The organism is Streptomyces sp. NPDC002701, from assembly GCF_042889045.1.
Classification (GTDB): Bacteria; Actinomycetota; Actinomycetes; order Streptomycetales; family Streptomycetaceae; genus Streptomyces.
Genome location: NZ_JBIAQL010000003.1, coordinates 114,421 through 227,101 on the forward strand (window position 1 = coordinate 114,421; position 112,681 = coordinate 227,101).

Consider the following 112,681-nt stretch of genomic DNA (forward strand, 5'->3'; position numbering starts at 1 on the left):
CAGGCCCGCCAGTACGACGAGAACCCGGCCAACCGCCGTCACACGATCGCCCGTTACGGCCAGCCGCGCGGCGACATCCTCGTCGAGGGAAGGGCGGTCACCGGCTCCAGGGACTCGGGCGAGGAGTTCCGCTACGAACGCAGTTACCGCGACGGCCCGTTGTACGCGCCGGTCACCGGCTTCGCCTCACAGGTGTACGGGACGGCCCTGCTGGAGGAGGCCGCCGACGGTGTGCTGTCGGGCACCGATCCGCGGCTCTCACCGCTCCCGCTGTGGAACGACCTCACCCGGGCCCGTAACCCCGGCGGGCACGTGGTCACGACCCTGGACGCGGCGGCGCAGCGGGCGGCGTACGCCGGGCTCGGCTCCCGGCGCGGCGCGGTGGCCGCGCTCGAACCGGCCACCGGCCGCATCCTGGCGCTCGTCTCCACCCCGTCCTACGACCCCGAGGAGCTCTCGGGGACGGACTCCGGGGTGGCCAGGGCGTGGGCGCGGCTGAACGGTGCGGCGGACCGGCCGATGCTCAACCGGGCGGTGCGGCAGACGTATCCCCCGGGTTCGACCTTCAAGGTGGTCACCGCGGCGGCGGCCCTGGACTCGGGTGTGGTGCGCGATGTGGACGAGCCCACCGGCGCCCCCGACCCGTACCGGCTGCCGGGCAGTTCGACGCGGCTGACGAACGAGGTCGAGGGCTGCGAGAACGCGTCGCTGCGCCATGCCTTCCAGTGGTCGTGCAACACGGTCTTCGCCCGGCTCGGCGTGGAGGTGGGCCGGAGCGCGATGCGAACCGGGGCGGCCGGGTTCGGCTTCAACGACCGGAAGCTGCGAATCCCCTTCCTGGTCTCGCCCAGCACCTTCGACGCCCGGGTGGACGAGGCGCAGCTCGCGCTCTCCTCCATCGGCCAGTACAACACCCGGGCCACGCCCCTGCAGATGGCGATGGTCGCCGCGGCCGTCGCCAACCACGGCTCGGTGCGTACGCCGCATCTGGTGGAGCGGACGACCACGGACGACGGCGACACGGTGTTCGCCACGGGGCAGCGGACCCACCGCCAGGCCATGAACCCCGCCACGGCCGTGCGGTTGCGCGAGCTGATGACGGATGTCGTGGAGAGGGGGACCGGCAAGAACGCCGCCATCCCCGGCGCCACGGTCGGCGGCAAGTCGGGCACGGCCCAGCACGGCATCCACAACTCCGGTACGCCGTACGCCTGGTTCATCTCGTGGGCCCGGGCCGAGGGCTCGATGGAACCGGCGGTGGCCGTCGCGGTCGTCGTCGAGGACGCGGCGGCGGACCGGGGTGACATCAGCGGCGGCGGGGACGCGGCACCGGTCGCCCGGGCCGTGATGGAGGCTGTGCTCGACCGGTGAGACGGGGGTGGTGTGCCCGCCGCCGCCCGACCTGGCGTTCGGTCATGACTCAGCCCGCAACCGCGTACGAAACCGGTCACGAGCCCGCCGACGAGCCCGCGCACGAACCCGCCCACGAACTCGCCCAGGTGAACATCTCACGGTGTGGCGGGACACCGACGCCCTCACCGCCTTCATGTACCGGGGCAGCACCGGGAACTGCTGTCGCGCGGGAACGAGTGGTTCGAGCGGATCCGGCAGGCGATGACAGCCCTGTGGTGGGGGCCGGCCGGGCACCGGCCCACGGTGGCCGAGGCGGAGGAGCGCCTGCTGCATCTGCGGGCGCACGGGGCCACGGCGTACGCGTTCACCCTGCCGACGTCGTTCCCGCCCGGCCCCGGCGAGGCGCTGCCCACGCCGTCTCCGTCGCCGTCCTTGTCGCAGCCCCCGTCGCAGGCCGCCGGGGAGGTCCGGACGCTCCCCGAACTGAGGTGCCGGTCTAGGCGGCGCGGGCTCCAGCGACCTGGGCGGTGCGGGCCCCGGTACCTGGCGGCGCGGGACCTAGGACTCCGCGCCCGCCCGGATCGCCTCGCCGACCTCCGCGACCCGTGCCTCCTCCTCCGCCGCGAAGCGTTCCGCGTCGAGCTTCTCGGCGACTTCCTCGTCCTGGGCCATGAGGAGGTCGAGGTTGGTGTTGCCCATGTCGAAGACGCCCATGTCGACGTACGCCTGCTGGAGGCGTTTGCCCCACAGGCCGATGTCCTTGACGCAGGGGACGATGCGGGAGAACAGCAACTGCCGGAAGATGGCGAGGAACTCGGACCGCTCGCTGTACTCCTCCGCCTCCGCCGTCGGGATGCCGAAGTTCTCCAGGACCTCGACGCCGCGCAGCCGGTCGCGCATCAGGTAGCAGCCCTCGATGACGAAGTCCTCGCGCTCGCGGCGTTCGGCGTCGGAGAGCTGCCTGTAGTAGTCGCGCAGCGCCATGCGGCCGAAGGCCACGTGACGGGCCTCGTCCTGCATGATGTAGGCGAGGATCTGCTTCGGCAGCGGCTTGTCCGTGGTGTCCCTGAGCAGGCCGAACGCGGCGAGGGCCAGCCCTTCGATGAGGACCTGCATACCGAGGTAGGGCATGTCCCAGCGCGAGTCGCGCAGGGTGTCGCCGAGCAGCGCCTGCAGATTGTCGTTGACGGGGTAGAGCATCCCGATCTTCTCGTGCAGGAAGCGCGTGTAGATCTCCGCGTGCCGTGCCTCGTCCATCGTCTGGGTCGCCGAGTACAGCTTGGCGTCCAGGTCGGGCACGGACTCGACGATGCGGGCCGCGCAGACCATGGCGCCCTGCTCGCCGTGGAGGAACTGGCTGAACTGCCACGAGGCGTAGTGCCGGCGCAGTTCGCCCTTCTCGCGGTCGTTCATCTTCGCCCAGTACGGGGTGCCGTAGAGCGAGATGGCCTCGTCGGGCGTACCGAGCGGATCGTAGGGGTCCACCTCCAGGTCCCACGCGATCCGCTTCTGACCGTCCCACTGCTTGTCCTTGCCCTTCTGGTACAGGGCCAGCAGGCGCTCGCGTCCTTCGTCGTACTCCCAGCTGAACCGTGCCGCGCCGGTAGCGGGCACCTGCCAGAGGGGAGCTCCGGGGTCCATGGCGTACAGGTCGTAGGTCGGCATGTCTCGCAGGCTCACACGTGTCGGTCGGAGGGTCAACAAGTTGCGCGGAAGGGATTGACGAGCTTGCTGACAAGCAGTCTCATAAGACGTGACCGGCGGTAACCCCGATCATCCGCCACGCGTTTCCCGACTCATTCCCAACTCATCCCGACTCATTTCCCGATCACTCTCGGTACGACGAGGTACGACAAGGTGGGCACAGCCATGACGACCGTGACGGAGGACAGCGCCATCGAGGGTCTGCGCGACGCGCTCGGCCTGCTCAAGGACCGGGAGCAGGTGGCCGAGCGGCTGCTCGACTCCTCCGCGAAGCACTCCTTCGACCCGGACAAGGAGCTGGACTGGGACGCGCCCTTCGAGGAGGGCAAGTGGTTCTGGCCGCCGGAGCTGGTGTCGCTCTACGACACCCCGCTGTGGAAGCGGATGAGCGAGGAGCAGCGGATCCTGCTCTCCCAGCACGAGGCCGCGGCACTCGCCTCGCTGGGGATCTGGTTCGAGATCATCCTGATGCAGCTGCTGGTACGGCACATCTACGACAAGCCGGCGACCAGCGCGCACGTGCGCTACGCGCTGACCGAGATCGAGGACGAGTGCCGGCACTCGAAGATGTTCGCCCGGCTGATCAGCCGCAGCGGGACGCCCCACTACCCGGTGAGCCGGGCGCACCAGAACCTGGGCCGCTTCTTCAAGACGATCTCCACGACGCCCGGTTCGTTCACCGCCACGCTGCTCGGCGAGGAGGTGCTCGACTGGATGCAGCGGCTGACGTTCCCGGACGAGCGGGTGCAGACCCTGGTCCGGGGTGTGACGCGGATCCACGTGGTGGAGGAGGCACGGCACGTCCGGTACGCGCGGGAGGAACTGCGCCGCCAGATGGTGACCGCGCCGCGCTGGTCGCAGGAGTTCACCCGGATCACCTCCGGTGAGTTCGCCCGCGTCTTCTCGGTCGCCTTCGTCAACCCCGACGTCTACACGAACATCGGCCTCGACCGCCGCGAGGCGCTGGCCCAGGTGAAGGCGAGCGGCCACCGCCGCGAGGTCATGCAGACGGGCTCCAAGCGCCTGACCGACTTCCTGGACGACATAGGCGTCCTGAGGGGCACGGGCCGCCGCCTCTGGAAGTCCTCGGGCCTACTGGCCTGAGCCCCCCACAGCGGCCCCCCGGAAGGACAGGGCGGCGCCCCTCTGGAGGGACAGGGGGCTGCGCCCCTGTCCCTCCAGAGGGGCGCGGGGAACTGCGCGACCAGCCCCCACCGAACCCGCACCCACCCACAGACCCCGGCCAACTCCCACCCCACCCCCACCCCCCCGGGACGGGCTACGCTGCGAGACATGACCTCGCCCGCCCCCACCCGCGCATACCGACGCCTGAGCGTCGAGGAGCGACGCAGTCAGCTCCTCGACGCCGCGCTGTCCCTGTTCGCGGTACGGGCACCGGAGGACATCTCCCTGGACGACGTGGCGGAGGCGGCGGGCGTCTCACGCCCGCTGGTCTACCGCTACTTCCCCGGCGGCAAGCAGCAGTTGTACGAGGCGGCCCTGCGGTCGGCCGCCGAGGAACTGGAGCACTGCTTCGCCGAGCCGCCGGACGGCCCCCTCACCCGCCGGCTCGCCAACGCGCTGGACCGCTATCTCGCCTTCGTGGACCAGCACGACGCGGGTTTCAGCGCGCTGCTCCAGGGCGGCAGCGTGGTGGAGACATCGAGGACCACGGCCATCGTGGACGGCGTACGACGGGCCGCCGCCGAGCACATCCTCAGCCACCTGGACACGGAGGAGCCGGGCCCCCGGCTGCGGATGACCGTCCGGATGTGGATCACGGCCGTCGAGGCGGCCTCGCTGATCTGGCTGGACGAGGAGAAGGAACCCCCGCTGGACGAGTTGCGCGACTGGCTCGTCGAGCAGTTCGTGGCGTGCCTCGTGGCGACCGCCGCCCGCGACGAACAGACCGCGCACGTCGTGCGGGCCGCGGTGACGCTGGAGTCCGCGGACGGTCCGATGGGTTCGCTGGCCCGCCGGGTGCTGCCCGTGGTGAGCGACGCGGCACACCTGCTCTAGCGGCACGCCCGCCCCTCGGCCGGGCGTCGGCCGGGGCGCCGCGGCACTGAGACACTGACGCGGTGAAGAGCGAAGACACCCCTTTCGAGGGCGGCCCGCTGGACGGCCGGGTGCTGCCGGTCCTGCTCGGCCCGACCGGGCACCCGCCGAAGGTGTACCGGGTCCCGGTGCCGGACGCGGCGGGCGGCCCGCCCACGGTTCTCGTCTACCTGCGGGTGCAGGCGGGCACGGGCGGCGGACGGCTCGGCCTGCACCAGGGGTGGAAGTACGCCTACGACCCCACGGGCCGGGCCGGCAGGCTGAGGTGGCCGTGGTCGAAGCCGGACCCCGTACAGGACCCCGTACAGCACCCGGCGCCGGACGGCACGCCAGACGCCACGCCGGACGGCCGGCCGGGAGACACCCACGGGTGACCTCGTTGGGCCGGACCGCCCACGGCCGGCGCGCGCGGCCCGCGAAGGCGTCCGATGCTCGGTGCGCGGGAGCGGACGTGCCGCCCCGCACCGGAGGTGATGACGTGTCAGGAAGGCTCGGGCGACTGGCCTGTACGGCGGCGGTCGCGGTCGGCGCGCTCCTCGTGCCCGCACCCGCACCGGCCGCGGCGGCCCCCGGACCGGGCGAGCGGTCCGTGGCCGAACTGCTGACCGATCTCCAGCGGCTCTACCGTGCGGCCGAGGAGGCCACCGAGACGTACAACGCGACCGAGGAGCGGCTGGAACGGCGGCGGGCCGAGGTCGCGAAGCTCAACCGCCGACTCGCGGCGGCCCGGGTCTCGCTGCGGGACAGCCGCGGCGCGGCGGGACGGCTCGCCCGGCAGCAGTACCAGGGCAGGAGCGAGATCTCCTCGTACGTACGGCTGCTGCTCGCCCGTGATCCGCAGCACGCGCTCGACCAGGGCCATGTGATCCGGCAGGTGTCGAAGGAACGGGCGGGCACGGTGGAGCGGCTGGCGGCCGCCGAACGGCGGACCGGCGGCCTGGCCCGCCGGGCCCGTACCGCCCTGGACGGCCAACTCGCCCTCGCCGAACGGCAGAAGAAGGACCGCGACCTCGTGCGGAAGCGCCTGAAGGACGTCGAGGAACTGCTCGCCTCCCTCACCGAGGAACAGCTCGCCGAGGTGGCCGAGCTGGAGGAGGCCGGGGTGGCCGAGGCACAGGACGAGCTGGTGGCGTCGGGCGCGCTCAGCAGCACGCGCCGCCCCTCCCGGGCAGGGAACGCGGCCCTGCGCTACGCCGTGGACCAGATCGGCAAACCGTACGAGTGGGGCGCCGAGGGCCCGGACGCCTACGACTGCTCGGGGCTCACCTCCCGGGCGTGGGACGCCGCGGGCCGGCCCATCCCCCGCACCAGCCAGGAACAGTGGGCCCGGCTGCCCCGCATCGCCCTGCCCGACCTGCGCCCCGGCGATTTGGTGATCTACTTCCCCAAGGCCACCCATGTGGCGATGTACCTGGGCGACGGCATGGTCGTCCAGGCCCCGCGCCCGGGAGCGAGGATCAAGGTCTCCCCGATCGCGGCCAACCCGATCCTGGGCGCGGTCCGCCCGGACCCGTCCGGGAAACCCCTGCGGCGGTTCACACCGCCGAGGCTCCCCGAGAACGCGACGGACGGCTCGGACGAGGGCTACAGCGCCGACACCCCGTAGGCACCCCGAGGGCGGCGCCCCCGAAGGGGCGCGGGGAACCGCGCGACCGGCCACGACGGCGCAGCGGGTACAGGCGCTCCTCAGCCACCCGCCACGGAGGCCAGGTACGCGTCCGTCTTCTCCGGGTCGTAGAAGAAGTTCTCGAAGTCCGACGGGTCGTTGAAGCCGTTGGCGAAGCGGTCCGCCACCGGCGGGAGCTGGCCTGCCGCGCCGATCAGGTTCAGGACGTGCTCCGGCGGCGGGCCGAGCATCGCGTTCGTCCACTTCGTGACGTGCTGCGCGGTGTCCCAGTAGCGTTCGAAGGTGGCACGCATCCATGCCTCGTCGAACTCCTTGTCACCGTGGCCGAGGATCGAGTCCAGGTACGAGGCCGCGCACTTCGACGCCGAGTTGGAGCCCTGGCCGGTGATCGGGTCGTTCGCCACGACCACGTCGGCGACGCCGAGGACCAGGCCGCCGCCGGGGAGCCGGCCGACGGGGTTGCGGACGGTGGGCGCATAGCGTCCGGCCAGCGTGCCGCCCGCGTCGGTGAGTTCGACCTTGGTCGCCCTGGCGTACTCCCACGGCGTGAACCGCTCCATGAGTTCCAGGGTCAGGGAGAGGTGCTCGGCCGGGTCCTTCACGCCCTGGAAGACGTCCAGCGGGCCGCCGGGTATGCCCTCCCAGAAGAGAATGTCCGCACGGCCGGACAGGGTGAACGTCGGCATGACGAAGAGTTCGCCGACGCCCGGCACGAGGTTGCAGCGGACCGCGTCGAACTCCGGGTGCTCGGGCCGCGGGCCCAGCCCGTGCACGTACGCGACGGCCAGCGCGCGCTGCGGCTCCGCGTACGGGGAGCGCGAGGCGTCGCGGCCGAACATCGACACCAGTTCCCCCTTGCCCGCCGAGACGAGGACCAGGTCGTACGTACGGGCGAAGTAGTCGAGGTCGGACACCGCGGCGCCGTGGATGACGAGCTGGCCGCCCCGCTGCGCGAAGGTCTCCATCCAACCCGCCATCTTCACGCGCTGGTCGACCGACTGCGCGTACCCGTCGAACCTGCCGACCCAGTCGATGGCGCGCTGCGAGGGACCCGGGTCGAAGGAGCCGGGGGCCGCGACCGAGACGCCGAGTCCTTCGATCTTCGGGGCCTGGGACTCCCAGAAGTTCAGCTGGAGATCGCGCTCGTGCTGCAGTGCCGTGTGGAACATGCACTGGGTCGACATGACGCGGCCGGTGCGGATCTCGTCCGCCGTCCGGTTGGACATCAGGGTGACCTCGTACCCGTTCGACTGGAGTCCGAGGGCGAGCTGGAGTCCGGACTGGCCGGCTCCGACGACGAGTATCTTCCGCATGCTGGTCCTCACTGTGCGTGCATTGTGCTCGGGGGCCGGCGCCGGGTGGGTCCGCCTATGCGGGACTGGCGTCGAGCGCGTGGCCCACCAGCGCCAGCAGGCTCTCGATGACGGAGATCCTGCGCCGCGCGTCCATGATCATGACAGGTATGTGCCGGGAGATCGTGAGGGCCTCCCGCACGTCGTCCGGATCGAACCGCTCGCTGCCGTCGAAGTGGTTGACGGCGACGACGTACGGCAGCCCGCAGCTCTCGAAGTAGTCGAGCGCCGGCCAGCAGTCCTTCAGCCTGCGGGTGTCGGCGAGGACCACGGCGCCTATCGCCCCGCGCACCAGGTCGTCCCACATGAACCAGAACCGCTGCTGCCCCGGCGTACCGAACAGGTACAGCACCAGGTCGTCGTCGAGCGTGATGCGGCCGAAGTCCATGGCCACGGTGGTGGTGGTCTTCCCCGGAGTCGCGCTGAGGTCGTCGGTGCCCTCGCTCGCCCGGGTCATCAGCGCCTCCGTCTCAAGGGGCGTGATCTCGGAGACGGCGGTGACGAGGGTGGTCTTGCCCACCCCGAAGCCACCCGCCACCACGATCTTCGTGGCGATCGGCGCGCGCGTCCGATCCTTCTGCCACGCTTTCAACTCCTCGTCGGGCTCCACGACTTCGGGGAAGCCGGACGATCGGGAGACATCCGAGACGCGGGAGACGTCAGAGACGACGGAGTCCACTCAGCACCCTTTCCAGCAGAGCACGGTCCGGCTGTCCCGGGCCGTGACCTGTTCCGTACACACGGATCTTGCCCTGGTCCGCCAGGTCGCTGATGAGCACCCGGACCACACCGAGGGGCATCTTCAGGAGGGCCGCGACCTCGGCCACCGTACGCATCCGGCGGCAGAGTTCGACGATGGCCCTCATCTCCGGCATCACCCGGGTGGAGAGTGAACCATTCTCCAGTTCGCGGCGCTCCTCCGGGGCCTCCAGTGCCGCCACGAACGTCTCGACGAGCAGCACGTGCCCGAAGCGCGTACGGCCGCCGGTGAGCGAGTAGGGGCGCACGCGGGCGGGCTTCCGGTCGCCGCCGCGGACCGGCAGCCTGGGCGTTCCGGGCGTGCCGCTCGCGTCGCTCACTTGGCCGTCTCCATCGTCGTGTCGGCGAGTGACCGGCGCAGCTCGCTGCGGAGTTCGGGAGTCAGCACGTGTCCCGCACGGCCCACGAAGAGCGCCATGTGGTACGCCACGACGCTCATGTCGCAGTCCGGGGAGCCGTGCACGCCGAGCAGCGAACCGTCGCTGATCGACATGACGAAGAGCCCGCCGTCCTCCATCGCGACCATCGTCTGTTTGACGGTGCCGCCGTCCATCAGCTTGGCGGCGCCGATGGCGAGGCTGCCGATGCCGGAGACGATGGTGGCCAGGTCCGCCGCGGAGCCGCGGGGGCCCGTGGGTCTCCCGCCGCTCTGCCGTGCCTCCGCGTTCCTCCCGGGGTCGGAGGAGAGCAGCAACAGGCCGTCTGAGGAGACCACCGCGACCGACAGGAGGCCCGGCACCTCCTCGACGAGGTTCGTCAGCAGCCAGTGCAGATTGCGGGCTTCATGGCTCAGTCCGAAGGTACTGGACGCGGTCAACTGCTTGCCTCCTCGACGGTGTCCCCCTTGGTTTCTACGGCATGTGCGGCGGGCGCCTGCAGCTCCGACGTCTGTTCGGCGATCTCCGCCTCGACATCGCGGCGGCCTTCGCTGGCCCCCCGGTGGAATCCGCCGAGGCGGCGGCGCAGCGCCTCGGCGTCGACGGACGTCCTGCGCGGGCCGGCGGCCGGCGCGGGGGCGGAGATCCTCGGGGTGCGCTTGGGCAGCCCCTTGTCGGTGACCCGCTCCGACGGCTCGGACAGCTCGGGCAGCTCCGAGGAGGCAGATGCCCCCTGCGGCCCGTCGGGAACCCGCTCGTGGGCGTCGGGACCTATGGCGTACGGGTCGGTGCCGCGGTGGTCCGTGGTGCGGTGCTCGGTGCCGCGCTGGTCCGGGGTGGCCTGGGCGGGGAGCCGGATCGCCGGGGTGTCCGACGGGGCGGCGGCTGCGGCCTCGCGGGCCGCGGCTCCGCTCTCGGCCCCGCCCTCGGCCGGCTGGTCCTCCGGCGGCACCGGCGCCATCAGGACCATGGTGGTCTCGGGACCGGCGGACCGGACCGGGGCGGACTCGGACGGTTCCGAGGATTCGGACTGTTGCGCGGACTCGGACGGTTCCGCGGGCTCCGCGTCGTCAGCGGGCTCGGCGGCAGCCGTCTCGGCGTCGCCGGCCTCCCGCAGGGTGTCCTCCGCCGCCTCGATCAGCGGGTCGCGGCCCTGGCGGCCGTACAGGACGTTGGAGTTGACCTCGGCGTCCGCACCCGGGAGGGACACCGGGGCGGCGGCCCCGGCCGTGGTGCGGGCGGTGGTCGTCTGGGGGACCGCCACGGCGGGCGCGGCGGCGAGCAGGGCCTTGGGCAGGACCACGACGGCCGTGACACCGCCCTGCTTCTGCTCGCGCAACTGCACCCGAACGCCGTGCCGGTGGGCGAGCCGGGCCACCACGTACAGGCCGAGCCCGAGTCCCTCGCCGCTCTCCTCGTCGTACGGGTCCTCCGGATCGAAGGCCGACAGACGCGTGTTGAGCCGGTCGAGCCGCCCGCTGGTCATGCCGATGCCCTCGTCCTGGACGGAGAGCATGACCTCGCCGCTCTCCAGGAGCCAGCCGGACACCTCGACGGGGATGTCGGGCGGCGAGAACGACGAGGCGTTCTCCAGGAGTTCGGCCACCAGGTGGCTGACGTCGTCCGCCGCGAACCCGACGAGGTGCGCGTGCGGCGGCAGCGCGGAGATACGGACCCGCTCGTACCGTTCGACCTCGCTGACGGCGGCCCGGACGACGTCGACCAGCGGGACGGGCCCGGGGTGCTGGTGGCCGTGCTCGGCGCCCGCGAGGACCAGCAGGTTCTCGCTGTGGCGGCGCATGACGGTGGCGAAGTGGTCGAGCCGGAAGAGGGTCGCGAGGCGCTCGGGGTCCTGCTCGCGCTCCTCCAGGCCCTCGATGACACCGAGCTGCCGCTCGACCAGGCCCAGGGTGCGCAGGGCCAGGCTGACGAAGGTGCCGTGGATGCTCTGCCGCACCTGCTCCAGGTGGGCGGCCGCCTCGGCGAGTTCGGTACGGAACCGGTCGCGCTCGTCGGCCATCTTCTGGCGCTGGCCGATGAGGTGCTTGCGGTCGCCCTCCAGGGTGGCGAGACGTTCGGTGAGGGCGACGGCGTGCGCGTGGAGCGTGTTGACGGAGCGCACGACCTGCGCGAACTCGTCGTTGCGGCCGGTGAACTTGACGGGGTCCCCGGTGCCGGGTTCGGCGGCGAGGCGCGCGGAGCCGCGGCGCAGGACGGACAGCGGGCGCGTGAGCGACCGGGCCATCCCCGTGGAGACACCGACGGCGAGCAGCATCAGCGCGCCGAGGACCGCGACGCGGATCTCCAGCGCGGTGACGTCGTCGTCGCGCAGCGCGGCCAGGTCCTTGACGCGCTTCGTGTTGAGGGACGCCTCGACTCCGCGCATCAGCTCGACGCGGGCGGAGAGCGCCGCGTCCAGTTTCTTGGTGCCGGTGGTCAGTTCGGAGTCGGAGAGGGTCGGCTGGTCGGCCAGGGCGGCGAGGTACTTCTCGGCGGCCGTGACGTCGGGCCCGGTGACCGTGGAGTCGTACGAGGCGCGGTCCGCCTTCGGTGCCGTGCCGCCGAAGTCGGCCAGGGCGGCCTGCTCGCGGACGTTGGCCTGCTGGGCCGCGGCGGTGAGCGCGTCGCGCTGCTTGGTCGCGGCCGCCGACGACGTGGTGGTCGTCGTGGGCAGGCCCGTGATCGGGTCGGTGGTGGTCTGCGTGCTGGTGGGCACGTTCAGTGCCGCGAGGAGCAGGCCGCGGGTCGCGGCGGCCTGCTGGACGGCGGTGTCGAGGTCGGCGAGGGCGTGCGCGCCGGAGCCCGCGCGGGGCGGGAGGTCCTCGGCCAGTTCCTCGGCGAGTGCGTGCAGTTCGGTGAGGGCGGTCGAGTACGCCCGATGCGCTTCGAGAGCACTGCTCTCTCCGGTGAGCGCCGACCTGCGGACGGCGGCGATGCCGTCGAGCGTCTCCAGGAAGGCCGCCGGGGCGTCCGTCTCCACCGCGTCGACGCGCAGCTCGTCCACCTGGCGGTCCACGCGGGCGCTGCGGCGCTCCGAGGGGCCTTCGCCCTTGGGCCGGCCGGCCGCGAGGTAGGAGGTCACCTCGTCGCGTTCGTCGGCCAGCGAGTGGGCGAGGGCCAGCGCGTCCCGGGTCCGCTCGGCGGACGTCACCAGGTTCTGGGAGTCGTTCAGCTCCCCGGAGGCGGTGATCACGGACGGAGCGCCCGCTCCGGCGATCGCGGCTGCCACGACGGCGACGGCGACGATCAGCCGGCTGCGCACGTGCGCGGGACGGCCGCGTCCAGCGGGGTCCGGAGTGTTCTGCGGTGCGGGTGAGTTCGGCGGGTGCCCGGAGGCTTCACCCGAGGCCGACTGCCTGCCTTTGCGCCGAGGCCGCATTTTCTGCACCGGTGCTCACATTCTTGACTCGTGTCCCCATGGGCCCGGGTGACGAACCGTCAACTCGCGTGTCGTCCCGGTACGGCTCCCGACCCTCCCAGTGCCGGTGGGCAGTGGTCGCGCATCGCCTGACCCGCCACACGAAGGAGTGAACATCGCCGGGGAGCGGACCGGCAAGTTCCCCTGGCGCATGCGACACCCCTGCGCGGCAGGCCGGTTGGACGTCCACCGCGACCGATGGCAAGATGCGCCGCCACGCTTCACAGGAGTCGGGGATTCATCGCAAAACAGGCGTCTGACCTGCTGGTCCCGGTCAATTGCACGACAGTTGCCCGCCTTTGGCGAAGCTTGTGAAGGGCTCGTGCAGACTGGCCGGATGCGCTCGGAACTGATCTCGGTACCCGGTGACCCCGCCCGCCCCGACGAGGACTACGCGTCAGTAGGACTTCCGGCTTCCGGACAAGGCGGTTCGATCGTCGTCCTGGACGGCGTGACGCCTCCCGCGACCGACCACGGCTGTCTGCATTCCGTCCCCTGGTTCACCGCACGGCTCGGCGGCGCACTGGGTGAACTGTCCGTTTCACGGCGAGATCTGACGCTCACGGAGGTCCTGGCGCAGGCGATCACGCGTACCGCGGACGCACATCGGACGACCTGTGACCTTTCTCACCCGCGTACGCCTCAGGCCACCGTGGTGCTGGCCCGCTGGTCGCCGGAGTGCGTGGAGTACCTGGTCCTCTCGGACTCGGTGCTCCTCGTCGAGTCCCCCGCCGGCACGGTCACCGCCGTCCTCGACGACCGCCTCTCCCTGGTCCCGCGCGCCACGCTGACCTCGCACGCCGCGACCGACGCGACCCTGCGCAACAAGGAGGGCGGCTTCTTCACGGCCGCGGCGGACCCCGCGGTCGCGCTCCGCGCCGTCACGGGCACCCTCCCCCGCCCCGAGGTCCGCACCCTCACCGCCCTCACGGACGGCGCGACCCGCTGGGTGGAGAAGTTCGCCCAGGGCACCTGGACGGACCTCTTCACCCTGATCCACAAGAAGGGAGCCGAACACCTGATCAACCAGGTGAGAACCCTGGAACTGGCAGCCAAGACCAAAACCCCCCACCCCACCTCCAAAACCCACGACGACGCAACGGTCGTACACGTACACCTTTGACAGAGACAAAGCTGCTTCAAGGGGGCGCGGGGGAACGGCGCAGTCTTTAAGGGGCGCGGGGAACGGCGCAGTCGTTCCGGGGGCGCGGGGAACGGCGCAATCTTTTTAGGGGCGCGGGGAACTGCGCAACCTTTGGGGGCGCGGGGAACTGCGCAGTCATTTCAGGGGCGCGGGGAACGGCGCAATCTCTTGAGGGGCGCGGGGAACTGCGCGACCAGCCACAACGAACCCGCACCCGACGAACAACCCACCCCGGGCGGCAGCCCGTTTCAGCCCCCCACCCCCCGATTCAACCGCTGCAACAACCGCGCAAGCTCAGCCACTTCCCCCCGATCCCAGCTGGCAAGCTCACTCACATACCGCGCCCGCCGAGCATCCCGCACAGTCCGGAACCGCTCCCGCCCCACCTCCGTGAGATGAACGAGCCAGGCCCGCCCATCCGCGGGATCCGGCTCCCGGGCGACGAGCCCGAGCTCCTCGAGCGCCCGCAACTGCCGGGACATCGTCGCCTTGCCCACCCCGATGTACGCGGCGAGCTCGGTCGCCCGCTGCCGCCCCCGCTCCTCGAGCCGCACGAGAAGCCCGTACGCGGAGGACTCCAGGTCGGGATGGACCGCACGCACCATCTCCCCGGAGGAGGCCCGGGCCCGCCGCAGGAGGACGGTCAACTCCCGCTCCAGCGCCAGGAACTCCTGATCCACGGCGCCCTGGTCCACACCATTTCCCGGGCCGCCGGTTCGCGTCCGGCCCCCGTCATCGTTACCGCCCTCGTGCACGTCAGCACCCATGACCCGGTTTCCCGATCCTGAAAGTTTCCGTCAAAGACCGCCATTGCCGCAGCTCGGCCAGTATTTCGCAGGAATAGACCAACGGCAGCTTCCGGCCCCCCTTCCCCGCCCGTCGTCCCGGTGCGTAGCGTCTTCAACCAGTACCTCATGGCATGCCCACGCCAACCCCGCCCCCACGGGCACCACCGAGTATGCGGAGGCACGCACATGTCCGTGCACAGATCCGGAACGTCCCACCCCCCGCACGCGGCCGCCCCCCACCGGACGCGCCTCCCCAGGACGCGCCCCTGCGCGGTGTGCGTCCTGCTCCTCGCCTTCTCCCTGCTCCTCGCCCATCCCGTCCGCGCGGCCGACGTCCCGCCCCGCGGCTCCGCCCACATGGGCATGGGCGTCATCCCGCACGACGGCCAGGGCGGTCTGCCGACCCCCGGTGACGCCGCGCAGACGGAGGGCGTGGACGTCAGCAGCCACCAGGGCAACGTCGCCTGGTCGACCCTGTGGAGCAGCGGGGTCAGATGGGCCTACGTGAAGGCCACCGAGGGGACGTACTACACGAACCCCTATTTCGCGCAGCAGTACAACGGCTCGTACAACGTCGGCATGGTCCGCGGCGCGTACCACTTCGCGACCCCCGACACGACGGGCGGTGCCGCGCAGGCCAACTACTTCGTGGACCACGGCGGCGGCTGGTCGCGGGACGGCAGGACGCTGCCGGGCGCGCTCGACATCGAGTGGAACCCGTACGGGGCGGCCTGCTACGGCAAGACGCAGAGCGCGATGGTCACCTGGATCCGGGACTTCCTGAACCAGTACAGGGCCCGTACCGGCCGGGACGCCGTCATCTACACGGCCACCAGCTGGTGGACCCAGTGCACCGGCGACTACGCCGGTTTCGCCGCCGCCAACCCCCTGTGGATCGCCCGCTACGCCTCGGCGGTGGGCACTCTGCCGGCGGGCTGGAGCTACTACACGATGTGGCAGTACACCTCCTCCGGCCCGACGGTCGGCGACCACAACAGGTTCAACGGCGCCCTCGACCGCGTGGTGGCCCTGGCCAACGGCTGATCTGCACGCTCCGCAGGTACGCCGAAGGCCCGGGCCCCTCACGAAGAGGACCCCGGGCCTTCCCTGACCGGTGGCGTCCGTCACGCCGCCACCGGAACCTCCGTCACCGCGCCGCTGGTCGCCGGTGCGAGCGCCAGTTCCAGGACCTGGCGGACGTCGGTCACCGCGTGGACGTCGAGCTTCTCCAGGACCTCGGCCGGGACGTCGTCCAGGTCGGCCTCGTTGCGCTTCGGGATGATCACCGTGGTGACTCCCGCCCGGTGCGCGGCGAGCAGCTTCTGCTTGACGCCGCCGATCGGGAGCACCCGGCCGGTGAGCGACACCTCGCCCGTCATGGCCACATCCGTACGGACCAGGCGGCCGGACAGCAGCGAGGCCAGTGCCGTCGTCATCGTGACACCCGCGCTCGGGCCGTCCTTCGGGACCGCGCCCGCCGGGAAGTGGATGTGCACGCCCCGGTCCTTCAGGTCGGCGACCGGCAGTTCCAGTTCGGCGCCGTGCGAGCGGAGGAAGGACAGCGCGATCTGCGCGGACTCCTTCATCACGTCGCCGAGCTGACCGGTCAGGGTCAGCCCCGCCGCGCCCGTCTCCGGGTCGGCCAGCGACGCCTCGACGAAGAGGACGTCACCGCCGGCGCCGGTGACGGCGAGGCCGGTCGCCACCCCGGGCACCGCCGTGCGGCGCTCGGCCGGGTCCTGGGCGGACTCGGGCACGTGGTGCGGCCTGCCGATCAGCGCGCGCAGATCGTCGGCGCCGACCGTGAACGGCAGCTCGCGGTCGCCCAGTTCGTGCTGCGCCGCGATCTTGCGGAGCAGCCGTGCGACGGACCGCTCCAGGTTGCGCACGCCCGCCTCACGGGTGTACTCGCCGGCCAGCTTCCGCAGCGCGCTCTCGTCGAGGGTGACCTCGGCCTTCTCCAGACCGGCCCGCTCCAGCTGGCGCGGGAGCAGGTGGTCGCGCGCGATGACGACCTTCTCGTCCTCGGTGTACCCGTCGAGCCGCACCAGTTCCATGCGGTCGAGCAGCGCCTCCGGGATGGCCTCCAGCACGTTGGCGGTGGCCAGGAAGACGACGTCGCTCAGGTCTAGCTCGACCTCCAGGTAGTGGTCCCGGAAGGTGTGGTTCTGGGCCGGGTCGAGGACTTCGAGGAGGGCCGCCGCCGGGTCGCCCCGGAAGTCGGAGCCGACCTTGTCGATCTCGTCGAGCAGGACCACCGGGTTCATGGACCCGGCCTCCTTGATCGCCCGTACGATCCGGCCGGGCAGCGCGCCGACGTACGTACGCCGGTGGCCGCGGATCTCCGCCTCGTCCCGTACGCCGCCGAGGGCGACGCGGACGAACTTGCGGCCCATGGCGTGCGCGACGGACTCGCCGAGCGAGGTCTTGCCGACGCCGGGCGGCCCGACGAGCGCGAGCACGGCGCCGCCGCGCCGGCCGCCCACGACCCCGAGACCGCGGTCGTTACGGCGCTTGCGGACCGCCAGGTACTCGGTGATCCGCTCCTTCACGTCCTCCAGACCGGCGTGTTCGGCGTCCAGGACCGACTTGGCGCCCTGGATGTCGTACGCGTCCTGGGTGCGCTCGTTCCACGGCAGTTCGAGCACGGTGTCGAGCCACGTGCGGATCCACGAGCCCTCGGGCGACTGGTCGCTGGAGCGCTCCAGCTTCTCGACCTCCTTGAGGGCGGCCTCGCGGACCTTCTCGGGGAGGTCGGCGGCCTCGACGCGGGCCCGGTAGTCGTCCGACTCCTCACCCTCCGCCTCGCCGTTCAGCTCGCGCAGCTCCTTGCGCACGGCCTCCAGCTGGCGCCGCAGCAGGAACTCGCGCTGCTGCTTGTCCACGCCTTCCTGCACGTCCTTGGCGATGGACTCGGCGACGTCCTGCTCGGCGAGGTGCTCGCGCAGCTGCTCGGTGGCGAGCTTCAGCCGGGCCACCGGGTCGGTGGTCTCCAGGAGCTCGACCTTCTGGGCGGTCGTCAGGAACGGCGAGTAGCCGGAGTTGTCGGCGAGCGTGGCCACGTCGTCGATCTGCTGGACGCGGTCCACGACCTGCCAGGCGGCGCGCTTCTTCAGCCAGTTGGTGGCCAGCGCCTTGTACTCCTTGACCAGCTCGGTCACGGCGCCGGGCAGCGGGTCCGGCACGGTCTCCTCGACCTGGACCCCCTCCACCCACAGAGCCGCGCCCGGTCCGGTCGTACCGGCACCGACACGCACCCGGCCCCGGCCGCGGATGAGAGCGCCCGGGTCACCGTCGGCGAGGCGTCCCACCTGCTCGACCGTGCCGAGCACACCCGTGTTCGCGTACGTGCCGTCGATCCGAGGAACAAGGAGCACCCTCGGCTTGCTGGACCCACTGGCGCCGCCGGCCCGCGCGGCGGCCTGGGCGGCCTCCACCGCGGCCCGTACATCGGCGTCGTTCAGGTCGAGGGGCACCACCATGCCGGGCAGCACGACCTCGTCGTCGAGCGGCAGCACGGGCAGAGTGAGCGGTTCGGACGTCAAAGCCATGATCTCCCCTTCGGCATTCAAGTTGAGCTATGCCGACTCAATGCACGTGAGCCCTCGAATGTTCCCCCACTGCTGTTCGCTGTGAGCGATCACTTCTGTCGGGCCCGGTCACGCTCGGCGTATCGTCTCGACGAGTAATAGCCATTCGGCCTTTTGGGCTATTACTCAGCTCCATCGACACCGGTGGCACGTCCGGTGACATCCGGGGGAAGGCGGGGGCGGTCGTGGGGAACGAGGTCGTGCGGTCCTGGGTGGACGGGTGGGTCGTCTCGCGCGGGGCGGCACCCCCGGTGGTCGAGCCCTGGGGGTACACGGTGGACGTGGGTCTGGCCCAGCACGTCACCCGGCACGTGCTGGGCGCGACGGAGGACCGGGTCGAGGAGGCCACCGTCCGGAAGGTGGCGGAGTCGGTGACCGGGGCCGGGGTGTGGCTCAAGGTCTTCGCGGAGCCCGCCCGCGTCGCTCCCTGGCTGGGAGAGGGCTGGTGGGTCGACCCCGAGCCCGGGTACCTGATGTCGACGCCCTTCACCGCGGAGCCCGCGCCGCCCGCGCCACCCGTGCCGGACGGCTACCGGCTGCGCACCTGGTCCCGCGGCGGGGTCACCCGCGTCCTGCTCGCCGCCCCGGACGGTTCCTGCGCCGCACGCGGGCAGATCGCCCCGACCGGGGCCACGGCGGTCGCCGACCAGATCGAGACGGCACCGGCACACCGGCGCAGGGGTCTGGGCCGCTTCGTCATGCGCGCCCTCGCGCACGCGGCGGTCGCCCGGGGCGCCGGGACGGGCGTCCTCGCGGCCACGCCGGAGGGACGGGGCCTGTACGAGTCACTGGGGTGGAGCGTGGTGGCGAGGCTGACGAGCGCGCGGTGCACAGGCCGTGGACACGGGGAGTTCCCGGCCGGGCGCTGAACGTCCCAGCAAGCCCCCGCGTCTGAGGTACGCCGTCGGAAGACAGCTTCCGACGGCGTCGTCGGACCCTTCCCTTCGTCTGCCCCGGGGGCATCATGCGGACCACCGAACTGTCACGGCTCCTCCTCGCGCTGGGCCTGTTCACCGGCGCCGCGGCGTGCGGCGACGAGAGCGCCGGGACCGGCCCGGCACACGATCCGGAGCGGACCGGGGTACGCGCCCGCCAGGTCTCCGACGCCTGGGAGGGCTCGAAGGCCGCACAGACCTGGCGCGAGGGGTACTTCCCGCTGGACGACGCGGTCCAGCTGCCCGAGGGAGCCTTCCGCAACGAGGCCGACAAGCACGCGTACGAGACCCAGAACTTCGAACTGCGCGCGCCGCTCTCCGCGGATCCGCCGGCGAAGGGGAAGGTCCGCTGGCGCGGCGGCGGCTCGCTCACCGTTCCCGTCTCCTCCGCGCGGGCCGCCTACGAGAAGCTCGCCCGGGGCCTCAACCCCGGCCCCTCCCTCGTCGTGACCGGGGCGCGGCTCGGCACGATGACCCTCTCCACCAGCCGTGGCCCCGCCACCGTGCCCGCCTGGCACTTCACCGTCGCGGGGTACGACACACCGCTCCGGCGCGTCGCGGCCGGACCCTCGAAACTGCCGCCGCCGCCGATCAAGCCCGTCGCGCGGACGTCGGACGCCCTGCATCCGCTCGCCGGGCTCACCTCCGTGTCGGCCGACGGCCGGACCGTCGTCCTGCGGGCCCACCACGGTTCCTGTGACGAGGGGCCGGCGGTGGACGTGCTGGAGACCGGGGACAACGTGGTGTTCTCCGCCTGGATCCGCGGCCGCTCCGACGGCCCGTGCACGGACGACCTGCGGTCCAGGGAGGTGACGGTGGAACTGGACCGCCCGGCCGGCGACCGCCTGCTCCTCGACGCGTTCACGGGCAGGCCCGTGCCCTACGACTCCCCTACGGGTTCCCCGGCGCCGTCCTGGGACTGATCCGCCCGAGTCCGTGTCCCGCCCGGCGCGGAGCGGGACGTGTTCCTGTCGGCGTGGTGCGGGACGCGTTCCCGCCGGCGTGCTGCGGGACGCGTTCCCGCCGGCCGAAAACGGCTGCCCCGGCCGGGTGGGCTTTGCCAGGATGAGGTCATGACCGCCTCGTACGACACCGCTCACGACATCCCGGAAGTCATCGACCGCCGCGAGGGGCCGTACGGCGAGGTCGTGCTGCGCCGCCACGGCGGACTGCTGCAGATCATCGCCAACGGCTGCTTCCTCATGGACACCTCCGACGGCCGCTCCGAGAGACGGCTCGTCGATGCCGCGCTGGACGCGCTCGTCGGGCCGGACGGGCCGGACGGGCCGGACGGGTTGGACGGGTTGGACTCGCCGGACGGACGCACCGCGCCGGAGGTCCTGATCGGCGGTCTCGGCGTCGGCTTCTCCCTCGCCCACGCCGCGGCCGACCCCCGCTGGGGCCGGATCACCGTCGTCGAGCGAGAACGGGCCGTCATCGACTGGCACCGGTCCGGGCCGCTCGCCGAGTTGTCCGCCGACGCGCTCGCGGACCCGCGCACCGAGATCGTCGAAGTGGATCTCGTCGCGCACGTCCATGAGACATCCGACACGTACGACGCGCTGTGCCTCGACATCGACAACGGCCCCGGGTGGACCGTCACAGAGGGCAACGAGAGCCTCTACTCGCGGGCCGGACTCGCCGCGTGCGCAAGGGTGTTGCGGCCCGGCGGAGTACTGGCCGTCTGGTCGGCCGCACCTGCGCCTGATTTCGCAAGAAGCTTGCAGAATGCCGGGTTCCAGCGGGTGCGTACCGAAGAGATCCCGGTTGCCCGAGGCGTTCCGGACGCGGTGCATCTCGCGGTAAGACCTGGATAGCCGAGCGACGGTCACTGCCCGTACCCTGCTGCTCTGACGCCGATCATTCAAGCGTCAAGCGCAGTCATGGAATCACCCCACTGATTCCGGAAAGCACACGTAGGGGCGGGCGATGGAGCAGACACACACCTCGCACAACGGCACGGCGGCCACGCCGGGCGCGCAGCGCCGGGTGCTGGTGGTCGAGGACGATCCGACGATCGTGGACGCCATCGCCGCCCGGCTGCGCGCCGAAGGGTTCCTCGTGCAAACAGCGGGTGACGGTCCGGCCGCCGTGGACACGGCCGAGGCATGGCAGCCCGACCTGCTGATCCTGGACATCATGCTGCCCGGTTTCGACGGCCTGGAGGTCTGCCGCCGGGTGCAGGCGGCCCGTCCGGTGCCGGTCATGATGCTCACCGCGCGCGACGACGAGACGGACATGCTGGTCGGGCTCGGCGTGGGCGCCGACGACTACATGACGAAGCCGTTCTCCATGCGGGAGCTGGCCGCGCGCGTGCACGTTCTGTTGCGACGGGTCGAGCGGGCCGCGCTGGCCGCGTCCACGCCGCGTTCCGGCATCCTGCGCCTCGGCGAGCTGGAGATCGACCACGCGCAGCGCCGGGTGCGGGTGCGCTCCGAGGACGTGCACCTCACGCCGACCGAGTTCGACCTGCTGGTCTGCCTGGCCAACACACCGCGCGCGGTGCTCTCCAGGGAGCAGCTGCTGGCCGAGGTGTGGGACTGGGCGGACGCGTCCGGCACCCGGACCGTGGACAGCCACATCAAGGCGCTGCGCCGGAAGATCGGCGCCGAGCGGATCCGTACGGTGCACGGCGTGGGCTACGCGCTGGAGACCCCGACACCCTAGAGTCGGGCACCCTGATCGAGGGGGCTGGTGTGATGAGGGGTCGCGGCGTACTGCGCAGGGGCGTCAAGGCGGTCACGGGGCCGGTCACCGGCGCGCGTTCCGGTCCGGCACGTTTCGGTCCGGCGGGTTCCGGCGTCACGGGTTCCCGTGCCGCGGGTTCCGGTGCGGGCGCGGCTTCGGACGCGGGCGGGGGCGCGCCTTCCGGCGCAGGTGAGGCGTCGGCCGCCGGCCCGGGCACCGCTTCCGGATCGGACGCGGGAGCGGCACCCGACGCCACTCCACCGCCCTCTCTCCCGCCGGCTCCGGCTTCGCCACCGGTGACCGGCACGACGGCCGACATGACGGCCGGTACGACGTCAGGCGTGACGGCGGCGGGATTCGGCGCCGGTTCGAGTTCCTGGGGTGATGTGCGCCCCTTCTCCATCAAGACGAAACTCGGCACGCTGGTCGTCGTCTCGGTCTTCATCACCACGGGCCTGCTGATGATCGCGGTGCGCACCGAGACGGAGCTGCGCTTCATCACGGTCTTCTCGATGATCGCGACGCTGCTGATCACCCAGTTCGTGGCGCACTCGATCACCGCCCCGCTGGACGAGATGAGCACGGTCGCGCGGGGCATCTCGCACGGCGACTACACGCGCCGCGTCAGGGGCGCCGACCGCCGCGACGAACTGGGCGACCTGGCCCAGACGATCAACCGCATGGCCGACGACCTGGAGGCCCAGGAGCGCCAGCGCAAGGAGCTCGTGGCGAACGTCTCGCACGAGCTGCGCACCCCCATCGCCGGCCTGCGCGCGGTCCTGGAGAACGTGGTGGACGGTGTCTCCGCCGCCGACCCCGAGACGATGCGCACGGCGCTGAAGCAGACCGAGCGGCTGGGGCGCCTGGTGGAGACGCTCCTCGACCTCTCCCGCCTGGACAACGGCGTCGTCCCGCTGCGCAAACGCCGCTTCGAGGTGTGGCCGTACCTGTCCGGCGTACTGAAGGAGGCCAACATGGTGGCGTCCGCGCGCGCGGGGATCGCCTCCGGTTCCGGCAGCCACACGCGCACCGACGTCCATCTGCACCTCGATGTGTCACCCCCCGAACTGACCGCGCACGTGGACCCGGAGCGGATCCACCAGGTCGTCGCCAACCTCATCGACAACGCGGTCAAGCACAGCCCGCCGCACGGCCGGGTCACGGTGAGGGCCCGGCGCGGCGACGGCCCCGAGTCCCTGAACCTGGAGGTCCTGGACGAGGGCCCCGGCATCCCGCGCTCGGAGTGGCACCGGGTCTTCGAGCGGTTCAACCGCGGCGGGGTCGTCGCGCCGCACGGTCCGGGCAGCGACGGCGGTACGGGTCTGGGGCTCGCGATCGCCCGCTGGGCGGTCGATCTGCACGGTGGCCGGATCGGCGTGGCCGAATCCGAACGCGGCTGCAGAATCCAGGTCACTCTTCCGGGAGTGCCCTAGCTGGACAGGTTGACGTAGGGTTCGAGGCAAGAGCCCAAGATCCACGTGATCGGGCAGCAGGACACGTGTCATCGTGCGTTCGTCGCACGGGAACTCGGCCTTCCGGGGCTGCGGTCCTGAGCAGACGCGTCCGTTCGACATCGGAACCTCGCTTGTTTCCCGCCATTTCCACCGCCGAAACACGCTTTCTGATGTGACTTACGCGACGATGACCAGGCCCGGACTGACCTACACGGTCCGGGGGGCGTAGCCTTTATTCCCGCTGTCCATCACCTTGTGAAGCGGAAGAGGGCGGTTGCCGCCGTGTCGCCACAGTCCCCCAGTAACTCGAGCATCTCGACCGACGACCAAGCCGGGAAGAACCCCGCTGCGGCGTTCGGTCCCAACGAGTGGCTCGTCGATGAGATCTATCAGCAGTACCTCCAGGACCCGAATTCGGTAGACCGAGCCTGGTGGGACTTCTTCGCCGACTACAAGCCGGGCGGCGCGACCGCCTCGCCGCAGGCGGGCACCACGGCCGCGGGGGCCGCGGGGACCAACGCCGCCCCGGCGCCACAGAAGGCCGCTCCGGCGGCCGAGGCCGCTCCGGCCGCGCCCGCGGCACAGGCTCAGGCCACCCCTGCCAAGGCTGCTGCTCCTGCCCAGGCCGCGCCGGCCGCCGCGAAGCCCGCGGCTGCCGCACCGGCCAAGGCGCAGACTCCGGCACAGGCATCGGCGCCGGCCGCCGCCCCGGCGAAGCCCGCAGCGGCCAAGCCGGCCGCGGCCAAGGCCGCACCCGCCGCGGAGTCCGCCGAAGGCCCCGAGTACGTGACGCTGCGCGGTCCGAGCGCCGCGGTCGCGAAGAACATGAACGCCTCCATCGAGGTCCCCACGGCCACGTCCGTGCGCGCGGTCCCGGTGAAGCTGCTCTTCGACAACCGCATCGTCATCAACAACCACCTGAAGCGTGCCCGGGGCGGGAAGATCTCCTTCACCCACCTCATCGGCTACGCGATGGTGCAGGCCATCAAGGCCATGCCGTCGATGAACTACTCCTTCGTGGAGAAGGACGGCAAGCCGACCCTGGTCAAGCCGGAGCACGTCAACTTCGGCCTCGCCATCGACCTGGTGAAGCCCAACGGCGACCGCCAGCTGGTCGTCGCGGGCATCAAGAAGGCCGAGACGCTGAACTTCTTCGAGTTCTGGCAGGCATACGAGGACATCGTCCGCCGGGCCCGTGACGGCAAGCTGACGATGGACGACTTCTCGGGTGTCACGGTCTCCCTGACCAACCCGGGCGGCCTCGGCACCGTCCACTCGGTCCCCCGCCTGATGCCCGGCCAGTCGGTCATCATGGGCGTCGGCTCGATGGACTACCCGGCGGAGTTCCAGGGCACCTCCCAGGACACCCTGAACAAGCTCGGCATCTCGAAGGTCATGACGCTCACGTCGACCTACGACCACCGGGTCATCCAGGGCGCCGCGTCCGGCGAGTTCCTGCGCGTCGTCGCGAACTACCTGCTCGGCGAGAACGGCTTCTACGACGAGATCTTCGAGGCCCTGCGGATCCCGTACGAGCCGGTCCGCTGGCTCAAGGACATCGACGTCTCGCACGACGACGACGTCACCAAGGCCGCCCGGGTCTTCGAGCTGATCCACTCCTACCGGGTGCGCGGCCACGTCATGGCCGACACCGACCCGCTGGAGTACAAGCAGCGCAAGCACCCCGACCTGGACATCACCGAGCACGGGCTCACCCTGTGGGACCTGGAGCGCGAGTTCGCGGTCGGCGGTTTCGCGGGCAAGTCCCTGATGAAGCTGCGCGACATCCTCGGCGTGCTGCGCGACTCGTACTGCCGCACCACCGGCGTCGAGTTCATGCACATCCAGGACCCGAAGCAGCGCAGGTGGATCCAGGACCGCATCGAGCGCCCGCACAGCAAGCCGGAGCGTGAGGAGCAGCTGCGCATCCTGCGCCGGCTGAACGCGGCGGAAGCGTTCGAGACCTTCCTGCAGACGAAGTACGTCGGCCAGAAGCGCTTCTCCCTGGAGGGCGGCGAGTCCGTCATCCCGCTGCTCGACGCGGTGATCGACTCCGCCGCCGAGTCGCGCCTGGACGAGGTCGTCATCGGTATGGCCCACCGCGGCCGCCTGAACGTCCTCGCGAACATCGTCGGCAAGTCGTACGCGCAGATCTTCCGGGAGTTCGAGGGCAACCTCGACCCGAAGTCGATGCACGGCTCCGGCGACGTCAAGTACCACCTGGGCGCCGAGGGCACCTTCACCGGCCTGGACGGCGAGCAGATCAAGGTCTCGCTGGCCGCCAACCCCTCGCACCTGGAGGCGGTCGACCCGATCCTGGAGGGCATCGCCCGCGCCAAGCAGGACATCATCAACAAGGGCGGTACGGACTTCACCGTCCTGCCGGTCGCCCTGCACGGTGACGCGGCTTTCGCGGGCCAGGGTGTCGTGGCCGAGACCCTGAACATGTCACAGCTGCGGGGCTACCGCACCGGCGGCACGGTCCACGTGGTCATCAACAACCAGGTCGGCTTCACCGCGGCCCCGGAGTCCTCGCGCTCCTCCATGTACGCCACGGACGTGGCCCGCATGATCGAGGCGCCGATCTTCCACGTGAACGGCGACGACCCCGAGGCCGTCGTCCGCGTCGCGCGGCTGGCCTTCGAGTTCCGTCAGGCGTTCAACAAGGACGTCGTGATCGACCTCATCTGCTACCGCCGCCGCGGTCACAACGAGTCCGACAACCCGGCGTTCACCCAGCCGCTGATGTACGACCTGATCGACAAGAAGCGCTCGGTGCGCAAGCTCTACACCGAGTCGCTGATCGGCCGGGGCGACATCACGCTGGAGGAGGCCGAGCAGGCGCTGCAGGACTACCAGGGCCAGCTGGAGAAGGTCTTCACGGAGGTCCGCGAGGCGGCGTCGGCGCCGGGCGAGTCCCACGCCCCGGACGTGAAGCCGGAGTTCCCGGTGGCGGTCACCACAGCGGTCTCCCAGGAGGTCGTCAAGCGGATCGCCGAGTCCCAGGTCAACATCCCCGAGCGCGTCACCGTCCACCCGCGTCTGCTGCCCCAGCTGCAGCGCCGCGCGTCGATGGTCGAGGACGGCACGATCGACTGGGGCATGGGCGAGACGCTCGCGATCGGCTCCCTGCTCCTGGAGGGCACCCCGGTGCGCCTCTCGGGCCAGGACTCCCGTCGCGGCACGTTCGGCCAGCGCCACGCGGTGCTGATCGACCGGGAGACCGGCGAGGACTTCACGCCGCTCCAGTACCTCTCCGAGGAGCAGGCCCGCTACAACTGCTACGACTCGCTGCTGTCCGAGTACGCGGCGATGGGCTTCGAGTACGGCTACTCGCTGGCGCGTCCCGAGTCCCTCGTGCTGTGGGAGGCGCAGTTCGGCGACTTCGTCAACGGCGCCCAGACGGTGGTGGACGAGTTCATCTCGTCGGCGGAGCAGAAGTGGGGCCAGACCTCCGGCGTCACCCTCCTCCTCCCGCACGGCTACGAGGGCCAGGGCCCGGACCACTCGTCCGCCCGCCCGGAGCGCTTCCTCCAGATGTGCGCCCAGAACAACATGACGGTCGCCATGCCGACGCTGCCGTCGAACTACTTCCACCTCCTGCGGTGGCAGGTGCACAACCCGCACCACAAGCCGCTGGTGGTCTTCACCCCGAAGTCGATGCTCCGCCTGAAGGCTGCCGCGTCGAAGGCGGAGGAGTTCACCACGGGCGGCTTCCGCCCGGTCATCGGCGACGACTCCGTGGACCCGGCGGCCGTCAAGAAGGTCGTCTTCACGGCGGGCAAGGTCTACTACGACCTCGACGGTGAGCGGAAGAAGCGCGGCATCACGGACACGGCCGTCATCCGCATCGAGCGCCTCTACCCCCTCCCGGGTGCGGAGCTCCAGGCGGAGATCGCCAAGTACCCGAACGCCGAGAAATACCTGTGGGCACAGGAGGAGCCGGCGAACCAGGGCGCGTGGCCGTTCATCGCCCTGAACCTCATCGACCACCTGGACCTGGCGGTCGGCGCGGACGTCCCCCACGGGGAGCGCCTGCGCCGCATCTCCCGCCCGGCGAGCTCGTCCCCGGCGGTGGGCTCGGCCAAGCGGCACCAGGCGGAGCAGGAACAGCTCGTGCGCGAGGTGTTCGACGCCTGACCCGCACCGGTACGACGGGAGGGCCCGGTTCGCGACGACTGTCGCGGACCGGGCCCTCCGGCGTTCCCGCCCCCCACGTCCCCCACGTCCGGGTTTCGTAGGCTGTGCGGAGCAGCAGAACCACCGGGTACGCACGCAGGAGAGCAACCACCATGTACTTCACCGACCGCGGCATCGAGGAACTTGAGAAGCGACGCGGCCAGGAAGAGGTCACTTTCGAGTGGCTGGCCGAACAACTGCGAACATTCGTGGACCTCAACCCGGACTTCGAGATCCCGGTAGAACGCCTGGCAACCTGGCTGGCCCGCCTGGACGACGAGGAGGAGGGGGAGGAGTAGGGGGTTCCCTTCCGGGGGGCCGCTGGGTGGGGAGGCAGGGTGCGCTTCCGGGGGCCAGGGCGGGAGCCGGGTTGGCTTCCGAGGACCCGGGGTCCGGGGTCCGGGGTCCGGGGCCGCGAGTTTCGGCGTCCGGTACCGGCCACGCTGAGGTCTCCCCTCGGGGGCGCCGGTTCCGGGGAGGGCGATTCGGTGAGTGCGCTGGGTCCCTGGTGCCGAGGGCGCCCATTCCTGGGCGAGGCGGGCGCCCCTTTGAGCCGGTCCGGCAGACGAGGTCGAGCAGCGGACGAGCCCGTCCGACGGCACTCCAGCCCGCCCGGCGACTGAGGACGAGCCCGTCCCACCACACTCCAGCCCGCCCGGCGACTGAGGACGAGCCCGTCCCACCACACTCCAGCCCGTCCGGCGTCTGAGGACGAGCCCGTCCCACCACACTCCAGCCCGTCCGGCGTCTGAGGACGAGCGCGGAGCGCGACAGGGGGGTCTGGGGGCGCAGCCCCCAGGGACGGGAAGGGAAGGGGCGGCGGGGGCGACAACCGCCTTTCCCGACACGACGGACAGACGTCGGGCGGACAAGAACGCTCAGCTCATGGACCGACAGGGCCCCAGCCATGCCCTTTTCGACCCCGCACACATCACCCGGATCACCAGAACGAGTGCCTTGACTTCCCAGATCCGCGATATATCGTGTCCAGAGGAAGACGCGATATGGCGTGTCGTGTCCCACCCCTGCCGAGGAGGTCCGCACCATGTCCGAGTGGTCCGTCGCAGAGCCGAAGAAGCTCACGTTCGACGAACCGGTCAAGACTCTCCACGTGCGCATCGCCAACGGAACGGTGAACGTCGTGGGCGTCGACGAGGGTTCCGCCCGTCTCGAAGTGACCTCGATAGAGGGACCGCCCCTGATGGTGACCCAGGAGGACGGCGTCCTCACGGTCGCCTACGAGGACCTGCCCTGGAAGGGCTTCCTCAAGTGGCTCGACCGCAAGGGCTGGCTCCGCAGCGCGGAGGTCTCCCTGGCCGTACCGGCACGCACCCGCGTCGAGGTGGGCGTGGTAGGCGCCACCGCCATGGTCTCCGGCGTCGAAGGGCGGGCGGTCGTCAGGGGCGTCTCGGGCGACACCACGCTGGTGGGGCTCTCAGGCCCGGTCCGCGCGGACACCGTGTCGGGGAACGTGGAGGCCCAGGCCCTCACCGGCGACCTCCGGCTCAACTCCGTCTCCGGCGACCTGACCGTCATCGAGGGCTCCAGCCCCTCCGTGCGGGTGGAGTCGGTCAGCGGCTCGGTGATCGTCGACCTCGATCCGGCGGGCCGGGCCGGTGACATCAGCTTGACCAGCATCTCGGGGGAGATCGCCGTCCGCCTGCCGCATCCGGCCGACGCGGAGGTCGAGGTCGACTCGGCGAGCGGCACCGTCTCCAGTGCCTTCGAGGACCTGCGGGTGAGTGGCCAATGGGGTGCCAAGAAGATCACCGGCAGGCTCGGCGCGGGGAACGGCCGCTTGAGGGCGACCACCGTCTCCGGTTCGATCGCGCTGCTGCGAAGGCCCCCGGCGGAGGACGAACCCTGGGACGGGGAGGCGGATTTCGAGAAGGAGACGGACGTCGGAGAGGAGGGACCGAGGGACACGGTTCCTGACACATCGGGGACCGGCTTCGAGTCCGAGCCGACGCCCGAGCCCAGGCCCGCAGACGACATCAGCGCGACTCCTGAGGACGCGGTTCCTGAGGACGCGGTGCCGAAGACCACGCTACCGAAGGACACGGTGCCGAAGGACACGCTGCCAGACGGTGCCGCTGGCGCCGAATCCCCCCTCCCCACGCAGCACCCCGCGCCCGACGCGACCGACGGATCACCCGACGGCCCGACCCACCAGAAGGGGCTCTGACATGGCTCCCGTCTTTGCCCATGGCCGCCTGCGGCTCTACCTGCTGAAGCTTCTCGACGAAGCACCACGCCACGGTTACGAGGTGATACGGCTTTTGGAGGAGCGCTTCCAGGGGCTGTACGCGCCGTCCGCAGGCACCGTCTACCCCCGGCTGGCCAAGCTGGAGGCCGAGGGCCTGGTCACCCACACCACCGAGGGCGGCCGGAAGGTGTACGCGATCACGGACGCAGGCCGCGCCGAGCTGGCCGACCGCAGCGGCGAACTCGCCGACCTGGAGCTGGAGATCCGCGAGTCGGTCGCCGAGCTCGCCGCGGAGATCCGTGCCGATGTGCGAGGTGCCGCGGGCGACCTGCGCCGTGAGATGCGGGCGGCGGCGAGCGAGGCGCAGCGTGGTTCGGCCGGGGCCGGCGCCAGGGGACACGGTGGCAGCGAGAGCGGCCACGGAGATTCCACGGACCATCTCGGCGGTGACAAAGAGGCGTGGCGCCTCGCCAAGGAGGAGATGCGCCGCGTCAAGCAGGAGTGGAAGGAGCAGGCCCGGCGTGCCAAGGACGAGAGCCGACGGGCCCGCGAGGAGGCCCAGCGGGCCCGGCACCAGGCCAAGGAGGCGCAGGAGCGGGTCCGGGTTCAGGCGCAGGAAGAGCTGCAGCGGATCGCCAAGCGTGTCCAGGACCAGGTGCAGGACCACTTCACCCGGGGCGACTGGCCGACGGGCGTCCGGGAGGGCCTGACGGAACTCGCCAAGGAGTTCGGCGATTTCGGCAAGGACTTCGGAAAGGACTTCGGCTTCGGCCGCCCCGGAACGGGATCCGGACCCGAACCCGCACCCGGAACGGCAGCCGGCAGCAATGCGGGAGCCGCCACCGGCCAGTGGACGAAGGGGCCCGACCACTCGGACACCCCTGAGGACTTCCCGGCCGACTACGAGCCGTCCTGGGCCCATGAGGACTCCACGGGCGCTCCCGCCCGGGACCTCGACCGCCTGCTGGACCGCTTCCGCGACGACATCCGCGACGCGGCCCGCGACCACGGGGTGACGGAGGACCAGCTGCGCGAGGCCCGCCGCCACCTGTCGTCGGCGGCCGCACACATAGGGGCGGTGCTGCGAACACCCAAGGGCTGAGCGGCACCCGGCCGGCCACCGGGCGGGTGCCACCGCTCGGCGGTCCCGACGCCCCCACAAGGCGGCCCGAGGGCCCCGGGCGGCCGGAGCCGGTACGGCAACCGTTCCGCCTACGGCCGCCCGATCGGCGGGACGCCGGGACGCCCGGACGGCGAGTCGGCGGGTCGCCCTGTCGGCGGCCCCGGCAGCCGACGGCCCGGCAGGCGGCGGCCCGGCAGGCGGCGGCCCGGCAGGCGGCGGCCCGGCAGGCGACCCCCCTCAGCCCGCCTTCGCTTCTCCCCCGCCGTACAGCACGCGCCGCAGGGACGCGTAGGTCACCCCGTGGTCGGCCAGGACCTCCGCAGGAACGCCAGGGCGGGCGGTGAGGGCGAGAAGGAGATGCTCGTCGCCGATGTGCCGGTCCTGATGGGCGAGGGCGATGCGCAGCGACTCCGTGAGGAGATCCTTGGCCCCTTGGGCGAAGGGACGGTGCCCGCCGACGAACGCGGCCCACCACCCGCGCCCCCGTCCACCACTCTTGCCGTGCTCCTTGCCGTTCCCCTTGCCGACGCTTCCGTCGTCGCCGCTGCCGTCGCCCTCTCCCTTTCCTGCGCTCCCGCTCCGGCTCCCGCCCCCGCCCTTGGCGGCCTCCAGGGCACCCTCGCCGTGGGCCTCTTCGACGCGCGAGACGATGGCCGCGACGTCGATGCCCAGCCCCGAGAGCGCGTCGGTGTCGGCGCGGGAGAGGCCGCCGCGACGGCGCGCCTCGGCGAGGGCCCGTTCGACGGAGGCCCGGCGTCCGCCGAGCCCCAGCGACGTCAGGGCGAACGACCCGCGGCTCGCCTCACGGTCGAGGAGGGCCAGCAGGACGTGCTGTTCCTCGACCGTCTGCGCGTCCAGCCGCTCGGCGTGGCCGACCGCGCCGAGGACCACGGCGCGGGCGTCCTTGGTGAACCGTTCGAACATCACTGCCTCCCGTACTTCTTGTGCACGGCCTGCCTGCTGACACCCAGTTCCGCGGCGATCTCCTGCCACGACCAACCCTGATTGCGCGCACTGCGCACCTGCACCGCTTCGAGCTGCTCCAGCAGCCGCCGCAAAGCGGTGACGGCCCGCAGCCCGATCCGCGGATCGCGGTCGCCCGCGCGCTCGGCGAGATCCGTTGCTTCGGTCATGATGTCAACGTAGATTGACACACTCCGGCATGTCAACCGCAGTTGACACGCCGGGGTGTGCGAGGCACTTGAAGGGCGGCTCAGGGACGGCCAGGAGCAGCCGGTTCGAGGCGATCAGGGAGCGGTCAGAACGACCTTGCCGAAGAGTTCGCCGGACTCCATCCGTGCGAAGCCCTCGGGGGCCCGGTCCAGCGGGAGAACCTCGTCGATGACGGGGCGGACGCCGGTGGCGGCGCAGAAGGACAGCAGGTCCTCGAGTTCGTCCTTGGTGCCCATGGTGGAGCCGACGACCTTGAGTTCGAGGAAGAAGATGCGGGTCAGCTCGGCGTGCGAGGGGCGGTCGCCGCTGGTGGCACCCGAGATCACCAGGGTGCCACCCGGCTTGAGGGACCTGACCGAGTGGGACCAGGTGGCGGCGCCGACCGTCTCGATGACCGCGTCCACGCGCTGGGGCAGCCGGGCCCCGGCCTCCAGGGCTTCGACGGCACCCAGTTCGAGGGCACGTTTGCGTTTCGCCTCGTCCCGGCTGGTGGCGAAGACCCGTAGCCCCGCGGCCTTGCCGAGCGCGATCGCGGCGGTGGCGACACCGCCACCGGCGCCCTGGACGAGAACCGAGTCACCAGGACGCACACCGGCGTTGGTGAAGAGCATGCGGTACGCCGTCAGCCAGGCGGTGGGCAGGCAGGCGGCCTCTTCGAAGGAGAGGTCGGCGGGTTTGGGCAGGACGTTCCACGTCGGCACGGAGACCTGCTCGGCGAAGGTTCCCTGGTACCGCTCGGTGAGGATGGAACGCGGCTCCTTCGGTCCGACGCCGTGTCCGGTCTGCCCGATGACGGAGTGCAGGACGACCTCGTTGCCGTCCTCGTCGATGCCGGCCGCGTCGCAGCCGAGGATCATCGGCAGCTTGTCCTCGGCGAGGCCGACGCCGCGCAGCGACCAGAGGTCGTGGTGGTTCAGGGAGGCGGCTCTGACGTTCACGGTCGTCCAGCCGGGGCGGGACTCGGGGGCGGGGCGCTCACCCAACTCGATACCGTTCAAGGGCTGGTCACGGTCGATACGTGCGGCATAGGCAGCGAACATGCCCCGACCCTAGGCGGCACCCACCCCCAACGGAACCACCCCCCGCTGTGACACAAGTCCCCCACGCTCCCCCACCTCAGGGGCGCGAGGAACTGCGCGATCGACCACGACACACCCGCACCACACCACCAACACCACGCCCCACCCACCCAGGGGCGCGAGGAACTGCGCGCCCAACCCCGACACACCCGCACCTCACCACCAACACCACGCCCCACCCACCCAGGGGCGCGGGGAACTGCGCGATCAGCCACGACGCACCCGCACCAAACGCCCAACACAACCCCCCACCCACCTGGCCGAACCCCTCACCAACAGGTTCGGGCCCCGCCCACCAGGACGGGACCCGAACCACACACCGCAAAGCCACAGCCCAGCCGCGGCGGCGGCAGCCGCGAGGGCTACCGCCGAGCAACCCCCTCAGCCCGAGCCGCCGCAGCAACCGCCGCGGTCACCGCGGGAGCAACCCGCTCGTCGAACGGCGACGGAATCACATAGTCCGCGGCAAGGTCGTCCCCGACGACAGAAGCCAACGCCTCAGCCGCCGCGATCTTCATCCCCTCGGTGATCCGGGAGGCCCGCACCTGCAGCGCCCCCGCGAAGATCCCGGGGAACGCCAGCACGTTGTTGATCTGGTTCGGATAGTCCGACCGCCCCGTGGCGACGACCGCCGCGTACTTGTGCGCGACATCCGGGTGCACCTCGGGATCGGGGTTCGCCATGGCGAACACGAACGCACCCTCGGCCATGGAAGCCACGGCCGGCTCCGGCACCGTACCGCCGGACACGCCGATGAAGACGTCCGCCCCGGCGAGCGCGGACTCCAGTGAGCCGGACAGCCCCGCCTTGTTGGTCATGACGGCGAGTTCCCGCTTGACCGGGGTCAGGTCGTCCCGGTCGACCGACACGATCCCCTTGCGGTCCGCGACGGCGACATCCCCGAGCCCCGCCTCCAGCAAGAACTTGGCGATGGCCACCCCGGCCGCGCCCGCGCCCGAGATGACGGCCCGCAGCTGCCCGAGCGAGCGCCCGGTGAGCCGCGCGGCGTTCCGCAGGGCCGCAAGGGTGACGACGGCCGTCCCGTGCTGGTCGTCGTGGAAGACGGGAATGTCCAGCCGCTCCTGCAACTGACGTTCGATCTCGAAGCACCGCGGCGCCGAGATGTCCTCCAGGTTCACGCCGCCGAAGGACGGCGCGAGCCGCACGACGGTCTCGACGATCTCGTCGACACCCGTGCAGCCCAGCGCGAGCGGCACGGCGTCGACCCCGCCGAACTGCTTGAACAGGATCGCCTTGCCCTCCATGACGGGGAGCGACGCCTCGGGCCCGATGTCACCGAGCCCGAGCACGGCGGTCCCGTCCGTCACGACGGCGACCACGGACGACTTCCACGTGTAGTCGTGGACGAGTTCCGGCTGCTCCGCGATGGCCGTGCAGACCTTCGCGACGCCGGGCGTGTACGCCAGGGACAGGTCGTCCTTGTCACGGACGGGCACGGTGGCCTGCACGGCCATCTTGCCGCCACGGTGCAGCGCGAACGCCGGGTCGAAGGAATCGAGGGGCTCGGCCCCGCCGTCCTGATCCGTACTGCTGTCGCTGCGAGGATTGACGATCTCCGCTGCCACTTTGTTTTACCCCTTAAGTCTTTAATGGTTGAGGGTCCACTCCGGGTGAGGAGCGGGCGGGCACCGCGCGCATCCCTGACGACTGTTGTGTCCTGATGACCGCTGAGGACGGAACACGCGCGACGGGCACGCCGCACACGCGCCCTGAGCCCCGGATGAGGGGTGTAAGGAACCTTCTTACCGGACGGACCGCACCGCAGACGAGTCGATGGAGCGAAGCTCACACGCGGGCAGCCGGAGTTCACGCACCGGTGGGCCCCAGGTCGTATTCCGGAGTGCGTAGGTCACATACCGGTGACATGACTCATGGTCGAATGGGTCGAAAAAGTGCGCTCAGCCACTTATGGGCCCCTAAGCAGCGATCCACCCCAAATGCCCGAAAGCGCTCGCTTGAATCGCGGCGTTCACCGTAGATCTTCCGGCTCTTCCGGAGGATTTCCGCACAAGGTCCGTTCGGGTCGGACCGTCCGGGTCCGGTTCGGGGGTCACCCGTTATCCGATTTTGACATGGCGGGCACCCTGAAGGGCCGAGTCCGAATGGCAAGATGCCCTAATCACACGAGGTCGCGACACCCGAAGGTGTGTGTTCTCGTCGACCCATCGGCTACTGCCGGCCCATCGGCAACTCCACCCACCCGCCGGAGGAACCCACCATGACCGCACGCTCCACCCGTCGTACGACCCCCGCGCAGTCCCGGATAGCCGCGGTCGGTGCGATCGCGGTCGCAGGCGCCCTGCTGCTCACCGGCTGCGGTGACCAGACCAAGGACAAGGGCAGCGACAGCGGCAGCTCGGACAGCGCGGACTCCAGCGCCGCGCCGCTGGCCGACAAGCTGCCCAAGGCCGTCCGCGACAAGGGCGTCATCAAGGTCGGCTCGGACATCGCGTACGCGCCGGTCGAGTTCAAGGACGACTCCGGCAAGACGGTCGGCATCGACCCCGACCTCGCGGACGCGATGGGCAAGCAGCTCGGCGTGAAGTTCGAGTTCGAGAACGGCACGTTCGACACCCTGCTGACCGGCCTGCGCTCCAAGCGGTACGACATCGCGATGTCGGCGATGACGGACACCAAGGACCGCCAGGAGGGCGTCGACGCCGACACCGGCAAGAAGGTCGGCGAGGGCGTCGACTTCATCGACTACTTCACCGCGGGCGTCTCGATCTACACGAAGCAGGGCGCCGACCAGGGCATCAAGACCTGGGACGACCTCTGCGGCAAGAAGGTCGTGGTGCAGCGCAACACGGTCTCCAACGACCTGGCCAAGGCGCAGGCGAAGAAGTGTCCGGCGGGCAAGAAGCTCTCCATCGAGGCGTTCGACAACGACCAGCAGGCCCAGACCCGGCTGCGCGCCGGCGGCGCCGACGCCGGTTCCTCGGACTTCCCGGTCGCGGCGTACGCGGCGAAGACCTCCGGCGGCGGCAAGGACTTCGAGGTCGTCGGCGAGCAGGTCGAGGCCGCCCCGTACGGCATCGCGGTCGCCAAGTCGAACACCGAGCTGCGGGACGCCCTGCAGGCCGCGCTCGACGCGATCATCGAGAACGGCGAGTACGACAAGATCATCGCGAAGTGGGGCGTCGAGGCCGGCGCCGTCAAGGAAGCCACCATCAACGGCGGCAAGTGACCGCGCAGCAGCGGCACTGAAAGGCAACATCCGTGACTGTTGACATCGACAAGACGGCCGGCCCCGAGAGCACTCCCCCGGGCGGACCGGAGGCCATCAAGGCCATCCCGGTCCGTCACTACGGGCGGTACGTCTCGGCCGTCGTAGCGATCGCGATCTTCGTATCGATCATCTACGCGTTCGCCCAGGGCAAGATCAACTGGGGTGCCGTACCGGACTACTTCTTCGACGACCGGATCCTCAAGGGCGTCGGCCAGACGATGCTCCTCACCGTCCTGTCGATGGTGATCGGCATCGCGGGCGGCATCCTCCTCGCGGTGATGCGCCTGTCCCGCAACCCGGTGACCTCGTCGATCGCGTGGTTCTACATCTGGTTCTTCCGGGGCACCCCGGTGCTGGTGCAGCTCGTCGTCTGGTTCAACCTGGGCCTGGTCTTCGAGTACATCAACCTCGGTCCGATCTACAAGGACTACTGGTCGAGCTTCATGACGCCGTTGCTGACGGCGCTCCTCGGGCTCGGTCTGAACGAGGCCGCGTACATGGCGGAGATCTGCCGCGCGGGCCTGCTGTCGGTCGACGAGGGCCAGACCGAGGCTTCGCACGCCCTGGGCATGAGCCACGGCAAGACCCTGCGGCGGATCGTGATCCCCCAGGCGATGCGTGTGATCGTGCCCCCCACGGGCAACGAGGTCATCAACATGCTCAAGACGACCTCACTGGTGTCGGTGGTGCAGTTCGCCGAACTGTTCCGGTACGCGCAGGACATCGGGCAGTCCTCGGGCGCACCGGTGGAGATGTACTTCCTGGCCGCCGCCTGGTACCTGGTCCTGACCTCGGTGCTAAGCGTCGGGCAGTACTACATCGAGCGGTACTACGCCCGGGGTTCGAGCCGCGCGCTGCCGGCCACCCCGTTCCAGAAGATCAGGGCGAACCTGCTGTCCCTGTCGAACCGCAAGGGCGGAGGAGCGACCGCATGACCGCCAACGTGACGAAGGTGGACTCCGGTACGCCGAGGGACTCGGGTACGCCGATGGTCAGGGCCGAGGGCGTCCACAAGTCGTTCGGCCCGGTCGAGGTCCTCAAGGGCATCGACCTGGAGGTGAAGCCGAGTGAGGTCTTCTGTCTGATCGGCCCGTCCGGCTCCGGCAAGTCGACTTTCCTGCGGTGCATCAACCACCTGGAGAAGGTCAACGCCGGGCGGCTGTACGTGGACGGGGAGCTGGTCGGCTACCGCCAGAAGGGCGACAAGCTGTACGAGCTCAAGGACAGCGAGGTCGCGCTGAAGCGGCGGGACATCGGCATGGTGTTCCAGCGCTTCAACCTGTTCCCGCACATGACGGCGCTGGAGAACGTCATGGAGGCGCCGGTGCAGGTCAAGGGTGTGAGCAGGTCCCAGGCGCGCGAGCGGGCCGGGCAGCTTCTCGACCGGGTGGGTCTCGCCGACAAGGCGGGCAACTATCCGTCGCAGCTGTCCGGCGGGCAGCAGCAGCGGGTCGCCATCGCGCGGGCGCTGGCGATGGAGCCGAAGCTGATGCTGTTCGACGAGCCGACGTCCGCGCTCGACCCCGAGCTGGTCGGTGACGTCCTGGACGTCATGCGGGACCTCGCCGAGTCGGGCATGACGATGGTCGTCGTCACCCACGAGATGGGCTTCGCCCGGGAGGTCGGCGATTCGCTGGTCTTCATGGACGAGGGTGTGGTGGTCGAGTCCGGCCACCCTCGTGACGTGCTGACGAACCCGCAGCACGAGCGGACGCAGTCGTTCCTGTCAAAGGTGCTCTAGCCTCCGGCGATGGCCGGGTCGTTCCCCGCGCCCCTAGAGGTACCTAGGGGCGCGGGGAACTGCGCAACGGGGGTCCGGGGGCGCAGCCCCCGGGGCCGGGACGGGAAGGGGCGGCGGGGGCGAGGAACTGGCCGTTACTTGAGGGCCAGGACCAGCGCGTCGGACGGCGAGCGCCAGACCGGCCGGGCCTCGGCGAACCCGGCCTCCCGAAGGGTGCGCGCATGCCACTCGGCGGGCGGAGTGTCCCCGTCCGCGTGCTCCCCGTAGATCTCGAACCGCCGCGCCGTCGGCTCCGCGAGCACCGGATCGGCCGCCGCGAGCTGCCACCACTCGGCCCAGTCCAGCGCGCCCGCGGCCTTCGCCTCGTCCAAACGGGCGTGCCGCCGCACCCGGTCCGCCGCGTTGATCCGCGGAGTCGCCTCGTCGACCATGTGGTCCGCGTTCATGAACACCCCGCCGTCCCGGACGAGTCCGGCGACCTGGCCGTAGAGGACCGTCAGGGGTTCGCGGTGCAGCCAGTGGAGCGCGGTCGCGGTGAGGACGGCGTCGTAGGAGTCGTACGGCAGCAGGGCGGGCCAGTCGGGGTCCTTGAGGTCGGCGGTGACGAACGCGACCCGTTCGTCACCGGCGAACGTGCCCTCGGCGATGGTCAGCAGCGCCGGATCCAGATCGACACCGGTACTGACCGCCTTCGGGAACCTTTCGAGGAGCCGGGCCGTGATACTTCCCGTACCGCACGCGAGGTCCAGGACGCGCGGTTCGGGGCCCACCAGTGCCTCGACCATGTCGAGCATGACCCGGAAGCGCTCCTCACGGTCGGGGAGGTAGCACTCCTGCTGCCGGTCCCAGCTCTCCTGCCACGCGTGCCAGTCGGACCCGAGAGTGGTCGTCATGAGAACCCCTTTTCCTCCATCGTGCGACACCCGTCATGTAATACCCTGGAAGCACCATTAGCCATTACACGTCCACACCACGACCATAGAGCGCCCTCGTAAGGACTACAAGTGGAACTGGCCTATTACTCGGATTACGCCGTCCGTCTCGTCAACAGCGAGGAGCCGGCCCGGGGCAAGGACGCGCTCACCTCGGTCGAGGCCATCCGTGACCTCTTCGCGGGCAACGCGTCGGCGGCCCGCCGCGCGAACGACTCGGACGTGACCCGCTTCCGCGGCGTACGGGCCCGGCTGCGCGCGGTCTTCGAGGCCGCGGACGGCGGCGACGAGACGCTCGCCGTGGACCTGCTGAACTCCCTGTTGCTGGAGTTCCCGGTCAGCCCGCAGATCTCGGGCCACGACTTCCGGGACGACAACGGGCTCCCGCTGTGGCACATGCACCTGGCGGACCACCCCTCGAACGCGACCGCCGGGTACGCCGCGATCGCCGCGATGGGCCTGGCCTTCCACCTCACCGAGTACGGGGTGGACCGTCTCGGCCTGTGCGAGGCCGCGCCGTGCCGCAACGCCTACCTCGACACCTCGACCAACCGCTCCCGGCGCTACTGCTCGGACCGCTGCGCGACCCGGGCGAACGTCGCCGCCTACCGCGCCCGGAAACGCCTGGAGGCCGACCGGTCGGACAGCACCGGCCGGGCGGCGGACAGCACCCAGCGGGCGAACGCGAACGGCGAGCGCTGACCCTTCACCGGCGGCCGGTACCGGAACCGCACCTTCCCCAGGACGAGTTCCTCGGGCACGGTTCCGTAGTCGGTGCTGTCCCCGCCGGCGTACGCGTTGTCGCCGAGCACCCACCAGCCGCCCTCGCGCCGCTCCGCCGCCCGCTTGACGACCAGCAGGTCCTGCTGGAACGGATGGCGCAGGACGACGACGTCACCGGGCCTGACCCTGGCCCCGTACTGCACGACGAGGCGATCCCCGTGCCGCAGCGTGGGCACCATGGAAGGCCCCGTCACCTCGGCGGTTCCGAAGGGCAGGACGCCCCTCTCGTGCTCGGTCTCCTGCGACAGCTCCGGCATCCCCGGCACCTCCCCGGTCCTATCCTCCACGAGTCTCAGTCTGACCCCGGACTTTTGTCCTAAGCCCATGGGGGCACTCGCGAAAACCCGTCCCTCACGGAGTAATGTCCCACCTGAGAAGACGATCACGAGGAAGGACAGCTCCATGCTTTCCCGCCTGTTTGCCCCCAAGGTGAAGGTCAGCGCTCACTGTGACCTGCCCTGCGGTGTGTACGACCCTGCCCAGGCCCGCATCGAGGCGGAGTCGGTGAAGGCCGTCCAGGAGAAGATGGCCGCCAACGACGACGCGCACTTCCAGGCCCGCGCCACCGTCATCAAGGAGCAGCGCGCCGAGCTCGCCAAGCACCACGTCTCGGTGCTGTGGAGCGACTACTTCAAGCCCCCGCACTTCGAGAAGTACCCGGAGCTGCACCAGTTGGTCAACGACGCCCTCAAGGCCCTCTCGGCCGCGAAGGCTTCGACCGACCCGGCCACGGGCCAGAAGGCTCTGGACTACATCGCCCAGATCGACAAGATCTTCTGGGAGACGAAGAAGGCCTGACCTCGCGTCACGGTTTTCTGTCTGCGATCTCTTGCTTCTTCCGCGGTCGCAGCGCCTCTTCGACCGCACCCGGTCCGCGGGCCGCCGAATCCGGCGTCCCGAGCGGTCCGGGTGCGGTCGTTCCCATGTCCGGCGCTGCGAGGGGCCGGAGGAGCCGCCCGCACGGCAGGGTGGCGAGCACCGCGGCCGGTGGCCGTCATGACGCCGACGGTGCCGGCCGGACCGACGAACGCCCCGGCGAGTTGTTCTTCTCGGGTCATGACCGCTCACCGGTTCCTTCGTCTCCGGACCGACCGCGGCCCTTCGGCCGATCGTCGTCCGCGGGCCGCAGACGCAGCGTGCGGGGGACGACCTCCCGCGCCACCTCCGTGACCGTGCGCCCCCGCGAGAACGCGTGCGCCCGCAACCGGTCCAGAGCCTGCTCGGGACCGGTCCCGAGGCCGACTCGTGCTCCGCACGTGTGTGCGCCACGGGCGCGGCCGGAAGATACCACCGACCTCGACTCACGGTAGTGGCGCCATGGCGCTTTGTGCTTGGCTGTCAGGTGGAACGGACACCGGCCCGGGACCGAACCGCCGGGCAACCGGGGCCGTCGTTCCGGCTCGGCCTCCACCCAGCCCGTCAGGACACACGTGATGAACAGCGAACCGCTCGACCCCTCCAGGGCGCAGGAAGTGGCTGCGAACCTCCTCGTCCTTGTCGACGCACCGGCCCACGGCGAGGACGAGGAACGTCTGCTGCGCCGGCTCACACGGGTCGCGGCCCTCGTGCCCGGCGTGGAGGCGGCCGCCTGCAGCCTCCACGATCCGGCCGGAGTCCCCTGCCACATGGCCGCCTCCGACGACCGGACCCGGCGCCTGGAGGACCTCCAGGCCGAGTTACGGGAGGGGCCCTGCCTGGACAGCGCGCGCGGCAGGAAGTCCCTGGCCGACGTCCCGCTGACCCACCCGCACAGCCGGACCCGCTGGCCCCGTTTCACCGGCCGCGCCCTGGGCGAGGGTTTCACAGCCGTCACGGCGCTGCCCCTGATCCACCAGGGCCGGGCGCTGGGCGCGCTGGACCTGTATCACCAGCGGGGCGGGCTGGCGGCGTCGGACCTGCGGTGGGCCCGGCTGCTGGCCGACGCCACGGCCGTCGGGCTGGCTCACCGCGACATGCTGCGCGCGGCGCTGGTGCGGGGCGAACAGCTGCAGAACGCCTTGAACAGCCGCATCATCATTGAGCAGGCGAAGGGCATCCTGGTCGAACGCTTCGACTGCGACCTCCAGGAGGCGTTCCACCGCCTGCGCTGCCATGCCCGTACGCACCGTATGAAGCTCGCCGACCTGGCGGCCCTGATCGTCGCCAGGCCCGCCGACAGTCCGCCGTTCCCCCGTCCGCGCCCGGCCCGCTGACCTCCGACGCGCTGACCTCCGACGCGCTGACCTCCGGCCCGCCGGCGTCGGGCCGGCCGACGGACCCGAGGGCGTTGTCAGTGGGCCGTGGGATGCTGAGGGCATGACCACGGAGGACTTGGTCCGACTGCGCAGGGCACGCGACCGGATGGACCGTGAGTACGCCGAGCCGCTGGACGTGCCCATGCTCGCGCGCACCGCGCTGATGTCCCCCGGCCACTTCCAGCGCAGCTTCCGGGCGGCCTTCGGCGAGACTCCGTACGGCTATCTGATGACGCGCCGCATCGAGCGCGCGAAGGCCCTCCTCAGGCGCGGCGACCTGAGCGTCACGGAGGTCTGCTTCGCGGTGGGATGCACGTCGCTCGGTTCGTTCAGCTCCCGCTTCACGGAGCTGGTCGGAGAGACCCCGAGCGCGTACCGGGGGCGGTCGCACGAGCCGGGGGCGGCGATCCCGGCGTGCGTGGCGAAGCTGTACACGCGACCGGTGCGCCGTGCCGCGGTGAAGCCTCTAGCGTGAAGCCATGGACCTGAAAATCGCGCAGTGCTTCATCTCGGTCGACGACCACGACCGGGCGCTCGCCTTCTACCGTGACGTGCTCGGCCTGGAGGTCCGTAAAGACGTCGGTTTCGAGGGCATGCGCTGGGTCACCGTCGGGCCGCCGCTCCAGCCGGACGTGGAGATCGTCCTGGAGCCGCCCCTCGCGGATCCGAACGCCGCGGCGGCGGACCGGCAGGCCGTGGCCGAACTGCTGGCCAAGGGGCTGCTCCGGGGCGTCATCTTCACCACGGAGGACTGCGACGCGACCTACGAGCGGCTGCTCGCCGCGGAGGCCGACATCCTCCAGGAACCGATGGACCAGCCGTACGGAGTCCGCGACTGCGCGGTCCGCGACCCTGCGGGCAACCTGCTGCGCTTCACCCAGCGCAAGGCGTGAGACCGAGGTCCGGGCCCGGGCCCGGCATGGCTCGCGTACCAGACGCTTTTTCTGGATCAACCCGGGCGCCGCGGATCAGGGCTGACCCATAGGAGACGGCCTAGGACGACCGCAGGCGGGCGGCGCGGGCCCGGAGGTAGTGCTGTTCCGGGAGGCTGAGGGTCCTGCCGGCCGCCGACTCGTAGGCGGCGCGCGCGGCTTCGGTGTCACCGGCGCGTTCCAGCAGGTGGGCGCGGACCGCGTCGAGGCGGTGGCCCGTCGCCAGGTCGGGCTCCAGGGGGGCCAGTTCGGCGAGTCCCGCCCCCGGACCGTGCACCATCGCGACGGCCACCGCGCGATTGAGCCGCTCGACCGGACCGGGCACGAGCCGCACCAGCATGTCGTAGAGGCCGAGGATCTGCCGCCAGTCGGTGTCGTCGGGCGAGGCGGCCTCGTCATGGACGGCGGCGATCGCGGCCCTCAGCTGGTAGGGGCCGGGCCCCGTGAACGGGCCCACCCGTCGTCGGGTCAGGGCATGCGTCACCAACGCCACGCCCTCCTCGATCGCCGCCTTGTCCCACAGCGTCCGGTCCTGTTCGTCGAGGGGTATCAGCTCGCCGCGCGGACCGGTCCGTGCGGCCCGCCGGGCGTCGGTGAGCAGCATCAGCGCGAGCAGACCGGTCACCTCCTGGGTGTGGGGCAGCAGTCGATGCGCCCTGCGGGTCAACCGGATGGCCTCGCCCGCCAGTTCGGCCCGCTGGAGCGCCGCCCCTGACGTGGCCGTGTACCCCTCGTTGAAGATCAGGTACAGGACGTGCAGGACCGCCGGCAACCGTGCCTCCCAGTTCTCGGGACGCCCGAAGCTCACACCCGCGACCTTCTGCTTGGCCCGGCTGATCCGCTGCGCCATCGTCGCCTCGGGGACCAGGTGCGCGCGGGCGATCTCGGCGGTGGTCAGACCGCCCACCGCGCGGAGTGTGAGGGCGATCCGCGCGGGCGGGCTGAGGTCGGGGTGGCAGCAGAGGAAGAGCAGCGTGAGCGTGTCGTCCTCGGACGGGGCGCGGTCGAGCCCCGGCGGCGGTGCCGTGAACGCGTCCCGCGGGGCGAGTGCCACCACCCGTTCCTCTCTCAGCCGCCGGGCCTCCTCGCTGCGCAGCACGTCCGTGAGCCGCCGCGAGGCGACCTTGATCAGCCAGCCGCGCGGGTTGTCCGGCACGCCGCTCCCGGGCCACTGGTCGGCGGCGGCGAGCAGCGCCTCCTGTACGGCGTCCTCGGCGGAGTCGAAGTGCCCGTACCGCCGTACGAGCGCGCCGAGGACCTGCGGCGCGTGCCGGCGCAGCAGGCCCTCGATCTCGTGCGTACGCCCCGGCGGGCGGCCGGGCGTACGGCTCACACGTCGCCGCCGCCGTCGAGGATGGGCCGGATGACCACCGGGAACTGCTTCGTGCCCTCCGGGCCGGGGCACTGCAGGATCCGCGCGGCGATCTCCGTGACCCGCTCCACGTTGGCGCAGTCCAGGACCCAGTAGCCGGCGAGCACCTCCTTGGTCTCGCCGTAGGGCCCGTCGGTGATCACGGGCTTTCCGTCCGCGCCCAGCTCGACGTGCCGGGCCTTGGCCGGCTCCGCCAGGCCGTTGCCGTCGACGATCTCACCGGTCTCGGCGAGGTCGTCGTTGATCGCGCTCATGTGCGCGTACATGGCCTGGATGTCCTGCTCGCTCCAGGCGGGCGCGTCGGCGGAGCCCTTGCCGCCCTGCGCCTCGTAGTCCGCCTGGGTGCCCTGGATCATCACGAGGTACTTCATGGGTCCGCTCCTTCGGTTCGGACCGCCCGTGCCGGGCGGCTCTCACAGGGGACGTCGGAGCGGGGCCGCGGTTCTCTACACACGCGGCGGATTTTCTTTCCGGGGGAATCCCCGGGACCGGGAGCCCGGGTTCAGATGTCCCGCTCCGTACGCGCCCGGGGTTCGTCCGGCGGCCCCGGCTCGGTCAGGAGCACGGGCTCCGCCTCGGCGGCCGTGAGGGCCGGTTCGGCCTCGGGCCTCTCCGGTTCCTCCCCGGCCTCGTAGCTCGCGCACCGGGAGTTTCGGCAGGGGCCGGGGCCCCACACGGGCACGAAGACACCCAGGGTCTTGTGCCGACGCACGACCGTGTCGACGGACTGCTTGCAGACCGGACAGAGGGACTCATAGCTGGTCATGAGCCCAGGATATTGCGGGACGAGCCGGGCCGACAGGCGAGCGGCGGCCTCGGAATCAGCGCTTCCTGGTGTACGTCCGCACGACCGCCCCGTTCTTGAACGTGCGCACCTCGCCGAGCGTGAACTCGGTGACCGCGAACCCGGAGCCGAACATCGGCATGCCGCTGCCCAGCACGATGGGGTACGTCTTGATGACGAGTTCGTCGACCTCGTCGATCAGCTCTCCGGCGATCTGCGCACCGCCGCACAGGTAGACACCGAGGTCGCCGTCCTCCGCCTTGAGTTCACGGACCTTGCCGACCAGGTCGTCGGCGACGATCTCGACGTTCGGGTCCGGCGACTCCTTCAGCGTGCGCGAGGCGACGTACTCACGCAGGTGGGCGTACGGGCTGGTGACGCCCGCGTCCAGCGCCAGGTCGTAGCTGGCGCGGCCCTGGACGATCGTGTCGTACTTCTGGTTCTCCAGGTCGTCGAAGCCCATGGCGCTGCGGCCGTGGGTGGGCATCGTCTCCGGATACTCGGTCTTGAGGAACTCGAGGAACTCCTCGTCCACGAACCGGACCATCGCCGCCGCGTCGCCGTCCGGACCGCCGATGAAGCCGTCGATCGAGCAGGCGATGAAATAGGTGAGCTTTCGCAAGCCGGTCTCTTTCCGTAGGCTGGGTGAACCACTCCATTCATAGTGCTTCAGTTGTAGTGGTTGCAAGGTGATTGCCGGAGATCTTCGGTACGGGCTTCAAGTGGGAGAGAGGTTTCCGGATGGCGAGCAACCCGCGGCGCCGGGCCGCCCTGGTCGACGCCGGCGTGGAGGTACTGGCCCGCGAGGGGGCCCGCGGGCTGACCTTCCGCGCGGTGGACGGTGCCGCCGGGGTGCCGGTGGGCACCGCCTCTAACTACTTCACCGGCCGCGACGACCTGCTCCGGCAGATCGACGCGCGCCTGCACGAACGGCTCGCCCCCGACCCGGAGGTCATGGCCGAGCTCCTGAAAGCCCCGAGGGACCGCCGCCTCATCACGGCCTTCATGCACGACCTCATGGCCCGCGCCCAACGGGACCGCACGGGCTACCTCGCCCTCTTCGAGATGCGCCTGGAGGCCACCCGCCGCCCCGAACTGCGGGCCTCGTACACAAAAACCATCCGTGCCGACCTCGAACAGGGCATGGAGTTCCACCGCAGCGCGGGCCTCCCCGGCGGCGACGAGACCGTGACGATCCTCTACGTGGCCATGCTGGGCCTGATCCTCGAACACCTGACCCTGCCGGGCGTACTCGACGGCGTCCTACCGAACGTGACGGTACCGACCGACCTGGTGGAACGCATCGTCACAACCATCGTGCCACCCCCCAAACCCTGAGCCAGGGGCCGCGCCTCAGGCGCCCCATAAGGGGCGCGGGGAACTGCGCGACAAGCCCCCACCCTCCCGCGCCCACCCCCAGCCCGCCGCCCCCACCTCGCGCCCCACAGGCCCCGGCCTCGCCCCCCCTCACGTACTGCGGCGCGTCACGAACTCCGCCAGTGACAGCAGACCCCCCGCCGCCTCCGGATCGGGCACCGCACGGCACAGGTGGTCCAGCGCCCGCGCCATCCGGTCCGCGGCCTGGAGCTGTGCCCAGTCCCGGCCGCCCGCCCGCTCGACGGCGAGGACCGTGCGCTCCAGGTCACCGTCCCGGTAGGGAACCCGGTACAACTCGGCGAGCTCGGCCCCGGCCGGCGTGCCGGAGGCGAGCGCGGCCACCACGGGCAGGGACTTCTTGCGGGCCATGAGATCCGCCCCGGCCGGTTTGCCGGTGCACCGCGGATCCCCCCAGATGCCGATGACGTCGTCGATGAACTGGAAGGCGAGCCCCGCCTCGCGTCCGAACGCGTCGAGCGCCTCGACGTCCGTGATGTCGGCGCCCGCGTACAGCGCCCCCAGTGCGCACGCGCACCCCAGCAGCGCGCCCGTCTTGGCCTCGGCCATGGCGAGCACCTCGTCGAGCGTGATGTCGTCGGGACCACGGCGTTCCATCTCGGTGTCCGTGTGCTGCCCCGCGCAGAGCTCGACGACACAGTCCGCCAGCCGCGCGGCCGCCGCGGAGGAGGCCGGATGCGGATCGTCGGCGAGCAGCCGGTGGGCCAGGGCCTGCAGGGAGTCCCCCGCGAGGACCGCGTCGGCGTCCCCGAACACGGTCCACGCGGTGGGCCGGTGTCTGCGGGTGGTGTCCCGGTCCATCACGTCGTCGTGCAGCAATGTGAAGTTGTGCACCAGCTCCACCGCGGCGGCGGCCCGCACGGCCGTCGTCCGCTGCCCGCCGAGTGCCTCGGCCGCGGTCAGTACGAGCGCGGGCCGGATGGCCTTGCCCGCGTTCCCCGCCGCCGGGGTGCCGTCCGCGTGCTCCCACCCGAAGTGGTAGCGGACGACCCGCCGCATCGAGTCGGGCAGCGATGCGACGGCCCGGCGCAGTTCGGGATCGACCGAGATCCGGGCCTCTTCGAGGATCACGGCCGCTTCCTGCCCGTCGGGCGGGCCCTCCTGCCCGACGGGTGCCGGCCCCTGGTGCGGGGGCTCTTCGACCGCCGGCGACGGGTTCTGCTGCGTCTCGGTCATGAACTCACCCATGGGTCCGTCTCGAAGGGTGCGCGGACGGTGGCGGTTCCGCTGACGCTGGGCGCGTACCCCGGTGAACCACCCGTCCCGGCCGGCGGGAACACGGCACGCCGCGCACCGGAGGTCACCGCCAGCGGCCGATCTCGACGTTCTCCAGGACGCCGAGCGCGTCCGGCACCAGGACGGCAGCCGAGTAGTACGTCGTCACCAGGTACGACATGATCGCCTGCTCGCTGATGCCCATGAACCGCACGGACAGGCTCGGTTCGATCTCGTCCGGGATGCCTGCCTGCTGGAGCCCGATCACTCCCTGTTCGGCCTCACCCGTACGCATGGCGATGATCGAGGTCGTCCTGGCCTCGGTGACCGGGATCTTGTTGCACGGGAAGATCGGCACTCCGCGCCAGGTGGGAATGCGGTTGCCCGCCACGTCCAGGGTCTCCGGGACGAGTCCGCGCTTGTTGAGTTCGCGGCCGAACGCGGCGATGGCCCGCGGGTGGGCGAGGAGCAGCTTGGTGCCGCGCCGCCTGGTGAGCAGTTCGTCCAGGTCGTCCGGGCCCGGTACGCCGTCGTGCGGCTGGATCCGCTGGTCGTACTCGCAGTTGTTGAGCAGCCCGAACTCGCGGTTGTTGATGAGTTCGTGCTCCTGGCGCTCCTTCAGTGCCTCCACGGTGAGCCGCAACTGCTGCTCGGTCTGGTTCATGGGCTGGTTGTAGAGGTCGGCCACGCGTGTATGGATGCGCAGCACGGTCTGCGCGACGCTGAGTTCGTACTCCCGCGGCGCGGCGTCGTAGTCGACGTAGGTTCCCGGGATGGCCGGCTCTCCGGTGTGGCCGGACGCTAGGTCGATCTCCTTCTCGCCGTAGTGGTTGGCGCGCTGCGCCGGGATCGAGCGCAGCCGCGTCAGGTGTCCGCGCAGCGAGTCGGAGCGCTCCGCGATCTGTTCGAGGTCCGCGCGGGGCAGTGCGAGGACCGTGCAGGCGGTGACGGCGCGGGCCGTGTACTCCCAGATGGCGTCCGGGTCGGTGATCGCCTGGTCGCCGAAGTAGGCGCCGTCGGCGAGGACTCCGAGGTCCGTGTCGTCCCCGTACGGTCCGGTGCCGGTCTTCTCGACCCTGCCGTGCGCAAGCAGGAACACCTCGTCGGCCGGGCTGCCGAAGGAGGCGATCACGTCGCCCGGCGCGAACTCGCGCTGCTCGCAGCGCTGGGCCAGCTCGCCCAGCACCTCCGGGTCGTCGTAGCTGCGCAGCGCCGGCAGTTCGCCGAGCTCCGCCGGGATGACCTGGACGCGGTCACCGGTCTTCAGGAACGTGATGCGGCCGTCTCCCACGGAGTAGCTGAGCCTGCGGTTCACGCGGTACGTGCCGCCCTGCACGTTCACCCACGGCAGCATGCGCAGCAGCCATCGTGAGCTGATCTCCTGCATCTGTGGTGCGGACTTGGTGGTGGTGGCCAGGTTCCGCGCCGCGGATGTGCCGAGACTCTTCTGCGGCTGGTCCTGGTCCGCGCGGATCTCTTCGCCTACCGACATGAAATGTCCTCCCCATCGTGCACTGAGCTGCGGCGACAACACTTCCATCACGGACCGTGCTGGTGCTATTACACGAAAGAGGGGGAATGGATCTTCGGGAAACGGGGCACGACGTGTGTGCGCACGAGCCTGCGCCGCCCGGCCTGGACCGCGAGGTTCCGGGATCTTCCCCGCCGGGAACTCCAAGATCGGGCCGCCCGTTGGACGGGCAACACGGACGACGACGGAGGAGACGGTCATGTCAGGCTTTCTGGACCGCGCCAGGGAACAGGCGCAGCGCGGCCTCACGCAGGGCAAGCAGAAGATCGACGAAGTGCAGGCGCAGCGGGCGGGCGGCGATCTGCTGAAGAATCTCGGCGCGGCGTACCTGGCGGAGCAGCGCGGCAGCGGTTCGCCGGCGGCCACCCAGCAGGCGCTCCAGGCCGTGGAGAGCCACATCGCGACACACGGGGACGGTTTCCTTCGCTCCACCTGAGGCGGCCCGGCCGCGCCGCTGGCCGCACCGGCTCACACGCTGTGCGGAGAAAGGGTCCCCGCAGGCCGGTTCCGGGTACAACCAGCGGTACGAGGCGGTCACGAAAGGTGACCGTCGCGCCCTGTGAGGAGGCGGTCGTGGCCCCACCCATGTCCGCGGCAAGTTTCCTGAGCCGGTTGCAGGCGGAGGGAATCACCGTCGTCGAGGTCGGCGACTGGGAGCAGCACAACCGTAACCACAAGGGCCCGTGGGGCCCGGTCCACGGCGTGATGATCCACCACACGGTGACATCGGGCAGCGCGCGGACGGTCGAGCTCTGCCGTGACGGCTACAGCGGGTTACCGGGCCCGTTGTGCCAGGGCGTCATCACCAAGGACGGCCGCGTCCACATCGTCGGCTACGGCCGCGCCAACCACGCGGGCCTCGGCGACGACGACGTCCTGCGCGCGGTCATCGCCGAGAGCGCCCTGCCGCCGGACAACGAGGCGAACACCGACGGCAACCGCCACTTCTACGGATTCGAGTGCGAGAACCTCGGCGACGGCGAGGATCCCTGGCCCGAGGCCCAGCTGGACGCCATCGAGCGGGCCGCGGCGGCGGTCTGCCGCCACCACGGCTGGACGGAGCGCTCGGTGATCGGCCACCTGGAGTGGCAGCCGGGGAAGATCGACCCCCGCGGTTTCACGATGGCCGCCCTGCGGGCCCGCGTCCGCGACCGCCTGGCGGGAGACGCCACGACGACGGCGCAGCCCCGCGTGCCGCTCGGACGCATGTCCGACAATGGGCGGTGTGAGCAGCTCCGACACCCCTGAAGCCGTCACCCCCGGCGTCCTGCGGCCACGCCTGCCGTCGCCGCTGCGGGAGGCCGTGGACGAGCGCTTCGCGCGACGCGGTGTGCGGCTGCTGCTGAAGCGGGACGATCTGATCCACCCGGAGCTGATCGGCAACAAGTGGCGCAAGCTGGCGCCGAACCTCCTGGCGGCGGGCGGCCGCACGGTCCTCACCTTCGGTGGCGCGTACTCGAACCATCTGCGGGCCACCGCCGCGGCCGGCCGTCTCCTGGGGCTGCCCACCGTCGGCGTGGTCCGCGGCCACGAGCTCGCCGAGCGCCCCCTCAACCCGGTCCTCGCCCGGTGCGCGGCCGACGGCATGCGGCTGCACTTCGTCGACCGGCCGACGTACCGCCGCAAGAGCGAGCCGGGGACACTGGCCGCCCTGCTCCGCGCGACCGCGTGCGAGGGGGCGTACGTGATCCCGGAGGGCGGCAGCAATTCCCTGGCCGTCCAGGGCTGCACGGCTCTGGGCGAGGAGCTGCGAGGCCACGCCGACCTGGTCGCGCTGGCCTGCGGCACGGGCGGCACCCTGGCCGGCCTGGCCGGGGGCCTCTCCCCCGGCCAGCGGGCGCTGGGCATCCCGGTGCTCAAGGGCGGCTTCCTCGGCGCGGAGATACGTGCCCTCCAGGAGGAGGCGTTCGGCGGTCCGCGCGGTGACTGGTCCCTGGACGACCGGTTCCACTTCGGCGGCTACGCCCGTACCCCTCCCGAACTCGACGCCTTCGCGGGGGACTTCGAGAGGCGCCACGACCTGCCCGTCGAACGTCTCTATGTCGCCAAGACGCTGTACGCCCTGGTGACCCTCGCCGAGGAGGGCGCGTTCACGCGCGGGACGACGGTCGCGGCCGTGATCACGGGCGCCCCGGACGGTGTCTAGGCCGCCTCCCGGAACGCGGCGGCCTCCTCCAGGTCCAGCCGTCGCAGCAGGGTGCGCAGCATCTCGTCGTCGATGTGGCGGGCGTCCCTCAGTCTCACGAACACCTCGCGTTCGGCACTGATCATCTCCCGGGACAGCCGCCGATAGGTGTCGTCCACGGTCTCGCCGGTGACGGTGTTGACCTGGCCGAGGCGTTCCCAGACGGCGTTGCGACGGCGCTCCAGCACCGTGCGCAGCCGGTCGGCGAGGGGCGGCGGAAGGGTGTTGCGCTCGTCGGCGAGAAGTTCCTCCAGGCGTCTCTCGGCGGCCCGGGACGCCTGCGCCTGCGCGTTCGCCTCGGCGAGCGTCTCGGCCTGCTCGTCCCGCCCGGGGAGTTTCAGCATGCGGATGAGCGGCGGCAGCGTCAGCCCCTGTACGACGAGCGTCCCGATGACCGTGGTGAAGGTCAGGAAGAGGATCATGTTGCGGCCGGGGAAGTCCTCGCCGTCGTGCACGGTGAGCGGGATCGAGAAGGCGATGGCGAGCGAGACCACGCCTCTCATGCCGGCCCAGCTGATGACGAAGGACCCCTTCCAGGTGGGGTTCTCCTCCCGCTCCCGGATCCGCGCGGACAGCAGGCGCGGCAGGAAGGTCGCGGGGTACACCCAGGCGAAGCGGGTCGCGACGACGATCACGAAGAGGACCACGGCGTACCAGGCGGCGTTCACCCCCTCGTACTCGCCGAGGCCCTTGAGGATCACCGGCAGCTGCAGGCCGATGAGGGCGAAGACCGCCGACTCCAGGATGAACGCGACCATCTTCCAGACCGCCTCCTCCTGGAGCCGGGTGGCGAAGTCGACCTCCCAGTTGCGGTGGCCCAGATAGAGCGCCACGACGACCACGGCGAGCACTCCGGAGGCGTGCACCTGCTCGGCGACCGCGTACGCGAAGAAGGGGGTGAGCAGCGACAGCGAGTTCTGCAGCAGCGCCTCCTTGAGGTGGGTGCGCATCCAGTGGATCGGCACCATCAGGACGAGTCCGACGCCGATGCCGCCCAGCGCCGCGAGCAGGAACTCGCCGATGCCGCCCGCCCAGGTCGCGCCTTCGCCGACGGCGGCCGCGAGGGCCACCTTGTAGGCGGTGATCGCGGTGGCGTCGTTCACCAGGGACTCGCCCTGCAGGATCGTGGTGACCCGCGACGGCAGCCCGACGCGCCGTGCCACCGCCGTGGCCGCCACCGCGTCCGGCGGCGCCACGACCGCGCCGAGCACCAGCGCCGCGGTGAGCGAGAGGTCCGGCACGAGCACGTACGCAGCCCATCCGACGGCGAACGTCGCGAAGAGCACGTATCCGACCGACAGCAGCGCCACCGGCCGGACCTGCGCCCTCAGGTCCAGGTACGAGCTGTCCGTGGCCGCCGTGTAGAGCAGCGGGGGCAGCAGCAGCGGCAGGACCACATGGGGGTCGAGGGTGTACTCGGGCACCCCGGGCACGTACGAGACGATCAGGCCCGCGGCGACGAGGAGCAGGGGTGCGGGCACCGGAGTGCGGCGCGCGGCGCCCGCCACGGCGGCACTGCCCGCGATCAGCAGCAGCAGGGGCATCACATGCATCGGTATCGACCCGTTTTCGTTTCCGCGCGGATTCCCGCACACCCGACGTAATCTGGCAATCATGAAACAGTGCACGCACGCCGACGCGCTGCCGCATCCGGCACCGGCGCCGCAGAGCGACACCTGCCTCGAATGCCTGGCGGCGGGCACGCACCCGGTGCAGCTGCGCCTGTGCCTCGACTGCGGTCACGTGGGCTGCTGCGACTCGTCGCCGATGCGGCACGCGACAGAGCACCACAAGGAGTCGGGACATCCGATCATGCGGACCTTCGAGCCGGGCGAGGACTGGCGCTGGTGCTTCGTCGATCACGTACTGGTGTGACGTAGGGTCCGGACGGTTCGACCGTCTGACGTCTGGGTACGTCAATCCGGCGCGCGCTCTTCCCAATTGGGCCCGCAGACCCCTAGCCACTGTGCGTATACATAGGTTTACTATGAGTGACAGCAAGGGGTTGGGGTCCCGGGGACAGGACACCTGAGAGCGCGATAGCGTCACCGCTGAACCATGATGCGCGTTACCCCGGGGGGCGACCCTCGGCCCCCGAAAGAGCATGTACCACCTTGGAGGTGAGGGTGTCCCAGATCGCAGGCGAGCCCGCGACCCAGGACTTCGTCGAAGTCCGGCTGCCGGCTGCGGGTGCCTACCTGTCGGTGCTGCGCACGGCCACGGCCGGCCTCGCGGCGCGTTTGGACTTCACCCTCGACGAGATCGAGGACTTGCGCATCGCCGTGGACGAGGCGTGCGCGATCCTGCTGCAACAGGCGGTGCCGGGCTCCGTGCTCAGCTGTGTCTTCCGCCTGATCGACGACTCGCTCGAGGTGACCGTCTCGGCCCCGACCACCGACGGCCACGCCCCGGCACGGGACACCTTTGCCTGGACCGTGCTGTCAGCTCTCGCGGGCAAGGTCTCCTCCTCGGTGGCCGACGACAAAACCGTTTCGATCAGCCTCTACAAACAGCGCGGCGCGGGACCCGGGCCGGCGTGAGGAACGGGGACGGGCCGGTGCGGGACGAAGAGCGCGGCACACGGGAACTCCCCGCCGAGGGCGAAGAGGGCCCCGGCGGGACCCGGCGCCTGGCGGAAGGCGTCGACGGCATCCCCGAACAGCAGGCCCGGCCGCACCCGGAGGACAGCGGTTCACCGGTGGCCGGGACGTCGCGGGGTGAGCCGATCGACGAGGACGAGCGCGAGGCGCATTCCGGCAGTGACGGGCGACACGATCCAGACGTTGCCGCGCAGCGGGGGTCCCCCCGGACGGAGTCTGGGGGGACGTCCTTGGAAGGGCGGCGGCGGGTGACGGGCGGGATCATGAGCGAGCAGCACGAGCACGAACGAAACGCCGACGACGGCGCGGCGGGAGCACAGCACGACCCCCACAACCGGAGCGGGGCGCGGGCCAAGTTCATCAAGCTGCGCGAGCTGGACAGCAGCGGCCCGGAGTACGCGGAGCTGCGCAACCAGCTGGTCCGCATGCATCTGCCGCTCGTGGAGCACCTCGCGCGCCGTTTCCGCAATCGCGGCGAGCCGCTGGACGACCTCACGCAGGTCGCGACCATCGGCCTGATCAAGTCGGTCGACCGCTTCGACCCGGAGCGCGGCGTCGAGTTCTCGACGTACGCGACCCCGACGGTCGTCGGCGAGATCAAGCGGCACTTCCGGGACAAGGGCTGGGCCGTGCGCGTACCGCGCCGGCTGCAGGAACTGCGGCTCGCGCTGACCACGGCGACCGCGGAACTGTCCCAGCAGCACGGACGTTCCCCCACCGTGCACGAGCTGGCCGAGAAGCTGGCCATCTCGGAGGAGGAGGTCCTGGAGGGCCTGGAGTCGGCCAACGCGTACTCCACGCTGTCCCTGGACGTCCCCGACACGGACGACGAGTCGCCGGCCGTCGCGGACACGCTGGGCTCCGAGGACGAGGCACTGGAGGGCGTCGAGTACCGCGAGTCCCTCAAGCCGCTCCTGGAGGACCTTCCGCCGCGCGAGAAGCGCATCCTGCTGTTGCGCTTCTTCGCGAACATGACCCAGTCGCAGATCGCCCAGGAGGTCGGCATCTCGCAGATGCACGTCTCCCGGCTGCTGGCCCGGACGCTGGCTCAGCTCCGCGAGAAGTTGCTGGTGGAGGAGTAGCACGTCACCCGGCTCGCGCCCCGCCAGGGGCGCGGGGAACCGCGGTCGCTACTCGGGTCCGCGCACTCCGCCCGGCCCGGTGATCCCCAGCGCCCGGGTCGTCTCGGGGTTCAGGATCAGCACCAGCGTCGCGACGGCCACCACCGCGAGAGCGATCCCGCCGGGAATGGCAAGGCTGTCGGCCTGCAGCAGGTTGTACGCGACGGGCAGCGCCATGATCTGCGTGATGATCGCCGGGCCCCGGCTCCAGCCGCGCCGCAGCAACAGCCCCCGCGCGGCCAGCAGAGGCAGCAGGGCGAGCACGATCAGCGTCACCCCGCCGGTGACCGCCTGGCCCCGGTCGTCCGGATGGCCCGTGAGGCCCTCCACGAGCAGGTAGACGCCCCCGACGACGAGGGCGGCCCCCTCCAGCGCGGCGAGCGCGGCCGCCGCGGTCAGCCGCCCGGGGCGGGGCTCGGCGTCGGTGGTCTCCGGGGTGGATTTCTGCTCAGGGCTCACTCCTGAAGGGTAGCCCGCGCCCCCTGTCCGCCCTCGGCCCCGGTGCACGGTCCGGGCGCCGGCCGCGCTCCGGCGGCTTTCGGCGGGCCGTCCCGCTCCCACCCGTTCCTCACCTCGGTATGGGTCGAGTACCACGCGGTAGGTACGCTGCATCGCATGCGTGCACTTCTTGTGGTCAATCCGGCAGCAACCACCACCAGCGCACGCACGCGTGACGTCTTGATCCACGCACTGGCGAGCGAGATGAAACTCGAGGCGGTCACCACCGAGTACCGCGGGCACGCCAGGGACCTCGGCCGGCAGGCCGCGGAGAGCAAGGACATAGAACTGGTCGTGGCCCTCGGCGGCGACGGCACGGTCAACGAGGTCGCGAACGGTCTGCTGCACAACGGCCCGGACCCCGATCGGCTGCCCGGCCTGGCCGTCGTCCCCGGCGGCTCCACCAACGTCTTCGCCCGCGCCCTGGGCCTGCCCAACGACGCCGTCGAGGCGACGGGCGCCCTTCTGGACGCCCTGCGCGAGGGCCGGCAGCGCACGGTGGGCCTGGGTCTCGCCGCGGGCACCCCGGGCAGCGAGGACGAGGCGGTACCCGCCCGCTGGTTCACCTTCAACGCGGGGCTCGGTTTCGACGCAGGCGTGGTCGGCCGGGTCGAACAGCACCGGGAGCGCGGCAAACGCTCCACGCACTCCCTCTACCTCCGCCAGGCGATGCGCCAGTTCTTCGGGGAGACCCACCGCCGCGGGGGCACGATCACGCTGGAGCGCCCGGGGGCCGACCCGGTGACCGATCTGGTGCTGTCCATAGTCTGCAACACCTCTCCGTGGACCTATCTGGGCAATCGCCCGGTGTACGCGTCACCTAAGGCTTCGTTCGATACCGGCCTCGACGTACTCGGTCTCAGCCGCATGTCGACGGGCGCGGTTGCCCGGTATGGCACGCAGTTGCTCACTTCGTCCCCCGAGCGCGGACCCCGTGGCAAGCATGCGGTGTCCCTGCATGATCTGACCGACTTCACCTTGCATTCGAAGGTCCCGCTGCCCCTGCAGATGGACGGCGACCACCTCGGACTGCGTACGAGCGTCGCGTTCACAGGCGTTCGCCGTGCACTGCGTGTGATTGTGTGAGCGGAACGGGCTAAAGTCCTTCCACTCGAACGTTTAGGCCAGGATCCACCCCATGGAAGTACGGCTGTGACCTAGTCGACACCGAGGAATCAAAAAAAACTTTTCGGTAGGGGTTGTATCCGCCGCTGAGGTTTGCGAGTCTCTACGTGGCGCTCGGGACGGGCCGCAACATCGCCCCCACAGAGCGCCGGAACCCCTCCTCGCTTCAAGGACCACGCCAGTCCGTCTGGTAGTCGGCCCTTCACTTGTTGAGGGATTCGTGAAAGCGTTCACATTCACAAGCGACATGCATGTAATACCAAGGAGAGGTAGCAGCCATGGACTGGCGTCACAACGCCGTTTGCCGCGAGGAAGACCCCGAGCTCTTCTTCCCCATCGGCAACACCGGTCCTGCGCTGCTGCAGATCGAGGAAGCCAAGGCCGTCTGCCGTCGCTGCCCCGTCATGGAGCAGTGCCTGCAGTGGGCGCTCGAGTCCGGCCAGGACTCCGGCGTCTGGGGTGGTCTCAGCGAGGACGAGCGCCGCGCAATGAAGCGCCGCGCCGCCCGCAACAGGGCCCGTCAGGCTTCCGCCTGACAACCCGCCCCACAACAGCCTGAGCCCGGCGGCGCGTACAGCGAGTACGCATCTCCCGCCCCCGAGCCGCAGCGCGCAGAACCCCCGGATGCGCAGAACCGAATGACACGGTGAGCCCCGGACCATCCAGTGGTCCGGGGCTCATTGCTGTTTGCTCGCTGTTTGCGATCGCGGGGTGACCGGCTGCCACGTACCCTTCCGGCGGCCGGGTTCGCGGGTGGAGTTCACGCAGCGTGTTCGTGAAGTAATGGTGCGGGACGGTCACAAGGGGCGGGTGGGACGCGACGCCGTCTGGATCGCTCAGGCCCCCGCGGTGACGCCGGCTGTCCGCGTCACTCGAACGGCCCAAGGCGGCGGGACCGATCGGGTCGCTCGGCCTACTTGGGAGTGCGTACCGGGATGTCCAGTACGACCTGGGTGCCGCGCTCCGGGGCGGGGAGCATGTCGAAGGTGCCGCCCAACTCGCCTTCCACCAGGGTCCGTACGATCTGCAGGCCGAGGTTGCCCGAGCGGTGCGGGTCGAAGCCCTCGGGCAGGCCCACCCCGTCGTCCTGGACCGTGACCAGGAGACGGTTCTCCTTCGACGTGCCGCCGCGCACCGCGGACACCTCGACCGTGCCGCGCTCGCCCTCGCGGAATCCGTGCTCCAGAGCGTTCTGCAGGATCTCGGTGAGGACCATGGAGAGCGGGGTCGCGACCTCGGCGTCGAGTATCCCGAAGCGGCCCGTGCGCCGGCCCGTGACCTTGCCCGGCGAGATCTCGGCGACCATGGCGAGCACCCGGTCGGCGATCTCGTCGAACTCCACGCGTTCGTCGAGATTCTGGGAGAGGGTCTCGTGCACGATGGCGATCGAGCCGACCCGGCGCACCGCCTCCTCCAGGGCCTCGCGGCCCCGGTCGGACTCGATGCGGCGGGCCTGGAGACGCAACAGGGCGGCGACCGTCTGGAGGTTGTTCTTCACCCGGTGGTGGATCTCCCGGATGGTCGCGTCCTTGGTGATCAACTCGCGCTCGCGACGGCGCAGTTCGGTCACGTCCCGCAGGAGGACCAGGGAACCGACGCGTGTGCCCTTGGGTTTGAGCGGGATCGCACGGAGCTGGATCACGCCGTCGTTGCTCTCGATCTCGAACTCGCGGGGTGCCCAGCCGCTGGCGACCTTGGCGAGCGCCTCGTCCACCGGGCCGCGCGACGGGGCGAGTTCGGCGGTGGTCTGCCCGAGGTGATGCCCGACCAGGTCGGCGGCGAGGCCGAGGCGGTGGTACGCCGACAGCGCGTTCGGAGACGCGTACTGGACGACGCCGTCCGCGTCCACCCGGATCAGACCGTCACCCACACGGGGTGAGGCGTCCATGTCGACCTGCTGGTCGGGGAACGGGAAGGAACCCGCCGCGATCATCTGGGCCAGGTCGGAGGCGCTCTGCAGGTAGGTCAGCTCGAGCCGCGAGGGCGTGCGCACGGAGAGCAGGTTGGTGTTGCGGGCGATGACGCCCAGGACGCGGCCCTCTCTGCGTACGGGGATGGACTCGACCCGTACGGGAACCTCCTCGCGCCACTCCGGGTCGCCCTCCCGCACGATCCGGCCCTCGTCCAGGGCGGCGTCCAGCATGGGACGGCGGCCGCGGGGGACGAGGTGGCCGACCATGTCGTCCTGGTACGAGGTGGGTCCGGTGTTGGGCCTCATCTGGGCGACCGAGACGTAGCGGGTGCCGTCGCGGGTGGGAACCCACAGGACGAGGTCCGCGAAGGAGAGGTCGGAGAGCAGTTGCCACTCCGAGACCAGCAGATGCAGCCACTCGAGGTCGGAGGCACCGAGGGCGGTGTGCTGGCGTACGAGGTCGTTCATGGAGGGCACGGTGCGAGCGTACCCGCCGCGTGGGACGGAGCCCGAAGTGAGCCGCTCCTGGGGCCCCGGAGACACCCGCGGGCCGCGGCGCCTGAGAGGGACCCTCAACCCTCCCGGCACCGCAGCCCGGAGCAACATCGGCCGTGGGGTGTGCGGTCCCGGTCGGCCGAAGGATGAGGATCCGGTGCAGTCAGGGCAGAGAGCGCCGGCTCCTCGATCCGCCTTCCTGTGCGGGGAAGGCGGAGGCTCGGTCGTGCAGTGGCTCGGTCGTACGAAGGCTTGATCCTGCGGTGCACCGATCAACCGGACGGCTTGACCGCACGGATGCTCGATCAGGCGACTACTCGACCGGGCGGCCTGCCCGATCAGATGGATGCTCGGTCGGGCAGATGCTGGATCAGGCGGATGCTTGATCATTCGGTTGCGTTCTCAAGCTTCGCCTCCGATTCTGGACTAGACCACTACGGCTGTCCATGTGTTGTCGCGTGTTTGTTGTTGTCACTCGATCCCACAACACGCGTCTTACATCCACCACGCAGCCTAACCCCGGGCGGTTCACGGGCGGGGCCAGATGCGCGCGGCGAGTTCGGCGACCGCCTCCAGCTCCTCCTTGGTGGCTCCGTCCCGGGCCTGCTGGGACATTCCCTGGATCATGGCGCCGGTGTGCCGGGCCAGCGCGGCGGCGTCGGTGTCGGCGGGCAGCTCACCTGCGGCGACACCGGCTCTTATACGGCTCTCGATGGCGGCGATGTTGGCGTTGCGCCGCGCACGCAGGGACTCCTCCACCTCGGGGGTGGTGCAGTTGGTGGCGGCATGGACGACCAGGCAGCCGGGCGGACGGCCTGGTTCGGTGTACTCCGCGGCGGCTTCCCGCAGCATCCGCTCCACCGCGGCACGGACCGTCGGCTCCTCGGCGAGCGCGCGGTCGCCGAACGAGCCGTACCGCGCGCCGTACGCGGTGACGACCTCCTCGAAGAGGGAACGCTTGTCGCCGAAGGCCGCGTAGAGGCTGGGGGCTCCGATGCCCATGACCTCGGTGAGGTCGGAGACGGAGGTCCCCTCGTAGCCGTGCTCCCAGAACGCGAGGATCGCCTTCTCGAGCGCGGTCTCACGGTCGAAGGAACGGGGGCGGCCACGGCCACGGCCGCGTGGCCCGGTCGCGGATGCCGGCTCCGCCGGCCGGTCCGCCGCCTGTCTGTTCACCATGGAGTGGATTTTATAGCGAGTGCTAGAGAAATGGCGGTGGCTTGGGATACGGTTTTTTCTGTAGCGACCGCTAGAGAAATATGGAGGGGGCCGACATGGGCGTGCTCGCAGGCAGGACGGCGTTGGTGACGGGCGGCGGCAGGGGGATCGGGCGGGGTATCGCCGAGCGCCTCGGGCGGGACGGGGCGCGGGTGGCCGTGCACTACGGCAGCAATGAGGGGGCGGCGAAGGACACGGTGGAGGCGATCCGGGCCGCGGGCGGTTCCGCCTTCGCACTGCGGGCGGAGCTGGGGGTGCCGGGGGACGCGGACGAGCTGTGGCGGGAGTTCGACCGGCACGCGGACGGCCTGGACATCCTGGTGAACAACGCCGGGATCGGTACGTCACGCCCGTTCGACGAGATCGACGAGGCCGAGTACGACCGGGTCTTCGCGGTGAACGTGAAGGCGCCGCACTTCATCACCAGGCTCGGCGTGACCCGCCTGCGGGACGGCGGGCGGATCATCAACATCTCGTCCGGTCTCGCACGCACCGCCGTGATGCCGGACAAGATGGCGTACGCGATGACGAAGGGGGCCCTGGACATCTTCACGCGGGACCTGTCCAAGGTGCTGGGCCCCCGTGGCATCACGGTGAACACGGTGGCGCCGGGCGTCATCGACACGGACAACACCTCCGGCTGGCTGCGAGCGAGCGACGAGGCGTGGGCGCGGGCCGCGGCGATATCGGCACTCGGACGGGTGGGCACCCCGGCGGACGTCGCCGACGTGGTGGCGTTCCTCTCCTCGGACGAGGGACGGTGGGTGACGGGGCACTGGATGGACGCGACGGGAGGTTCGCTGACCTGAGCGGTCGCGAAGCGCCCGCGAGCTCTGCGCCGGGGCGGGCAACAGCGTCCGGGAACACGCGACTGGAGAGGCACACTCTGCTAGATTGGTCTATACCACATATGCAGGTGAGGTCCCCTTCAGAACGGCAGGCCCAGCGTGGAAGTTGTCATCGTTTCGGACGCCAAGGCGGGTGGCGAGCTCATTGCCGGGGCCATGGCGGAGCTGCTCCGGCACAAGCCCGACGCCCTGCTCGGGGTGGCCACCGGTTCGACACCGCTGCCCGTCTACGAGGCACTGGCGGCGAAGGTGGAGTCCGGGGCCGTGGACGTCTCGCGGGCCCGGGTCGCACAGCTCGACGAGTACGTGGGGCTGCCGGCCGAGCACCCCGAGTCGTACCGGTCGGTGCTGCGGCGCGAGGTGCTGGAGCCGCTGGGGCTCGGCATGGACGCCTTCATGGGGCCGGACGGCACCGCGGAGGACATCCGGGCGGCGTGCGAGGCGTATGACAGGGCGCTCGCGGAGGCCGGCGGGGTCGACCTCCAACTGCTCGGCATCGGGACCGACGGTCACATCGGGTTCAACGAGCCGTGCTCCTCGCTGGCCTCCCGCACGCGGATCAAGACGCTGACCGAGCAGACACGGATCGACAACGCGCGCTTCTTCGAGGGCGACATCGAGCAGGTGCCGCACCACGTGATCACCCAGGGCATCGGGACGATCCTGGAGGCACGCCACCTGGTGCTGCTCGCCACGGGTGAGGGCAAGGCGGACGCGGTGGCGGCGACCGTCGAGGGACCGGTCGCCGCGGTGTGCCCGGCGTCCGCGCTCCAGCTGCACCCGCACGCCACGGTGGTGGTGGACGAGGCAGCCGCCTCCAAGCTGAAACTGGCGGACTACTTCCGCCACACCTACGCCGACAAGCCGTCCTGGCAGGGCATCTAACCGAGAGCCAGCCCCGGCAGGCGGCACCCACACACCCACCCCCACCACACCCCACCAGGGGCGCGGGGAACTGCGCGACCAGCCACAACGAACCCGCAGCCGACAGCAATACCCCGGCGGTCGGCGGCCGAGGGCCGGCGACGCACACGGCTAGGGGCCGGGCCCGTGGGGAACCCGGCCCCGTCGTCCAGACGGTGGCGGAAGCCGACAGCGGGGCGGGCTCACGCCCCGGTGATGGCCTCCGCCGCCGCCAGCCCGCACACCCGCGCAGCGCCATGCGTGGCGACATGGAGGGCGCCGCAAGGCGGAGCCTGCGGTACACCCATCTCGACCACGACCGTGTCGGGCCGGGCGGCGATCAGCGTGTCCAGGGCCGCCGCCATCCAGGCGTGGCGGTGGACGTCACGTACGACGGCCACCACACGGCGCGGCCCGGCGGCGGCGAGCGCCTCGGCGCCGGCCCCCTCCCCCGTGAAGCTCCCGGTCTCCGTGCCCGGCAGCGTGCGGCACAGTTCGGCGGCGACGCCCCAGGGGGTCTCGTCCCCGACGGCGATGTTGGCGACGGGGGTGAAGGCCGCGACGTACGGCGCCTCGGTGACCGGCGCGTAATGCTGTCCGCGGGTGACGGTCAGCGCGCGCCGGGCCGCCACCAGGCCGATCTCGGGACCGTCGGCGGCCGGTGCCGAGGCCGTGCCCGGCGCCGTACCGTGGGTCTCGGCGGTCCAGGAGGCGAGGGCGCGTACCCGGGCCGCCGCGTCCGCGAGGCGTTCCTCGGGGAGTTCGCCCGAGCGGACCGCCGTGACGAGCGCGTCCCGCAGGCGCAGGACCGTCGCCTCGTCGGCCAGTCCCCCGCCCACACAGATGGCGTCGGCGCCGGCGGCGATCGCGAGGACGCTGCCGCGTTCGATGCCGTAGGTCGCGGAGATGGCCTGCATCTCCATGCCGTCGGTGACGATCAGCCCGTCGAAGCCGAGTTCCTCGCGCAGCAGCCCGGTGAGGACACGGCGGGAGAGGGTCGCGGGGTGGGCCGGGTCGAGGGCCGGGACCAGGATGTGCGCACTCATCACGGCCCGGGTGCCGGCCGCGACGGCGGCGCGGAAGGGGGCCAGCTCGCGGGAGTGCAGGACCGGCAGTTCGGCGTCGATGCGCGGCAGCGCGTGGTGGGAGTCGACCGCCGTGTCGCCGTGGCCCGGGAAGTGCTTGGTGCAGGCGGCGACTCCGGCGGACTGGAGTCCGGTGACGTAGGCGGCGGTGTGCCGGGCGACCAGGGCGGTGTCGGCGCCGAAGGACCGTACGCCGATGACGGGGTTGCCCGGGTTGGAGTTGATGTCGGCGGACGGCGCCCAGTTGAGGTTCACGCCGCAGGCGGCCAGCCGGCGGCCCAGTTCGTGGGCGACGGCCTCGGTCAGCGCCACGTCGTCGACCGCGCCGAGCGCGTGGTTGCCGGGGAACGAGGACCCCGTACGCACCTCGAGGCGGGTGACGTCACCGCCTTCCTCGTCGATGGCGACCAGGACGTCGTCGCGTTCCGCGCGCAGTTGGGCGGTGAGGGCGGCGAGTTGGTCGGGAGAGGAGATGTTGCGGCCGAAGAGGCCGACGGAGGTGAGGCCCTCACCGAGCCGCCGGAGCAGCCAGGACGGAGCGGAGGTCCCGGTGAAGCCGGGCTGCAGGACGGCAAGGGCGTCACGGGTGAGCGTGTCGGTGCCGGAGGCGATGGTGGTCATCTGGTGGCGTTATCCCTTCACCGCGCCGGAGGTGAGTCCGCTGACGGCCTTGCGCTGGAGGAAGACGAAGAGGACCAGGATCGGGACGGCGAAGAGGGAGGCGGCGGCCATGGTGGCGCCCCAGTCGTCGCCGAACGTCGTCTCGAAGCTGGAGAGCCACAGCGGGAGCGTCTGCTTCTCGGCGTCCTTGTTGAGGATCAGGACCAGCGGGAACTCGTTCCACGCCGTGATGAAGCCGAAGAGCGAGGTCGCCATGAGCCCCGGGGCGAGCAGCGGGAAGATGACCTTCACGAAGGCTTGCCCGCGGGTGCACCCGTCCACCATCGCCGACTCCTCCAGTTCCTTCGGCACGGCGGCGACGTACCCGCGCAGCGTCAGGATCGTGAAGGGCAGCACCATGATCATGTAGAAGGCGGTGAGCGGTATCAGGCTGTTGAGGAGGTCCGCGTCGCGCACGATCATGTAGATCGCGATGACCATGACCTCCCAGGGGGCCATCTGCGCGATCATGAAGGTCAGGAGGAATCCGCGGCGGCCCTTGAACCGCATACGGGCCAGTGCGAAGGACGCGAACAGCGCGATGACGAGGGAGAAGACCACCGCGAGGACGGTCACCGTCAGGGAGTTGCCGACGAGCGTCCAGAAGTGGTCGGCGTCGAGCGCCTTGTGGAAGTGGTCGAAGGTGATGTCGGTCGGTACGAAGACCGGGGTGTCCGCGATGATGTCGCCGGTCGGCTTCAGCGAGGTCGCGAACATCCAGTAGACGGGGAACGCAAAGACGACGAAGAGGACGAGGGCCGTCGCGTTGGGCCACAGCCGGCCCATCAGGGAGCGCTTCACAGCTCGTCCTCCTCTTGCTTGAGAACGGTACGGAGGTAGTAGGCGGTCAGGCCGAGCAGGATGAGGATCGTCAGGAACGAGATCGCCGCGCCCATGCCGTAGTGCTGGTTGCCGGGGCCCTCGACGAACGCGTAGATCGGCAGGGTCTCGGTGAGCCGGTCGGGTCCGCCCTTGTTGATGGCGAAGATCTGCGGGAACGCCTTGAACACCCAGATGACCTCGAGGAAGGTCGTCGCCCACAGGAACGGCCGCAGGAAGGGGAAGGTCACGTGGGTGAAGCTCTTCCACGTTCCGGCCCCGTCGATGGAGGCGGCCTCGTACAGCTCTTTGGGGATGGTGGTCGTGGCGGCGTACAGGTTGATCGCCACGAACGGGATCGACTGCCAGACGATCAGCAGGGTGATCACGGAGAAGGTGGAGAGCTGGGTGCCGAACCAGTTGTAGTCGGCCATCGACGTCCAGCCCGCCTTGGCGAGCAGCCAGTTGACGACGCCGAAGCGCTGGGCGAACAGCCACTGGTAGACGGTGGTCGCGGCGATCACCGGCATCGCCCAGGCCAGCACCAGACCGAGCAGCAGCACCAGCCGCATGCGCTTGCCGAGCCGGGCGAGGAGCAGGCCGACGAGGGTGCCGAGCACCATGATGAGGACGACGTTCACCGCGGTGAAGACGACCGTGCGCTGGACGACCTTCCAGAAGTCCGCGCTGCTCAGGACGTCGGTGTAGTTGTCGATCCCCCGCCATTCGGTGAGGTGCAGGATCAGCTGGCGCGGGTTGAGGTTCTGGAACGACAGCATGCCGTTCTTGATGAGCGGCCAGCCGAGCAGGATCACCGTGGCGAGCAGGGCGGGCAGCAGGAGCAGGTACGGGGCGGACGCGCCGCCGCGCTTTCCGGCCGGGCCCGTGCCTGTGCCTGTGTCGTCGGGCGGGGGTACGTCGGTCTTACGGACACCGGGCGCCGCGGCCTTGCCTGTGTCCGTGCGTTCGGTCTGCACTGACATGCTCGCCATCTCTTCCACCGTCGGGATTCGCAGTCGGATGCGCCGGCGTGCCGGGGACGGAAGGGGCCGTCCCCGGCACGTAGGTGATCAGCTGCTCTGCGCGAGCCGCTTGTTGATCTCCGCCTCGACCTGCTTGGCGGCGGCGGCGGGCGACTTGCCCTTCAGAACCGCGGTCATGTACGCCTTGATCGGGTTCGGCTCGTTCTCCACGGCGGCCCACTCGGGGATCAGCGGGGTGGTGCCACCGCCGGACGCGGCGGGAGCGGCGGCCTCGGCCGCGGCGTTGCCGACGAGGTTGGTCTGCAGCGCCTCCTTGTTGGGGATGACGCCGTTCTCCTTGGCGAGCGCGCCCTCGAACTTGTCGGACAGGGCGATCTTCAGGAACTCCTTGGCGAGCTCCTGCTTCTTGCTGCCCGCGGCGACCGCGAAGTTGGAACCGCCGAGGAAGACGCCCTCGGGCTCGTCGGCCGTCTCACCGGGGATGGTGAAGTAGCCGATGTCCTTCTCGATCTTCTTGTTGGCGGCGATGGCCGTGCCGGCCTCCCAGCCCATGCCGACGAAGGCGCCGACGTTGCCCTTGGCGAAGACCTCGGCCTGCTGCGGGGTCGCCTCGTCCTTGTCCTTGGGGGCCTTGGAGTACGACTGGTACTGCTTGTAGATCTCCATGGCCTTGCCGACCTTCGGGTCCGCGAGGTTGGAGACGTACTTGTCGCCTTCCTTCTTCACCAGGTCGGCGCCCTGGCCGATGGTCAGGCCGTCGAAGAAGTACCAGTTCTGGCCGGGCAGGTAGAGCGGCTCGGCGTCGGTCTTCTTGTCGATGGCCTTGAGGGCGTCGAAGAACTCGGCCCGCGTCTTCGGGGTGTCCTTGATGCCGGCGTCGGCCCAGACCTTCTTGTTGTAGACGACGACGCGGTTGGCGAAGTACCAGGGGGCCGCGTACTGCTTGCCGTCGAAGACCGAGGACTCGTTGAGGGCCTTCGTCCAGTCGGCGCCGATCTCCTCCTTGAGGTCCGTCAGGTCGGCGAGACCTCCGGTGGCCGCGTAGGCGGGGGTCTGGGTGTTGCCGACCTCGATGACGTCCGGCGGGTTCTCCTCGGAGAGCGAGGTGGTGATCTTCTGCTGGATGCCGTTCCACTGCTGTGTCTCGAACTTCAGCTTGGCCTTCGTCTTCGCCTCGAAGGCAGCCGTGACGTCCTTGGTCCAGCCGGGCGGCGTGGAGCCGTCCATGGCCCAGACGGTCAGGGTCTCGCCCTTGTAACCGTCGGCCCCCGTCTTGTCGCCACTGTCACCGTCGTCGCCGCCACAGGCAGCGACCGACATCAACATGCCCGCGACACCGACGGCCGCGATGAGCTTGCGATTCACGTCATCCTCCTCAGGGATGCCAGCAACCCCCCTGCCCACCGCGTGACTTACGACGAGTACTGCCCGTGGGGCTGGGACCTGGTCCTCAATGGTTTAGACCAGTACGGGGAGCTTGGCCTAGACCTAGAGGGGTGTCAAGGGTCGGAAAGCCGCTCCCGACGGTCCGTTACGGGACCTACATATGCAGGGACCTTTCACTACACGGGCGACAGAACGGGCGGCTCCGCGCGCAGGTCGCGACGCTGTCGCCGGCCGCCGCCGACGGTGCTGTGGACTAGACCAAAAGGGACCCCGACGGTATATAGAGGGGATCACGCAGCGTGCGGGAGGACACTCGCACGGTGAGGCGTGCCACGATGTGAGCCGTGGCCGACGCGTAGGTCGTGCCGCATCGGCACCCGGAGCCGGGAAGGCAGAGTATGAGCACCGACGTCAGCAGTGCGGAGAACGAGGGTGGGGCCCCCATCCGTACCGCGCGCGTGCCCAAGTACTACCGCCTGAAGAAGCACCTGCTCGACATGACGGACACGCTGCCGCCGGGGACGCCGGTACCGCCCGAGCGCACGCTCGCCGCCGAGTTCGACACCTCACGCACGACCGTGCGCCAGGCGCTCCAGGAGCTGGTCGTCGAAGGGCGGCTCGAACGCATCCAGGGCAAGGGCACGTTCGTGGCCAAGCCGAAGGTGTCGCAGGCGCTGCAACTCACCTCGTACACCGAGGACATGCGGGCGCAGGGGCTCGAACCCACCTCGCAGTTGCTGGACGTCGGTTACATCACCGCCGACGACACGCTCGCCGAACTGCTCGACATCACCGCCGGGGGGCGGGTGCTGCGGATCGAGCGGTTGCGGCTCGCGAGCGGGGAGCCGATGGCGATCGAGACCACGCATCTGTCCGCGAAGCGGTTTCCCGCGTTGCGGCGGTCGCTGGTGAAGTACACGTCCCTGTACACGGCGTTGGCGGAGGTGTACGACGTGCGTCTCGCCGAGGCGGAGGAGACGATCGAGACGTCGCTGGCGACTCCTCGGGAGGCGGGGTTGCTCGGGACGGATGTGGGGTTGCCGATGCTGATGTTGTCGCGGCATTCGGTGGATCTGGATGCGCAGCCGGTGGAGTGGGTGCGGTCGGTGTACCGGGGGGATCGGTACAAGTTCGTCGCGCGGCTGAAGAGGCCCACGGACTGAGGTTCGCCGGGGTTGGGTCGGCTCGGCTGGGGGTGGCTGGGCCTCGTTGTCGGGTGCGGCGCCGTCGTGGCTGGTCGCGCAGTTCCCCGCGCCCCTGAAAGAGCGGCGGTTGCAGTCGGTCGCGCCACGCGCCCTTGCAAGATCGGCAGTTGCAGCTCGTCGCGCCATGCGCCCCTGAAAGAGCGGCGGTTGCAGCTCGTCGCGTTACGCGTCCCTGAAAAGCGGGGCCCGTTGGGTTTGGTGTACCACCTGGTGTGGGTGGTATAGCGCCGGGTGGGTTCCTGGTCTACCGTCCTCCCGTCAGCCATGGACGGGAGGACGGCCCGTGCGCACCGACAGCCCCCTCAAGGCAAGTCCCCGCAGCATCGTCATCTGGACCCTCGTCGCGCTGGTGAGTGCGGCCGGCTGGTCCGTGCTCGCGCTCTCACGGGGCGAGGAGGTCTCGGCCGCCTGGATGGTGGCGGCAGCCCTCGGCTCGTACGCCATCGCCTATCGCTTCTACGCGAAGTTCATCGCCTACAAGGTCCTGAAGGTCGACAAGACCCGGGCCACCCCGGCCGAACGGCTCAACAACGGCATCGACTTCCACCCCACCGACCGGCGCGTGCTGCTCGGTCACCACTTCGCGGCGATCGCGGGCGCGGGACCCCTGGTGGGGCCCGTGCTGGCCGCGCAGATGGGGTATCTGCCCGGCACCATCTGGATCATCGTCGGCGTGATCTTCGCGGGCGCGGTCCAGGACATGGTCGTCCTCTTCTTCTCCACCCGCCGGGACGGCCGCTCGCTGGGGCAGATGGCGCGCGAGGAGATCGGCCCGTTCGGCGGCGCGGCCGCCCTGCTCGCCGCCTTCGCCATCATGATCATCCTGCTCGGGGTGCTCGCGCTGGTCATCGTCAACGCGCTCGCCCAGTCGCCGTGGGGCACCTTCTCCATCGCGATGACGGTGCCGATCGCCCTCCTGATGGGCTTCTATCTGCGAGTGCTGCGGCCCGGCCGGGTCGCCGAGGTCTCGCTGATCGGCGTGACGCTGCTGCTGTTCGCGCTGGTCTCCGGGCGCTGGGTCGCCGAGTCGTCCTGGGCCGACACCTTCACGCTCGCGCCCTCGACCCTGGTCATCTGGCTGGTGGCGTACGGCTTCATCGCGTCGATCCTGCCCGTGTGGATGCTGCTGGCGCCCCGCGACTACCTCTCCACGTTCATGAAGATCGGCACGATCGTGCTGCTGGCGCTCGGGGTCGTCATCGCGCTGCCGACCCTGAAGATGGACGCGGTCACGGACTTCGCCTCGCAGGGCGACGGGCCGGTCTTCGCGGGCTCGCTCTTCCCGTTCGTCTTCATCACCATCGCCTGCGGCGCGCTCTCCGGTTTCCACTCGCTGATCTCCTCCGGCACGACGCCGAAGATGATCCAGAAGGAGACGCAGGTCCGGATGATCGGGTACGGCTCCATGCTCATGGAGTCGTCCGTGGCGGTCATGGCGCTGGTCGCGGCGTCCGTCATCGACCCGGGCCTGTACTTCGCGATGAACGCGCCGGCCGGCGTGATCGGCGACTCGGTCCAGAGCGCCTCGCAGGTGGTGGGCAGTTGGGGCTACCAGATCTCACCCGAGGACCTGGCCGCCGCGGCGAAGAACGTCGAGGAGTCGTCCCTGCTGTCGCGGACCGGCGGTGCGCCCACGCTCGCGGTCGGTGTCTCGGAGATCTTCTCCGAGGTCACCGGGGGCGGCCTGCGCGCGTTCTGGTACCACTTCGCGATCATGTTCGAGGCGCTGTTCATCCTGACCGCGCTCGACGCGGGCACCCGAGTGGGCCGCTTCATGCTCCAGGACACGCTGGGCAACCTCTACAAACCCTTCAAGGATGTGAGCTGGAAGCCGGGGCTCGTCATCACGAGCGGCATAGTCTGCGGCCTGTGGGGCTACTTCCTGTGGGTCGGCGTCCATGAACCGCTGGGCGGGATCAACCAGCTCTTCCCGATCTTCGGCATCTCCAACCAGCTGCTCGCCGCGGTCGCCCTGGCCGTCTGCACGACCCTGCTGGTGAAGTCCGGACGCCTCAAGTGGGCGTGGATCACCGGCGTCCCGCTCATCTGGGACGCCACGGTCACGCTGACCGCGAGCTGGCAGAAGGTCTTCTCCAGCGACCCGCGCGTCGGCTTCTTCAAGCAGCGTTCGGTCTACCAGAACGGCATCGACCGGGGCGAGCTCATCGCGCCCGCGAAGACCATGGACGACATGCACACGATCGTCACCAACTCCACGGTCGACGGCGTCCTCTCGGCGGTCCTCGCCCTGCTCATCGTGATCGTGATCGCGGACGCCACGAGGGTGTGCATCCGGCACGTACGCCGTCCCGCGCTCTCCTCGCTCAGCGAGGCGCCGTACGTCGAGTCGCGGATCGTCGCTCCGGCGGGGCTGATCCCGACCAAGGAGGAGAAGGAGGAGGTGCGCGATGCGGTCGGCGCTGAACCGCGCGGTTAGAGGCGTGCGCTGGTACGTGCGGGAGCTCACCGACGAGTCCGCTTACGACCGGTATGTCGCGTATCTGCGCGCGGACCGGCCCGATGCGGAGGTGCCCACCCGGCGGGAGTTCGAGCGGATGCGCACGGCTCGTCAGGAGGAGGACCCGCGGCGGGGTTTCCGCTGCTGCTGACCCGGCGGCGGGGCGGGCCGCCGCCGTCGGGCACCACGGCACATCCGTTATACGGACGGGGGTTCCATAAAGCGGAACCGTCCCTTAGATTTCCTGCGCGTTGCACAGGTGATCAGTGAGGGGACGGAGCCGCCGTATGTCGGAAACACCGGATGTGCCAAGAGCGTCCGAAGGGAAACCGCCGGTGGTGACACCGGTCCGCGTGGTGATCACCCTCTGTCTGGCCGCCCCGTTCGTGGCGATGCTCTGGGTGGGCTCGTACGCGAAGGTCGACCCGACCTTCATCGGCATCCCCTTCTTCTACTGGTACCAGATGCTGTGGGTGCTCATCTCGACGGCGCTCACGATGACCGCGTTCACGCTGTGGAACCGTGACCAGCGCGCCCGCAAGTCCCAGAACGGGGGCGCGTCGGCATGAAGGACGGCGTGAACGGCGTCGCACTCGCCGTCTTCATCTTCTTCTTCCTGGCCGTCACGGTCATGGGTTTCCTGGCCTCGCGCTGGCGCCGGGCCGCCGACGACCAGAGCCTCGACGAATGGGGCCTGGGCGGACGGTCGTTCGGCACCTGGGTCACGTGGTTCCTGCTCGGCGGCGACCTCTACACGGCTTACACGTTCGTGGCGGTCCCGGCGGCGATCTACGCGGCGGGCGCGGCCGGCTTCTTCGCCGTCCCGTACACGATCCTGGTCTATCCGCTGATCTTCACCTTCCTGCCCCGTCTCTGGTCGGTGTCGCACAAGCACGGGTACGTGACGACGTCGGACTTCGTGCGCGGGCGCTTCGGCTCGAAGGGGCTGTCGCTCGCGGTCGCCGTCACCGGCATCCTGGCGACGATGCCGTACATCGCGCTGCAGCTGGTCGGCATCCAGGCCGTCCTCGACGTGATGGGCGTCGGCGGCGGTGAGGACACCAACTGGTTCATCAAGGACCTGCCGCTGCTCATCGCCTTCGGTGTGCTGGCCGCGTACACGTACTCGTCCGGGCTGCGCGCGCCGGCGCTGATCGCGTTCGTCAAGGACACGCTGATCTACATCGTCATCGCGGTCGCGATCATCTACATCCCGATCAAGCTGGGCGGCTTCGACGAGATCTTCGCCAAGGCGGGCGAGGCGTACAGCCAGACCAACCCGGCGACCGGCGCGCCACGCGGCTCCCTGGTACCGGGCGAGGCGGGCCAGTGGACGTACGCGACCCTGGCGCTGGGCTCGGCCCTCGCGCTGTTCATGTACCCGCACTCGATCACCGCGACGCTGTCCTCGCGCAGCCGTGAGGTGATCCGGCGCAACACCACGATCCTGCCGCTGTACTCGCTGATGCTGGGCCTGCTGGCACTGCTCGGGTTCATGGCGATCGCGGCCGGCATCAAGGTCGAGAACGGGCAGCTGGCGATCCCGCAGCTCTTCGAGACCATGTTCCCCGACTGGTTCGCGGGCGTGGCCTTCGCGGCGATCGGGATCGGCGCGCTCGTGCCGGCGGCCATCATGTCCATCGCGGCGGCGAACCTGTTCACCCGCAACATCTACAAGGACTTCATCAAGCCCGACGCGACGCCCGCCCAGGAGACCAAGGTCTCCAAGCTGGTCTCCCTCCTGGTGAAGGTGGGCGCGCTGGCCTTCGTCCTGACCATGGACAAGACGGTCGCCATCAACTTCCAGCTGCTCGGCGGGATCTGGATCCTGCAGACCTTCCCGGCGCTGGTCGGCGGCCTGTTCACGCGCTGGTTCCACCGGTGGGCGCTGCTCGCGGGCTGGGCGGTGGGCATGCTGTACGGCACGGTCGCGGCCTACGGGGTGGCTTCGCCGACGCAGAAGCACTTCGGCGGGTCGTCGAAGGAGATTCCCGGGATCGGGGAGATCGGGTACATCGGTCTCACGGCGATCGTGCTGAACGTGATCGTGACCGTGGTGCTGACGTTCGTCCTGCGGGCCGTGAAGGCTCCCGACGGGGTCGACGAGACCTCTGCCGAGGACTACACGGCGGACGCGGGCGACGCCGGCGTCCAGGTGGAGCTGCCGCCGGCGACGGCGGGCGCCGGGCACTAGGGACTCGCCCCGCCGCCCCTTCCCGGCTCTGCCTGGGGGGTTCCGCCCTCGAACCCCCGGGTCCGCGCGTCGGACGGGCCGACCATGTCGGCCCGTCCGGCGATCGCGGGGTCGGGTCCGGGGGCGGATAGCCTGGAGCGGTGACCGTTCGTTCGCCCATCGTCCTCGACAGCGACCCCGGTATCGACGACGCCGTAGCCCTGCAGTACCTGCTCGGTACCGGGCTGTGGGACCTGAAGGCGTACACCTCCGTGGGCGGCAACCTCCCCGCCGCGCAGACCTACCTCAACGCCCGCGCCCTGGCGCGAGCGATGCGCATCGACGCCGACGTCCCCGTCCACCGGGGCGCGGGCCGCCCCCTGACGCGCCTCCCGTACCGCGTCGCCGACGACTTCCACGGCCCGGCGGGCCTCGGCCACGAGACCCTGCCGGACTCGACCGCGGCACACCCGGCCGAGTCCTCCGCGCAGGCACTGCTCCGGCTCTCCCGGGAGTACGAGGGTGAACTGACGGTGTGCGCCACGGGCCCCCTCACCAACGTGGCGATCGCGCTCCTGGAGGACCCCGCCTTCGTCCGGCGCGTGCGCAGGTTCGTGTTCATGGGCGGTGCCGCGCGGGTGCCCGGGAACATCACCCCCGTCGCCGAGTTCAATATGTGGGCCGATCCGGACGCCGCCGAACTGGTCCTGTCCTCCGGCATCCCGTTCACCATGGTCGACCTGGACGCCTCGCACGGCTGGCTGTTCGGACCGGCCGACCTCGCGGTGCTGGAGGCGGCGGGTCCGGGCACCGCACTCGCCGCCCGGCTGCTGCGGGTCTACATGGACGCGTACCGCCGCGGCGGCGGGGACGGCACCTGCCCGCTGCACGACCCGCTCGCCGTCGGGGTGTGCGCGGACGAGTCGTACGTGACGCTCACCGAGGGTGCGGTCGTCGTCGAGTCCGCCGCCGAACTGACCCGCGGCCAGACGGTGTTCATCCCCTCGGCCGCCGGGCGGATCTACTACCCCGAGTCGCCCGCCCTGACCGCACGGGCCCGCCTCACCGGCCGCGTGGCACTCGGACCCGGCTCCCGCGACTTCACGCAGGACTTCGTCGCCGCCCTGCAGCGGTGGCCGGGTACCGACGCCTGAGATCCGCCCCCCCCACGGCCGGTTCCGCGCAGCACGGCCGCGCGGGCACCGTGCTGTCCGACGTGCTCCGCCGCGCCGCCCGGAGTCGACATCGACACAACATATGGGGGTGGTTCCGGGGCCCGGCACTAGATGTATGCTCATGCTCGCTGTCGCCGCAGGGGAATCCGGTGCGAATCCGGAACTGTCCCGCAACGGTGTACTTGTACGCGTATGCCCGCATGCCCAGATGTCCGCATGCCCGCCTGCCGTCGTACAGGAGTCAGTCCGAGGACCTGTCGACAGCGCGCCCGAGCCGTCCGGCCCGGGTGCATGACGTCCGGGCCTCGTGGAGTGGGCCGGTGGCGCGGAGTACCGCTGAGCGGAGCGGGTACCCCCGTGTGCCCCGCACCCCCTCCCCGCAGGCCCCGTGCCGAGCGAGGGAGTGCCCCACGTGACCATCGCGCCAGCCGATCCGGTCTCCGCCACAGCGACAGCCGCGGCGACAGTGACCCGGGACCAGCAGGACAGGGCCGAGGCCGACGCGCCGGGAACCGCGTTGCTGCGGCTCCTGACCGACCTCACCGCCGACCTCCCCGGCGCCGACCCCGGCCGGGTCGCCGCCGCCGCGCTGCGCGGCCGGTCCGCCGCCGCGGACGCGGCGGAACTGCGCGAGCTGGCCACGGAGTCGGCCGCGGGTCTCATCTCCGAGGACCCGGTGTACTCGAAGCTGGCCGCGCGCCTGCTCACGGCCGGCATCGCCGCGGAGGCCGCCTCGCAGGGCGTGCGCTCGTTCTCCGAATCCGTCGCCGTCGGCCACCGCGAGGGCCTCATCGCCGACCGCACGGCCGAGTTCGTACGTGTCCACGCGGCCCGTCTCGACGCGCTGGTGGACGCCTCCTGCGCGGAGGGCGCCGACGACCGCTTCGGCTACTTCGGCCTGCGCACCCTGCACAGCCGGTACCTGCTGCGGCACCCGATCACGAGGTCCGTCATCGAGACGCCCCAGTTCTTCATGCTGCGGGTGGCGAGCGGCCTCGCCGAGGACACTGGGCCCGACTCGGCGGCGGGGGACCGCTCGGTCGACGAAGTGGCGTCCCTGTACCGGCTGATGAGCCGCCTCGACTACCTGCCCTCCTCCCCCACCCTCTTCAACTCCGGTACGCGCCACCCCCAGATGTCGTCCTGCTACCTCCTCGACTCCCCGCTGGACGAACTGGACTCCCTCTACGACCGCTATCACCAGGTGGCCCGCCTCTCGAAGCACGCGGGCGGCATCGGCCTCCCGTTCTCCCGGATCCGCTCGCGCGGTTCGCTGATCCGCGGCACGAACGGGCACTCGAACGGCATCGTCCCGTTCCTGAAGACCCTCGACGCCTCGGTCGCCGCGGTGAACCAGGGCGGCCGGCGCAAGGGCGCGGCCGCCGTCTATCTGGAGACCTGGCACTCCGACATCGAGGAGTTCCTCGAACTGCGCGACAACACGGGTGAGGACGCCCGGCGTACGCACAACCTGAACCTGGCGCACTGGATCCCGGACGAGTTCATGCGCCGGGTGGACGAGAACCGCGACTGGTCGCTGTTCTCCCCCTCGGACGTGCCCGAGCTGGTCGACCTGTGGGGCGAGGAGTTCGACGCCGCGTACCGCGCGGCGGAGGCCGCCGGACTGGCGAAGAGGACCATCCCGGCGCGTGACCTGTACGGCCGCATGATGCGCACCCTCGCGCAGACCGGCAACGGCTGGATGACCTTCAAGGACGCCGCCAACCGCACGGCCAACCAGACGGCGCTGCCCGGCCACACGGTCCACTCCTCGAACCTGTGCACCGAGATCCTGGAGGTCACGGACGACGGCGAGACCGCGGTCTGCAACCTCGGGTCGGTCAACCTGGGCGCGTTCGTGGACGCCGGCACGCGGGACATGGACTGGGAGCGCCTCGACGCGACCGTCCGTACCGCCGTGACCTTCCTCGACCGGGTCGTCGACATCAACTACTACCCGACCGAGCAGGCGGGCCGCTCCAACAGCCGGTGGCGTCCGGTGGGCCTGGGCGTGATGGGCCTCCAGGACGTCTTCTTCACGCTGCGGCTGCCGTTCGACTCCCCGCAGGCACGCGCCCTCTCCACCCGGATCGCCGAGCGGATCATGCTCGCCGCCTACGAGGCGTCCGCCGACCTCGCCGAGCGCGGCGGCCCGTTGCCCGCCTGGGAGGAGACCCGTACGGCCCGGGGCGTGCTGCACCCGGACCACTACGACGTCGAGCTGAACTGGCCGGAGCGCTGGGCCGCCCTGCGGGAGCGGATCGCCGCCGTCGGTATGCGCAACTCGCTGCTGCTCGCCATCGCGCCCACCGCCACCATCGCGTCCATCGCGGGCGTGTACGAGTGCATCGAGCCGCAGGTCTCCAACCTGTTCAAGCGCGAGACGCTGTCCGGCGAGTTCCTCCAGGTCAACTCCTACCTGGTGGCCGAGCTGAAGGAGCTCGGCGTGTGGGACGCGCAGACCCGGGAGGCGCTGCGCGAGTCGGGCGGCTCGGTGCAGGGCTTCACCTGGGTGCCGCAGGACGTGCGCGACCTCTACCGCACGGCCTGGGAGATCCCGCAGCGCGGCCTGATCGACATGGCGGCCGCCCGGACCCCGTTCCTGGACCAGGCCCAGTCGCTCAACCTGTTCCTGGAGACGCCGACCATCGGCAAGCTCTCCTCGATGTACGCGTACGCCTGGAAGTCGGGGCTGAAGACGACGTACTACCTGCGCTCGCGTCCGGCGACCCGGATCGCCCGTGCCGCCCGGGCCCAGCCGGCGGCGAGGACCGTCCCCGTCCAGCAGGCCGCCGACCCCGACGCGGTCGCCTGTTCCCTGGAGAACCCCGAGTCCTGCGAAGCCTGCCAGTGACGACCGCCGCACCCGAGAAGACAGAGACAACCGTGACCACCGAACAGACCGTGCACACCGAGAACACCGAGAACACCGAGGGGGCTGAGAGCGCTGGGAGGGCTGAGAAGAACCTTCTCGACCCGGGCTTCGAGCTGACCCTGCGCCCCATGCGCTACCCCGACTTCTACGAGCGCTACCGGGACGCGATCAAGAACACCTGGACCGTCGAGGAGGTCGACCTCCACTCGGACGTCTCCGACCTGGCGAAGCTGTCACCGGGCGAGCAGCACATGATCGGCCGGCTGGTCGCGTTCTTCGCGACGGGCGACTCGATCGTGTCGAACAACCTGGTGCTGACGCTCTACAAGCACATCAACTCCCCCGAGGCGCGGCTCTATCTGAGCCGTCAGCTCTTCGAGGAGGCGGTGCACGTCCAGTTCTATCTGACGCTGCTCGACACCTACCTGCCCGATCCCGCGGACCGGGCGGCGGCCTTCGACGCCGTGGAGAGCATCCCGTCCATCCGCGAGAAGGCCGAGTTCTGCTTCCGGTGGATGGACTCGGTGGAGAAGCTGGACCGGCTGGAGACGAAGGCCGACCGCCGCCGCTTCCTGCTGAACCTCATCTGCTTCGCCGCGTGCATCGAAGGGCTGTTCTTCTACGGGGCCTTCGCGTACGTCTACTGGTTCCGCAGCCGGGGCCTGCTGCACGGCCTGGCGACCGGCACCAACTGGGTGTTCCGCGACGAGACGATGCACATGAGCTTCGCCTTCGAGGTCGTGGACACGGTCCGCAAGGAGGAGCCGGAGCTCTTCGACGACCTGTTGCGGGAGCAGGTCACCGACATGCTCCGGGAGGCCGTCGAGGCCGAGCTGCAGTTCGCGCGCGACCTGTGCGGTGACGGTCTCCCGGGCATGAACACCGACTCGATGAGGCAGTACCTGGAGTGCGTCGCCGACCAGCGCCTGCAGCGCCTCGGCTTCGCCCCGGTCTACGGCTCCGAGAACCCTTTCTCCTTCATGGAGCTGCAGGGGGTTCAGGAGCTGACCAACTTCTTCGAGCGCCGGCCCTCGGCGTACCAGGTGGCGGTGGAGGGGACGGTCGACCTCGACGAGGACTTCTGATCCCGCTGGACCTGCCGGCCCTCGGGGCCCCGCGGGGGATCCTGCTCGGCCTCCCTGAGCTGACGGTCGATGCGCCGGTCGCGCACGATGCCGATCACCGACGGGAGGACGAGCAGGACCAGCAGTCCGAGGACGAAGACCATGCCGATCAGGGCTTGCAGCTGTGTCGTATTCATGGACACTACTGTCGCGCCGGATACTCCTTACCGGGAGTGGCAGGACTGACGCACACCCTCGATTTCCTGCCAGATCGGGTGCACACTGGCAGCATGCTGAAGAACGTGGCCGCAGTCCTGCTCGACGGTGTGCACCCCTTCGAACTCGGCGTCGTGTGCGAGGTGTTCGGCCTCGACCGCAGCGACGAAGGGCTGCCGGTGTACGACTTCGCGGTCGCCTCGGCCGAGGGGCCGCACCTCGGTACGCACGTCCCGGGGTTCACCGTCTCCACCCCCTACGGTCTCGACCGGCTGGAGGAGGCCGACCTGATCGTCGTGCCCGCCGGGGACGACTACATGGGGCGGGGTTATCCGCCCGAGCTGCTCGACTCCCTCGTCCGGGCCGTCGACCGCGGCGCCACGGTGCTCAGCGTCTGCTCGGGCGTCTTCGTCCTCGGCGCGGCCGGACTGCTCGACGGACGGCGCTGCGCGGTCCACTGGCGGCAGGCCGAGGAGCTGGCCCGGCGCCATCCCCGCGCGAGGGTCGAACCGGATGTGCTGTACGTGGACGAGGACCGGGTGATCACCTCGGCCGGCACCGCCTCCGGCATCGACGCCTGCCTGCACATCGTCCGCAAGGAGCAGGGTCCGGAGGTCGCGAACACCATCGCGCGCCGCATGATCGTGCCCCCACACCGCGACGGCGGTCAGGCCCAGTACATCGAGCGGCCGCTGCCGCGCTCGCAGTGCGACACCGTTGGTGAGGTGCTCGTCTGGATGGAGCGCCACCTCGACCAGGAGGTGACCGTCGAGCAGCTCGCCGCCCGCGCCCACATGTCCCCACGCACCTTCGCCCGCCGCTTCCAGCAGGAGACGGGGACCACCCCGTACCGCTGGCTGCTGCGTCAGCGGGTGCTGCTGGCACAGGAGTTGCTCGAGGGCACGGACGAGACGGTGGACTTCATCGCGGACCGCGCGGGGTTCGGGACCGCGGCCGCGCTGCGCCACCAGTTCGTCCGTGCGCTGGGGACCACCCCGCACGCGTACCGGCGCACGTTCAGGGGTTCGCAGGCCGCCTGAACGTGCGCCGCACGGTCACCGCGGCGGTACCGCCCTCAGCAGCAGCCGGTGGGGACGCAGCGTGATGCCCACCCGTGTCGTGTCGTTCGACCCGGACACCTGCTCCAGGCGCCAGCGCGAGGCCACCGCCGCCGTGATGAGGCCGAGCTGGGCCATCGAGAAGTGGTCGCTCGGACACTTGCGGTTGCCCACGCTGAAGGGGCTCATCGCGTACTTCGGCACATCCTTCACGCGTTCCGGAAGCCAGCGGTCGGGGTCGAACTCCAGGTGCCCGTCGTACGAACGCGCATCACGCTGGATCGCGTAGGGACTGTAGACGATGTCGGCCCCGGCCGGAATGCGATACCCGCCGAGTACGGTTTCGGTCACGGCCCGGCGCGTCAATATCCATACGGCGGGACGCAGCCGCATGGCTTCGACGACGACATTGTTCGTGTGGGACAGCTTCCGCACGTCCGCGAATGCGACAGGACGGTCGCCCGCGACCGATTCCACCTCTTCGCGTATGCGGTCCGCGTGTTCCGGGTGCTCTGTGAGGACCTGGAGAAGCCACATGATCGTGGAAGCGACGGTTTCGCTGCCGGGGGTGAGTATCGCGACCACCTGGTCGTGGATCTCCTGTTCCCCGATGGGCTCGCCATTCTCGTCCTTCGCCTCCAGCAATGCCGTCAGCAAATCGTCCGGCTTTTGACCGGATGCGCGTCGTTCGGCCACGATCTCGTCGACGAGGAGGTGCAAATCGGCCAATGCGCGGTCGAATGCGCGATGGGCCGGAAGCGGAAGCCGATAGAACGGCCCGGCCGGGATCACCATACGGCGGTACATGCCCCGGAACACGGTGGCGAGCGCGACGCTCAGCCGCTCGGCCCGCTCGTCCATGAAGTCGCCGCGCAGCAGACAGCGGGCGGCGATGCGGACGGCCACCCGGAACGACTCCGCGGTGCAGTCGATCGTCTCACCGGGCCGCCAGCGCGCGGCGAGGGCGTGCGCCTCCTCCTCCATGATCGGCCCGTACTCGGGGATGACGTCCAGCCGGAACGCCGGCTGGATCGTCCGCCGCTGGCGCCGGTGCCGCGGCCCGTTGGCCGTGGCCACGCCCTCCTTGCCGAGCAGGCCCTCCAGGGATTCCCACAGGGGCCCGTCGATCTTGAAGTCGGGGCTCAGCGCCAGCTCTCCCGTGAGCGCCGGCGTGGTGACGGCGTACACCGTCTTGGGGCCCAGCTTCAGCCGGACGACGTCGCCCTCGTCGCGCAGCCGGGCGAGGAACGCCAGCGGGTCGCGTGCCAGTTTCAGGCCGTGCCCGAGGCCGGGGACGCCACCTCCTGCGAGGGGCGGGACGGATGGTTCTGCCGCTTGGTGTGCAGCGGACCGCACGGACTCGACGGTCATTTCTCACCTGCCGCTTCGTTGTTGACGTACGGGGGTGTGGAGCGGTCGTCCCAGCTGTCGACCATGTACCGTCCCGACTCGTGGTGGAACCAGTACACGGAGCTGAACCAGTTCCGCATGTTGAACAGACACGCCCGCACGGCGGCCGCTAATTCAGCGCCCTGCGCGGACCCGTCGTCGATCCTTTCCGCGTACCTCAGTACCTCTTTCTCGACGTCGAGGAATTCGGTGACGCATTCCTCGACCCGACGCCTCACTTCCTGGACCGATTCCTCCAGCCGCATTCCCTCGTGATGAATGAGACTGATACCGAGGTTGTGGAGTTCGTCGCCCGCGAGTTCCTTGGGGAGAGAACACAGATCGTTGTACCAGGCGGCGAAATCCTGGGACAGCAGAGCCGCGCGCCGATAGGCGGGGTTCTCCCGCACGGCGACAGGCAGTTCATGTCCCGCGCTCGGCTCGAGCAGGTCGAGCCAGATCCAGTGCGCGAAGGTCGCGCGGCGCAGTTCGAGATATTCCTCGACGGTCGGGACGATACCGGACCTACGATTGTGGAATTCCCGGTCGTACGCCTCGATGACGGCGTGGAAGTGGTCGGCGAACCGCGCGTTCCACCCCCCGCCCAGGAACGAGTACAGCCGCGCCACGCTGTCCGCGAACCCCGCTACCAGGGGGTCCTCGTGGTACAGGTGCTCCTTCGGGGAGTCGAGGGCCGTGTGCAGCCGCATCCTGAGCCGCTGCCAGGCCGCCGCCCTCCCGTGGACGACGTCGCGGTCGTGGCGGTCGTCCCACACGAAGAACCACGCGCTGTAGTCCGCTATCGCCTGGAGGACCTCGTCGGGCGCGCCTATGTAGTAGCCCGCCATGAGGTCGGTGTAGCAAAGCCCATCGGCATATGCCTCGATCTTGGCCGCCGACATGAGGCGCATTTCCAGGAGCCAGGCCCTGGTGTTCTCCTGGAGCTTCGGCCAATACGGATGGAGTTGACGGGGAAACTCGGCCTCGATCACCGGAAGAGAGAGCGCCGGTGGAACGAGGACCGAGGTGTACGTCGTTGTGGTGCGCTGTGCGAAAGCAGGCACGAACAAACCCCTCTCAGCCGCCTGTTGACGACACGCCCCTCCCGCTGTGCCGAGCGTGCGCCGTTGCGTATCCCCGCACTTCCCATTCAGCACCACAACTGACCGTTCTGGGAATGGATTTGCTTGGCTCACTACCCCAGGGTGCCGAGAATCTCCCTATGTGTGACTGGATAGCGATCATTACGGGCGCACAAAGGATCGAACGTGGGACGCGCAGACGAACGGCGCCTGGCCGGAGGGGGATCCGACCAGGCGCCGTGAGGGCGGGGCGCTCAAGCCCCGCTTGTCGTTCTCTGTCTCAGCCGTTCACAGCCGTTCACCGCGGTGCGCGGTGACGCGTCAGTCGTTGGCGACGACGGGGTAGCGCGGCTCGTTCTCGGCCATCTGCCGCAGCGCGTCCTTGCGCTCGCGCTTGGAGAGCCGGTCGATGTAGAGGTACCCGTACAGGTGGTCCGTCTCGTGCTGGAGGCAGCGCGCGAAGTAGCCGGTGCCGCGCACCTTGACGGGGTTGCCCTTCTCGTCCTGCCCGGTGACCTCGGCGTAGTCGGGGCGGGCCAGCGGCGCGTACGCGGTCGGCACCGACAGGCAGCCCTCGTTGCTCTCGTCCAGCTGGCGCCGCTCGGCGGGCAGCTCGACGAGCACGGGGTTGCAGATCACGCCCACGTGCCGCTTGCCCTCGTCGTCCGGGCAGTCGTAGACGAAGACCTTGAGGTCGACGCCGATCTGGTTGGCGGCCAGGCCCACGCCCTCGGCGGTGTGCTGGCTGGCGAACATGTCGTCGACCAGCCGGGCGAGGTCGTCACCGAACTCCGTGACGTTCCTGCACTCCTTGTGCAGCACCGGGTTCCCGACGACCGTGATGGGCCGGGACGTCCCGCGCTCGCGGTAGGCCGCCTCGCGCTCCGCCGGGTTCTCGGTGTCGATGACGAAACCCTCGTCGTCCACGGGGAGCACGCCCACGTGCTGCTGATCGGTGTCCTGCTGCGCCATGACCGACGTATGCCTTCCTGAGAACGGGGTTGCAGTGCCTACACAGGGTACGGCTCGCCACACACCGTCAGGAGCGACCCGTCAGGAGCGCCCGTCAGGAGCGCGGGGAACTGCGCGACCGGCCACGACAGACCCGCACCCGACGAACGAGCCCGGCGGCCCCAGCTTCTAACAGACCTCTTCGAGGTCACGCCAGCCCCGGGAGTCAGGACTGTCGGCGACCCACCCGTCCAGCAACCCCCGCACCAGGGACGCCGGCGCCGCGAGCCCGCACTCCCGCTCGGGCACCCACAGCTGCCCGTCGGTGCGGTGCCCGAGCGGCCCGGGATGCCCCGGCTCACTGTGATCGTGCGGATCGAGATGCTCCCCGTCCCCCTCGTCGGACGGCATCCGCGACTCGGAGCACATCCGGCACAGCAGCCGTACCGACGACGACCAGTCCTCGGCGGCGAACCCGGCGTCGGCCGCGAGCCGCTCCAGCGCGTCCCGGTCGTCCTCGGTCGCGGCCTCGAGCAGCACCACCCAGGTGGGCACCGGCGAGGGCGCCCACAGCTCGATCTCGTCGAAGACGGGATAGGCGTGCCCCGCGGCGGTCGTCCGCTCCCCGTGCGGCACCCCGTCGTGCAGCACGACCTCACCCCAGCGCCGCCCGGAGGACGGCAGCGGGATGGAGAGGACCTCGATGCGGGCGGGATCGAGCCGCCGCCCCCACACGACCTCCGCCTCGCCCTCGGGCGACAGCCGTACGGCCGCGCTGCCGAGATCCATGCCGACCGGCTCGCCCGAGGCGCCGCCACCCGCGCCGGCCTTGGGCCGGGAGGGACCCCCGGGCACCTTCAGTCCGTACGCCTGCCAGGCCCGCCGGGCCAGCGGCCAGTCCTGCAGGGCGGTCGCCGCGATGCCCACGTTCCACCAATCGGGGGCCCCGGTCTCCCGGTCGAGCAGTGCCACGGCCCGCAGACCGGCCGCTCGCGCCTGCTCCCAGTCGTGCCGGAACTTGTGCAGCAGCGCGAGGTTGAACCAGGACTCGGACAGCCAGGGTTCCAGGTCCGCCGCGCGCGTCAGCAGCGCGCCCGCGTCCTCGTACCGGCCGTCGCCGATCAGTGTGAACGCGCGGTCGGTGGCCTGCCGCCATGAGGCGGAGGGCCGGTGCCGTCCCTTGCCGAAGATCCTCACGATTCCCGCCTGCCAGTTCGTCGAAGAGCGTGCAGCCTCGGGCTGGACCGTGCCCCCCTGATGCCTCTTCCTCGCATCCAACCACGGACGGTCAGCGGGGCGCTCATTACCCATGGGTTACCCAACCAGGGGCAAGGTAAGACCGCCTCTCGCCAGCACCCTGGCCAGCGATTCGACGACCTCCGGCTGGTAGTCGCGCGCGGTGCCGAGACGCAGCTCCTCCAGTGCCTTCAGGGACCCGCCGGGCCCCGCTTCCCGGACCTTCTCCTCGTAGGCGTTCACCGCTCTGACGATTCTCGCGCCGACCGGCTGTTCGCGATACGGGTCCGCCTGCCGTTCCACCACGACGGCGACCTCGGCGCTCACTCCCGTCCGGCGTACGACGGCACCGCCGAGGAGGGCGATGCGCCGCTGCTCGGCGGGGGCGAGGGGCGCCGTGGCGCCCGCGGGCACGGGGTCGACGAGGGAGAGCTGGCCGATGTCGTGCATCAGGGCGGCGTACTCCAGAACGGTCAGCTCGGGGCCGGAGAGCCCCAGCTCACGGCCGACGGCACGGCTGAGTGCCGCCACGCGCCGGGCGTGCCCCGCCGGGGTGCAGCCGGCGATCTCGGTGGCCCGCGCGAGGGAGGTGATGGTCTGGCGGTAGGTGGTCCGGACGGCCGCGTACCGCCGGAAGGACAGCTGGGTGAGCAGCAACGGCAGGCAGAGGACGGGCAGCGCCCACAGGCCCGCGACGGCGACCGTGAGCGCCATGACGGCCCCGGTCGCGCAGACCGCCGAACCGATGCCGGGCATGGCGCGCAGTTCGTCCCGCAGCAGCGGTCCGAAGGGCCACCGGGTGCGCGTGTGCGCCATGGCCGCGGCCAGCACGGCGTCCCACCACGCGGTCAGCACGAGCAGCGCGACGACGACCCCCGCGTACGCGGGCCCGCCCCCGGGCCACTCCCCCGGCCCGCCCTGGCCGTGGAGGGGCCGGAAGCACACCGCGGCGAACCCGACGGTCAGGACGCGCCGGGTCAGATGGTCCGCGGTGAGTCCGTGGCCTCCGTGGCCCCTCGCCACGTGCGGCACACAGCCCAGCAGGGAGGCGGCCGTGACCACGGCGACGATCTGCGGGATCCCGTCGTGGGTGGCGTGCCCGCCGTTCTCCCCGAGCAGCGCGTAGGCGAGGGCCCCGGCGGCGGCGAGCGGCGCCGGCTCGGGCCCCCGGTCCCGCTCCCGCTCCATGTCCCGCTCCTCGGAGCCGTTCCACCGGACGAGTTCCCCCACGGCGATGAGCAGCCCGAAGGCGAGAGCGGCCCCGCGCTCGTCGATGCCCTGCCAGAGGGTGACGGCGAGAGCGACGAGGGCGAGCAGCCCGGCCGCCCCGCGGACGGCGGTGAGCAGCCGGAGGCGCGGGGCCGGGCCGGGACGGTCGCCGGCCGGCCGGTGCGGTCGGACCGGTCGGTCCTCGGAGCCGCTCACGGCCTCGCTCCGCCGACGGTGCCACGGCCGGCTTCCCGCTCGGTGGCGGCAGGGACGTACGGGAGCGGCAGGCGGGGTTCGCCGTGCGGCGGCGTCTCGTCCGCCGTCACCACCGGATGCCAGCCCTGCCGGACGAGCGCCCGCACGAACGCCTCCACCATCCGCGGGTCGAACTGCGCCCCGGCACAGCGCTCCAGTTCCTCCAGGGCGGCCGGGACCGGCCGCGCCCGCCGGTAGGACCGCGTCGACGTCATCGCGTCGAAGGCGTCCGCCACGGCCACCACCCGCGCGAACTCCGGGATCTGGCAGCCCTTCAGCCCGTACGGGTAACCGCTCCCGTCGAGCCGTTCGTGGTGGTGCAGGATCGCCGACCTCGCCTCCCCGAGGAAGCCGATCCCCCGGACCATCTCGTGCCCGTACTCGGGATGCAGCTCGATCACCCGGCGCTCCTCGGGCGTGAGCGGTCCGTCCTTGCGCAGCAGCCGGGTGGGGACGCCGAGTTTTCCCACGTCGTGGAGGATTCCGGCGAACCTGAGGGCCTCGGCCCGTTCGTCGTCCATGCCGAGTTCGCGCGCGATCATCATGGACGCCTGCCCGACCCGTTCACTGTGCCCGCGGGTGTACCCGTCCTTGATGTCGACGGCCTGCACGAGTGCCCGGATGGTGGCCTGGTGGGCGGCCCGCTCCCGGTGGTACTGCGCGAACGCCCACCACGACACGTACATCGGCAGCAGGACGAGGAGCGCGGCGGCCGGTCCGTACGGGCTGCGCCAGAGCACCGCCATCATCAGCCCGGCCGGACCGTGGACGGCGGCGGGCACGAGCGAGCGCAGGAACTGCCCACGCCAGGCGGCCCGTACCGGTACCCGCTCGGCGAGCGCCAGGATGCCCCCGTCCAGCACGGTCAGCACCAGGCAGAACGCCACGACGGCCGCGCCCCCGGTCACGAGGGCGTACGGGAAGTCGGAGGTGACGACCGCGTCCCGGCCGCCGAGAGTCCAGTGGACCTGCGACGCGGCCCACGCGCCGAGCGCGAGCCGCGCGGCCCGCCACACCCGCCGCAGCCCTCGCGGCCGCTGTTCGACCCGGGCCAGCAGCACCCCGGGCAGCGGTACGAGCGCGGCGGCGGGCGGTGGCAGCAGGAAGGCGGCGGCGAGTATCACCGGCGTGTGCCATCCGAGGGACCCCGCGGACGCCCCGGACGCCCCTCGCGCACCCGTACCCGCGCTCTCGGGCCTGCGGTCGCCCGCGAAACGGCGGCCCGCGAGCAGTTCGCAGGCCGCACAGAGCACCGCGAACAGCGCCACCGCACCCCAGGGTGCGTGCGTGTCCGGGACCGACGCGATACAGCACGCCGCGGCTAGCGCGGTGCAGGTGACGTAGACGCGCGCCCACGGCGCGACCGACCGCATGGCGCTCCCCTCCCGATGGCCCGCACGACCCCGTACACGCTGGTACGGGCTTCGGGACATGGACGATAGGGCGGCCGCGTGCGGCCCGGGGGAGGCATCGTCCTATTCACCGGACCGAGGGAGGAGTTTCGCCCGTTCGAGTGAGTCGTGCGCCCGCGCGAGGCCCGCACGCCGTCGGTCCCGCCCGGAGGGATCAGTGCGCCACGTCGGCCGCGAGCGCCTGGTTCAACTGCTCCACGGTGGCGGGCGACTCGCGCTGGAGCGCGGCCAGGTCGAGGCCGTCGTCCCCCATCACGGTCAGCAGCGCGCGATCGCCGACGGCCAGCACGACGACATGCCCGGAGCCGCACCGCGCCACCACCTCGCGCAGGGCGCCGACGCCGGCCTGGTCGGCCATCCGGCGGCCCACGCCGAGGGTCGCGGCGGCGAGCGCGGCGACGGACTCCGCGTGGGAGGAGTCCGTGTCGGCGACGACGAGAAGTCCGTCCGCCGTGGACAGGACACTCTCGCGGACCCCCATCACCCGGTCGCGCAAGGAGGTCAGGATCTCGGTGAGGGGAGGGGGCGGCGACGTGTCGCTCATGGCGCTCCTTGCTGCGTACGGGGGTGGTCGAGGTGCGGGCGGAGCGACATCAGTCGGGTTCCGGAAGTGCGGTCAGGCCCCGGTGGACGCGGCGCAGCATGTCGACGGAGGGCTGGTCGACGGCCAGTTGCTCGGCCGACAGCATAGGAAACACGAAGGGCGGCGCCTTGGTGGGGCCCCGGTCGCCCCCGCCCTGCGACTCGGACGCCGACTCCGACTCCGGGGAGGAGGCGGTCGCGCCCCGCACGGGCAACGGCGCCCGCGTCCCGTGGTCCGCCACCGGGACGTCGGCCACCGGCCGCCGCGGGCCGCCGGTCACCGGGCCGGACGTCACTCCTGTTCCGCGAGCGGCCGGCGGACCGGCATCTCCGTCCGGCTCCACCGCGCCGTCCGGGACGGACCCGACGCCGCCTGCCCCGGACCTGCCCTGAGCCATCGGCCCCGTGCCCGTGCCCGATCCGGGGCCAGATCCGGGTCTGGGTCCGGGTCCGGCACGTCCGTCCGCCCCCGGCCTCGCACCCGTACCCGTACCCGGCCGACCATCCGCACCGGGTCGGGGACGGCCATCCGCACCGGGTCTGCGACCGCCATCCGCACCCGGCCCGAGACGGTCGTCCGCACCCGGCCCGGGACGGTCATCCCGTTTCCGCCCCGTGGCCGGTCCCTGTGCGGGCCGGGCCGTGGTCTCGATGTCCGCGGTGCGGGCGCGGGCGCGGACCCGGCGGCGGGCGCCCGGCCAGCCGTCGGCACCCCTGCCCCGCCGAAGCCGAAGTCGTCGTGCCGCCCGGCGTCTGCTGGAACTCACAGGCCCCCGTGCCCCCCGTCGGTTCCCGCCGCGGCAGCGCCTCTCCCCTCGGTGGGACCCCGCCCCGGCGGGCTCTCCCGCGCCCGGGTATCCCGCGGCCGCGCGGCCCCGCCGGGCCTACGCCTCGGCAGCGGCGCGGCCTTCTCCGAGGCCGTCGGAGCCGGTGCGGTCGACGTGGCCGGCGCGGACCTCGCCGGCGGCGCGTCCGGGGCCCCGCGTCCGGGCAGTACCCGCGGCGCGGTGCTGGGCCGGCCGTCGGGCGGCCCGCCCGCCTCCCACCGGATGAGCTGCTGCGCCTCCAGGCGGGTCAGGTCCAGCATGATCGCGTACAGTCCGCGTCCGAGCGTGAAGGCCACGTCCCGGGCCGTACGACGCCCGTTGACGGTGGTGAGGACGGACCGGTGGCGGTCCGAGAGCCCGCGGCGCAGCCCGGCGTCCGGAACCGGCGCGGGCCGTACCCGGGCGAGTTCGCCCGGCGCTCCCCAGGGACCGGAGAGCCGCGTGATGCGCCGGGTGGTCTCCTCCGTCAGCCGCCGCGGGGTCACGCCGGGCCCGCCGAGGAGGGTGGGTTCGGGGTCGCCGAGCGTCCAGCCACCGGGCGGCCCGATCGCCATGGCGAAGGCCGCGTCGAACACGGCGGCGGTGCACACGACTTCCAGTTCGGCGGCGCCGATCAGGCCGGCGGCGACGAGATACCCGCCGAGCCGGTCCGTGTCGCGCTCCGCCGCGCAGGCGGCCAGCCAGGTCTCGTCGTCGATGCGGCCCGGGGTGAGCAGCACCGAGGTGGCGGTCGGCGCCCCCGGTGTCTCGACCGCGCCGATCAGTCCGTCCCGCAGATGAATCGTTCCGCCCGGGGAACCGGAGACCCGCACGGTCCCGCTGTACCCCTCGTCGTGCAGGCTGCGCAGAAGCGCGGGCAGGTTCCGTGCGTCGGCCGCCGTCATGCGAGCACCCCGGCGACCCGGTCGCCCAGACTCCGTGTGGCGAGCGCCAGGTTGGCCCGCTCCCGGTCCATGCCCGCGGTCAGCAGCAGCGGGTCGCCGGCCGGGCGGTCGATGGTGAGCAGTACCTGGTGGCGCCGCGTGCTGGTCAGGATCACGCTCTCCAACTCCCCCTCGGCGCCCGCCCGTCCCAGCCGTTCGGCGATGAGGGCGGCGAGTTCGGCGCACTCCGCGCCGTCCCCGGCCTCGTCGGCGTCCCCGGCCACCCCGTAGGTGAGACCGGTGACCGCGTCGACCAGGGCGACACCGGTGATCCCGGGCGAGTCCAGGAGCCGGGCCAGAGAGGCATCAACGGCCGTCGTCATGTGCCCGTTCCCCCTTCACGTCTTGACCTCGCACGCTACTTTGCGATTCAACTTACGCAACAGACAGCATATTTTGTATTTTGTGACGCACTACGCACATGCGTTTGATCGTAGTTGTACGGACAACGACCGGACAGCGTCACCGAGGAATTGGGGCAGCATGAACATCGAGACCGCGCTCAAGGAAGCCATGTCCGTGGAGGGTGCCATCGGCGTCTCCCTCGTCGACTACGAGAGCGGTATGGCACTCGGCACGCTCGGCGGCGGACCGACGCTCGACCTGGAACTCGCGTCGGCGGGCAACACCGAGGTGATGCGCGCGAAGATGCGGACGCTGTCCTCGCTGGCCATGGACGACACCATCGAGGACATCCTGATCACGCTGGGCAAGCAGTACCACCTGATACGCCCGCTCACCGCCAGCGGCGGAACGCTCTTCCTGTACCTCGCGCTCGACCGGGGCCGCAGCAACCTGGCGCTGGCCCGGCACAGCCTGAAGAGGATCGAGAGCGGTCTGGAGATCTGACGCCCCGCCCGGGAGCCGGACCGGGCGGGCCGGTCCGGCGTCGGATGTCCGGCGAAGGCGCGGACCCGAGAAACGCCGGGGTCGGGGCCGGAGCCGCTCAGCCCTCGGCGGCGGCGCCGCGGACGTCCGCGGAGGTGACGTCGTGCTCGGGCACGGCCTGCCCCGAACGGATCAGATCGATACGGCCCATGACCTTCGCCCGCAGGTCGGTCGGTACGTCGTCCTGACCGCAGCACCGCTTGACGAGCTTCTTCACGGCCTGCTCCAGACCGTACTTCTCGAGGCACGGGGTGCACTCCTCGAAGTGCACCTCGAACTTGGTGCAGTCGGCATCGGGCATCTCGTGGTCGAGGAACTCGTAGAGATGATCGAGTACTTCACTGCAGTCCGTCTCGTGCGGCTCTCCGCAGCTCATGAGCCCGAGCCTTTCGTTCCGTTCGACTCTCCGGCGCCCGCCGGGACCAGGCCGCGGTCCTTGGCGTAGTCCTCGAGCATGCCGCGCAACTGACGGCGGCCCCTGTGCAGCCGGGACATCACCGTACCGATGGGTGTCCCCATGATGTCCGCGATCTCCTTGTACGCAAAGCCCTCGACGTCCGCGAGATAGACGGCGATGCGGAACTCCTCGGGGATCGCCTGCAGCGCGGCCTTCACGTCCGAGTCGGGCAGGTGGTCGAGCGCCTGCGACTCGGCGGAGCGCAGCCCCGTCGACATGTGCGACTCGGCGCGCGCCAGCTGCCAGTCCTCGATCTCCTCGGCGGCGGACCGCTGGGGCTCGCGCTGCTTCTTGCGGTACGAGTTGATGAAGGTGTTGGTGAGGATCCTGTACAGCCACGCCTTGAGGTTGGTGCCCTCACGGAACTGGTGGAAGGACGCGTACGCCTTCGCGTACGTCTCCTGCACCAGGTCCTCGGCGTCGGCCGGGTTCCGCGTCATGCGCAGCGCGGCCGAGTACATCTGGTCGAGGAACTCCAGCGCGTCCCGCTCGAAGCGCACATTGCGCTCGGCGGTCGACTCACTGCTGCCCGTGTCCTCGGGCTGCTCCGCCTGGCCGTTTTCGGTCCCTGCGTCGGTCCCTGTGACCGGACCCACCTCCTCCAGAGTCTGGGCAGGACCGAAAGCGGTCCCACCTGAATCGGAGAATAGACGACCAGTGGTCGCGGCGGCTTGCCGATCCGGTCCGCCCGCCGTCCGAACGGGGACGGTCTTCGCCGCGTGCAGCACGGACCACTCCAGGTCAGCGCTGCTGCCACGGCTCGGGCAGATGGTCGAACCCATGCGGCGGACTTCCTCTCGTACGACTTCTCACACCACGCGTTCCGTGCTGTCTGATCCGCACAACAGTGCTCCGCCGCCCGGCATTCCCCGCGTCAGACGAGTGACGCGACCCACTCGCGGACCCCGTCGGTGATGACCCGCAGGGTCTGCTCCTCATCGACCGGGGCACGTTTCGGCACGGCGAACCCGTGATCGCCGTAGGGAACCTCGACGAGGGTGTACGCGGCCGGCGAGGACGCGGACGGGTCCCGCGGGGGCTTGCGCAGGAACTCCCGCGGGAATTCCCCGGGGCGTCCGAACGGGTCGTTGCCGCCCTGTACGACGAGCGTGGGCACCCCGGCGCCGAGCAGTTCGGCGGCGCGGGACCTCTCCGGCCTGCCCGGCGGGTGGAGCGGGAAGCCGAGCGCGAGGACGGCGTGGGCGCCCAGCTCGGTGGCCGTGCGGCAGGCGACCCGGGCTCCGGCGCTGCGGCCACCCGCGACGACGGGCAGCCCCGGCTTCGCGAGGGCCGGCCACAGACCGCGCCAGCCCACGTCCAGCGTCTTCGGCGCGGGCGCCAGCTTCCGGCCCGCGACCCGCCACGGCTGTTCGACCAGTGCCACGGTCACGCCGTGCGCGGGCAGTGCGCCGGCGAGCGCCCGCAGGTCGCGCGCCTCGATCCCGCCGCCCGCGCCATGGCTGACGGCGAGCACCAGCCGGGCCTTCTTCCCGGCCCGGTGCCAGGTGATCCGGGCGGTACCCGCGTCGGTCTCGACGCTCTCGACCGCCTCCGCCGCCTCTGCCGTTCCGGCCGTCTCCACGGTCCCGCCCGCCTCTGCGGTTCCGCCCGTCTTCGCCGTCCCGCCTGTCTTCGCCGTCCCGCCCGTCTTCGCCGTTCCGGCCGTGTCGCTCGTCATCAGAAGAGTGTGCCCTCCTCGGGTCCCTCCAGCTCCTTCAGCAGCTCCGGGCCGTTGTTGCGGACGTTGCTCACGGCCGTGGAGACGGGGTACGCGCGCATCAGCCCCTCGGGCGGCGGCGCGAGCAGGCCGCGCAGGTCCTCGACGTCCGTACGGGAGGGGTCGAGCCAGGCGTCCCAGCGGTCGGGGGTGAGCATGAGCGGCATACGGGGGTGGATGTCGGCGAGGGAGCGCGGACCCTCGTCCGGGCCGACCGCGAGCGGGGAGGTCTCCGCCTCCGTGGTGATGACGGTGCACGTCACCCACCAGGCCCGCGGGTGGTCGTCGGGCAGCGTCTTGTCCCGCCAGAACTCGTACAGCCCGGCCATCGCGAAGACGGAGCCGTCGGCGGGGAGCACGAAGTAGGGCTGCTTGCGCGGCCGCTTCTTCTTGCCCTCGACCTCCAGATCGCGCTCGCCGGTGCCGGTCACCCACTCGTAGTAGCCGTCGGCGGGGATGACACAGCGCCGGGAGGTGAAGGCCCGCCGGTAGGAGGGCTTCTCGTGGACGGTCTCGGCACGGGCGTTGATCATCCGGGCGCCGCCCTCGGGCGTCTTCGACCAGGAGGGGACGAGGCCCCACTTGAGCCGGCGCAGCTGCCGAACCGGCTCGGGATCCTCGGCGTCCTTCACAGGACGGTCCAGGACCGCGTAGACCTCCTTGGTGGGAGCCACGTTGAAATCGGGGTCCAGAGCGTCCTCCGGCTCCCACTTGTCGATCTCAAAGATTCCTGCGAGATCCTCGGGCCTACGACTCGATGCATACCGTCCGCACATACGTGCCAGACTGCCAGGCCCACCCGCCGCCCGACCACCTCCTCTCGACGACCGTGTACGCACCACCTCTCATCGACTTCGCGCCAAGGGAGCCGAAACCGACCATGGACAGCACCGCCGCCACCTCGCTGGCCACCCTCTGGGACGAGGTCTTCGGGAGCCAGCCCGACCCCGACACCTGGGTCGTCGTCGCCACGCTGGTGGCCGCGCTCGCCGTGATCGTTCCGCACCCGGTGTGGCGGCTCTCGCGCAACGCCATCACCATCGCCCACGAGGGCGGTCACGGGCTGGTCGCGCTGCTCACCGGCCGGAGCCTCAGCGGTATCCGGCTGCACTCCGACACCAGCGGCCTCACGGTCAGCCGCGGCAAGCCGACCGGTCTCGGCATGATCCTGACGGCGGCGGCCGGCTACACGGCTCCCCCGCTGCTCGGTCTGGGCGGGGCCGCGCTGCTGGCCGCCGGTCACATCACCGCCCTGCTCTGGCTGGCCACGCTGCTGCTCGTGGCCATGCTGGTGATGATCCGCAACGCGTACGGGGCGCTCACGGTCCTGCTCACCGGCGGCACCTTCGTGGTGGTGTCCTGGCTGGCCGGCCCCCAGGTGCAGGCGGCGTTCGCGTACGCCGTCGTCTGGTTCCTGCTGCTCGGCGGAGTCCGCCCGGCCTTCGAACTCCAGGCCAAACGCATGCGAGGCGGAGCGGGCGACTCGGACGCCGACCAGCTCTCCCGCCTGACCCACGTCCCGGCGGGCCTGTGGCTCTTCCTCTTCCACGCGGTCTCCCTGTGCTCCCTACTGGGCGCCGGCAAATGGCTACTAGCGCTCTGAGGGCCACCCCCACAAGGGGCGCAGCCCCTGAAGGGGCGCGAGGAACGGCGCGCCCAGCCCCCACCCACCCACACAGAACCACCGGGCCGCAACCCCCCAAGGGGCGCGAGGAACTGCGCGACCAGCCCCCACCCACCCGCACCCGACGACGGCTCCGGTACAACCCCCATTGGGGCGAAGCCCCTCCAGTCCAGGGGCGCGGGGAACGGCGCACCCAGCCCCACCCACCCGCACCCACCCCCCAGACCGGCGGCAGCCAAGCCCCCAAGCCGGCGGCAGCCACCCGTTTCCCGGCCAAACCCAGCGGAGCGAACCCCCACTAAAGTGAGGGCATGCCCGTTAACCCCGCCCACACCGCCCTCTGGCCCGCCCCCCACGCGACCGGAGCCGTCGACGCGACGGTCCACGTACCCGGGTCCAAGTCGGTCACCAACCGCGCGCTCGTCCTGGCCGCCCTCGCGGCCGAGCCCGGCTGGCTCCGCCGTCCCCTCCGCTCCCGCGACACCCTCCTGATGGCCGGTGCCCTGCGGGCGATGGGCGTCGGCATCGAGGAGGGCGTGGGCCCCGACGGTTCCGGCGAGGCATGGCGCGTCATCCCCTCGGGCCTGCACGGCCCGGCCACGGTCGACGTGGGCAACGCCGGCACGGTGATGCGCTTCCTGCCGCCGGTCGCCACGCTCGCCGACGGCCCCGTCCACTTCACCGGCGACCCTCGTTCGTACGAGCGCCCCCTCACCGGAGTGATCGACGGCCTGCGCGCCCTCGGCGCGCGGATCGACGACGACGGCCGGGGCGCGCTCCCGCTGACCGTGCACGGCGGCGGGGCCCTGGAGGGCGGCCCGGTGGAGATCGACGCGTCCTCGTCCTCGCAGTTCGTGTCGGCGCTGCTGCTGTCGGGACCGCGCTTCAACCAGGGCGTGGAGGTACGGCACACCGGTTCGACCCTGCCGTCCATGCCGCACATCCGGATGACCGTCGACATGCTGCGTTCGATCGGCGCCCAGGTCGACACCCCGGAGTCGGGCGGCGAGCCGAACGTCTGGCGGGTCACACCGGGCGCCCTCCTCGGCCGCGACCTGACGGTCGAGCCGGACCTGTCGAACGCGCAGCCCTTCCTCGCCGCGGCCCTGGTCACCGGCGGCTCGGTCGTCGTCCCCGACTGGCCGGCCCGCACCACCCAGCCGGGCGACAGGCTGCGCGAGATCTTCACCGAGATGGGTGGTTCCTGCGAACTGACCGACCGGGGGCTGGAGTTCTCCGGTTCCGGCTCGATCCACGGCATCGACGTGGACCTCGACGAGGTCGGCGAACTGACCCCCGGCATCGCGGCGGTCGCGGCCCTCGCCGACTCCCCCTCCACCCTGCGTGGCGTGTCGCATCTGCGGCTGCACGAGACGGACCGGCTGGCCGCGCTCACCAAGGAGATCAACGAACTCGGCGGTGACGTCACCGAGACCGCCGACGGCCTCCACATCCGCCCGCGCAGGCTGCACGGCGGGATCTTCCACACCTACGACGACCACCGCATGGCCACCGCGGGCGCGATCATCGGCCTCGCGGTCGACGGCGTACAGATCGAGAACGTGGCGACGACGGCGAAGACCCTGCCGGACTTCCCCGATCTGTGGACCGGAATGCTCGGGAACTGACGGGCGGACCGGAATCATGCGCCGTTACAGCAAGCACACCGACGAGGACGACATCCCCGAGCGCCCGAACCGCAAGGGGAACCGGCCGCGGACGAACATCCGCCCCAAGCACGAGGACGCGGCGGCGGGCATGGTCGTCACCGTCGACCGGGGCCGGCTGACGTGCCTGGTCGAGGACCGCCTGGTCTTCGCCATGAAGGCCCGCGAGCTGGGCCGCAAGGCCGCGGTCGTCGGCGACCGGGTCGCCATCGTCGGCGATCTGACCGGCAAGAAGGACACCCTCGCGCGGATCGTCCGCATCGAGCCGCGGACCTCGGTCCTGCGCCGCACGGCCGACGACGACGACCCGTACGAGCGGGTGGTCGTCGCCAACGCCGACCAGCTGGCGATCGTCACCGCCCTCGCCGATCCCGAGCCGCGCCCCCGCCTGATCGACCGCTGCCTCGTCGCCGCGTACGACAGCGGTCTCGACCCGCTCCTCGTCCTCACCAAGTCGGACCTCGCCTCCCCCGACGAACTCCTGGAGTCGTACGGGGCCCTGGGCGTCCCCTACGTCGTCACGAGCCGCGAGGAGCTGGAGAGCGGCGAGGCCGTGGACCGCGTGCGCAAGCAGCTGGACGGCAAGATCACGGCGTTCGTCGGGCACTCCGGCGTCGGCAAGACGACGCTGGTCAACGCGCTGGTGTCACGGGACCGGCGGCGGTCCACGGGCGTGGTCAACGCGGTCACGGGCCGCGGTCGGCACACCACGACCTCGGCGCGCGCGATCCCCCTCCCCGACGACGAGGGCTGGGTGGTCGACACGCCGGGCGTCCGGTCCTTCGGTCTGCACCATGTGGACCCGTCGCGGGTCATCAAGGCGTTCCCCGATCTGGAGCCCGGCACGGAGGGCTGCCCACGCGCGTGCAGCCACGACGAGCCGGACTGCGCGCTGGACGCGTGGGTCGCCGAGGGGCACGCGGATCCGGCCCGCCTCTACTCGCTGCGCCGGCTGCTCTCGACACGGGAGCGGCTGGAGGGCGACTGATCTCCACGTGACCTCAGTGTTGTTTGCGTCCCTGCCACGACGGTAAAGGCATAATCGCACCAAGCCGGATCCAGGTGGGACGACCGGATCCGAGCGAGACGACGCGGTCCTGGAGCGGTCATGGAGCAGTCACGGAGCGTGGGAGGGCATCACATGGCGTGGCTGCTGGTGGTCGTGGCCGGGTTTCTGGAGACGGGTTTCGCCGTCTGCCTCAAGCTCTCCCACGGCTTCACGAGACTCTGGCCGACGGTCGCCTTCTGCGTCTTCGCACTGGGCAGCTTCGGCCTCCTCACCCTGTCCCTGAAGAAGCTCGACGTCGGTCCCGCCTACGCGGTGTGGACCGGCATCGGCGCGGCGGGCACCGCCATCTACGGCATGGTCTTCCTCGACGACCTGGTGTCCACGCTGAAGATCGTGTCGATCTCGTTCGTGATCATAGGAGTCATCGGCCTCCAGCTGTCGGGCTCCGCCCACTGAGCCAGACCTCTCTGCCGGACCGCCCGGTGCCGGCCACTGAGATGGCCCTCCCGGCCGGAGCCGCCCTCGCCCGCCCCGGACCACGCCGCTCGGACCACTCCATCGTCGGACGACCACTCCGCCGTCGGAATACTCCTCTGTCGGACGGCGGCCGCGTCGGACCACCGCCGCCTCAGACCACGGACCGCACCGTGGCGAGCGCGTCCCGGACCAGTCCCGCCGTGCCCCCCTCCCCCGTCGGGGCCAGCACACACGACACCCCGAGCCGCACCGCGAGTTCACAGGCTCGGGCCAGCTCCGCCGCCTCGGACCTGGACCCGCCGGGCACGGTGAGCGAGGCGACGGCCCGGTCCCGCACCAGCGCCACGAGGTCGCCGGGCGAGGGCAACGGCCCGTCGGCCCGCCGCTGGGCCGGCACCGCCGAGGCCGACGGCACGGCGGACAGGGTCGGGGAGGGCAGCCGCTCTCCCCAGCATCCCGTGAGCATCGCCCGTACCAGCGCGTTCCCCCGCGCCGCGGACGCCGTCCACTCCGCCGCGGCGGCCAGTCGCTCCCGGGGCTCGGGCCGGCTCATCAGCGCCCGCTCCACCCCGGCGAGATAGGCGTCCGCCTCCCGCCGTACGAGCGCCCGGGCCAGGCCCTCCTTGCTGCCGAACTCGTTGTAGAGCGTCTGCCGGGACACCCCGGCGACGGCCGCCACGTCCACCATCCGCACCGTGGACCACGGACGGCGTCCGAGCGCCGTGAAGGCGGCGTCCAGTAGGGATTCCCGCGCTGCAGGCATCATCGCCTCCCTGGGGCGATCGGCTCTGCGCATCAGAGTTGACGCGCACGGGGGCAGTGTCAAGAGTTCGCGCGGAGCCCTCCGGGGCGAAGCGGCGACCGACAGGGCGCAACCCCTTCTGCACGAGGCGCGGGGAACCGCGCGACCGGCCACACACCCCCCACCCTCCCCACAGCCCCAGCCTTCTTGCGGCACCCTGCGGAGCGGTACCGTTCGGTCATGCCCGACTACCGCGATGACCTGCGCCTCGCCCATGTCCTGGCGGACGCCGCCGACGCCGCGACGATGGACCGCTTCAAGGCGCTCGACCTCAAGGTCGAGACCAAGCCGGACATGACACCGGTGAGCGAGGCCGACAAGGCCGCCGAGGAACTCATCCGCGGTCACCTCGGACGGGCACGGCCGCGCGACGCGATCCTCGGCGAGGAGTTCGGGGTGGAGGGCACGGGCCCCCGCCGCTGGGTGATCGACCCGATCGACGGCACCAAGAACTACGTACGCGGCGTCCCCGTCTGGGCCACGCTGATCGCGCTGATGGAGGCCGGCGAGGGCGGTTTCCAGCCGGTCGTCGGCGTGGTCTCCGCCCCCGCGCTGGCCCGTCGCTGGTGGGCGGCGAAGGGCCACGGCGCGTTCACCGGCCGGAGCCTGTCGTCCGCGTCCCGGCTGAAGGTGTCCGAGGTCTCCCGTATGCAGGACGCCTCGTTCGCGTACTCCTCGCTGGGCGGCTGGGAGGAGCGCAGCCTGCTGGACGGGTTCCTGGACCTGACCCGCGAGGTGTGGCGCACGCGCGCGTACGGCGACTTCTGGCCGTACATGATGGTCGCCGAGGGCTCGGTCGACATCTGCGCGGAGCCCGAGCTGTCGCTGTGGGACATGGCGGCGACCGCGATCGTGGTGACCGAGGCGGGCGGCTCCTTCACCGGCCTCGACGGCCGGCCGGGCCCGCACAGCGGCAACGCGGCGGCGTCGAACGGCATCCTCCACGACGAACTGCTGGGTTATCTCAACCAGCGCTACTGACATCTCGTCCGGCGCTGCTGACGGGGCGCCGGGGCGCACGCCCGAACCGTGCGCGTACGCCCTCTTGTTGACCCTCCCTTTAACTGCGACTCTGGGAGCCCCTCACTTGTGAACTTGTGAATCCGTTAACGAACGGATTCGTAGGAGGTGGCTCCGTCCATGCTCGTCCGCGACGCCATGAGCACGGTGGTCCTCACCATCGGCCCCGCCCACACCCTCCGTAAGGCCGCCGCGCTGATGTCCGCGCGCCGCATCGGCGCAGCCGTGGTCCTCGACCCCGACGGCAGCGGGATCGGCATCCTCACCGAGCGCGACATCCTCAACTCCGTCGGCCTGGGGCAGAACCCGGACACGGAGCGGGCACACGCCCACACGACCACCGACGTGGTGTTCGCCGCCCCGACCTGGACCCTGGAGGAGGCCGCCCAGGCCATGGCCCACGGCGGGTTCCGTCATCTCATCGTCCTCGACCGCGGCGAGCCGACCGGCATCGTCTCGGTCCGCGACATCATCCGCTGCTGGGCCCCGCTCCGGCAGCCCGCCCCGGCCTGAGCCGCGTGCGCGGGCCCGCCCACCTCGCGGAGGCGGCGTGCACGGGCCCGCCCGCCCCGCGGGGCAGGTGGCGAGAGCGCGAACGGGCCGGCTCCCCGGTACGGGGGAGCCGGCCCGCTCCTCGACAAGCGTTCCAGTGCCGGTGTCAGCCGCGCAGAGCCTGGACCGCGACCTCCAGCCGCTTGCCGAAGTCTCCGTCGGCCTGACGGAAGTTGTTGATCGCGCGCTCGGCGATGTCGTCGCGCGAGACCTTGGCGATGAAGCCCGCCAGGTTGCCGACCAGCCGCTCCTTCTCGTCCTCGGACATCAGCCGGTACAGGTTGCCCGCCTGCACGAAGTCGTTGTCCTCGGCGTGGACCGGCGCCTCGCTGCTGCCGGTGACCCCGGTGACGGAGGTGGCCCCCCACAGCGGACGGTCCGTCTGGAACGGGCCGCCGAAGCTGTTCGGCTCGTAGTTCTTCGCGGCGCCGTGGCGGCCGTCGTACAGGAAGCCGTCACGGGAGTGCGTACGCGCCTCGGTGGCGTGCGGACGGTTCACCGGCAGGTGGTCGGCGTTGATGCCGACGCGGTAGCGGTGGGCGTCGCCGTACGCGAAGAGGCGGCCCTGGAGCATCTTGTCGGGCGAAGGCCCGATGCCCGGCACGAAGTGCGCGGGGCTGAAGATGCTCTGCTCGACCTCCGCGAAGACGTTCTCCGGGTTGCGGTTGAGCTCCAGCCTGCCGATCTCGACCGGCGGGTAGTCCGCGTGCGGCCACACCTTGGTGAGGTCGAACGGGTTGAAGCGGTAGGTCGCCGCCTCGGCCGCCGGCATGATCTGCACCTGCACCGTCCAGGACGGGAAGTCGCCCCGCTCGATCGCCTCACGCAGGTCGCGCTGGTGCGAGTCGGGGTCGAGACCGGAGACGTTCACCGCCTCCTCGGTCGTGAGGTTCTTGATGCCCTGGTCGGTCTTGAAGTGGTACTTGACCCAGAAGACCTCGCCGGCCTCGTTGTTCCACTGGTAGGTGTGCGAGCCGAAGCCGTCCATGTGGCGGTACGAGGCGGGGATGCCGCGGTCGCCGAACAGCCACGTCACCTGGTGGGTGGACTCGGGCGACAGACCCCAGAAGTCCCAGACGTTGTCCGCCTCCTGCGAGCCCGTGTACGGGTCGCGCTTCTGGGTGTGGATGAAGTCGGGGAACTTGATGGCGTCCTTGATGAAGAACACCGGGGTGTTGTTGCCGACGAGGTCGTAGTTGCCCTCTTCGGTGTAGAACTTCAGCGCCCAGCCGCGCGGGTCCCGGACGGCGTCGGCGGAGCCGAGGCTGCCGGCGACCGTCGAGAAGCGCAGGAAGGTCTCGGTCTGTTTGCCGACCTCGGAGAGGAAGGCGGCACGCGTCCACTGCGAGACGTCACGGGTGAGCGTGAAGGTGCCGTACGCGCCGGCGCCACGGGCGTGCACGACACGCTCCGGGATGCGCTCGCGGTTGAAGTGGGCGAGCTTCTCGAGCAGGAGCTGGTCCTGGACGAGGACCGGGCCGCCGACGCCCGCGGTCTCGCTGTTCTGGTTGTCGGCCACCGGCGCGCCGGCCTCCGTCGTAAGCGGTCCCTGCGTCACGTGCGCCTCCTGCGTCATTCCTGCTGTTCCTGACCCGTGGACCCCATGGCCTGAGCCGAGCTCGATCCTACAATAGACATTGTCTAAGTCAAGCAGAGATCCAAATCCAGCAATACTCCAAAGCCAGTGGCGCTCCAAAATCACACCTATTCAGGATCTGGTCCCACAGCTGTTAAGCTCTGCCGTATGAGCGACCTGTTGGAACGACTGCGCGGACGCGGCTGGCGCATGACCGCGCAGCGGCGCGTCGTGGCTGAGGTCCTTAACGGCGATCACGTGCACCTGACGGCCGACGAGGTACATGCCCGCGCCGTCGTGAGGCTGCCGGAGATCTCCCGGGCGACCGTCTACAACACCCTGGGTGAGCTGGTCTCGCTCGGCGAGGTGCTGGAGGTCGCCACGGACAAGCGGGCGAAGCGGTACGACCCGAACGCCCACCGGCCGCACCACCACCTGGTCTGTGCCCGATGCGGCGCGATCAAGGACGTGCACCCGGGCGGCAACCCACTCGCCGACCTCCCCGACTCCGAGCGCTTCGGCTTCACGGTGTCGGACGTAGAGGTGACGTACCGAGGCGTCTGCCCGAACTGCGCGGCGGCCTGACGACCTGCTGTCCCTGAAGCCCCGGCCGCCGATCCCGCGGGCCGGGGCCTCGGCACGGGAAACACCGAAGGCCCGGAACCAACGATCTGGTTCCGGGCCTTCGGTCTTCAGTAGCGGGGACAGGATTTGAACCTGCGACCTCTGGGTTATGAGCCCAGCGAGCTACCGAGCTGCTCCACCCCGCGGCGATGACTGAACAGTACGTCAACCCCGCCGACCAGCGCAAATCACTTACGCGCCAGCCCGTCCGGCGACTTACCCGTCAGCCCGTCCGGCCGGCGACACCCCTCACCCGTCCCACCCCCGTCGGCAGGCGCCCGCTCAGGCCGACAACTCCTGCCGCAAGGCATCCCGCAGCCGGGCCGCCCGCTCGGCCACCTCACCCGGCCCGAGAGACACCGCCCGGTCGGCCCACCGCTGCCCCTCCGCCAGCTCCCCACGACGCGCGTAGACGAGGGCGAGCCGCAACGCCGCCCGCCCGTGCCCCGCGTCGGCGGCCCGGGTCCACCACAGGGCGGCCTCCGGCTCACTCCCCTCACGGGCCAGCAGCAGCCCCAGGTTGAACGCGCCGTTGCGGGACCCCGCCTCCGCCGCCTCCCGGTACCACCGGGCCGCCTCCACGACATCCCCGCGGGCCGAGGCGAGCATCCCCACGCGGACCTGCGCCCGCCGATGCCCCTGCGAGGCGGCCCGCTCGTACCACTCCTCGCACTCGCTCTTCTCGGTGGCCTGCTCGCCCAGCTCGTGCGCGGGCGCGGGCGGGCGCCGTGCGTCGAGCACGCTCGCCAGCCGGTAGGCGCCCTCCGCGCTGCCGCCCCCCGCGGCACACCGCAGATGCCGCTCGGCCGCCGCCTCGTCGCCGTCCCGCAGCCGGGCGATCCCGACCTGCAGCGCCGCCTCGGTGTGTCCGGCGGCAGCGGCCCGCTCGTACCACCGCAGCGCCGCCGCGTCCTCGCCCCGCCCCGCGTGCAGGATCCCGAGGTTGAACGCGGCGTCGACGCTGCCGGCCTCCGCCGCCTTGGAGAACCACGGCTCGGCCCCGGCCGCGTCACCGACCTGCAGCAGCAGGACGGCCAGGGCGTTCGACGCCTCGCGGTGCCCCGCGTACGCCGCCCGCCGGTACCACTGTTCGGCCTGCGCGGTCCGTGCCTGCTCGGCGCAGAGCAGCCCGAGGTTGTACGCGCCGTTCACATCGCCGGCGTCCATCGCGGCCCGGTACCACCGCTCGGCGGTCTGCGTCTCACCGCGCTCGGCGTGCAGCGCCCCCAGCGCGTTCGCGGCGTTCCCGTCGCCGTCCTGGGCGGCCCGCAGCCACCACACGGCCGCGCTCTCGGTGTCACCCGCGTCACGCAGCAGGAACCCCAGGGCGCAGGCGGCCCGTGCCTCGCCGTCCTTGGCGGAGGTGAGGTACCAGCGCCCCGCCTCCTTCAGCTCGCCGCGCTTCTCCAGGATCGCCCCGAGGTGCAGGGCGGCCCGGCGGTGGCCCCGCGCAGCCGCCTGCCGGTACCACTGTTCGGCGGCCTCACCGGCGGTTTCGGCGGCTGCGTCGTCCGCGCCGGCCTCCGCCGTCCGGGCGGCTGTCCGGTCGAGTGCCCGCGCGAGCCGGTAGGCGGCCTCGCGGTGCCCCCGCTCGGCGGCGGCGCGCATCCAGTCCTCGGCGCGGGCGTCGCCGCGGTGCTCCAGAAGATCGGCCAGCGCGTACGCGCCCAGGGCGTGGCCCTGTTCGGCGGACTGCCGCAGCCAGTACTCGGCGGCGGGCTCGTCGCCGCGCTCGCGGTGGTGGCGGCCGAGGGCGTGCGCGGCGGCCGCGGAGCCCGCGACGGCGGCGATGCGCCACCAGCCGGCGGCCTCCTCCGCGTATCCGCGCTGGTGCAGGAGGACACCGAGGTTGTTGGCGGCGGCACGGTCACCGGCGGCGGTGGCAGCCCGCAGCTGCGGCTCGGCCCCGTCGAGATCACCGCGGCGGAGCAGCATGGCTCCGAGGACACTCATCGCCTCGACGTCGCCCTCTTGCGCGGCGAGCCGTTGACGAGCCTCCTCGGCAGCCTCGCCGGTTTCGTCCCGGTCGGAAGACTGCACAAACCGCCCTGTCTCCAACAGAGTTGCCTTGTCCCCCATAACGTCCATCGTCGCACCACCTGCAACCTGGGTACACCTGGTATACCGCAGCCAGTGAGGTCACTTCAGCGTTTTGTCGACATGCCCACAGAGAGACAAGTGAAACACAGTTGGCGCAACTCCTTCCGCCCGGCGCGGCCTTCACCGCGGCAGCACTGGTGAACGAGGAGCACGCGCGTACGGCCCGCTGACGGTCCGGCGCGAGTGGTCCACACACGCAGAAGGACCCGGATCCTGTGAGGATCCGGGTCCTTCGACTTCAGTAGCGGGGACAGGATTTGAACCTGCGACCTCTGGGTTATGAGCCCAGCGAGCTACCGAGCTGCTCCACCCCGCGCCGTTGTGTTGCAACCGTACCACGGCGCGGGGAGGGCCTCTGACTCAGCTGCTGTCCTGGCCGGCGTCGCCGCCCGGACTGCTGCTCGGCTTGCCGCTCGGCTCGGTGTTCTTGTCACCGGAGCCGGCTCCGCCGCCGCTGCCTGCGCTCTTGTCGGCCGCGGCCTGTGCGTCCTCGGCCCGCTTCAGCGCGTCCTCCAGGTCCTTCTGCGCTTCTCCGTACGCCTCCCAGTCACCCTTCTTGAGGGCTTCTTGGCCTTGGTCGAACGCCTTCTGGGCGTCGTCGAGCGCTTCCTGGACCGTCGGGTCACTGGAGGTGGGCGGCGGCGGGTCGGTCTCGCCCTCGTCCGGTGGCTCGGTGGTCGAACCCTCCGCTCCGAACACCTTGTTGAGCGCCTCGTCCAGCGTGTCCTCGAAGGCCGTCGCGCCTCCGTAGGTCACGAGCACCTTCCGCAGCAGCGGGTACTTCAGTCCACCACCGCGTACGTAGACGGGCTCCACGTAGAGCAGGCCACCGTCGAGCGGCACCGTCAGCAGGTTGCCGTACTCGACTTCCGAGTCACCACCTCGCAGGAGCCTGATGGACTCGGCGATGGACGGCTCGGAGTTGAACTGGCTCTGCACCCGTTTCGGTCCGTCGACCGTTCTGCCCGTGGGCAGTTTGAGGATGTTGATCTTGCCGTAGTCCCCCGTGCCCGCCTCGGCGTTGACCGACATGAAGGCGCTCAGGTTGTCGCGGCCGTTCGGTGTCAGCGTCGTCGTCAGGGAGAACGCCTGCGACTGCTCGCCCGGCATCTTCATGCTGAGGTAGTACGGCGGTACCGCGTTGCCCGACTTGTTGGTCGGGTCGTCCGGCACCTGCCACACCTCGCTGCCGCTCAGGAACGTCTCGGCGTCCTTGACGTGGTAGCGGGTCAGCAGCTCCCGCTGGACCTTGAACAGGTCCTGCGGGTAACGCAGGTGGTCCATGAGGGCCTGCGGGATGTCCCCCTTCGACTTCACCGTCCCGGGGAACGCCTTCTTCCAGGTCTTCAGGACCGGGTCCTTGGTGTCCCACTCGTAGAGCGTGACCTTGCCGGTGTACGCGTCGACGGTCGCCTTCACCGAGTTGCGGATGTAGTTGACCTGGTTCTGCTGGGCCACCACCGCCCGCTGGTTGTTGGCGGCGGTCAGCGAGTCGGCCGTCGTGTCACCGAGGGTGGTGCGCGAGGCGTACGGGTAGCCGTTGGTCGTCGTGTACGCGTCGACGATCCACTCGATCTTCCCGTCGACGACCGCCGGGTAGGCGTCGCCGTCGATGGTCAGCCAGGGAGCCACCGCCTCGACGCGCTCCTTGGGCGTGCGGTTGTAGAGGATCCGCGAACCCTCGCCGATCGCGCCCGAGTAGAGGATCTGCGGCTCGCTGAACGCCACCGCGTACGCCGCCCGGTTGACCGGGTTCTCGAGGTTGACGCCGCTCTTGCCCCGGTAGCTGGTCGTCTTCTCACCGGTGTCGTCGGAGTAGTCGATCTCCTTCTGCGGACCGCCGACGATCGAGTACTGGCTCGTCTTCTCGCCGTAGTAGATCCGCTGCTGGTACTCCCCGAGGTCGCCCTTGGACGGCAGGTCGTACTCGGTGAACTCCGGGCGGCCCTCGGCGTCGGCGTTGGTGCCCTTGGCCGCGACCGCTCCGAAGCCGTGCGTGTACCGGAAGTGGTCGTTGATCCAGTTGTTCTTCGGGATGCCCTGGAGGTTCAGCTCGCGCAGACCGATGACGGTGTCCTGGTCCTTGCCGTCCTTGCTGTACCGGTCGACGTCCAGGTTCGACGGGAACGCGTAGTAGTTGCGCACCTGCTGGAGCTGCTGGAACGTGGGCGAGACGACGTTCGGGTCCAGGAGCCGGATGCTCGCGGCGCCGTCGGCGTCGTCGCGCAGCTTCGTCTTGTCCTCGGTCGTGCTCGTGCCCGCGTACTCCGTGACCTCGGTGCCGTTGATCCCGTACGCGTCGCGGGTCGCCTTGAGGTTCTTCTCGACGTACGGCGCTTCCTTGGCCTGCTCGTTCGGCTGGACCTGGAACTTCTGGACGATCGCCGGGTACAGACCGCCGATGAGGATCGCGGAGAGCACCATCAGGCCGAAGCCGATGACGGGCAGCTGCCAGGTGCGCCGCCACAGGGTGGCGAAGAACAGCAGGGCGCAGATGACCGCGATGCAGAAGAGGATCGTCTTGGCCGGCAGGTACGCGTTGGCGTCGACGTACCGCAGGCCCGTCCAGTTGCCGGTCGCCTTGAAGTCACTGGACTTCACGGCGAGCCCGTACCGGTCGAGCCAGTAGGCGACCGCCTTGAGCGTGACGAAGATACCGAGCAGCACCGACAGGTGGCCGGTGGCCGCGGCCGTGGCGCGCGCTCCGGGGCTGGTGACGCGCAGTCCGCCGTACAGGTAGTGCGTCATCGCGGCGGCGATCAGGGAGAGGATCGCGGCCGCGAAGCCGAAGCCCAGCATGAAGCGGTACCAGGGCAGGTCGAAGGCGTAGAACGAGACGTCGAGGTGGAACTGGGGGTCCTTCTGGTCGAAGGGCACTCCGTTCACCCACATGAGCCACGTACGCCACTGGCCCGCCGCGGAGGCACCCGCGATCAGTCCGACCAGGGAGGTGATCCCGAGAAGGATCCATTTCTTGTACGGCGCCACGCCCATCCGGTAGCGGTCGAGGCTCTGCTGCTCCATCGACATGGCGCTGAGCGGCGGCCGCAGCCGGTGGGCCAGCCAGATGTTCACTCCGACGGCCACGGCCATCAGCAGTCCGAAGACGAAGAACAGGCCGATCTTCGTCCACAGGGTGGTCGTGAAGACGGAGGAATACTGCACCGACCGGTACCAGAGCCAGTCCGTCCAGAACCCCGCGAACATGACGAAGGCCATGGCCAGCACGGCCAGTACGCCCAGTGTCATGAGCAGGGTCCGGACGCGCCGGGACGGTCGGCCCACTCTCATCCGCGGCCCTGTCGGGCCTCCGCCGCGGTCCGGCATCTGGAAAGCCAAGGTGCGCACCTCGAAGTTCGCTGTTGGTGTTCGGGGGCCCCGCAGACGCCGGGCCACATCTATGCAACTTACTGATGCTTTACTCGGTTCCCGCTTCCGGGGCCGAACGAGGCAGGATTGTGACCATGTCCAACACCGCCTCCTCAGGCACCCCCATGGCGGCCGAGCCCCTCACCCGTGCCGTCCTCGAGATCGACGAGTACGTTTCGGGGCTCGGCTGGGACCAGCCCGCCCGGCTCTTCGCCCTGGTCGACACGGCCCGACTGCGTTCCGAGGAACCGGGGCTCGCCGAACGACTGGGTCTGACCGAAGACGTGCCCGAAGGCACCCTTACCCCTATCGAGCAGGACGAACTTCCGGCGGGCAGTCCGCTGGACGAGTTCCTCGGGACCATCGCGTGGCCGGACGCCGTGGTCGGCTGCGCGCTGTCCGTGGAGCGGCTGATGCTGCCGCCGTCCGCGGAGGCGTCCGTACCCGACGGCCTCGACGAGGCACGGCTGGCGAAGTGGGTCGCCGAGCACCCGGAGCGCCAGGAGGTCCGGATGACCGTGGCGGTGCTGCGGGGCGGGAAGCGCGATTCGGCGCTGCGGCTGCGCGAGAAGGACTCGGCGACCGACGTGCTCACCGGCTCCGACCTCGTACCCGGCCTGGCCGAGGCGCTCACGGCGACGTTCGCGGAGTAGCCCGGACGGCGGCGGCCTGCCGGTGCGTCAGTCCCTGGTGCATCTCGGCAGGCCGTCCGTGTCTCCGCCGCGGATGTCCTTCAGGGCGCTCATCGCGTCGTCGATGGTGTCGACCTTGACGAGTGTGAGCCCCTCGGGAACGTCACGGGCGGCGGCCGCGCAGTTGTCCTTGGGCGTGAGGAAGTACCGGGCGCCCTTGGCCCGGGCGCCGACGGTCTTCATCTCGATACCGCCGATCGGGCCCACCTTGCCGTCGTCGTCGATGGTTCCGGTGCCGGCGACGAACTTGCCGCCGGTGAGGCTTCCGGGGGTCAGCTTGTCGACGATCCCGAGGGCGAACATCAGACCGGCGCTGGGGCCGCCGACGTCGGCGAGCTTGATGTCGATGGCGAACGGGAGGGTGTGGTCGGTACCGGCCTCGATGCCGACGATCGCGCGGTCCTCGCCCCTGTCGTCGGACTCCGCGGTGGTGATCGTGATGTCCTCGGTCGTGGTCGCCGTCCTGTTCTCCTTCTCGGCGGCGGCCTGTTCCTTGGCGGGCACGACCGTGAAGACGACCTTCTCGCCGGCCTTGTGCTTGGTGACCAGCTCGGCGACGTCGTCGAACGCCTTGACCGGCGTGCCGTCGACGGCCTTGATCACGTCACCGGCGTGCAGTCTGCCCTCGGCGGGGGTGTCCTTGACGACGGTGGCGACGATCACCCAGGACTTCACCGGGATGTCCAGCTCCTTGAGAGCCGCGACCTTGGCGCTCTCCTGGGACTGGCTGAACTCCTCGGCGTTCTCCTGGGTCGACTGCTCCTCCGTCTTGCCGTCGGGGTAGAGCGTGTCGTGCGGGACCACCTTGTTGTCGTGTGCCAGCCAGCCGTACACGGCCTCGACGAGGTTCATGTTGTAGTCGGCGCTGGTGACCCGGACGGTGGTCATGTTCAGGTTGCCGGTCGTCGCGTAGGTCTTGCGGCCGGAGATCTGGAGCACCGGCTCGCCGTCGTGCTCGCCCAGCGTGTTCACCGTCGGACCCGGTGACATCTCCGAGTACGGCACGGTGATGAAGACTCCCGCGCACAGGAGCGCGATCAGCATCAGGGTGGAGGCGAGCATCGTCGCGGTGCGGCGTGGCATGGAACGACAGTACGGGACCCCACTGTCAACGCACCGTCGGGGCCGCCCGTCCGGGGGGCCGGCAGTCGCTCAGGCGTCCGAGTGCGACCTCTCCATGGCTTCACGGAAGCGGGTGTAGCCCGCCAGCTCGTGACCGTCGCCGATGGTCTTGCGGTTCCGTCCTGCCCAACTGCCCCAGGCCCCCGCACCGATCGCGGCGAAAAGTGGAATCAGCAACCAGGCGAGTGCCGCCATGCCGACCTCCCAACCCCGGTGAACCACCACAACTGACTGATCAGCAGATTAACCATCCGCTTGTTCAACGCTCACGGCAGGGGTCGGGTTACGCAACCGGAGGCCGGACGGGTACCCGGCGGGGCGGGTCAGCAGGCGCCCACCCACTCCTCCGTACCGTCGGAGAACGTCTGGTGCTTCCAGATCGGGACCTCGTGCTTCAGGTCGTCGATCAGCTTCCGGCACGCCTCGAACGCCTCCCCCCGGTGCGGGCAGGAGACGGCGACGACCACCGCGAGATCACCCACCCGCAGGTCACCGATCCGGTGCACGGCGGCGAGTGCCCGTACCGGGTACTCCGCGACGACCTTCTCCGCGACCCGCCGCATCTCGGCCTCGGCGCTGGGGTGGCAGGAGTACCCGAGGGCGTCGACATCCGCTCCCCCGTCGTGGTTGCGCACGGTCCCCACGAAGAGCGCGGTCCCTCCGGAGGCGTCGTCACCGACGGCCCGGAAGACCTCGTCCAGGGAGAGGTCGGTCTCCCGGATCGCCAGCAGCTTGATGGGGTCCTGTGCGGCCTGCTCACCGGGGTGGTCATTCGTGGGTGCCATACCCCCATCGTGCCCCACCCCGTCACCGGCGCGGAACGGCGTTCTCGTGTCTTCCCCCGCGCGCGTGGGGGCGCCGCAGCCCGCTGCGGAACACCTTCGGGTCCGGGATCCCCCCCCGCCCGGTCAGATCCGGCGCCGGGCCTTGCGCGCCCGCCGCACCAGCGCCGCTGTGCCCAGCAGGGCGACCGTCGCTCCGGCTGCTCCCGCCGCGGTGGCGTCCTTGCGTCCGAGCCGCCGTCCGGCGAGGGTGTGCCGTCCGGCGACCTCTCCGAGGAGCTCGGCGAGGACCTCCTCGTTGGTCCACCGGGGCCGCCATCCGGCGTCGTGCAGCCGGCTCCCGCTGACCACCCAGGGATACATCGTGTAGGCGAGGTCCCCGGCTGGCGACGGGGTGAGCCCGATCCGGTGGAGCCGGGCCGCGGCTCCCAGCGCGACGGCCGACGGCAGTTCCATCCGCCGTATCCCGCTGAGCTCCTCGACCTCCTCCTGCTCCAGCCATCCGTCACACCCGACGGCAAGCTCTCCCTCGGCCTTCTCCAGGGCCGCGTACTCCAGAGCGGTGCACAGGTCCTCGACGTGGCAGAACTGCCAGGCGGGCCGGGAGCCGGCCACGACCAGCAGCCGCGGCGACTCGAAGTACCTGGTCAGTGCGGTGTCGGTGCCTCCGACGAGCACGGCGGGGCGTACGACGGTGACATTGAGCCCGGGATGCGCGCGGGGTGCCCGCCGGGCGAGCCGCTCGACCTCCAGCAGGTCCCCGACGCCGGTGGCCTCGGCGGTGGCCCGCAGTTCGGCGTCCTCGGAGAGGGGCAGTTCGTTGTCGGGCAGCGCTCCGTAGACCATGGCCGACGTGCACAGCACGACACGGTGCACCCCTGCGGCAGCGGCGGCCGTGAGCACGGTCTGGGTGCCGCGCACGTTGTACGCCGTACGCGCCGCCGGGTCCGTCTCGAGGTCGAGGTCGAGCGCGAGGTGCACGACGACGTCCGCCCCGCGCAGTTTCTCGGCGATGGCCGGGTCACGGACGTCCAGGATGTGCCACTGCGCGTCCGCGCACTCGCCGCGCCGCTCGTCGATGGCGATGACCTGCTTGACCTCGCCGCCCGCGACGAGGCGCTCCGTGAGCATCGCGCCGATCCCGGCCGCGGCGCCGGTGATCGCGACGACGGGTCCGCGTCCGCCGGACGTGCCGCCGGCACGCGCCGCCGATGTCGAGGGGCGGTCTTCGGGCGTCGGCCGGGTCGAAGGGTTTCGCGCTGCGCGAACCTGTGGATCTGGGGAACTCACCGGGCGTCTCCAGCGGTTGTCTTCAGTAAGAACGCGAGTGACGCGTACGTACCAGGTGGCATCCATCCTGCCGCAGCCGCCGAGTCGGCGACGCACCGAGGCCCGAACCGGTTGTGGTGTCTACGCTGGGTGGTGATGCAGGGCAGCCGCCGTCGGAGCGAACCGGCGGCCTTAACAGCCGAGGAATCCCGTGAGTGACACCCCATTCGGATTCGGCCTTCCGCCGGAGGAGCCGGAGAACGGCGACGAGGGCAAGAAGAAGGACCAGCAGAGCGGTGGTGGTCAGGGACCTGCCAACCCGTTCGGTTTCGGGCCCGGCGGACCTGGAGGCGACAACCCGCTCGCAGCCATGTTCGGTTCGCTGAACCCCAACGACCTGGGCGCCGCGTTCCAGCAGCTGGGCCAGATGCTCTCGTACGAGGGCGGCCCGGTGAACTGGGACATGGCCAAGCAGATCGCCCGCCAGACGGTGTCCCAGGGCACCTCCGACGGCACCAAGGACTCCAGCGTCGGCCCGGCCGAGCGCTCCGCGGTCCAGGACGCCGTGCGGCTGGCCGACCTGTGGCTGGACGACGCCACGTCGCTGCCGTCCGGCGCCGCCTCCGCGGTGGCGTGGAGCCGCGCGGAGTGGGTCGAGGCGACCCTGCCGGTGTGGAAGGAGCTCGTCGACCCGGTCGCCGAGCGCGTCGGCGCGGCCATGGGCGACGTGCTGCCCGAGGAGATGCAGGCCATGGCGGGCCCGCTGCTCGGCATGATGCGTTCCATGGGCGGCGCCATGTTCGGTACGCAGATCGGGCAGGCCGTCGGCGTGCTCGCGGGCGAGGTCGTCGGCTCCACCGACGTCGGTCTCCCGCTGGGCCCGGCCGGCAAGGCCGCGCTGCTCCCGCTGAACATCGAGGCGTTCGGCAAGGATCTGGGGATCGCCCAGGACGAGGTGCGCCTCTACATCGCCCTGCGCGAGGCCGCCCACCAGCGGCTGTTCGCCCACGTGCCGTGGCTGCGCTCGCACCTGTTCGGCGCGGTAGAGGGCTACGCGCGCGGGATCAAGGTCGACACGGCGAAGCTGGAGGACGTGGTCGGGCAGTTCGACCCGCAGAACCCCGAAGAGCTGCAGCAGGCGCTTCAGCAGGGCATGTTCCAGCCGGAGGACACCCCGGAGCAGAAGGCCGCGCTGGCCCGTCTGGAGACGGCGCTCGCGCTCGTCGAGGGCTGGGTCGACGCCGTGGTCCACTCGGCCGCGAAGCCCCGTCTGTCGTCCGCGGACGCGCTGCGCGAGACGCTGCGCCGCCGCCGTGCCACGGGCGGCCCCGCGGAGCAGACCTTCGCCACGCTGATCGGCCTGGAGCTGCGTCCGCGCCGGCTGCGGGACGCCTCACGCCTGTGGGCCTCGCTGACGGACGCGCGCGGGGTCGACGGCCGGGACGGCCTGTGGGCACACCCGGACATGCTGCCGACCGCCTCCGACCTGGACGACCCGGACGGCTTCGTGCACCGCGAGCAGCTGGACTTCTCCGAGCTCGACAAGATGCTCGGTGAGGCCGCGGGCGGTTCACCCGAGAAGCCCAACCTGACGAAGGAAGACACCGCGGGCGACGAGAAGGCCGGGGACGCCGAGGACAAGGGCGACGACGACAAGTGATCCTGTACGACGACGCCGTCCTGGTCCTGAAGGGCGTCGAGGGCCAGGACGAGCTGCGCCAGGCATACCTCGACCACCTGGAGGCCCATCCGGACGGCATGTGGAAGGCGTGTACGGCCGGGCACGTCACGGCGAGCGCCCTGGTGATCGATCCGGGCCACGGCCGGGTC

106 protein-coding genes, 2 tRNA genes, 1 pseudogene and 1 riboswitch (2 of these 110 running past the window's edge) are annotated in these 112,681 nt (G+C 70.7%); of the genes and pseudogenes, 56 read left to right on the top strand and 53 right to left on the bottom strand.

Features of this window, described 5'->3' with window-relative positions; translation table 11 throughout:
- Positions 1–1,371, top strand: the 3' portion of a protein-coding gene (locus ACFYXC_RS08920) for a penicillin-binding transpeptidase domain-containing protein (RefSeq protein ID WP_389549965.1). The gene continues 87 nt to the left of window position 1, outside the view; 1,371 of the gene's 1,458 nt are visible here — the last part of the coding sequence; its start codon lies off the left edge, out of view; its stop codon occupies positions 1,369–1,371.
- A gap of 133 nt (positions 1,372–1,504) precedes the next feature.
- Positions 1,505–1,764 (top strand): annotated as a pseudogene (locus ACFYXC_RS08925) (DUF3291 domain-containing protein); the annotation flags it as partial.
- A 147-nt stretch (positions 1,765–1,911) separates the two neighbouring features.
- Here the strand turns inward: ACFYXC_RS08925 and ACFYXC_RS08930 are convergent.
- Positions 1,912–3,018 (bottom strand): ferritin-like domain-containing protein, encoded by a 1,107-nt coding sequence (locus ACFYXC_RS08930; RefSeq protein WP_389548669.1) that lies wholly within the window; start codon positions 3,016–3,018, stop codon positions 1,912–1,914.
- Between the two features lie 204 nt (positions 3,019–3,222).
- Between ACFYXC_RS08930 and ACFYXC_RS08935 the strand changes: the two genes are divergently transcribed.
- The 4 genes from ACFYXC_RS08935 (at position 3,223) to ACFYXC_RS08950 (ending at position 6,721) form a co-directional block, all read left to right on the top strand.
- The gene (locus ACFYXC_RS08935) at positions 3,223–4,161 is read left to right on the top strand and encodes a diiron oxygenase (protein WP_388912568.1); all 939 of its coding nucleotides are present in this window, start codon (positions 3,223–3,225) and stop codon (positions 4,159–4,161) included.
- A gap of 189 nt (positions 4,162–4,350) precedes the next feature.
- A complete protein-coding gene (locus ACFYXC_RS08940; RefSeq protein WP_388912565.1) occupies positions 4,351–5,076 on the top strand; it encodes a TetR/AcrR family transcriptional regulator in 726 nt (241 codons plus the stop codon).
- Positions 5,077–5,138: 62 nt separating this feature from the next.
- Entirely contained in the window at positions 5,139–5,489 is a 351-nt protein-coding gene (locus ACFYXC_RS08945; RefSeq protein WP_389548673.1) for a hypothetical protein, read from the top strand.
- A gap of 104 nt (positions 5,490–5,593) precedes the next feature.
- The gene (locus ACFYXC_RS08950) at positions 5,594–6,721 is read left to right on the top strand and encodes an NlpC/P60 family protein (RefSeq protein ID WP_389548676.1); all 1,128 of its coding nucleotides are present in this window, start codon (positions 5,594–5,596) and stop codon (positions 6,719–6,721) included.
- Positions 6,722–6,801: 80 nt separating this feature from the next.
- Here the strand turns inward: ACFYXC_RS08950 and ACFYXC_RS08955 are convergent, their stop codons facing one another.
- The 5 genes from ACFYXC_RS08955 to ACFYXC_RS08975 are packed head-to-tail and all read right to left on the bottom strand — an operon-like array spanning position 6,802 to position 12,609.
- On the bottom strand, positions 6,802–8,055 hold the full coding sequence (locus ACFYXC_RS08955; RefSeq protein ID WP_389548679.1) for a styrene monooxygenase/indole monooxygenase family protein: 1,254 nt from the start codon (positions 8,053–8,055) through the stop codon (positions 6,802–6,804).
- Positions 8,056–8,110: 55 nt separating this feature from the next.
- Positions 8,111–8,773, bottom strand: a complete 663-nt coding sequence (locus ACFYXC_RS08960; protein WP_388912553.1) for an ATP/GTP-binding protein — start codon at positions 8,771–8,773, stop codon at positions 8,111–8,113.
- A complete protein-coding gene (locus ACFYXC_RS08965; RefSeq protein WP_389548682.1) occupies positions 8,754–9,173 on the bottom strand; it encodes a DUF742 domain-containing protein in 420 nt (139 codons plus the stop codon). Before ACFYXC_RS08965 ends, ACFYXC_RS08960 begins: the two co-directional genes overlap by 20 nt.
- Positions 9,170–9,670, bottom strand: coding sequence for a roadblock/LC7 domain-containing protein (locus tag ACFYXC_RS08970; protein ID WP_388912550.1), 501 nt, complete (start codon positions 9,668–9,670; stop codon positions 9,170–9,172). The genes ACFYXC_RS08965 and ACFYXC_RS08970 overlap by 4 nt, the downstream gene beginning before the upstream one ends.
- Positions 9,667–12,609: a nitrate- and nitrite sensing domain-containing protein gene (locus ACFYXC_RS08975; protein WP_389548686.1), complete on the bottom strand. Its 2,943-nt coding sequence runs from the start codon at positions 12,607–12,609 to the stop codon at positions 9,667–9,669. The genes ACFYXC_RS08970 and ACFYXC_RS08975 overlap by 4 nt, the downstream gene beginning before the upstream one ends.
- Before the next feature lie 376 nt (positions 12,610–12,985).
- Here ACFYXC_RS08975 and ACFYXC_RS08980 point away from each other — a divergent pair, with 376 nt between their 5' ends.
- Positions 12,986–13,771, top strand: coding sequence for a hypothetical protein (locus ACFYXC_RS08980; RefSeq protein WP_389548689.1), 786 nt, complete (start codon positions 12,986–12,988; stop codon positions 13,769–13,771).
- A 269-nt stretch (positions 13,772–14,040) separates the two neighbouring features.
- Here ACFYXC_RS08980 and ACFYXC_RS08985 read toward each other — a convergent pair whose 3' ends face one another.
- Positions 14,041–14,547 carry a MarR family winged helix-turn-helix transcriptional regulator gene (locus ACFYXC_RS08985; RefSeq protein ID WP_388912867.1) on the bottom strand — a complete coding sequence of 169 codons (507 nt, stop codon included), beginning with the start codon at positions 14,545–14,547 and terminating at the stop codon, positions 14,041–14,043.
- A 219-nt stretch (positions 14,548–14,766) separates the two neighbouring features.
- Between ACFYXC_RS08985 and ACFYXC_RS08990 the strand changes: the two genes are divergently transcribed.
- On the top strand, positions 14,767–15,624 hold the full coding sequence (locus tag ACFYXC_RS08990; RefSeq protein WP_389548692.1) for a lysozyme: 858 nt from the start codon (positions 14,767–14,769) through the stop codon (positions 15,622–15,624).
- A gap of 80 nt (positions 15,625–15,704) precedes the next feature.
- Here the strand turns inward: ACFYXC_RS08990 and lon are convergent, their stop codons facing one another.
- Positions 15,705–18,131 carry an endopeptidase La gene (gene lon, locus ACFYXC_RS08995; protein WP_389548695.1) on the bottom strand — a complete coding sequence of 809 codons (2,427 nt, stop codon included), beginning with the start codon at positions 18,129–18,131 and terminating at the stop codon, positions 15,705–15,707.
- 224 nt (positions 18,132–18,355) lie between these two features.
- Between lon and ACFYXC_RS09000 the strand changes: the two genes are divergently transcribed.
- The 9 genes from ACFYXC_RS09000 (at position 18,356) to ACFYXC_RS09040 (ending at position 30,734) form a co-directional block, all read left to right on the top strand.
- Positions 18,356–19,039 carry a GNAT family N-acetyltransferase gene (locus ACFYXC_RS09000; RefSeq protein WP_389548697.1) on the top strand — a complete coding sequence of 228 codons (684 nt, stop codon included), beginning with the start codon at positions 18,356–18,358 and terminating at the stop codon, positions 19,037–19,039.
- A 95-nt stretch (positions 19,040–19,134) separates the two neighbouring features.
- Complete coding sequence (locus tag ACFYXC_RS09005) at positions 19,135–20,028, top strand: hypothetical protein (protein WP_389548699.1); 894 nt, start codon at positions 19,135–19,137, stop codon at positions 20,026–20,028.
- Positions 20,029–20,178: 150 nt separating this feature from the next.
- Positions 20,179–20,922: a spermidine synthase gene (locus ACFYXC_RS09010; RefSeq protein WP_389548702.1), complete on the top strand. Its 744-nt coding sequence runs from the start codon at positions 20,179–20,181 to the stop codon at positions 20,920–20,922.
- 112 nt (positions 20,923–21,034) lie between these two features.
- Positions 21,035–21,772 carry a response regulator transcription factor gene (locus ACFYXC_RS09015; protein WP_055509869.1) on the top strand — a complete coding sequence of 246 codons (738 nt, stop codon included), beginning with the start codon at positions 21,035–21,037 and terminating at the stop codon, positions 21,770–21,772.
- Between the two features lie 338 nt (positions 21,773–22,110).
- Entirely contained in the window at positions 22,111–23,226 is a 1,116-nt protein-coding gene (locus tag ACFYXC_RS09020; RefSeq protein WP_388912864.1) for an ATP-binding protein, read from the top strand.
- A gap of 303 nt (positions 23,227–23,529) precedes the next feature.
- Positions 23,530–27,387: a multifunctional oxoglutarate decarboxylase/oxoglutarate dehydrogenase thiamine pyrophosphate-binding subunit/dihydrolipoyllysine-residue succinyltransferase subunit gene (locus ACFYXC_RS09025; protein ID WP_389548705.1), complete on the top strand. Its 3,858-nt coding sequence runs from the start codon at positions 23,530–23,532 to the stop codon at positions 27,385–27,387.
- Positions 27,388–27,539: 152 nt separating this feature from the next.
- Positions 27,540–27,725: a DUF6104 family protein gene (locus ACFYXC_RS09030; protein ID WP_388912521.1), complete on the top strand. Its 186-nt coding sequence runs from the start codon at positions 27,540–27,542 to the stop codon at positions 27,723–27,725.
- 746 nt (positions 27,726–28,471) lie between these two features.
- A complete protein-coding gene (locus ACFYXC_RS09035; protein WP_389548709.1) occupies positions 28,472–29,611 on the top strand; it encodes a DUF4097 domain-containing protein in 1,140 nt (379 codons plus the stop codon).
- A 1-nt stretch (position 29,612) separates the two neighbouring features.
- Positions 29,613–30,734 (top strand): helix-turn-helix transcriptional regulator, encoded by a 1,122-nt coding sequence (locus ACFYXC_RS09040; protein ID WP_389548712.1) that lies wholly within the window; start codon positions 29,613–29,615, stop codon positions 30,732–30,734.
- A gap of 258 nt (positions 30,735–30,992) precedes the next feature.
- On the opposite strand, the gene ACFYXC_RS09045 is transcribed toward ACFYXC_RS09040, so the two are convergent.
- The 4 genes from ACFYXC_RS09045 to ACFYXC_RS09060 form a co-directional block, all read right to left on the bottom strand.
- Entirely contained in the window at positions 30,993–31,679 is a 687-nt protein-coding gene (locus ACFYXC_RS09045) for a Clp protease N-terminal domain-containing protein (RefSeq protein ID WP_389548715.1), read from the bottom strand.
- Positions 31,679–31,888, bottom strand: a complete 210-nt coding sequence (locus ACFYXC_RS09050) for a helix-turn-helix domain-containing protein (protein WP_107021356.1) — start codon at positions 31,886–31,888, stop codon at positions 31,679–31,681. The genes ACFYXC_RS09045 and ACFYXC_RS09050 overlap by 1 nt, the downstream gene beginning before the upstream one ends.
- 114 nt (positions 31,889–32,002) lie before the next feature.
- Positions 32,003–32,968 carry a zinc-binding dehydrogenase gene (locus tag ACFYXC_RS09055; protein ID WP_389548719.1) on the bottom strand — a complete coding sequence of 322 codons (966 nt, stop codon included), beginning with the start codon at positions 32,966–32,968 and terminating at the stop codon, positions 32,003–32,005.
- 401 nt (positions 32,969–33,369) lie between these two features.
- Complete coding sequence (locus ACFYXC_RS09060) at positions 33,370–34,593, bottom strand: NADP-dependent malic enzyme (RefSeq protein WP_389548722.1); 1,224 nt, start codon at positions 34,591–34,593, stop codon at positions 33,370–33,372.
- Between the two features lie 653 nt (positions 34,594–35,246).
- On the opposite strand from ACFYXC_RS09060, the gene ACFYXC_RS09065 reads away from it, so the two are divergent.
- From ACFYXC_RS09065 to ACFYXC_RS09075, 3 genes are read left to right on the top strand one after another with little or no spacing between them, the layout of a single operon-like run.
- Positions 35,247–36,215 (top strand): ABC transporter substrate-binding protein, encoded by a 969-nt coding sequence (locus tag ACFYXC_RS09065; protein ID WP_388912505.1) that lies wholly within the window; start codon positions 35,247–35,249, stop codon positions 36,213–36,215.
- A 32-nt stretch (positions 36,216–36,247) separates the two neighbouring features.
- On the top strand, positions 36,248–37,192 hold the full coding sequence (locus tag ACFYXC_RS09070; RefSeq protein WP_388912502.1) for an amino acid ABC transporter permease: 945 nt from the start codon (positions 36,248–36,250) through the stop codon (positions 37,190–37,192).
- Complete coding sequence (locus tag ACFYXC_RS09075; protein WP_388912499.1) at positions 37,189–37,998, top strand: amino acid ABC transporter ATP-binding protein; 810 nt, start codon at positions 37,189–37,191, stop codon at positions 37,996–37,998. Before ACFYXC_RS09070 ends, ACFYXC_RS09075 begins: the two co-directional genes overlap by 4 nt.
- Before the next feature lie 134 nt (positions 37,999–38,132).
- Here the strand turns inward: ACFYXC_RS09075 and ACFYXC_RS09080 are convergent, their stop codons facing one another.
- Positions 38,133–38,891, bottom strand: a complete 759-nt coding sequence (locus tag ACFYXC_RS09080; RefSeq protein ID WP_388912496.1) for a class I SAM-dependent methyltransferase — start codon at positions 38,889–38,891, stop codon at positions 38,133–38,135.
- A 111-nt stretch (positions 38,892–39,002) separates the two neighbouring features.
- Between ACFYXC_RS09080 and ACFYXC_RS09085 the strand changes: the two genes are divergently transcribed.
- Positions 39,003–39,632: a CGNR zinc finger domain-containing protein gene (locus ACFYXC_RS09085; protein ID WP_388912493.1), complete on the top strand. Its 630-nt coding sequence runs from the start codon at positions 39,003–39,005 to the stop codon at positions 39,630–39,632.
- On the opposite strand, the gene sodX is transcribed toward ACFYXC_RS09085, so the two are convergent.
- The gene (sodX, locus tag ACFYXC_RS09090) at positions 39,536–39,970 is read right to left on the bottom strand and encodes a nickel-type superoxide dismutase maturation protease (RefSeq protein ID WP_389549969.1); all 435 of its coding nucleotides are present in this window, start codon (positions 39,968–39,970) and stop codon (positions 39,536–39,538) included. The two genes, ACFYXC_RS09085 and sodX, sit on opposite strands and share 97 nt — an antisense overlap.
- A 145-nt stretch (positions 39,971–40,115) precedes the next feature.
- Between sodX and sodN the strand changes: the two genes are divergently transcribed.
- The 4 genes from sodN to ACFYXC_RS09110 all read left to right on the top strand — a co-directional run bounded on the left by sodN (position 40,116) and on the right by ACFYXC_RS09110 (position 42,840).
- On the top strand, positions 40,116–40,511 hold the full coding sequence (gene sodN / locus ACFYXC_RS09095; RefSeq protein ID WP_030790542.1) for a superoxide dismutase, Ni: 396 nt from the start codon (positions 40,116–40,118) through the stop codon (positions 40,509–40,511).
- Positions 40,512–41,146: 635 nt separating this feature from the next.
- The gene (locus tag ACFYXC_RS09100; RefSeq protein ID WP_389548729.1) at positions 41,147–41,905 is read left to right on the top strand and encodes an ANTAR domain-containing protein; all 759 of its coding nucleotides are present in this window, start codon (positions 41,147–41,149) and stop codon (positions 41,903–41,905) included.
- Between the two features lie 103 nt (positions 41,906–42,008).
- Positions 42,009–42,422 carry a helix-turn-helix transcriptional regulator gene (locus tag ACFYXC_RS09105; RefSeq protein ID WP_389548732.1) on the top strand — a complete coding sequence of 138 codons (414 nt, stop codon included), beginning with the start codon at positions 42,009–42,011 and terminating at the stop codon, positions 42,420–42,422.
- A gap of 4 nt (positions 42,423–42,426) precedes the next feature.
- A complete protein-coding gene (locus ACFYXC_RS09110; protein WP_389548736.1) occupies positions 42,427–42,840 on the top strand; it encodes a VOC family protein in 414 nt (137 codons plus the stop codon).
- Between the two features lie 100 nt (positions 42,841–42,940).
- Here ACFYXC_RS09110 and ACFYXC_RS09115 read toward each other — a convergent pair whose 3' ends face one another.
- The 4 genes from ACFYXC_RS09115 to ACFYXC_RS09130 form a co-directional block, all read right to left on the bottom strand.
- A complete protein-coding gene (locus ACFYXC_RS09115) occupies positions 42,941–44,212 on the bottom strand; it encodes an RNA polymerase sigma factor (protein ID WP_389548739.1) in 1,272 nt (423 codons plus the stop codon).
- The gene (locus ACFYXC_RS09120; RefSeq protein WP_389548742.1) at positions 44,209–44,622 is read right to left on the bottom strand and encodes a YciI family protein; all 414 of its coding nucleotides are present in this window, start codon (positions 44,620–44,622) and stop codon (positions 44,209–44,211) included. Before ACFYXC_RS09120 ends, ACFYXC_RS09115 begins: the two co-directional genes overlap by 4 nt.
- A 131-nt stretch (positions 44,623–44,753) precedes the next feature.
- Positions 44,754–45,017, bottom strand: coding sequence for a hypothetical protein (locus ACFYXC_RS09125; RefSeq protein ID WP_389548745.1), 264 nt, complete (start codon positions 45,015–45,017; stop codon positions 44,754–44,756).
- 55 nt (positions 45,018–45,072) lie between these two features.
- Positions 45,073–45,657: a dihydrofolate reductase family protein gene (locus tag ACFYXC_RS09130; protein WP_389548748.1), complete on the bottom strand. Its 585-nt coding sequence runs from the start codon at positions 45,655–45,657 to the stop codon at positions 45,073–45,075.
- A 119-nt stretch (positions 45,658–45,776) separates the two neighbouring features.
- Here ACFYXC_RS09130 and ACFYXC_RS09135 point away from each other — a divergent pair, with 119 nt between their 5' ends.
- The gene (locus ACFYXC_RS09135; RefSeq protein ID WP_389548751.1) at positions 45,777–46,373 is read left to right on the top strand and encodes a TetR/AcrR family transcriptional regulator; all 597 of its coding nucleotides are present in this window, start codon (positions 45,777–45,779) and stop codon (positions 46,371–46,373) included.
- A 129-nt stretch (positions 46,374–46,502) separates the two neighbouring features.
- On the opposite strand, the gene ACFYXC_RS09140 is transcribed toward ACFYXC_RS09135, so the two are convergent.
- Both ACFYXC_RS09140 and ACFYXC_RS09145 read right to left on the bottom strand, forming a co-directional pair.
- Complete coding sequence (locus ACFYXC_RS09140) at positions 46,503–47,618, bottom strand: family 2 encapsulin nanocompartment cargo protein polyprenyl transferase (protein ID WP_389548754.1); 1,116 nt, start codon at positions 47,616–47,618, stop codon at positions 46,503–46,505.
- Between the two features lie 112 nt (positions 47,619–47,730).
- Positions 47,731–49,137 carry a family 2B encapsulin nanocompartment shell protein gene (locus tag ACFYXC_RS09145; RefSeq protein WP_389548757.1) on the bottom strand — a complete coding sequence of 469 codons (1,407 nt, stop codon included), beginning with the start codon at positions 49,135–49,137 and terminating at the stop codon, positions 47,731–47,733.
- Positions 49,138–49,375: 238 nt separating this feature from the next.
- Between ACFYXC_RS09145 and ACFYXC_RS09150 the strand changes: the two genes are divergently transcribed.
- The 3 genes from ACFYXC_RS09150 (at position 49,376) to ACFYXC_RS09160 (ending at position 51,322) form a co-directional block, all read left to right on the top strand.
- Positions 49,376–49,612, top strand: a complete 237-nt coding sequence (locus tag ACFYXC_RS09150; protein ID WP_389548760.1) for a hypothetical protein — start codon at positions 49,376–49,378, stop codon at positions 49,610–49,612.
- A gap of 137 nt (positions 49,613–49,749) precedes the next feature.
- The gene (locus ACFYXC_RS09155; RefSeq protein ID WP_389548763.1) at positions 49,750–50,424 is read left to right on the top strand and encodes an N-acetylmuramoyl-L-alanine amidase; all 675 of its coding nucleotides are present in this window, start codon (positions 49,750–49,752) and stop codon (positions 50,422–50,424) included.
- Positions 50,393–51,322, top strand: coding sequence for a 1-aminocyclopropane-1-carboxylate deaminase/D-cysteine desulfhydrase (locus ACFYXC_RS09160; protein WP_389548766.1), 930 nt, complete (start codon positions 50,393–50,395; stop codon positions 51,320–51,322). The genes ACFYXC_RS09155 and ACFYXC_RS09160 overlap by 32 nt, the downstream gene beginning before the upstream one ends.
- Here ACFYXC_RS09160 and ACFYXC_RS09165 read toward each other — a convergent pair.
- Complete coding sequence (locus tag ACFYXC_RS09165) at positions 51,319–52,914, bottom strand: Na+/H+ antiporter (protein ID WP_389548769.1); 1,596 nt, start codon at positions 52,912–52,914, stop codon at positions 51,319–51,321. The two genes, ACFYXC_RS09160 and ACFYXC_RS09165, sit on opposite strands and share 4 nt — an antisense overlap.
- 61 nt (positions 52,915–52,975) lie before the next feature.
- Here ACFYXC_RS09165 and ACFYXC_RS09170 point away from each other — a divergent pair, with 61 nt between their 5' ends.
- The 3 genes from ACFYXC_RS09170 (at position 52,976) to ACFYXC_RS09180 (ending at position 55,043) form a co-directional block, all read left to right on the top strand.
- On the top strand, positions 52,976–53,236 hold the full coding sequence (locus ACFYXC_RS09170) for a UBP-type zinc finger domain-containing protein (RefSeq protein ID WP_388912444.1): 261 nt from the start codon (positions 52,976–52,978) through the stop codon (positions 53,234–53,236).
- A gap of 251 nt (positions 53,237–53,487) precedes the next feature.
- Complete coding sequence (locus ACFYXC_RS09175) at positions 53,488–53,901, top strand: anti-sigma regulatory factor (RefSeq protein WP_055512819.1); 414 nt, start codon at positions 53,488–53,490, stop codon at positions 53,899–53,901.
- Positions 53,902–53,918: 17 nt separating this feature from the next.
- Complete coding sequence (locus ACFYXC_RS09180; RefSeq protein ID WP_388912441.1) at positions 53,919–55,043, top strand: RNA polymerase sigma factor SigF; 1,125 nt, start codon at positions 53,919–53,921, stop codon at positions 55,041–55,043.
- A 48-nt stretch (positions 55,044–55,091) separates the two neighbouring features.
- Here ACFYXC_RS09180 and ACFYXC_RS09185 read toward each other — a convergent pair whose 3' ends face one another.
- Complete coding sequence (locus ACFYXC_RS09185; RefSeq protein ID WP_388912438.1) at positions 55,092–55,541, bottom strand: hypothetical protein; 450 nt, start codon at positions 55,539–55,541, stop codon at positions 55,092–55,094.
- A 156-nt stretch (positions 55,542–55,697) separates the two neighbouring features.
- Between ACFYXC_RS09185 and ACFYXC_RS09190 the strand changes: the two genes are divergently transcribed.
- Together ACFYXC_RS09190 and ACFYXC_RS09195 are read left to right on the top strand one after the other, a co-directional pair.
- Positions 55,698–56,666, top strand: a complete 969-nt coding sequence (locus ACFYXC_RS09190) for a diacylglycerol/lipid kinase family protein (protein WP_389548774.1) — start codon at positions 55,698–55,700, stop codon at positions 56,664–56,666.
- Positions 56,667–56,983: 317 nt separating this feature from the next.
- On the top strand, positions 56,984–57,241 hold the full coding sequence (locus ACFYXC_RS09195) for a WhiB family transcriptional regulator (protein WP_016639615.1): 258 nt from the start codon (positions 56,984–56,986) through the stop codon (positions 57,239–57,241).
- 377 nt (positions 57,242–57,618) lie between these two features.
- On the opposite strand, the gene ACFYXC_RS09200 is transcribed toward ACFYXC_RS09195, so the two are convergent.
- A complete protein-coding gene (locus ACFYXC_RS09200; protein ID WP_389549971.1) occupies positions 57,619–59,085 on the bottom strand; it encodes a sensor histidine kinase in 1,467 nt (488 codons plus the stop codon).
- Positions 59,086–59,640: 555 nt separating this feature from the next.
- On the bottom strand, positions 59,641–60,291 hold the full coding sequence (locus ACFYXC_RS09205) for a TetR/AcrR family transcriptional regulator (protein ID WP_389548777.1): 651 nt from the start codon (positions 60,289–60,291) through the stop codon (positions 59,641–59,643).
- 95 nt (positions 60,292–60,386) lie between these two features.
- Between ACFYXC_RS09205 and ACFYXC_RS09210 the strand changes: the two genes are divergently transcribed.
- Entirely contained in the window at positions 60,387–61,139 is a 753-nt protein-coding gene (locus ACFYXC_RS09210; protein WP_388912430.1) for an SDR family oxidoreductase, read from the top strand.
- A gap of 138 nt (positions 61,140–61,277) precedes the next feature.
- Positions 61,278–62,063, top strand: coding sequence for a glucosamine-6-phosphate deaminase (gene nagB / locus ACFYXC_RS09215; protein WP_389548781.1), 786 nt, complete (start codon positions 61,278–61,280; stop codon positions 62,061–62,063).
- 221 nt (positions 62,064–62,284) lie between these two features.
- Here nagB and ACFYXC_RS09220 read toward each other — a convergent pair whose 3' ends face one another.
- The 4 genes from ACFYXC_RS09220 to ACFYXC_RS09235 form a co-directional block, all read right to left on the bottom strand.
- Entirely contained in the window at positions 62,285–63,787 is a 1,503-nt protein-coding gene (locus ACFYXC_RS09220; RefSeq protein WP_389548784.1) for a glycoside hydrolase family 3 protein, read from the bottom strand.
- Positions 63,788–63,796: 9 nt separating this feature from the next.
- On the bottom strand, positions 63,797–64,627 hold the full coding sequence (locus ACFYXC_RS09225; protein WP_388912423.1) for a carbohydrate ABC transporter permease: 831 nt from the start codon (positions 64,625–64,627) through the stop codon (positions 63,797–63,799).
- Positions 64,624–65,628: a carbohydrate ABC transporter permease gene (locus ACFYXC_RS09230; protein ID WP_388912420.1), complete on the bottom strand. Its 1,005-nt coding sequence runs from the start codon at positions 65,626–65,628 to the stop codon at positions 64,624–64,626. Before ACFYXC_RS09230 ends, ACFYXC_RS09225 begins: the two co-directional genes overlap by 4 nt.
- An 87-nt stretch (positions 65,629–65,715) precedes the next feature.
- On the bottom strand, positions 65,716–66,993 hold the full coding sequence (locus ACFYXC_RS09235; protein WP_388912417.1) for an extracellular solute-binding protein: 1,278 nt from the start codon (positions 66,991–66,993) through the stop codon (positions 65,716–65,718).
- Between the two features lie 419 nt (positions 66,994–67,412).
- Here ACFYXC_RS09235 and ACFYXC_RS09240 point away from each other — a divergent pair, with 419 nt between their 5' ends.
- The 8 genes from ACFYXC_RS09240 (at position 67,413) to ACFYXC_RS09275 (ending at position 77,985) form a co-directional block, all read left to right on the top strand.
- A complete protein-coding gene (locus ACFYXC_RS09240) occupies positions 67,413–68,177 on the top strand; it encodes a GntR family transcriptional regulator (protein WP_388912414.1) in 765 nt (254 codons plus the stop codon).
- 325 nt (positions 68,178–68,502) lie between these two features.
- A complete protein-coding gene (locus tag ACFYXC_RS09245) occupies positions 68,503–70,656 on the top strand; it encodes a carbon starvation CstA family protein (protein ID WP_389548790.1) in 2,154 nt (717 codons plus the stop codon).
- Positions 70,628–70,828, top strand: coding sequence for a YbdD/YjiX family protein (locus ACFYXC_RS09250; RefSeq protein ID WP_388912408.1), 201 nt, complete (start codon positions 70,628–70,630; stop codon positions 70,826–70,828). Before ACFYXC_RS09245 ends, ACFYXC_RS09250 begins: the two co-directional genes overlap by 29 nt.
- Before the next feature lie 136 nt (positions 70,829–70,964).
- Positions 70,965–71,246 carry a DUF3311 domain-containing protein gene (locus ACFYXC_RS09255; RefSeq protein ID WP_389548793.1) on the top strand — a complete coding sequence of 94 codons (282 nt, stop codon included), beginning with the start codon at positions 70,965–70,967 and terminating at the stop codon, positions 71,244–71,246.
- Complete coding sequence (gene mctP, locus ACFYXC_RS09260) at positions 71,243–72,871, top strand: monocarboxylate uptake permease MctP (RefSeq protein ID WP_388912404.1); 1,629 nt, start codon at positions 71,243–71,245, stop codon at positions 72,869–72,871. Before ACFYXC_RS09255 ends, mctP begins: the two co-directional genes overlap by 4 nt.
- A 140-nt stretch (positions 72,872–73,011) precedes the next feature.
- Entirely contained in the window at positions 73,012–74,004 is a 993-nt protein-coding gene (locus tag ACFYXC_RS09265) for a nucleoside hydrolase (protein ID WP_389548797.1), read from the top strand.
- Between the two features lie 161 nt (positions 74,005–74,165).
- Positions 74,166–74,280: riboswitch (cobalamin riboswitch) on the top strand.
- A gap of 157 nt (positions 74,281–74,437) precedes the next feature.
- On the top strand, positions 74,438–76,879 hold the full coding sequence (locus ACFYXC_RS09270) for a ribonucleoside-diphosphate reductase subunit alpha (protein ID WP_389548799.1): 2,442 nt from the start codon (positions 74,438–74,440) through the stop codon (positions 76,877–76,879).
- 32 nt (positions 76,880–76,911) lie between these two features.
- A complete protein-coding gene (locus ACFYXC_RS09275; RefSeq protein WP_388912396.1) occupies positions 76,912–77,985 on the top strand; it encodes a ribonucleotide-diphosphate reductase subunit beta in 1,074 nt (357 codons plus the stop codon).
- Here the strand turns inward: ACFYXC_RS09275 and ACFYXC_RS09280 are convergent.
- On the bottom strand, positions 77,898–78,161 hold the full coding sequence (locus tag ACFYXC_RS09280; RefSeq protein ID WP_388912393.1) for a hypothetical protein: 264 nt from the start codon (positions 78,159–78,161) through the stop codon (positions 77,898–77,900). The two genes, ACFYXC_RS09275 and ACFYXC_RS09280, sit on opposite strands and share 88 nt — an antisense overlap.
- A gap of 93 nt (positions 78,162–78,254) precedes the next feature.
- On the opposite strand from ACFYXC_RS09280, the gene ACFYXC_RS09285 reads away from it, so the two are divergent.
- Positions 78,255–79,220 carry a helix-turn-helix domain-containing protein gene (locus ACFYXC_RS09285; RefSeq protein WP_388912390.1) on the top strand — a complete coding sequence of 322 codons (966 nt, stop codon included), beginning with the start codon at positions 78,255–78,257 and terminating at the stop codon, positions 79,218–79,220.
- 15 nt (positions 79,221–79,235) lie between these two features.
- Here ACFYXC_RS09285 and ACFYXC_RS09290 read toward each other — a convergent pair whose 3' ends face one another.
- The 10 genes from ACFYXC_RS09290 to ACFYXC_RS09335 form a co-directional block, all read right to left on the bottom strand.
- Positions 79,236–80,609: a cytochrome P450 gene (locus tag ACFYXC_RS09290; RefSeq protein ID WP_389548804.1), complete on the bottom strand. Its 1,374-nt coding sequence runs from the start codon at positions 80,607–80,609 to the stop codon at positions 79,236–79,238.
- On the bottom strand, positions 80,606–81,691 hold the full coding sequence (gene cyc1, locus ACFYXC_RS09295; RefSeq protein ID WP_389548806.1) for an epi-isozizaene synthase: 1,086 nt from the start codon (positions 81,689–81,691) through the stop codon (positions 80,606–80,608). Before cyc1 ends, ACFYXC_RS09290 begins: the two co-directional genes overlap by 4 nt.
- A 339-nt stretch (positions 81,692–82,030) precedes the next feature.
- Positions 82,031–82,681 (bottom strand): peptide deformylase, encoded by a 651-nt coding sequence (gene def, locus ACFYXC_RS09300; RefSeq protein ID WP_388912380.1) that lies wholly within the window; start codon positions 82,679–82,681, stop codon positions 82,031–82,033.
- A 168-nt stretch (positions 82,682–82,849) separates the two neighbouring features.
- Positions 82,850–83,857, bottom strand: a complete 1,008-nt coding sequence (locus tag ACFYXC_RS09305; protein ID WP_389548810.1) for a tetratricopeptide repeat protein — start codon at positions 83,855–83,857, stop codon at positions 82,850–82,852.
- Positions 83,858–83,974: 117 nt separating this feature from the next.
- Positions 83,975–85,243, bottom strand: a complete 1,269-nt coding sequence (locus tag ACFYXC_RS09310; RefSeq protein WP_389549974.1) for an HD-GYP domain-containing protein — start codon at positions 85,241–85,243, stop codon at positions 83,975–83,977.
- Between the two features lie 74 nt (positions 85,244–85,317).
- Complete coding sequence (locus tag ACFYXC_RS09315) at positions 85,318–86,733, bottom strand: HD-GYP domain-containing protein (RefSeq protein ID WP_389548813.1); 1,416 nt, start codon at positions 86,731–86,733, stop codon at positions 85,318–85,320.
- Positions 86,734–86,926: 193 nt separating this feature from the next.
- A complete protein-coding gene (locus ACFYXC_RS09320) occupies positions 86,927–87,316 on the bottom strand; it encodes a roadblock/LC7 domain-containing protein (protein ID WP_389548816.1) in 390 nt (129 codons plus the stop codon).
- Positions 87,317–87,365: 49 nt separating this feature from the next.
- Complete coding sequence (locus ACFYXC_RS09325) at positions 87,366–87,650, bottom strand: hypothetical protein (RefSeq protein ID WP_389548819.1); 285 nt, start codon at positions 87,648–87,650, stop codon at positions 87,366–87,368.
- 467 nt (positions 87,651–88,117) lie between these two features.
- Positions 88,118–89,065 (bottom strand): hypothetical protein, encoded by a 948-nt coding sequence (locus ACFYXC_RS09330; protein ID WP_389548822.1) that lies wholly within the window; start codon positions 89,063–89,065, stop codon positions 88,118–88,120.
- Complete coding sequence (locus ACFYXC_RS09335) at positions 89,062–89,427, bottom strand: hypothetical protein (protein ID WP_389548825.1); 366 nt, start codon at positions 89,425–89,427, stop codon at positions 89,062–89,064. Before ACFYXC_RS09335 ends, ACFYXC_RS09330 begins: the two co-directional genes overlap by 4 nt.
- A gap of 160 nt (positions 89,428–89,587) precedes the next feature.
- On the opposite strand from ACFYXC_RS09335, the gene ACFYXC_RS09340 reads away from it, so the two are divergent.
- Positions 89,588–89,953 (top strand): hypothetical protein, encoded by a 366-nt coding sequence (locus ACFYXC_RS09340; RefSeq protein WP_388912352.1) that lies wholly within the window; start codon positions 89,588–89,590, stop codon positions 89,951–89,953.
- A gap of 97 nt (positions 89,954–90,050) precedes the next feature.
- Here the strand turns inward: ACFYXC_RS09340 and rsrA are convergent, their stop codons facing one another.
- The 4 genes from rsrA to ACFYXC_RS09360 form a co-directional block, all read right to left on the bottom strand.
- Positions 90,051–90,368: a mycothiol system anti-sigma-R factor gene (gene rsrA / locus ACFYXC_RS09345; RefSeq protein WP_388912349.1), complete on the bottom strand. Its 318-nt coding sequence runs from the start codon at positions 90,366–90,368 to the stop codon at positions 90,051–90,053.
- Positions 90,365–91,045 (bottom strand): RNA polymerase sigma factor SigR, encoded by a 681-nt coding sequence (sigR, locus tag ACFYXC_RS09350; protein WP_388912346.1) that lies wholly within the window; start codon positions 91,043–91,045, stop codon positions 90,365–90,367. The genes rsrA and sigR overlap by 4 nt, the downstream gene beginning before the upstream one ends.
- 278 nt (positions 91,046–91,323) lie before the next feature.
- Entirely contained in the window at positions 91,324–92,127 is an 804-nt protein-coding gene (locus tag ACFYXC_RS09355) for an alpha/beta family hydrolase (protein WP_389548830.1), read from the bottom strand.
- Positions 92,127–92,942: an SOS response-associated peptidase gene (locus tag ACFYXC_RS09360; RefSeq protein ID WP_388912339.1), complete on the bottom strand. Its 816-nt coding sequence runs from the start codon at positions 92,940–92,942 to the stop codon at positions 92,127–92,129. Before ACFYXC_RS09360 ends, ACFYXC_RS09355 begins: the two co-directional genes overlap by 1 nt.
- A 104-nt stretch (positions 92,943–93,046) precedes the next feature.
- Between ACFYXC_RS09360 and ACFYXC_RS09365 the strand changes: the two genes are divergently transcribed.
- From ACFYXC_RS09365 to ACFYXC_RS09380, 4 genes are all read left to right on the top strand, one after another.
- Positions 93,047–93,769 (top strand): M50 family metallopeptidase, encoded by a 723-nt coding sequence (locus ACFYXC_RS09365; protein ID WP_388912854.1) that lies wholly within the window; start codon positions 93,047–93,049, stop codon positions 93,767–93,769.
- A 332-nt stretch (positions 93,770–94,101) separates the two neighbouring features.
- Positions 94,102–95,418: a 3-phosphoshikimate 1-carboxyvinyltransferase gene (aroA, locus tag ACFYXC_RS09370; RefSeq protein WP_389548834.1), complete on the top strand. Its 1,317-nt coding sequence runs from the start codon at positions 94,102–94,104 to the stop codon at positions 95,416–95,418.
- 16 nt (positions 95,419–95,434) lie between these two features.
- Positions 95,435–96,445, top strand: coding sequence for a ribosome small subunit-dependent GTPase A (gene rsgA / locus ACFYXC_RS09375; RefSeq protein ID WP_389548837.1), 1,011 nt, complete (start codon positions 95,435–95,437; stop codon positions 96,443–96,445).
- Between the two features lie 153 nt (positions 96,446–96,598).
- Complete coding sequence (locus ACFYXC_RS09380; protein WP_388912851.1) at positions 96,599–96,922, top strand: DMT family transporter; 324 nt, start codon at positions 96,599–96,601, stop codon at positions 96,920–96,922.
- A gap of 172 nt (positions 96,923–97,094) precedes the next feature.
- Here the strand turns inward: ACFYXC_RS09380 and ACFYXC_RS09385 are convergent, their stop codons facing one another.
- Positions 97,095–97,709, bottom strand: a complete 615-nt coding sequence (locus tag ACFYXC_RS09385; RefSeq protein ID WP_389548840.1) for a TetR/AcrR family transcriptional regulator — start codon at positions 97,707–97,709, stop codon at positions 97,095–97,097.
- A gap of 216 nt (positions 97,710–97,925) precedes the next feature.
- Here ACFYXC_RS09385 and hisN point away from each other — a divergent pair, with 216 nt between their 5' ends.
- Together hisN and ACFYXC_RS09395 are read left to right on the top strand one after the other, a co-directional pair.
- Complete coding sequence (hisN, locus tag ACFYXC_RS09390) at positions 97,926–98,726, top strand: histidinol-phosphatase (protein WP_388912327.1); 801 nt, start codon at positions 97,926–97,928, stop codon at positions 98,724–98,726.
- 159 nt (positions 98,727–98,885) lie between these two features.
- Entirely contained in the window at positions 98,886–99,278 is a 393-nt protein-coding gene (locus tag ACFYXC_RS09395; RefSeq protein ID WP_389548844.1) for a cyclic nucleotide-binding/CBS domain-containing protein, read from the top strand.
- A gap of 145 nt (positions 99,279–99,423) precedes the next feature.
- On the opposite strand, the gene ACFYXC_RS09400 is transcribed toward ACFYXC_RS09395, so the two are convergent.
- Complete coding sequence (locus ACFYXC_RS09400) at positions 99,424–100,893, bottom strand: catalase (protein WP_389548846.1); 1,470 nt, start codon at positions 100,891–100,893, stop codon at positions 99,424–99,426.
- A gap of 168 nt (positions 100,894–101,061) precedes the next feature.
- Between ACFYXC_RS09400 and ACFYXC_RS09405 the strand changes: the two genes are divergently transcribed.
- Positions 101,062–101,478, top strand: a complete 417-nt coding sequence (locus tag ACFYXC_RS09405; protein WP_388912318.1) for a Fur family transcriptional regulator — start codon at positions 101,062–101,064, stop codon at positions 101,476–101,478.
- A gap of 111 nt (positions 101,479–101,589) precedes the next feature.
- Here the strand turns inward: ACFYXC_RS09405 and ACFYXC_RS09410 are convergent.
- From ACFYXC_RS09410 to ACFYXC_RS09425, 4 genes are all read right to left on the bottom strand, one after another.
- Positions 101,590–101,663 (bottom strand) — tRNA-Met (locus tag ACFYXC_RS09410).
- A 136-nt stretch (positions 101,664–101,799) separates the two neighbouring features.
- Entirely contained in the window at positions 101,800–103,605 is a 1,806-nt protein-coding gene (locus ACFYXC_RS09415; protein WP_389548849.1) for a sel1 repeat family protein, read from the bottom strand.
- 254 nt (positions 103,606–103,859) lie between these two features.
- Positions 103,860–103,933: transfer RNA gene (locus ACFYXC_RS09420), tRNA-Met, on the bottom strand.
- 44 nt (positions 103,934–103,977) lie between these two features.
- The gene (locus ACFYXC_RS09425) at positions 103,978–106,944 is read right to left on the bottom strand and encodes a UPF0182 family protein (RefSeq protein ID WP_389549978.1); all 2,967 of its coding nucleotides are present in this window, start codon (positions 106,942–106,944) and stop codon (positions 103,978–103,980) included.
- 137 nt (positions 106,945–107,081) lie between these two features.
- On the opposite strand from ACFYXC_RS09425, the gene ACFYXC_RS09430 reads away from it, so the two are divergent.
- On the top strand, positions 107,082–107,639 hold the full coding sequence (locus ACFYXC_RS09430; RefSeq protein ID WP_388912312.1) for a PPA1309 family protein: 558 nt from the start codon (positions 107,082–107,084) through the stop codon (positions 107,637–107,639).
- 27 nt (positions 107,640–107,666) lie between these two features.
- On the opposite strand, the gene ACFYXC_RS09435 is transcribed toward ACFYXC_RS09430, so the two are convergent.
- From ACFYXC_RS09435 to ACFYXC_RS09450, 4 genes are all read right to left on the bottom strand, one after another.
- Positions 107,667–108,761 (bottom strand): PDZ domain-containing protein, encoded by a 1,095-nt coding sequence (locus tag ACFYXC_RS09435; RefSeq protein WP_389548852.1) that lies wholly within the window; start codon positions 108,759–108,761, stop codon positions 107,667–107,669.
- Positions 108,762–108,830: 69 nt separating this feature from the next.
- Complete coding sequence (locus ACFYXC_RS09440; RefSeq protein WP_388912884.1) at positions 108,831–108,977, bottom strand: hypothetical protein; 147 nt, start codon at positions 108,975–108,977, stop codon at positions 108,831–108,833.
- A gap of 146 nt (positions 108,978–109,123) precedes the next feature.
- Entirely contained in the window at positions 109,124–109,585 is a 462-nt protein-coding gene (locus ACFYXC_RS09445; RefSeq protein WP_388912306.1) for a molybdenum cofactor biosynthesis protein MoaE, read from the bottom strand.
- Between the two features lie 123 nt (positions 109,586–109,708).
- Positions 109,709–110,872, bottom strand: coding sequence for an SDR family oxidoreductase (locus ACFYXC_RS09450; protein WP_389548855.1), 1,164 nt, complete (start codon positions 110,870–110,872; stop codon positions 109,709–109,711).
- Positions 110,873–111,062: 190 nt separating this feature from the next.
- Between ACFYXC_RS09450 and ACFYXC_RS09455 the strand changes: the two genes are divergently transcribed.
- Both ACFYXC_RS09455 and ACFYXC_RS09460 read left to right on the top strand, forming a co-directional pair.
- Positions 111,063–112,511 carry a zinc-dependent metalloprotease gene (locus tag ACFYXC_RS09455; protein WP_388912300.1) on the top strand — a complete coding sequence of 483 codons (1,449 nt, stop codon included), beginning with the start codon at positions 111,063–111,065 and terminating at the stop codon, positions 112,509–112,511.
- Positions 112,508–112,681, top strand: the 5' end (the start) of a protein-coding gene (locus tag ACFYXC_RS09460) for an NUDIX hydrolase (RefSeq protein ID WP_389548858.1). It continues 348 nt past the right edge of the window; only the first 174 of its 522 coding nucleotides appear in the window; its start codon is at positions 112,508–112,510; its stop codon lies beyond the right edge, outside the window. Before ACFYXC_RS09455 ends, ACFYXC_RS09460 begins: the two co-directional genes overlap by 4 nt.

Excerpts from the sequence above, each read along its gene's own strand:
- ACFYXC_RS08930 (WP_389548669.1), bottom strand. The coding sequence starts at position 3,018 with ATGCCGACCTACGACCTGTACGCCATGGACCCCGGAGCTCCCCTCTGG.
- ACFYXC_RS08935 (WP_388912568.1), top strand. The coding sequence starts at position 3,223 with ATGACGACCGTGACGGAGGACAGCGCCATCGAGGGTCTGCGCGACGCG.
- ACFYXC_RS08940 (WP_388912565.1), top strand. The coding sequence starts at position 4,351 with ATGACCTCGCCCGCCCCCACCCGCGCATACCGACGCCTGAGCGTCGAG.
- ACFYXC_RS08955 (WP_389548679.1), bottom strand. The coding sequence starts at position 8,055 with ATGCGGAAGATACTCGTCGTCGGAGCCGGCCAGTCCGGACTCCAGCTC.
- ACFYXC_RS08975 (WP_389548686.1), bottom strand. The coding sequence starts at position 12,609 with ATGCGGCCTCGGCGCAAAGGCAGGCAGTCGGCCTCGGGTGAAGCCTCC.
- ACFYXC_RS08980 (WP_389548689.1), top strand. The coding sequence starts at position 12,986 with ATGCGCTCGGAACTGATCTCGGTACCCGGTGACCCCGCCCGCCCCGAC.
- ACFYXC_RS08990 (WP_389548692.1), top strand. The coding sequence starts at position 14,767 with ATGTCCGTGCACAGATCCGGAACGTCCCACCCCCCGCACGCGGCCGCC.
- lon (WP_389548695.1), bottom strand. The coding sequence starts at position 18,131 with ATGGCTTTGACGTCCGAACCGCTCACTCTGCCCGTGCTGCCGCTCGAC.
- ACFYXC_RS09005 (WP_389548699.1), top strand. The coding sequence starts at position 19,135 with ATGCGGACCACCGAACTGTCACGGCTCCTCCTCGCGCTGGGCCTGTTC.
- ACFYXC_RS09010 (WP_389548702.1), top strand. The coding sequence starts at position 20,179 with ATGACCGCCTCGTACGACACCGCTCACGACATCCCGGAAGTCATCGAC.
- ACFYXC_RS09015 (WP_055509869.1), top strand. The coding sequence starts at position 21,035 with ATGGAGCAGACACACACCTCGCACAACGGCACGGCGGCCACGCCGGGC.
- ACFYXC_RS09020 (WP_388912864.1), top strand. The coding sequence starts at position 22,111 with ATGACGGCCGGTACGACGTCAGGCGTGACGGCGGCGGGATTCGGCGCC.
- ACFYXC_RS09030 (WP_388912521.1), top strand. The coding sequence starts at position 27,540 with ATGTACTTCACCGACCGCGGCATCGAGGAACTTGAGAAGCGACGCGGC.
- ACFYXC_RS09035 (WP_389548709.1), top strand. The coding sequence starts at position 28,472 with ATGTCCGAGTGGTCCGTCGCAGAGCCGAAGAAGCTCACGTTCGACGAA.
- ACFYXC_RS09040 (WP_389548712.1), top strand. The coding sequence starts at position 29,613 with ATGGCTCCCGTCTTTGCCCATGGCCGCCTGCGGCTCTACCTGCTGAAG.
- ACFYXC_RS09045 (WP_389548715.1), bottom strand. The coding sequence starts at position 31,679 with ATGTTCGAACGGTTCACCAAGGACGCCCGCGCCGTGGTCCTCGGCGCG.
- ACFYXC_RS09050 (WP_107021356.1), bottom strand. The coding sequence starts at position 31,888 with ATGACCGAAGCAACGGATCTCGCCGAGCGCGCGGGCGACCGCGATCCG.
- ACFYXC_RS09055 (WP_389548719.1), bottom strand. The coding sequence starts at position 32,968 with ATGTTCGCTGCCTATGCCGCACGTATCGACCGTGACCAGCCCTTGAAC.
- ACFYXC_RS09065 (WP_388912505.1), top strand. The coding sequence starts at position 35,247 with ATGACCGCACGCTCCACCCGTCGTACGACCCCCGCGCAGTCCCGGATA.
- ACFYXC_RS09075 (WP_388912499.1), top strand. The coding sequence starts at position 37,189 with ATGACCGCCAACGTGACGAAGGTGGACTCCGGTACGCCGAGGGACTCG.
- ACFYXC_RS09080 (WP_388912496.1), bottom strand. The coding sequence starts at position 38,891 with ATGACGACCACTCTCGGGTCCGACTGGCACGCGTGGCAGGAGAGCTGG.
- sodX (WP_389549969.1), bottom strand. The coding sequence starts at position 39,970 with ATGCCGGAGCTGTCGCAGGAGACCGAGCACGAGAGGGGCGTCCTGCCC.
- sodN (WP_030790542.1), top strand. The coding sequence starts at position 40,116 with ATGCTTTCCCGCCTGTTTGCCCCCAAGGTGAAGGTCAGCGCTCACTGT.
- ACFYXC_RS09100 (WP_389548729.1), top strand. The coding sequence starts at position 41,147 with ATGAACAGCGAACCGCTCGACCCCTCCAGGGCGCAGGAAGTGGCTGCG.
- ACFYXC_RS09105 (WP_389548732.1), top strand. The coding sequence starts at position 42,009 with ATGACCACGGAGGACTTGGTCCGACTGCGCAGGGCACGCGACCGGATG.
- ACFYXC_RS09110 (WP_389548736.1), top strand. The coding sequence starts at position 42,427 with ATGGACCTGAAAATCGCGCAGTGCTTCATCTCGGTCGACGACCACGAC.
- ACFYXC_RS09120 (WP_389548742.1), bottom strand. The coding sequence starts at position 44,622 with ATGAAGTACCTCGTGATGATCCAGGGCACCCAGGCGGACTACGAGGCG.
- ACFYXC_RS09125 (WP_389548745.1), bottom strand. The coding sequence starts at position 45,017 with ATGACCAGCTATGAGTCCCTCTGTCCGGTCTGCAAGCAGTCCGTCGAC.
- ACFYXC_RS09135 (WP_389548751.1), top strand. The coding sequence starts at position 45,777 with ATGGCGAGCAACCCGCGGCGCCGGGCCGCCCTGGTCGACGCCGGCGTG.
- ACFYXC_RS09140 (WP_389548754.1), bottom strand. The coding sequence starts at position 47,618 with ATGGGTGAGTTCATGACCGAGACGCAGCAGAACCCGTCGCCGGCGGTC.
- ACFYXC_RS09145 (WP_389548757.1), bottom strand. The coding sequence starts at position 49,137 with ATGTCGGTAGGCGAAGAGATCCGCGCGGACCAGGACCAGCCGCAGAAG.
- ACFYXC_RS09150 (WP_389548760.1), top strand. The coding sequence starts at position 49,376 with ATGTCAGGCTTTCTGGACCGCGCCAGGGAACAGGCGCAGCGCGGCCTC.
- ACFYXC_RS09160 (WP_389548766.1), top strand. The coding sequence starts at position 50,393 with ATGGGCGGTGTGAGCAGCTCCGACACCCCTGAAGCCGTCACCCCCGGC.
- ACFYXC_RS09165 (WP_389548769.1), bottom strand. The coding sequence starts at position 52,914 with ATGCATGTGATGCCCCTGCTGCTGCTGATCGCGGGCAGTGCCGCCGTG.
- ACFYXC_RS09170 (WP_388912444.1), top strand. The coding sequence starts at position 52,976 with ATGAAACAGTGCACGCACGCCGACGCGCTGCCGCATCCGGCACCGGCG.
- ACFYXC_RS09190 (WP_389548774.1), top strand. The coding sequence starts at position 55,698 with ATGCGTGCACTTCTTGTGGTCAATCCGGCAGCAACCACCACCAGCGCA.
- ACFYXC_RS09195 (WP_016639615.1), top strand. The coding sequence starts at position 56,984 with ATGGACTGGCGTCACAACGCCGTTTGCCGCGAGGAAGACCCCGAGCTC.
- ACFYXC_RS09200 (WP_389549971.1), bottom strand. The coding sequence starts at position 59,085 with ATGAACGACCTCGTACGCCAGCACACCGCCCTCGGTGCCTCCGACCTC.
- ACFYXC_RS09205 (WP_389548777.1), bottom strand. The coding sequence starts at position 60,291 with ATGGTGAACAGACAGGCGGCGGACCGGCCGGCGGAGCCGGCATCCGCG.
- ACFYXC_RS09210 (WP_388912430.1), top strand. The coding sequence starts at position 60,387 with ATGGGCGTGCTCGCAGGCAGGACGGCGTTGGTGACGGGCGGCGGCAGG.
- ACFYXC_RS09220 (WP_389548784.1), bottom strand. The coding sequence starts at position 63,787 with ATGACCACCATCGCCTCCGGCACCGACACGCTCACCCGTGACGCCCTT.
- ACFYXC_RS09230 (WP_388912420.1), bottom strand. The coding sequence starts at position 65,628 with ATGTCAGTGCAGACCGAACGCACGGACACAGGCAAGGCCGCGGCGCCC.
- ACFYXC_RS09240 (WP_388912414.1), top strand. The coding sequence starts at position 67,413 with ATGAGCACCGACGTCAGCAGTGCGGAGAACGAGGGTGGGGCCCCCATC.
- ACFYXC_RS09250 (WP_388912408.1), top strand. The coding sequence starts at position 70,628 with ATGCGGTCGGCGCTGAACCGCGCGGTTAGAGGCGTGCGCTGGTACGTG.
- ACFYXC_RS09255 (WP_389548793.1), top strand. The coding sequence starts at position 70,965 with ATGTCGGAAACACCGGATGTGCCAAGAGCGTCCGAAGGGAAACCGCCG.
- mctP (WP_388912404.1), top strand. The coding sequence starts at position 71,243 with ATGAAGGACGGCGTGAACGGCGTCGCACTCGCCGTCTTCATCTTCTTC.
- ACFYXC_RS09280 (WP_388912393.1), bottom strand. The coding sequence starts at position 78,161 with ATGAATACGACACAGCTGCAAGCCCTGATCGGCATGGTCTTCGTCCTC.
- ACFYXC_RS09285 (WP_388912390.1), top strand. The coding sequence starts at position 78,255 with ATGCTGAAGAACGTGGCCGCAGTCCTGCTCGACGGTGTGCACCCCTTC.
- ACFYXC_RS09290 (WP_389548804.1), bottom strand. The coding sequence starts at position 80,609 with ATGACCGTCGAGTCCGTGCGGTCCGCTGCACACCAAGCGGCAGAACCA.
- def (WP_388912380.1), bottom strand. The coding sequence starts at position 82,681 with ATGGCGCAGCAGGACACCGATCAGCAGCACGTGGGCGTGCTCCCCGTG.
- ACFYXC_RS09315 (WP_389548813.1), bottom strand. The coding sequence starts at position 86,733 with ATGCGGTCGGTCGCGCCGTGGGCGCGCGTCTACGTCACCTGCACCGCG.
- ACFYXC_RS09320 (WP_389548816.1), bottom strand. The coding sequence starts at position 87,316 with ATGAGCGACACGTCGCCGCCCCCTCCCCTCACCGAGATCCTGACCTCC.
- ACFYXC_RS09330 (WP_389548822.1), bottom strand. The coding sequence starts at position 89,065 with ATGACGGCGGCCGACGCACGGAACCTGCCCGCGCTTCTGCGCAGCCTG.
- ACFYXC_RS09335 (WP_389548825.1), bottom strand. The coding sequence starts at position 89,427 with ATGACGACGGCCGTTGATGCCTCTCTGGCCCGGCTCCTGGACTCGCCC.
- ACFYXC_RS09340 (WP_388912352.1), top strand. The coding sequence starts at position 89,588 with ATGAACATCGAGACCGCGCTCAAGGAAGCCATGTCCGTGGAGGGTGCC.
- rsrA (WP_388912349.1), bottom strand. The coding sequence starts at position 90,368 with ATGAGCTGCGGAGAGCCGCACGAGACGGACTGCAGTGAAGTACTCGAT.
- ACFYXC_RS09355 (WP_389548830.1), bottom strand. The coding sequence starts at position 92,127 with ATGACGAGCGACACGGCCGGAACGGCGAAGACGGGCGGGACGGCGAAG.
- ACFYXC_RS09360 (WP_388912339.1), bottom strand. The coding sequence starts at position 92,942 with ATGTGCGGACGGTATGCATCGAGTCGTAGGCCCGAGGATCTCGCAGGA.
- ACFYXC_RS09365 (WP_388912854.1), top strand. The coding sequence starts at position 93,047 with ATGGACAGCACCGCCGCCACCTCGCTGGCCACCCTCTGGGACGAGGTC.
- aroA (WP_389548834.1), top strand. The coding sequence starts at position 94,102 with ATGCCCGTTAACCCCGCCCACACCGCCCTCTGGCCCGCCCCCCACGCG.
- rsgA (WP_389548837.1), top strand. The coding sequence starts at position 95,435 with ATGCGCCGTTACAGCAAGCACACCGACGAGGACGACATCCCCGAGCGC.
- ACFYXC_RS09380 (WP_388912851.1), top strand. The coding sequence starts at position 96,599 with ATGGCGTGGCTGCTGGTGGTCGTGGCCGGGTTTCTGGAGACGGGTTTC.
- ACFYXC_RS09385 (WP_389548840.1), bottom strand. The coding sequence starts at position 97,709 with ATGATGCCTGCAGCGCGGGAATCCCTACTGGACGCCGCCTTCACGGCG.
- hisN (WP_388912327.1), top strand. The coding sequence starts at position 97,926 with ATGCCCGACTACCGCGATGACCTGCGCCTCGCCCATGTCCTGGCGGAC.
- ACFYXC_RS09395 (WP_389548844.1), top strand. The coding sequence starts at position 98,886 with ATGCTCGTCCGCGACGCCATGAGCACGGTGGTCCTCACCATCGGCCCC.
- ACFYXC_RS09400 (WP_389548846.1), bottom strand. The coding sequence starts at position 100,893 with ATGACGCAGGAGGCGCACGTGACGCAGGGACCGCTTACGACGGAGGCC.
- ACFYXC_RS09405 (WP_388912318.1), top strand. The coding sequence starts at position 101,062 with ATGAGCGACCTGTTGGAACGACTGCGCGGACGCGGCTGGCGCATGACC.
- ACFYXC_RS09415 (WP_389548849.1), bottom strand. The coding sequence starts at position 103,605 with ATGGACGTTATGGGGGACAAGGCAACTCTGTTGGAGACAGGGCGGTTT.
- ACFYXC_RS09425 (WP_389549978.1), bottom strand. The coding sequence starts at position 106,944 with ATGCCGGACCGCGGCGGAGGCCCGACAGGGCCGCGGATGAGAGTGGGC.
- ACFYXC_RS09430 (WP_388912312.1), top strand. The coding sequence starts at position 107,082 with ATGTCCAACACCGCCTCCTCAGGCACCCCCATGGCGGCCGAGCCCCTC.
- ACFYXC_RS09435 (WP_389548852.1), bottom strand. The coding sequence starts at position 108,761 with ATGCCACGCCGCACCGCGACGATGCTCGCCTCCACCCTGATGCTGATC.
- ACFYXC_RS09445 (WP_388912306.1), bottom strand. The coding sequence starts at position 109,585 with ATGGCACCCACGAATGACCACCCCGGTGAGCAGGCCGCACAGGACCCC.